Annotated in this window: 71 protein-coding genes, 3 pseudogenes and 3 riboswitches; of the genes and pseudogenes, 47 read left to right on the top strand and 27 right to left on the bottom strand. The window is 48.0% G+C overall.

The features are described from left to right. Positions 1-148 precede the first annotated feature (148 nt). Positions 149-1,084, bottom strand: a complete 936-nt coding sequence (locus V7051_RS09900) for an SEL1-like repeat protein (protein ID WP_333874724.1) — start codon at positions 1,082-1,084, stop codon at positions 149-151. A 491-nt stretch (positions 1,085-1,575) separates the two neighbouring features. Here V7051_RS09900 and V7051_RS09895 point away from each other — a divergent pair, with 491 nt between their 5' ends. After that, positions 1,576-1,866, top strand: a complete 291-nt coding sequence (locus V7051_RS09895; protein WP_333874725.1) for a hypothetical protein — start codon at positions 1,576-1,578, stop codon at positions 1,864-1,866. Positions 1,867-2,166: 300 nt separating this feature from the next. On the opposite strand, the gene V7051_RS09885 is transcribed toward V7051_RS09895, so the two are convergent. Further along, complete coding sequence (locus tag V7051_RS09885) at positions 2,167-2,502, bottom strand: ArsR/SmtB family transcription factor (RefSeq protein ID WP_333874726.1); 336 nt, start codon at positions 2,500-2,502, stop codon at positions 2,167-2,169. Between the two features lie 111 nt (positions 2,503-2,613). On the opposite strand from V7051_RS09885, the gene V7051_RS09880 reads away from it, so the two are divergent. From V7051_RS09880 to V7051_RS09865, 4 genes and pseudogenes are all read left to right on the top strand, one after another. Beyond that, positions 2,614-3,363, top strand: coding sequence for a glucose 1-dehydrogenase (locus V7051_RS09880; RefSeq protein ID WP_333874727.1), 750 nt, complete (start codon positions 2,614-2,616; stop codon positions 3,361-3,363). A gap of 127 nt (positions 3,364-3,490) precedes the next feature. Next, entirely contained in the window at positions 3,491-3,997 is a 507-nt protein-coding gene (locus V7051_RS09875) for a DUF1993 domain-containing protein (RefSeq protein WP_333874728.1), read from the top strand. 215 nt (positions 3,998-4,212) lie between these two features. Next, positions 4,213-4,347: pseudogene (locus V7051_RS09870) on the top strand (IS5/IS1182 family transposase); the annotation flags it as partial. 369 nt (positions 4,348-4,716) lie between these two features. Beyond that, positions 4,717-6,297, top strand: coding sequence for a peptide chain release factor 3 (locus tag V7051_RS09865; RefSeq protein ID WP_442919647.1), 1,581 nt, complete (start codon positions 4,717-4,719; stop codon positions 6,295-6,297). 103 nt (positions 6,298-6,400) lie between these two features. Here V7051_RS09865 and V7051_RS09860 read toward each other — a convergent pair whose 3' ends face one another. The 3 genes from V7051_RS09860 to V7051_RS09850 all read right to left on the bottom strand — a co-directional run bounded on the left by V7051_RS09860 (position 6,401) and on the right by V7051_RS09850 (position 9,684). After that, the gene (locus V7051_RS09860) at positions 6,401-6,763 is read right to left on the bottom strand and encodes a flagellin (RefSeq protein WP_333874730.1); all 363 of its coding nucleotides are present in this window, start codon (positions 6,761-6,763) and stop codon (positions 6,401-6,403) included. A gap of 273 nt (positions 6,764-7,036) precedes the next feature. Beyond that, complete coding sequence (fliK, locus tag V7051_RS09855) at positions 7,037-8,791, bottom strand: flagellar hook-length control protein FliK (RefSeq protein ID WP_333874731.1); 1,755 nt, start codon at positions 8,789-8,791, stop codon at positions 7,037-7,039. Between the two features lie 11 nt (positions 8,792-8,802). Further along, positions 8,803-9,684 (bottom strand): HDOD domain-containing protein, encoded by an 882-nt coding sequence (locus tag V7051_RS09850; RefSeq protein WP_333874732.1) that lies wholly within the window; start codon positions 9,682-9,684, stop codon positions 8,803-8,805. Between the two features lie 96 nt (positions 9,685-9,780). On the opposite strand from V7051_RS09850, the gene prmB reads away from it, so the two are divergent. From prmB to V7051_RS09790, 12 genes are all read left to right on the top strand, one after another. Continuing rightward, positions 9,781-10,713, top strand: coding sequence for a 50S ribosomal protein L3 N(5)-glutamine methyltransferase (gene prmB / locus V7051_RS09845; RefSeq protein WP_333874733.1), 933 nt, complete (start codon positions 9,781-9,783; stop codon positions 10,711-10,713). A gap of 2 nt (positions 10,714-10,715) precedes the next feature. After that, entirely contained in the window at positions 10,716-11,804 is a 1,089-nt protein-coding gene (gene aroC / locus V7051_RS09840; protein WP_333874734.1) for a chorismate synthase, read from the top strand. Between the two features lie 115 nt (positions 11,805-11,919). After that, the gene (locus tag V7051_RS09835) at positions 11,920-13,098 is read left to right on the top strand and encodes an MFS transporter (RefSeq protein ID WP_333874735.1); all 1,179 of its coding nucleotides are present in this window, start codon (positions 11,920-11,922) and stop codon (positions 13,096-13,098) included. 114 nt (positions 13,099-13,212) lie between these two features. Next, positions 13,213-13,827, top strand: a complete 615-nt coding sequence (locus V7051_RS09830; RefSeq protein ID WP_333874736.1) for a MotA/TolQ/ExbB proton channel family protein — start codon at positions 13,213-13,215, stop codon at positions 13,825-13,827. Beyond that, a complete protein-coding gene (locus tag V7051_RS09825; RefSeq protein WP_333874737.1) occupies positions 13,827-14,258 on the top strand; it encodes an ExbD/TolR family protein in 432 nt (143 codons plus the stop codon). Before V7051_RS09830 ends, V7051_RS09825 begins: the two co-directional genes overlap by 1 nt. A gap of 2 nt (positions 14,259-14,260) precedes the next feature. Beyond that, positions 14,261-15,280, top strand: coding sequence for a tetraacyldisaccharide 4'-kinase (lpxK, locus tag V7051_RS09820; protein ID WP_333874738.1), 1,020 nt, complete (start codon positions 14,261-14,263; stop codon positions 15,278-15,280). 60 nt (positions 15,281-15,340) lie between these two features. Beyond that, a complete protein-coding gene (gene dndC, locus V7051_RS09815; protein ID WP_333874739.1) occupies positions 15,341-16,477 on the top strand; it encodes a DNA phosphorothioation system sulfurtransferase DndC in 1,137 nt (378 codons plus the stop codon). Then, positions 16,474-16,686 (top strand): hypothetical protein, encoded by a 213-nt coding sequence (locus tag V7051_RS09810; protein WP_333874740.1) that lies wholly within the window; start codon positions 16,474-16,476, stop codon positions 16,684-16,686. Before dndC ends, V7051_RS09810 begins: the two co-directional genes overlap by 4 nt. After that, the gene (gene dndD / locus V7051_RS09805) at positions 16,687-18,705 is read left to right on the top strand and encodes a DNA sulfur modification protein DndD (protein ID WP_333874741.1); all 2,019 of its coding nucleotides are present in this window, start codon (positions 16,687-16,689) and stop codon (positions 18,703-18,705) included. It abuts the gene before it with no gap. Continuing rightward, positions 18,705-20,210, top strand: a complete 1,506-nt coding sequence (locus V7051_RS09800; RefSeq protein ID WP_333874742.1) for an FtsK/SpoIIIE domain-containing protein — start codon at positions 18,705-18,707, stop codon at positions 20,208-20,210. Before dndD ends, V7051_RS09800 begins: the two co-directional genes overlap by 1 nt. A 12-nt stretch (positions 20,211-20,222) precedes the next feature. Next, positions 20,223-21,398 carry an AAA family ATPase gene (locus tag V7051_RS09795; RefSeq protein ID WP_333874743.1) on the top strand — a complete coding sequence of 392 codons (1,176 nt, stop codon included), beginning with the start codon at positions 20,223-20,225 and terminating at the stop codon, positions 21,396-21,398. After that, positions 21,385-22,248, top strand: coding sequence for a hypothetical protein (locus tag V7051_RS09790; RefSeq protein ID WP_333874744.1), 864 nt, complete (start codon positions 21,385-21,387; stop codon positions 22,246-22,248). Before V7051_RS09795 ends, V7051_RS09790 begins: the two co-directional genes overlap by 14 nt. 144 nt (positions 22,249-22,392) lie before the next feature. Here V7051_RS09790 and V7051_RS09785 read toward each other — a convergent pair whose 3' ends face one another. The 10 genes from V7051_RS09785 to V7051_RS09740 form a co-directional block, all read right to left on the bottom strand. Beyond that, positions 22,393-26,238, bottom strand: a complete 3,846-nt coding sequence (locus V7051_RS09785; RefSeq protein WP_333874745.1) for an EAL domain-containing protein — start codon at positions 26,236-26,238, stop codon at positions 22,393-22,395. A gap of 38 nt (positions 26,239-26,276) precedes the next feature. Then, positions 26,277-27,281 (bottom strand): ABC transporter substrate-binding protein, encoded by a 1,005-nt coding sequence (locus V7051_RS09780; protein ID WP_333874746.1) that lies wholly within the window; start codon positions 27,279-27,281, stop codon positions 26,277-26,279. A gap of 64 nt (positions 27,282-27,345) precedes the next feature. Next, positions 27,346-27,774, bottom strand: coding sequence for a DUF2721 domain-containing protein (locus V7051_RS09775; protein WP_333874747.1), 429 nt, complete (start codon positions 27,772-27,774; stop codon positions 27,346-27,348). After that, a complete protein-coding gene (locus V7051_RS09770) occupies positions 27,774-28,949 on the bottom strand; it encodes an NnrS family protein (protein ID WP_333874748.1) in 1,176 nt (391 codons plus the stop codon). The genes V7051_RS09775 and V7051_RS09770 overlap by 1 nt, the downstream gene beginning before the upstream one ends. A 52-nt stretch (positions 28,950-29,001) precedes the next feature. Beyond that, a complete protein-coding gene (locus tag V7051_RS09765; protein WP_333874749.1) occupies positions 29,002-29,736 on the bottom strand; it encodes a hypothetical protein in 735 nt (244 codons plus the stop codon). A gap of 31 nt (positions 29,737-29,767) precedes the next feature. After that, the gene (locus tag V7051_RS09760; RefSeq protein WP_333874750.1) at positions 29,768-29,938 is read right to left on the bottom strand and encodes a rubredoxin; all 171 of its coding nucleotides are present in this window, start codon (positions 29,936-29,938) and stop codon (positions 29,768-29,770) included. Between the two features lie 50 nt (positions 29,939-29,988). Beyond that, positions 29,989-30,933, bottom strand: a complete 945-nt coding sequence (gene rimK / locus V7051_RS09755) for a 30S ribosomal protein S6--L-glutamate ligase (RefSeq protein ID WP_333874751.1) — start codon at positions 30,931-30,933, stop codon at positions 29,989-29,991. Positions 30,934-31,142: 209 nt separating this feature from the next. Further along, complete coding sequence (gene lpdA / locus V7051_RS09750) at positions 31,143-32,570, bottom strand: dihydrolipoyl dehydrogenase (RefSeq protein WP_333874752.1); 1,428 nt, start codon at positions 32,568-32,570, stop codon at positions 31,143-31,145. A 4-nt stretch (positions 32,571-32,574) separates the two neighbouring features. Beyond that, positions 32,575-33,822 (bottom strand): 2-oxoglutarate dehydrogenase complex dihydrolipoyllysine-residue succinyltransferase, encoded by a 1,248-nt coding sequence (gene odhB, locus V7051_RS09745; RefSeq protein WP_333874753.1) that lies wholly within the window; start codon positions 33,820-33,822, stop codon positions 32,575-32,577. A 1-nt stretch (position 33,823) separates the two neighbouring features. Beyond that, complete coding sequence (locus tag V7051_RS09740) at positions 33,824-36,649, bottom strand: 2-oxoglutarate dehydrogenase E1 component (RefSeq protein ID WP_442919648.1); 2,826 nt, start codon at positions 36,647-36,649, stop codon at positions 33,824-33,826. Between the two features lie 157 nt (positions 36,650-36,806). Here V7051_RS09740 and V7051_RS09735 point away from each other — a divergent pair, with 157 nt between their 5' ends. From V7051_RS09735 to V7051_RS09655, 17 genes and pseudogenes are all read left to right on the top strand, one after another. Continuing rightward, positions 36,807-37,568, top strand: a complete 762-nt coding sequence (locus V7051_RS09735; protein WP_333874755.1) for a DUF2914 domain-containing protein — start codon at positions 36,807-36,809, stop codon at positions 37,566-37,568. An 81-nt stretch (positions 37,569-37,649) separates the two neighbouring features. Then, positions 37,650-37,964: an H-NS histone family protein gene (locus tag V7051_RS09730; RefSeq protein WP_333874756.1), complete on the top strand. Its 315-nt coding sequence runs from the start codon at positions 37,650-37,652 to the stop codon at positions 37,962-37,964. Positions 37,965-38,501: 537 nt separating this feature from the next. Next, the gene (locus V7051_RS09725; protein ID WP_333874757.1) at positions 38,502-38,684 is read left to right on the top strand and encodes a hypothetical protein; all 183 of its coding nucleotides are present in this window, start codon (positions 38,502-38,504) and stop codon (positions 38,682-38,684) included. Then, a complete protein-coding gene (locus V7051_RS09720) occupies positions 38,674-39,342 on the top strand; it encodes a cytochrome c oxidase assembly protein (RefSeq protein WP_333874758.1) in 669 nt (222 codons plus the stop codon). The genes V7051_RS09725 and V7051_RS09720 overlap by 11 nt, the downstream gene beginning before the upstream one ends. Then, positions 39,327-40,490, top strand: coding sequence for a c-type cytochrome (locus V7051_RS09715; RefSeq protein ID WP_333874759.1), 1,164 nt, complete (start codon positions 39,327-39,329; stop codon positions 40,488-40,490). Before V7051_RS09720 ends, V7051_RS09715 begins: the two co-directional genes overlap by 16 nt. Further along, positions 40,487-41,470, top strand: a complete 984-nt coding sequence (locus V7051_RS09710) for a cytochrome c oxidase subunit II (protein WP_333874760.1) — start codon at positions 40,487-40,489, stop codon at positions 41,468-41,470. The genes V7051_RS09715 and V7051_RS09710 overlap by 4 nt, the downstream gene beginning before the upstream one ends. A 48-nt stretch (positions 41,471-41,518) precedes the next feature. After that, a complete protein-coding gene (gene ctaD, locus V7051_RS09705) occupies positions 41,519-44,059 on the top strand; it encodes a cytochrome c oxidase subunit I (RefSeq protein WP_333874761.1) in 2,541 nt (846 codons plus the stop codon). Between the two features lie 2 nt (positions 44,060-44,061). Beyond that, on the top strand, positions 44,062-44,442 hold the full coding sequence (locus tag V7051_RS09700) for a hypothetical protein (RefSeq protein ID WP_333874762.1): 381 nt from the start codon (positions 44,062-44,064) through the stop codon (positions 44,440-44,442). 341 nt (positions 44,443-44,783) lie between these two features. Next, positions 44,784-45,017 carry a FeoA family protein gene (locus V7051_RS09695; protein ID WP_333874763.1) on the top strand — a complete coding sequence of 78 codons (234 nt, stop codon included), beginning with the start codon at positions 44,784-44,786 and terminating at the stop codon, positions 45,015-45,017. Further along, a complete protein-coding gene (gene feoB / locus V7051_RS09690; protein ID WP_333874764.1) occupies positions 45,017-47,389 on the top strand; it encodes a Fe(2+) transporter permease subunit FeoB in 2,373 nt (790 codons plus the stop codon). The genes V7051_RS09695 and feoB overlap by 1 nt, the downstream gene beginning before the upstream one ends. Further along, complete coding sequence (locus V7051_RS09685; protein WP_333874765.1) at positions 47,376-47,600, top strand: FeoC-like transcriptional regulator; 225 nt, start codon at positions 47,376-47,378, stop codon at positions 47,598-47,600. The genes feoB and V7051_RS09685 overlap by 14 nt, the downstream gene beginning before the upstream one ends. A 666-nt stretch (positions 47,601-48,266) precedes the next feature. Then, the gene (locus V7051_RS09680; RefSeq protein WP_333874766.1) at positions 48,267-49,718 is read left to right on the top strand and encodes a sensor histidine kinase; all 1,452 of its coding nucleotides are present in this window, start codon (positions 48,267-48,269) and stop codon (positions 49,716-49,718) included. After that, positions 49,715-51,145 carry a sigma-54-dependent transcriptional regulator gene (locus V7051_RS09675; protein ID WP_333874767.1) on the top strand — a complete coding sequence of 477 codons (1,431 nt, stop codon included), beginning with the start codon at positions 49,715-49,717 and terminating at the stop codon, positions 51,143-51,145. The genes V7051_RS09680 and V7051_RS09675 overlap by 4 nt, the downstream gene beginning before the upstream one ends. Before the next feature lie 146 nt (positions 51,146-51,291). Further along, positions 51,292-51,522, top strand: a pseudogene (locus tag V7051_RS09670) (IS1 family transposase); the annotation flags it as partial. A gap of 431 nt (positions 51,523-51,953) precedes the next feature. Next, positions 51,954-59,546 (top strand): NHL domain-containing protein, encoded by a 7,593-nt coding sequence (locus V7051_RS09665; protein WP_333874769.1) that lies wholly within the window; start codon positions 51,954-51,956, stop codon positions 59,544-59,546. A 1-nt stretch (position 59,547) separates the two neighbouring features. Further along, entirely contained in the window at positions 59,548-59,964 is a 417-nt protein-coding gene (locus V7051_RS09660) for a hypothetical protein (RefSeq protein WP_333874770.1), read from the top strand. Between the two features lie 438 nt (positions 59,965-60,402). Further along, a complete protein-coding gene (locus tag V7051_RS09655; RefSeq protein WP_333874772.1) occupies positions 60,403-60,567 on the top strand; it encodes a hypothetical protein in 165 nt (54 codons plus the stop codon). Positions 60,568-61,032: 465 nt separating this feature from the next. Here V7051_RS09655 and V7051_RS09650 read toward each other — a convergent pair whose 3' ends face one another. Continuing rightward, positions 61,033-61,410 (bottom strand): VanZ family protein, encoded by a 378-nt coding sequence (locus tag V7051_RS09650; protein WP_333874773.1) that lies wholly within the window; start codon positions 61,408-61,410, stop codon positions 61,033-61,035. Positions 61,411-61,430: 20 nt separating this feature from the next. Between V7051_RS09650 and V7051_RS09645 the strand changes: the two genes are divergently transcribed. The 5 genes from V7051_RS09645 (at position 61,431) to V7051_RS09625 (ending at position 65,704) form a co-directional block, all read left to right on the top strand. Continuing rightward, entirely contained in the window at positions 61,431-62,225 is a 795-nt protein-coding gene (locus V7051_RS09645; RefSeq protein WP_333874794.1) for a ferritin-like domain-containing protein, read from the top strand. A 99-nt stretch (positions 62,226-62,324) separates the two neighbouring features. Further along, entirely contained in the window at positions 62,325-63,464 is a 1,140-nt protein-coding gene (locus V7051_RS09640; protein WP_333874774.1) for an MlaE family ABC transporter permease, read from the top strand. Further along, complete coding sequence (locus V7051_RS09635) at positions 63,461-64,258, top strand: ABC transporter ATP-binding protein (protein ID WP_333874775.1); 798 nt, start codon at positions 63,461-63,463, stop codon at positions 64,256-64,258. The genes V7051_RS09640 and V7051_RS09635 overlap by 4 nt, the downstream gene beginning before the upstream one ends. Next, positions 64,251-65,165, top strand: a complete 915-nt coding sequence (locus V7051_RS09630; RefSeq protein ID WP_333874776.1) for an MlaD family protein — start codon at positions 64,251-64,253, stop codon at positions 65,163-65,165. Before V7051_RS09635 ends, V7051_RS09630 begins: the two co-directional genes overlap by 8 nt. Continuing rightward, entirely contained in the window at positions 65,162-65,704 is a 543-nt protein-coding gene (locus V7051_RS09625) for an ABC-type transport auxiliary lipoprotein family protein (RefSeq protein WP_333874777.1), read from the top strand. The genes V7051_RS09630 and V7051_RS09625 overlap by 4 nt, the downstream gene beginning before the upstream one ends. Positions 65,705-66,132: 428 nt before the next feature. Here the strand turns inward: V7051_RS09625 and V7051_RS09620 are convergent, their stop codons facing one another. After that, complete coding sequence (locus V7051_RS09620) at positions 66,133-66,282, bottom strand: hypothetical protein (RefSeq protein ID WP_333874778.1); 150 nt, start codon at positions 66,280-66,282, stop codon at positions 66,133-66,135. Between the two features lie 61 nt (positions 66,283-66,343). Between V7051_RS09620 and smbP the strand changes: the two genes are divergently transcribed. From smbP to rsfS, 4 genes are all read left to right on the top strand, one after another. Beyond that, entirely contained in the window at positions 66,344-66,676 is a 333-nt protein-coding gene (gene smbP, locus V7051_RS09615; protein WP_333874779.1) for a small metal-binding protein SmbP, read from the top strand. 326 nt (positions 66,677-67,002) lie between these two features. Then, on the top strand, positions 67,003-68,241 hold the full coding sequence (locus V7051_RS09610) for a glutamate-5-semialdehyde dehydrogenase (protein ID WP_333874795.1): 1,239 nt from the start codon (positions 67,003-67,005) through the stop codon (positions 68,239-68,241). After that, the gene (gene nadD / locus V7051_RS09605) at positions 68,242-68,877 is read left to right on the top strand and encodes a nicotinate-nucleotide adenylyltransferase (protein ID WP_333874780.1); all 636 of its coding nucleotides are present in this window, start codon (positions 68,242-68,244) and stop codon (positions 68,875-68,877) included. A gap of 26 nt (positions 68,878-68,903) precedes the next feature. Next, on the top strand, positions 68,904-69,257 hold the full coding sequence (rsfS, locus tag V7051_RS09600; RefSeq protein WP_333874781.1) for a ribosome silencing factor: 354 nt from the start codon (positions 68,904-68,906) through the stop codon (positions 69,255-69,257). 114 nt (positions 69,258-69,371) lie between these two features. Here rsfS and V7051_RS24655 read toward each other — a convergent pair whose 3' ends face one another. The 8 genes and pseudogenes from V7051_RS24655 to V7051_RS09565 all read right to left on the bottom strand — a co-directional run bounded on the left by V7051_RS24655 (position 69,372) and on the right by V7051_RS09565 (position 74,516). Continuing rightward, a complete protein-coding gene (locus V7051_RS24655; RefSeq protein ID WP_442919644.1) occupies positions 69,372-69,668 on the bottom strand; it encodes a type II toxin-antitoxin system RelE/ParE family toxin in 297 nt (98 codons plus the stop codon). Beyond that, the gene (locus V7051_RS09590) at positions 69,665-69,889 is read right to left on the bottom strand and encodes an addiction module protein (protein ID WP_333874783.1); all 225 of its coding nucleotides are present in this window, start codon (positions 69,887-69,889) and stop codon (positions 69,665-69,667) included. Before V7051_RS09590 ends, V7051_RS24655 begins: the two co-directional genes overlap by 4 nt. 101 nt (positions 69,890-69,990) lie before the next feature. Continuing rightward, positions 69,991-70,248 (bottom strand): DUF2442 domain-containing protein, encoded by a 258-nt coding sequence (locus tag V7051_RS09585; RefSeq protein ID WP_333874784.1) that lies wholly within the window; start codon positions 70,246-70,248, stop codon positions 69,991-69,993. Next, positions 70,245-70,502 (bottom strand): annotated as a pseudogene (locus tag V7051_RS24650) (DUF4160 domain-containing protein). Before V7051_RS24650 ends, V7051_RS09585 begins: the two are co-directional and overlap by 4 nt. 263 nt (positions 70,503-70,765) lie before the next feature. Continuing rightward, positions 70,766-71,302, bottom strand: a complete 537-nt coding sequence (locus tag V7051_RS09580) for a GNAT family N-acetyltransferase (protein ID WP_334181138.1) — start codon at positions 71,300-71,302, stop codon at positions 70,766-70,768. Further along, the gene (locus V7051_RS09575) at positions 71,299-71,790 is read right to left on the bottom strand and encodes a GNAT family N-acetyltransferase (protein WP_333874786.1); all 492 of its coding nucleotides are present in this window, start codon (positions 71,788-71,790) and stop codon (positions 71,299-71,301) included. Before V7051_RS09575 ends, V7051_RS09580 begins: the two co-directional genes overlap by 4 nt. A gap of 307 nt (positions 71,791-72,097) precedes the next feature. Next, on the bottom strand, positions 72,098-72,667 hold the full coding sequence (locus V7051_RS09570) for a hypothetical protein (protein WP_333874787.1): 570 nt from the start codon (positions 72,665-72,667) through the stop codon (positions 72,098-72,100). 16 nt (positions 72,668-72,683) lie between these two features. Next, positions 72,684-74,516, bottom strand: coding sequence for a TonB-dependent receptor domain-containing protein (locus tag V7051_RS09565; RefSeq protein WP_333874788.1), 1,833 nt, complete (start codon positions 74,514-74,516; stop codon positions 72,684-72,686). A gap of 114 nt (positions 74,517-74,630) precedes the next feature. After that, positions 74,631-74,842, bottom strand: a riboswitch (cobalamin riboswitch). 381 nt (positions 74,843-75,223) lie between these two features. Continuing rightward, positions 75,224-75,453: riboswitch (cobalamin riboswitch) on the top strand. Positions 75,454-75,650: 197 nt separating this feature from the next. Here V7051_RS09565 and V7051_RS09560 point away from each other — a divergent pair. Both V7051_RS09560 and V7051_RS09555 read left to right on the top strand, forming a co-directional pair. After that, on the top strand, positions 75,651-78,482 hold the full coding sequence (locus V7051_RS09560) for a ribonucleoside-diphosphate reductase subunit alpha (protein ID WP_333874789.1): 2,832 nt from the start codon (positions 75,651-75,653) through the stop codon (positions 78,480-78,482). A 22-nt stretch (positions 78,483-78,504) separates the two neighbouring features. Further along, the gene (locus tag V7051_RS09555) at positions 78,505-79,629 is read left to right on the top strand and encodes a ribonucleotide-diphosphate reductase subunit beta (protein ID WP_442919645.1); all 1,125 of its coding nucleotides are present in this window, start codon (positions 78,505-78,507) and stop codon (positions 79,627-79,629) included. A 136-nt stretch (positions 79,630-79,765) separates the two neighbouring features. On the opposite strand, the gene V7051_RS09550 is transcribed toward V7051_RS09555, so the two are convergent. After that, positions 79,766-80,656, bottom strand: a complete 891-nt coding sequence (locus tag V7051_RS09550) for a LysR family transcriptional regulator (protein ID WP_333874790.1) — start codon at positions 80,654-80,656, stop codon at positions 79,766-79,768. Between the two features lie 105 nt (positions 80,657-80,761). Here V7051_RS09550 and metE point away from each other — a divergent pair, with 105 nt between their 5' ends. Then, positions 80,762-83,029 carry a 5-methyltetrahydropteroyltriglutamate--homocysteine S-methyltransferase gene (metE, locus tag V7051_RS09545; protein ID WP_442919646.1) on the top strand — a complete coding sequence of 756 codons (2,268 nt, stop codon included), beginning with the start codon at positions 80,762-80,764 and terminating at the stop codon, positions 83,027-83,029. Between the two features lie 198 nt (positions 83,030-83,227). Here the strand turns inward: metE and V7051_RS09540 are convergent, their stop codons facing one another. Then, positions 83,228-85,945, bottom strand: coding sequence for a TonB-dependent receptor domain-containing protein (locus V7051_RS09540; RefSeq protein ID WP_333874792.1), 2,718 nt, complete (start codon positions 85,943-85,945; stop codon positions 83,228-83,230). Positions 85,946-86,183: 238 nt separating this feature from the next. Beyond that, a riboswitch (cobalamin riboswitch) is annotated at positions 86,184-86,386 on the bottom strand. Positions 86,387-86,578: 192 nt separating this feature from the next. Here V7051_RS09540 and V7051_RS09535 point away from each other — a divergent pair. Then, a partial coding sequence (locus tag V7051_RS09535; protein WP_333874793.1) for an HNH endonuclease occupies positions 86,579-87,223 on the top strand: 645 nt, incomplete at its 3' end.

Raw genomic sequence — 87,223 nt, 5'->3', positions numbered from 1 at the left:
TCATGACGATCCGTATTTTCAGAGGTATGATTGTTATTTTAACCCTATAAAGAGGAGTGCCATGTCGATTATTTAGGAAAGATGTCTAATTATAAAAATTAGACGCCGTTTTCCACAATTGAATGAATCATTCGCATGATAACTGGAATTATTGCGAAGCTTGTGGAGGGGCAGCCATCCATTCACGGACGAGCTTTCGCCCTTGTTCTATTTGCAAGGGTGTCAATACCTTAACTAAGCTATCTCGCACCTTTACTGCTTTTTCTAATTCTTGTGTAGCGGCAAGTTCTGTCCACATATAGGCTTGAGCATAGTCCTGCGGCACGCCTGTTCCGTTGAAATACATCTGGCCGAGGTTGAATTGCGCCATTGCTTCGCCCTGATCAGTGGCTTTGCGAAACCAAAACGCAGCTTGTTCATCGTCTTGCGCGACACCTTTGCCATTGGCATACATTACGCCGAGATTGTTTTGTGCCTCTGCATAGCCCTGTTCGGCAGCCTTATGGTACCAAGCGACGGCTTGTTTATCATCTTGCGCGACACCTTCGCCTCTGACATACATCGCACCGAGATTGTTTTGAGCCGTTGGCAATTCTTGTTCAGCAGCTTTACGATACCAAAATGCGGCTTGTTTATCATTTTGAGCCACGCCTTCGCCATTGGCATACATCGCCCCGAGATTATTTTGTGCAATTGCTTCGCCTTGTTCGGCGGCCTTATGATACCACTCGACGGCTTGTTTATTATCTTGTGCTACGCCTTCGCCCCTGGCATACATCACACCGAGATTATATTGCGCCATTGCCAAGCCTTGCTCAGCTGCCTTACGAAATAATGAGACGGCTTGGCTGCTGTCCTTGGTCATGCCGCCTTGGCCTTCGCTATACATCAAGCCGAGGATCAGTTGCGACTTTGCATAACCCAAATCAGCGGCTTTGCGAAACCAAAAAGCGGCTTGTTTATCATCTTGTAACACGCCCTCGCCATTCGCATACATTATACCGAGATCGTTTTGTGCCGTTGGATCGCCCTGTTCAGCTTTTATGCGTATTTGCTGTTCTACACTACCATCAGTGTTTGGCATTGACTCAGCGTTTATGTGACTGGCGAACAATCCAGTGAATAACAAGACAGAAAGAACCACAACCGGCAATAAACTACGCATACCCACCACTAAATTCATTTACTTAAAAAATACAAGTAGATAATAGCATACTGTAAAAAATAGCCTATCAAGAGTTAGTTTACGCCTAATTAAGCTCCTTATAACTCTTGGGCGGTGAGCAGCCGATTTTGGGTGGGAAGAGTTTAGATGGAGTTTTAGGGGGCGTTCATGGGGCCTTTTTACTCTTGTTAGCCTGAAGTGCAGCAAACTCAGCCATGAACAAGATGACTTTTTGTGGTCCGCATCCTCATCCGGCAACGCCCGCTGACCATCCAGATGCAGTATGCGCTTGTCGCCTTTGAATTTGGTGCGACTGTCGAGAAAACAGTGGCACAAGTCAAATCTCCTCAGTGATAACGTCTAGAGTTTTTGCCCCACAGCACACCTGTGAGAAAACGGAGGAGCATTCCATGAAGGAAAAGCAAACGTCAATGGCCTGTATTTGCAACCTGCGACTGTCTCTCCGCCCTCACCATTGCTCTTTTATCCGGCAAGGCGGTTCTTGGCCGGAACACTGCATTACCGGTTCTAAATACGCAGAGTTTTCAGCCGATTTGCAACTTCCTGCCTCTGCTTACATTATTTCCAAAGGCACAGTTGTTGAAAAGGATGGGTATTTAAGTTTCTCAAGCCAGACCTTCACAAAGCGGGTATCCGCCGTTTGTTCATTGGCGGACTTGCTACCGATTATTGCGTTCTAAATGGTGCGGGATGAAATCAAGGTGTTAATGTAGCAGGCTGTAGAACTGGAATACCTGCGCTTTATCGCCAACCGCCGCTGTCAGCAAATCAGCCTGGATATGTTGTATCCGGGCGCTACCGATCCATTTTCCTGAATGAGTGAAATGATGGATCTCAATAAAGAAAAAACTTTTTTGAATCGCGGGTGACAGAGTATCAGACGGGCGGTGCGCTCAGTTGGAACTGATACAGCCCTTAACGCAGTACTGTTTGTATCATGATGACATCGAGCTCAAACAGTCGTTTATTTCCAAAATCAACTAGACGGTTTCTTGCTGTTTTGCGTACGCCTCGACAATTGCCAGGATCATGGGGCCAAAGCGCTCTTTCAACTCAGCGCAACGGGTTGAGTTGATAAGCTCAACCCCCTTGCGCTCGCTACGGATCAGCCCGGCTTCACGCAAGATACGAAAGTGTTGGGATAAGGTCGATTTGGGCAACGTCCGCTTCTGGATAGTTAAGAAAGTTGAACAGTTCTTGGCACATTCTGCGGTGGCCAGATTGACGTATATTTCTATGCGTACAGGGTCGGAAAAGGCATGCAGGATGCCTTCTACAGTAATTTCTTCTATGGGAGGATGATAGGGTGTTCTCATAGTCGATAGCATATCACACTTGACTGTATAGCTTTATAGTTCCATAATCCTGTACTAATGAATTATTGAGTTAATTCAGCTAATCTAACCTTTAACTTCGAGGATTTATTTATGAGCAAGCTTTCTGGAAAAATCGCCGTTATCACGGGGGGCAATAGCGGTATCGGGCTGGCGACGGCAAAATTATTTGCAAGCGAAGGCGCTACCGTTGTCATCACCGGACGCAGACAAGCGGAACTTGATGCCGCCGTGGCTGAAATCGGCAGCAATGCTGTCGGTATCCAGGGCGATGTATCAACGTTGGCTGACCTTGACAAACTTTATGCCGAAGTTAAAAACCAATTCGGACATATCGATATTGTATTCGCCAACGCAGGCATTGCCGAATTGGCACCGATCGGCTTGATAACCGAAGAGCATTTCGACAAAATCTTTGGCATCAATGTCAAGGGCTTGCTGTTTACTGTGCAGAAGGCCTTACCGTTACTGGTTGATGGCGGTTCGATCATTTTTAATTCGTCGGCCGTGAACACGTTGGGCCTTGAAGGCTTCGGCGTGTATTCCGCGACCAAAGCCGCAGTCCGTTCTTTTGCCCGCACTTTGACGACCGAGTTAAAGGAACGCAAAATCCGCGTCAATGTGGTCAGTCCCGGCCCGATTGAAACTCCGATCTTCGACAAAATGGGCTTGTCGGAACAGCAGATTGATGAGTTCGGCACAAACATAGCCACGCAAGTGCCTTTGGGCCGCTTTGGCCGTCCGGAAGAAATCGCGCAAGCCGTGTTGTTCCTGGCCTCTTCCGACAGCAGTTATGTGGCCGGTGTCGATTTGTATGTCGATGGCGGCATGGTTGCTGTCTAAGGGGTGTTGAGTACCCACCCGTAACAAGGTTATCGGCTTTCCATTTAAAACGGGAAGCTGATTTTTGTTTCATTAAAAAGCAATCTGTAATTAACCAACATAAATCGCAAATCATTGGAGAAAAATAATGTCACTGACTATGTACCAAGCTTCTATCCCCGTATTTATCCGTATGTTAGGCAATTTATCGGCGATACTCGACAAAGCCTCCATCCATGCCGAAGCAAAGAAAATCGATCCCTCAGTCTTTATAAACGCCCGCCTCGCACCCGATATGTATCCATTGAGTAAACAAGTGCAAATTGCCACCGACATGGTGAAAGGCTGTGCGGCCCGACTTGCCGGGATTGAAGTGCCAAGCTATGAAGACAGCGAAACTACGTTTGTTGAGTTGCAGGCGCGTATCGCCAAGACCGTGGCGTTTTTACAAAGTGTGACTGCCGAACAAATCGACGGCAGCGAAGAGCGCAAAATTACCCTGAAATTCGGAAGTAGGGAAGTCCATCTTCTAGGCCAAGCTTATTTGCTGGATTTTGTGTACCCCAATTTTCATTTCCACCTCACCACTACTTACGCTATTTTGCGACATAACGGCGTGGAGATAGGGAAAATGGATTATGTAGGCAATGACTAAACGGCTGATTTATAGTTAGGAGCTAATGTTACGCACTGAATTTTTCATGTCACATGAATCCTGTCAACAGGCTATATTTCATGTCTTCATCAATGTCAATGCGTAACATCAGTTAGTATATGCTTTCGCAAGCTGCCGCGAGCATTTCCAGCACAGCAGACTGTGTACGGCTATTATCGATGTTGGACAACTAATAGAATGTGGGGCAAAAAGCAGGGCGACATAAGCATCCAACCGCCGGTTCTATCAATAGTCAAAGCGTTAAAACAACCGCTGTAGCGGGTATTAAAGGCTTCGACGCAGGCAAACAAATTCAAGGTCGAAAACGTCATATGCTTGTGGATACTCTGGCTTGATTATTTAAGTAAAGATTACGAGGTGCTGACCGACTTCAGTACCGCCTTTATTCATATTGCAATAATAAATTTAATGCTCGGACGACTTTGTGACTGACTTCTAAAGCACGCACTTAGAAGCGACTGAGGCTTACTTATTTGATGTGGATTAGGTAAAATCAGTCAGCTGAAGCGATGCCGGTATTTTTTATCTAAGTTTTGCCCGCTATTTTTAGTTAGATTTATCACTAAATACCGCCAACAGGATTTTTTTACATTATTGATAAGGTAATCTCCTTCAATCATCCATTCGTCTCCCATTACCCATGGGTCTCCTTTTTGTTGCATACCCTGTATACCTAATTTTTTGCATAAAACATGTCGATTACTGAAATAAGCTCTGAAACCAAGCGTCGTAGAACTTTTGCTATCATCTCTCACCCTGACGCGGGTAAAACCACCATCACTGAAAAACTGTTACTGTTCGGAGGAGCAATCCAGCTTGCAGGCTCGGTAAAAGGCCGAAAAGCGGCGCGTCACGCAACTTCAGACTGGATGGAAATGGAAAAGGAGCGGGGTATTTCGGTGACTACCTCGGTCATGCAGTTCGAGCATAAAGACTGCATTATTAACCTGCTCGATACCCCAGGCCATGAGGATTTTTCCGAGGATACCTACCGCACCTTGACCGCGGTTGATTCGGCGCTGATGGTAATCGACGTTGCCAAAGGTGTTGAAGACAGAACCATCAACTTGATGGAAGTGTGCAGACTGCGTACTACGCCGATTCTGACTTTCATTAACAAGCTGGACAGGGAAGGGCGGGAGCCTATTGAATTGATGGACGAGGTCGAGAATGTCCTGAACATTAAATGCGCACCGATGACTTGGCCTATCGGCATGGGTAAACGTTTTAAGGGGGTTTATCATCTGTATAAAGATGAAATTCATTTGTTCAGCGCTCAACATGGCGGCAAGATTGCCCAAGCTGAAATTATCAAAGGATTAAATAACCCCAAGTTGGACGAACTGCTGGACGATCAAGCCCAAGAATTAAGGGATGAAATCGATTTGGTCAAAGGTGCCAGCCATGAGTTCAATCTTGAAGATTATCTGGCAGGCAAGCTGACGCCGGTCTTTTTCGGCTCGGCCATCAACAATTTCGGAATTATCGAATTGCTTGATGCGTTCGCCGAATATGCGCCGTCACCCAGACCCAGAGAGGCGGAGCAACGTACGGTATTGCCGGATGAGCCGGCGTTTACCGGTTTTGTATTTAAAGTCCAGGCCAACATGGACCCGTCTCATCGCGACCGGATTGCTTTTTTAAGAGTATGTTCCGGAAAATTCGATAAAGGCATGAAAGTCCATCATGTTCGTATCGGCAAAAATATCCAGGTTGCCAACGCGATAACCTTTCAGGCCGACACCCGAAAAAGCGTAGAAGAAGCCTATCCCGGCGACATCATCGGGTTGCATAATCACGGCACCATTCAGGTCGGCGATACTTTTACCCAAGGCGAAACGCTGAAATACGGCGGCATTCCTTATTTTGCGCCGGAATTATTTCGCCGGGTGGTGTTAAAAGACCCGTTAAGAGCCAAAGCCTTGCAAAAAGGACTGGTGCAGTTGACCGAAGAGGGCGCGACCCAATTGTTCAAACCGTTAAAAAATAATGATCTTATTTTGGGGGCGGTCGGTGTTTTGCAGTTTGACGTCACCGCATTCAGGCTTAAAAGCGAATACAACGTCGAATGCGTTTATGACGCCATCCCTATCTCAGCCGTGCGTTGGGTAAGTTCCGACAAACCGGCCAAACTGGAAGAATTCAAGAATAAGGTTTTTGATAATCTGGCCGAAGACGGCGGCGGTTACCTGGTTTATGTCGCCAACAGTCGGGTTAACCTGCAACTGACCGAAGAACGCTGGCCGGATATTAAATTCAGCGCGACGCGGGAATTGTAGTTACTGTATTAGCTGATATTTTTTTATCGAATAGTAAAATTGTTGGGTTAACAGTTTGATCGTTAACCCAACGCCCATGAAGATGTTCTCATCAAAGACACGATTATCTTAAAAGAGCCAATACATCGTGCGATGATTGATTGGCTTGAGCCAGCATGGCGGTCAGCGGATATTGTGTGAATTGCATCCGCGACAGTTTGGCCGATTGTTGTGCAAAACCTTCATCCCGGATACGACCGAGAGTAGCGGCCATGTTTTCAACCGAAGACTGCAAATTGCCGGTTACAGCCGGGGCAAAGGTATTTTGATAAGCACCCGCGCTGCTGACGTTGATGGTGTCAATGGAGGTACCTGTCGTCGTCAATGCAGCTGTCGCGCTAGTTACAGTAGAAAGTCTAGCTTGATTATTATTCAAGTTATTTTGGGCGTTCAGGGCAAATGAATTGGTATTGACGGTTAGTGACATGATGGCTCTCCAATATGATTTATTTAATACTTGCTCGTGGATTGAATTGTTACGTTGCAATAACTAAAGCGAAGTACGTGCCAATTGAAAATAAACCTTAATAATAAGTATGTTAGTCGATATGCTTGGGCTTTAATTTGCTTTATGTCATAAGATTGACGTTGCAAAATGGCAAGAGATTATCAGCTGCGCTTAGTGTCAATAAATAGTCAAGATTGGCCGTAGCTAAATCCGTAGTCATGTCGCTTGGCTTGGATTTAACCCGGACAATATCTACGCTTTATCATCAAACAGTTTTTTTCCGGCCAGTTGCTGGGGATGTGCGGACTGCGTTTTTTGCGTGCCGTCGTGGGCGTCCATATGCCCCGTTTTTAATCCTGAATCTTCAAGTTGAGTTTTCAGGTAATCAAGGTTGTGTTTGATGAGCTCGGTCGTTTGCGTGTTTTGGCTTTTGAAAAAGGTATTGACCACATCGTTCCGGTAGGAAACGATGCAATGAATCGTCCCCAACGCCGGGGGCGTAATAGTGATATTAACCGACCAGTCGCTGCTGCCGGATTGTTGTTTGTTTTCCTTGTCTTGCTGTACCTCAATCCTGACCGATTCCGCCTGCTGCCGGTCAATAAAAGGAATATCGATAATCCATAGCTGTTTTGGGCTGTCTTCCTTAGGCAGGGAGGTCAATTGATCCAGCACTAGCTTGGCAACGGTATTTTCGGTTTTATGTTGCAGGTTCTTGAGCAAGTCAAGATCGACTTGATTTAGCGGCTGTTCGCTTTGGGCGATTTCCTGCTTTAACGCTTGAATAAACTTAAGCAAATTACCTTTAAAATCCTCGGCAATAAAGCCGGTATCGCTTAAAGCGCCCGCTTTACTTGTGTTATCTCCCGTATTCGGTGGATTTAACTTTGAAGATATTAATTCGACGTCAGGAACCGGCTTCGAATTAGCCATCGTTTGTTCGGGAACGGAACTAGTAGTCGATGGCTGTTTTTGCGTCAGGTTTTGTAATATTTCAGCGGCAATACGTTGTAATGACTGGGGCACGCTTTCATTTCTTATCAGCTGGGGCAACTCTTTAATTAATTCGACTTGGGACAGCGCAGGCGGCAACTTGGCCTCAAGGAACAATCCCGAATTGGTAATGGCTTGTTTAAGGCCCTGGCTAGTAATCAACTGTTCTTTGGGCGGCAGGTTCTGGACTATTTTTGCGGCAATATCTTTCAGGGCTTGAGGAACGCTTTCGTTTTTCATCAGCTGCGGCAAATCTTTTATCAGTTGATTCAAGAAGATTGGCGAAGCTTCATGCCTGGGCAGGAACTGCTTTATAAATTCAGCTACTTTGGCTTCAGGAATGCTATTGGCGGCAGGAATAATCTTAAATTCGGGCACGGCTCCCGTTTTAACGATTTCCAGGTTCAGGTTTTGGCCGACTTTTAAATCCGATGGTGCGTTGGTTAGTTGAGACCGATCAATAGTGATCAGGACGGCTTGTTTATTCCCGGCGTCCGTTGTCGATGGATTAACGACTTGCAGCTGGATTTTATTACCGGCGATGTTGATTATTTTTGCGTCTAATGGCTGCTGTGTCGTCTGCGATGCGGGAGAAGTTCCGCCTTGTTTTTCAGTGACTTGGGGTTGTATCGGGCTTGCTGGACTATTGGTCGTCGGCCGCATCAGTTCCTTACCGACTGCAACCGTTACACCGTCCCTGACGGTTGGAATTAGCTTTAAGCGCAATTCAGCGGCTTGGTTTAACAGATCAAGAACTTTAAATTCGACGACAGGAGCGACTTGAGTGACCTGAATCTTTAAATCCTGTCCGGCGTTTAGCGCAATCGGTTGGTTGCTTTGTACGGTGACATCTTTGCCGCCCAAGGATAAGGTGATGGCATTTTTTGTTGCCTGTATATCGGCGTTGATCACTTTTACATCCAGCTGTTGACCGGCTTTCAGGTTTAAAGTATTTTCCAACAACCGGCTGGAGGCCAGCAGGGATTGGGCGTTTATTGGCGAGTTAATGTCCATTGCACGCTACGTTAAGCCAACATTTGTTGAATATGCTCGATTTCACTTTTGGCGGTATCCAGTATGTTAATCGTGTCGTTTGCATCCAAATGTCCGGCTAGTTTTTTATAAGCGGGCAGGTCATCGATTTTAGGTATTTTTTTAATATCAATTTTGCCGATAAAGCTATACAGCTGCGAGATCATTACTATGTCCGCATAGCTGGATGGATTGCGATTGTCACGAAACCAGTTCTCGGCATTAATCACCACATCTTCAAAATCATCGGGAAAATCCCATTTGCGCATAATTTGCACGCCAATGTCAGCGCGCAATTTCCTAACCGTTTCTACAAGATCTTTAGGATGACCAATAATATCAGGATGGTTATCGGCATAAGTCAAAATGGGCACAATGCCAATATCATGCACTAATCCGGCCAACATAGCCCGGTCCGGGTCAAAGCCAGGGATTTTATGGGCAAAGACCGCGCTGATGGATGCAATGTAACTGCTGTGCGCCCATAACTCCGCCATTTTTTGACGAATAACAGGGGACTTGGCGTTAAATACCGACTTCATCGCAAACGCGGTAATAATATCTTGAGCCCCTTTCAAGCCCAGCCGGGTCAGCGCTTCGGGACAGCTTTCAATTTTTTTTCGACCCGAATATAAAGCGCTGTTGGAGATTTGAATCAGTTTGGCTGTAATTGACGGATCAATTTGCACGACTCGCGCTATTGAAGAGACATTCGAGTTATCCGCATTAATTGCACGGCGGATTTTGAAAGAGACATCGGGGATAGTCGGCAACGCCAGGTCATCGGATTGCAGATGCCGGTAACACTCGGTTAAAAGCTTGTTTTTAGCCAAACTTGCGCTGATATTGCTAAGGTTGTGGTTGGTTTGGCTCATGTTGTGTCTGTTTAATATTCAAACAAGCTAGCAAAGTTTAGTTTAAAATCTACCGCTTAGTCGAACCGTATTGCAGCTATCTTACTTTGTACAGCAATGAAAACAACGCCATCTGAAGTTTTAACAACTTTATCAACTATTCGTGATTATATTCGCTGGGCCGCCAGCCGTTTTACCGAGGCCAAAGTGAGTTTCGGCCATGGTACGGCAACTGCGCTGGATGAAGCGGCGGCCTTGGTTTTACATACTATTCATCAGCCCTATAATCTGGCCGATGCCTATCTGCAAAGCGTTTTAACGCTGACTGAACGCCAGGCAGTGATCGATATGATCGACAGACGTATCAACGAACGCATACCAGCCGCTTATTTGACGCATGAAGCCATTTTTGCCGGCCTGTCATTTTATGTCGACGAGCGAGTGCTGGTACCGAGATCGCCGATTGCCGAATTAATCGAACAACGTTTTGCGCCCTGGGTCGATGAGGAACAGGTCACCCGCATTCTGGATTTATGTACCGGCAGCGCCTGCATCGCCATAGCTTGCGCTTATGCATTTGCCGATGCTTACGTCGATGCAGTGGACTTATCGGCTGATGCGCTTGCCGTGGCGGAGCTGAACGTTGCCAAACATCAGTTGGATGATGCGGTGACCCTTTACCAATCGGATTTGTTTAAAGAATTGCCCGATACTCGCTACGACATCATCGTCAGTAATCCGCCTTATGTATGTCTTGAAGAATGGGAGCAATTACCCGCAGAATTCCGCGCCGAGCCCGATATGGGCTTTAAAGGCGGGCACACAGGACTGGATATTGTGTTGCGCATTCTGGTCGATGCCGACCGGTATCTGGCAGAGCAGGGGATTTTGGTTGTGGAAGTAGGCAGTAGCGCCGAAACATTGCAGAATACATTCCCCGATGTGCCTTTTTACTGGCTGAGCTTTGAACGCGGCGGTGACGGCGTGTTTTTGCTGACGGCTGAACAGGTTAGTCAATATAACGAATTATTTTTAGCGGCTTTAGATTAGATATGTCTGGAAACTCAATAGGAAAATTATTTACCGTTACCTCGTTTGGCGAAAGCCACGGCCCTGCGATAGGTTGCATCGTCGATGGCTGCCCTCCGGGCATGGCCTTGACCGAGGCCGATTTACAAGCAGACTTGGACCGCAGGAAACCCGGCACTTCACGCCATACCACCCAGCGCCGTGAAGCCGATGAAGTCAAAATCCTGTCCGGCGTGTTTGAGGGCAAAACCACCGGTACGTCGATTGGGCTGTTAATTGAAAACACCGATCAACGCTCCAAAGACTATTCCAAGATTGCCGATACTTTTAGACCCGGTCATGCGGATTATACCTATCAGCATAAGTACGGTATCCGGGATTATCGTGGAGGAGGACGCTCATCGGCTCGCGAAACGGCGATGCGCGTTGCAGCGGGCGGCATCGCCAAAAAATACCTGAAGGAACAGGCGGGCATAGAAATACGCGGTTATTTATCGCAGTTGGGGCCGATAAAAATCGAAAAAGTCGATTGGGCTATTATCGATAGCAATCCTTTTTTCTGTCCTGATGCGGATAAAGTTGCCGAAATGGAAACTTATATGGATGCGTTGCGCAAGGAAGGCGAGTCCATCGGCGCACGAATTGAAGTCGTGGCGACTAATGTCCCGCCGGGGTTGGGCGAGCCTGTTTTTGACCGGCTTGATGCCGATTTGGCTCATGCTTTAATGAGTATTAATGCAGTAAAAGGCGTGGAAATCGGTGACGGCTTCGATTGCATCAACACCAAAGGCACGCGGTTTCGCGATGAAATTACACCGGACGGTTTTTTAAGTAATCATGCCGGTGGTATTTTAGGCGGGATTTCCAGCGGCCAGCACATAGCTGCAAGTATTGCGCTAAAGCCGACCTCCAGCTTGCGGCTGCCGGGCAGAAGTATCAACCTGCAAGGCGAAGCTATCGATGTGGTTACCGAAGGCCGCCACGATCCCTGCGTGGGCATCCGCGCAACGCCGATTGCCGAAGCGATGATGGCAATAGTCATTATGGATCACTTATTGCGGCATCGGGCTCAGAATATCGATGTTCAATCGGGATTGCCGATCTTGCGGTGATTTCTCGTTCCCATGCGGGACGTGTTGCGTCCCAAGTCTGTACTGGTTGCGTTTCCCGGCGTGACTCGTGGAGGCCTTAACTACATTCTCACGCAGCTCGTGGGAATGAGCGAAGATGAACAATCCAATGTCTATCCCTTACTGGCGACTATCGAGTTTTTATTTCTTTTATTTTGCAATAGTAGGCGCTTTTATTCCTTACTGGGGCCTCTATTTAAAAGAAAGTGGTTTTAATCCCATTCAAATCGGCGAACTTTTTGCGCTGTTAGGCGGTACAAGAATTCTTGCACCCATGCTATGCGGCTGGATTGCCGATCATACCGGGAAAAACTTGCGTATTATCCGCATCACCTCTTTTTTAACCGCTTTATTATTTTCCGGTTTTTTATTTGTTCACGGATATTCCTGGTTTGCCTGGATAACAATCGCCTTTGGCTTTTTTTGGAACTCCACTTTGCCGCAATTCGAAGCGGTAACCTTATACCATTTAAAAGATCAGGCGCATCGTTATAGCAGGGTAAGACTATGGGGTTCCATCGGTTTTATTGTTGCGGTGCTGGGCGTAGGCAGACTGTTGGATAATCCATCGCCGGCGCTGCTGCTTCCTGCCGTAATTACCGCATTGATGACTGTAATCTGGCTGGTCAGCTTAATAACACCGGCTACTCAGGCGAGCAATCACGAGACTGCCGCGATCGGCATCATGCAAATCCTGAAAAAGCCGGAAGTGGTGGCGTTTTTGGTGGCTAATATGCTGCTGCAACTTGCCCACGCACCTTACTACGTCTTTTATTCGATCTATTTAAAGCACTATCAGTACTCGGCAAGCCTGACCGGATTCCTTTGGGCGCTGGCTGTTTTTGCCGAGATTATTCTGTTTATTTACATGCGCCGTATATTAAAGCGTTTTTTCCTAAGGACGATTTTATTGTTCAGCAGCCTGTTGTCGATAGTTCGCTGGTTAATGATTGGCTGGTGTGTCGATTATTTTTGGCTGCTGATTTTTGCCCAATTATTACATGCGGCAACGTTTGCCGGGGTTCATGTCGCCGCCATTCACTTGGTTCATCACTATTTCGGCGACCGGCATCAGGGTAAAGGCCAAGCGCTTTACGCCAGTTTAAGTTTTGGTCTGGGTGGAATGCTGGGCAGTTACTACAGCGGTTATTATTGGGAGTTATTGGGCGCGGAATTCGTTTATTCAATGGCGGCAGCATTTTGTAGTATTGCTTTTGTGATCGTCTATATCTGGGTTGGGCGGGAAAGTTCTCAATACAGGGCCGTCTTAGGTTAAAATATGCTCAACGCACTTCAGAATTCGGCATCTTTATCTTTCCGGCCGACAAGAGTGCAAACACTTAAAGTATCGGGTTACGTTAACCCACACAGCAATTTTTTGGGAAATAATGTGTTTGAAATTATAAAAAGCGGCGGCTGGATGATGCTGCCGATCGTACTCTGTTCCATTACTGCGATGGCTATTATTGCGGAACGTTTTTGGTCCTTACGCAGGAAAAAGATTTTGCCGCCTGAGCTTGTTGCGCAGGTATGGCGATTATCCCGCGAAAGCAAGCTGGACGATGCTACCTTGCGCCAATTGAAAAATAGCTCGCCTCTTGGCTGTATTTTGGCTGCCGGTCTTGCCAATAGTCATCACGGCAGGAAGTTTATGAAGGAATGTATTGAAGAAACCGGCCGCAGGGTTGTTCATGACCTGGAACGCTTTCTTAATACCTTGGGTACTATTGCCGCAGTCAGCCCATTGCTGGGTTTATTAGGCACCGTATTCGGCATGATCGATATTTTCGCCTCACTTTTGCAACATGGCGCAGGCAACCCGGCTGTTTTGGCTGGCGGTATTTCGGTAGCGCTGATTACTACGGCGTCGGGTTTGACCGTGGCTATCCCCAGTTTGGTTTTTCATCGCTATTTTGAAAGACTGGTAGACGAATATGTGGTCACCATGGAAGAGGAAGCATTAAAACTGGTTGATATTTTGCACGAAGACCGGAAAGCGTCCTGATGAAGTTTCAACGTAAAAAAAGGGAGAATGTCGATATTACGTTGATCTCGATGATCGACGTGCTTTTTGTGTTGCTGCTTTTTTTCATGGTTTCTACCAGTTTTACTCAACACACGGAAGTCAATATCAAGCTTCCCGAAGCAGAAGGCACCGCGGCCGAGGAGCATCCTAAAACTGTCTCCTTGTTTATCAATGCGGACGGCATTTATTCCTTACTTGGTGATGACGGCCAGCCTCATCAATTAATCAGTCAAAACAGGGCTGGCTTAAAACAGGAATTGAGCAAACTTGCGGAAAATTCGAAGGATGTCCCTTTTATAATCAATGCCGATGACAAAACGCCAAACAAAGCGGTCATGACTGCACTGGATATTGCCGGTCAGGTGGGATTCAGCCATATCACCTTTGCGACATTGCATCCGACCGAATAACCATGAAAAAAACCTTATCCCGATGGCTGCTGGACGTCTGGTACAAAGACCCGTTTATTGGCGTATGGCTTATGCCGCTGGGTTTTTTATTCAGTGATTTCGTTAAATTCAGGAAGTTTTTGTACCGCATCGGCGTGTTAAAAAAACATACCCTGCCGGTTCCGGTCATCGTGATAGGCAACATTACCGTAGGCGGCACCGGCAAAACACCGTTGATTATCCGGTTGGCCGAGTTGCTTAAAAGTGAAGGTATTAAGCCCGGCATTATCAGCAGAGGTTACGGCGGTCAAGCCGAATCATGGCCGCAATGGGTCGATGCAAACAGCACGGCGGAACAGGTCGGGGATGAAGCCCTGTTGATCGCCAAACAAACCGGTTGTCCAATGGCCGTAGGCCCATTGCGGGTGGCTGCCGCAAAACTGCTGCTTGAAAAGTCGGAGTGCGATGTCATTTTGTCCGACGACGGCCTGCAACATTACGCACTGAACAGGGATATTGAAATTGCCGTAATTGACGGCGAGAGGCGTTTCGGCAACAGCTATTGCCTACCGGCCGGGCCGCTCCGCGAACCGATAGAAAGATTGCAAAGCGTTGATTTTATCGTCGTCAATGGAGAGAAAACGGAAGACAACGAGATCACAATGCAAATTACCGGAAATACTGCGGTCAATTTGGTTACCGGAGAACAAAAGCCATTGCAGGAATTTACCGCAACCGCTTGTCATGCTTTGGCGGGCATAGGCAATCCCGACCGGTTTTTTAAATTGCTGGAGTCAGCCGGTTTGACCTGTAAAACGCACAGCTTTCCGGATCATTTTAAATTCCAGCGGAGCGACATCTCATTTTCAGACTCCGAACCGGTATTAATGACCGAAAAAGATGCAGTAAAGTGCATGACATTTGCAAGCGAACAGCATTGGTATGTTCCGGTAAAAGCCGTTCCTGAATCAGGTTTTGCAGAGCAATTATTAAAGTTGTTGCGAGAAAATCTAAGCAGTAAAACAAAAAGATGTACTGATTAGCCTAGCTGGTAAAATGTTATATGGCGCTTTAAAACGTAATTAAACTGAGTCGTGAATCATATGAGTCAAACAATAGTAAAGGATCAAGAAATACTCGCTGATACTTACTTAACCGAAACAAGAGCTATTCTGAGAGATAATTTCCTTGCGGATAATCGCCCTTGGGTTGTCGCTTATTCAGGTGGAAAAGATTCTACACTCGTCTTGCAGCTAGTTTATGAAATGCTGCTGTCATTAACGCCAGAACAACAAAAACCTGTCCATATCATTTCTTCGGATACTCGAGTTGAAGCACCGAACATAGAAGAATATTTACAAAATAGCCTGATGCAACTTGAGCAACACGCTCGAACCTCCAGTCTGGATTTATCGGTGCATTTGGTTAAGCCGGAAATCGAAGACAGTTTTTGGTCTTTGATTATCGGCAAAGGCTATCCGCCGCCAAACCGCTGGTTTCGCTGGTGTACGACTAAATTAAAAATCAGGCCGGTCAGAAAAGTAATTGATGAGATTACATCGGAGCATGGCAGCGTTATTTTATTGATAGGTACACGTAAAGCCGAAAGCAGCAACCGCTCCCGACAGATTGAAAACCGTCAATACAACAGCAGAGGGCTTAACCAGCATACCGAGATTCCCAATGCCTTGGTTTTGCAACCTATTGTGCATTGGACAACAGACGAGGTTTGGGAATATCTCTTTACGCATAATCCAGCGCCGTGGAATTTTGATCACGACAGGATGTTGGAACTCTATCGGCAGGCGAATAGCGGCGAATGTCCGGTTATCACAGATTTGGATACGCCTTCATGCGGTGGGAGCCGTTTCGGTTGCTGGACGTGTACTGTCGTAAAGGAGGATAAATCAATGAAAGGATTCATTGAAACCGGGGATGAATGGATGGAACCTTTATATGACTTTCGGTTATGGCTCAGAGATTTGCATGGTCAAGAGGAGTTAAGAAATCAATATCGACGCAATGATCAGCCTGGACTGGGGCCTTTTAATTCTGAGGCCAGGAAAATGATTCTTGAGAAACTATTAAAAACCGAGCAGGAAGTTGGCAAACAATTGATTAGTAATAAGGAAATTCTTCATATTCAGGATATTTGGACTAACGAGTTCGATATTATGCATTCAGCTTTAAGAATTGCTTATAAATATAATCGTAAACCGAAGGAAGTTATTGCTGCATGAGCACAGAGACGATTAGTCAGTTTATTGAACGTAGTTTATATGAATTAGCGGCCCAGCCTGAGTATCGCATTCCTACCGCAATCATTCCCCAAATTGCACACTTGGTAGAAAAATACCCTAATATTGATGCCAATGGTTCAAAAGCCGCATTAAGTGAAGATCTTACTCTCCTTATTGAAAATGTTAGGAAGCAAGGAGCATTAGACTAAATGTATTTTAAATCATTGACGATTACCAACTTGTTTTCCTATTACGATGCCTGCTCTTTTGATTTCACTCCTACTGAAGATGACAATCGTAATATTGTGATTATTCAAGGTCGAAACGGACATGGTAAAACCAGTTTTCTTAATAGCGCAAAAATGTTATTTCTTGGAGTTTCTGACGAAGAAATTCGCCGTACTGCACAACGCAAACGAATACCAACAGCCAAACAATATGTTTGCGGTATTGAAAATGAACTTTGGGGTATTTTGAATCAACAAGCTCGGCAAGATGGTATTACTTCTTGCGGTATTAAAGCTGTTTGGGAATCAGACGAAGGCGAAGTCATAGCCAGTAGAACATGGGATATTGATTTTAGAAAACGAGATTATAAAGAAATAGTTAGCGTCATAACGCCATTTCAAGGTGAATTAATTGATAAAGAAGCCAATGAGTATCTGGATCGCTGCTTACCAAAAGCTTATATTCCATTTTTCTTTTTTGATGGTGAAGAAGTTCAAGAGTTAGCAGAAGCCAATGATAACGATGTCATAAAAAAAATGGAGTTGTTACTCAATATAAAGCCCTTGGAAAATATACAAGATGTACTCAAGGAATTGCGTCGAAACTGGAATCGCGGGGCGATGAGTTCGGAAAAAAAACTTGAACTGACAGAAAAAGAAAATCAAAAACGCATTAAAGAACAAGAAACCGCTATTCTTGAGCAAAAAATATTAGCGCATAACGCTGATATTGTAGAAATTGAAGATTATTTGACGGATATAAGTCGTAAATTGCGCTTATTGCGGGGGGTGCCTGAGCAGGAAAGCGAAATCAATATAAAATCGCAAATCCAGGCCAAAAATGAGCAACTACAACAGCGCATGAGAGAAATAGCGGATGCCTTTCAGCGCGATGCTTTTTTACGGGTTACCCCTGATTTGCTGGGAAAAACACTCAAAATAACCGAGTCATTATTACAAAAAGAAAGTGGTACTCAGCTTGAGTTGCTCGATAGTTTAAAGTTGGAATTGCCCGAGATATTCTCAAAGCCGCCCTACCCAAGCCCCAGGCTAGAGCAATCACAGGCCTTTTTTTATCAACAAAGGATTGTGCGCGTATTAGAAAGTTATGCCATCACTGAAAACGAAGAAACCGCTTTTCATGTCGATGGCAGTAGAGCTAGGCAATTATCAAGATTGCTGTCGATTTATCAGCAAATCAACAAACCGCATCAGGTGTTGCAAAATAAGCTAATTGAAACTCGCGAGTTAAGTCAGGCGATACAGAAATTGGAACAGCAATTAAAAGATGCCGGCGATATGTCTAACAAACACCGTGCTGAATTATCGAATCTAATGGACGAAGAAGAGAAGCATAAAGAAAGGTTGCTTGATTTGAAAGATAGGCTTCGTGCCGCAGATTCTCAAAAACAAACTATCGATAGAGATTGCAGTCGACTGGAAAATGAAATAAATGACTTGGAGAGTGCTGTTCGCCAAGCGGGTGAAATGGAACGCCAATTAAATTTTACCGAGCGGCTTCGAGCAGCATTAAATGAAGTCAAAGAACGGTTAAAACGACAAAAACGGGCTGAATTGGAGGAAAGCTACAACCGGCATTTAAGGCAATTGCTGGATTCCAATAGTTTGATCGATCAGGTAAAAATTAATGACCATTTTGAGATCAGCTATATCGATGCTTCAGGCAATACGATAGGCATGAGTACAGTGTCTGCTGGCATGAAGCAATTATCAGCAACTGCCATGTTATGGGGATTAAAAGAAGTTTCAGCACGTGAATTGCCTATTATCATTGATACCCCGATGGGGCGTATTGATCGTCAACATCAGGATAATTTGCTGCAACTGTATTATCCTAAAATAGGTCGGCAAGTCATTTTATTACCGACCGACTCAGAGCTGGATGAACGTAAACATGCACTATTGAAGCCTTTTATTTATCGGGAATATCATCTGTCAAATGAAACCGGTAAGAAAACGCATATTGAAAGGGTAGTTTAATGGCTGATATTTTTACCAGTAAAACCGATGAATTAATTATTGACCAAGTTTTACAGTATGGATTCTCATCTGCAAAAGCCCCGAAATATACGGTATTGCGGCTTGCATTGGCAAAGTCCATGCGCATATCAACTGAACCTGATGAGTCATTCGATAAAATTGATGAAAAAGGCTCTGAATATACTTTTCCGGTTTTGACCGGGAAAAATTATAGTGAGGACATGGATGGCATTCGGGATTTTGATGATGCAATTTGTGCTTTATTAAGTGCTTATCATAACGAAGATTTATTCAGCAATCTAAAACGGTATCGAACTTTATTACAAAGACATATTCGCCGAGGTTTGTATGAAATAAAAACCAGCTGGAATCGCAGCCACGATTTTATCGTTTACTTACAGGAAGAATTGTTTGCAGGTTTAGACCTTGGTTCGAACCAACAAGCATCATCAACAGATATAGACGTTATCTTGGTTGATGCTTTGAAGGAAATCGGCGTTTTGGCAGAAATAAAAAACAAAATACAAGGACCGCGCATTGATCGCTACTTTCTGTATTTACCTAATATTCAGCATTTTGACCAATTAAAGCGAGGATTGGAGAAACTTGCATTTAGGCTGGGTTTACAACAGGAAGGGGTATTTATTCATTCCACCAGCGAGCCAAAAGTAGTTTCTATGGATATTCCAAGATCCCGACAAAATTGGAAGACAATAAATGCTAGTCAACTACCGAAATGGGCTGAGCAAGAAAAAGGTAATGATCGTTTGGCTGTTTGGCTGGGTGAAGATGTATTAGGGAAACCGTTTGCTTTTGACCTTGTTGATACGCCGCATTTGTTGATCGCTGGTACGACAGGTAGCGGTAAAAGCATCAGCCTGCATGCTATTTTGTTATCTTTGTTGTGGACTCAATCTACAGAAAATTTGCAACTTGCGTTATGTGATCCGAAACAGGTTGAGCTGGCTCATTATGAAAATATACCGCATTTATATGGAAAAGGTGTGGTTCACCTGATTACTGATGTGATGGAGCTTTTGGAAAAATTAGTTGATGAAATGGAACGCCGAAATCAATTGTTACGGGAAGCAGGCGTCAGCAATCTGACCGAGGCATTACAGCAACGCAAATTACAATTACCGCGTATTGTTGTGGTCATTGAAGAGTTGGCTGATTTAATGATGCAATCCCGTGAATTGGAAACACCTCTGGTTCGCCTTGCTCAAAAAGCCCGTTCAACAGGTATTCATTTGATTCTAGCGACACAGCGACCTGATTCAGTGACATTCAGCGGTTTGTTAAGGACCAATATACCCAGCAGAATTGCTTTACGTGTACAAAAAAATACTGAATCCCGGATTATTTTGGATGAAATGGGCGCGGAACAGTTATTAGGTTCCGGTGATATGCTGGTCAAAATTCCTCAGGTTTCAACGAATGCTATTCGTGTACATGGGGCTTACATTTCGCAGGATGATATTAAATTGTGCCTACGTAATTTATAAAAGGAGCTGCAAATGGAAAACGACTTGTTAATCTATGAATTTCGTCCGCTATATCTACTTTTGGATCGTATCGGCCCCTTTCAAGATGAACCTTACGAAATTGATTTTACTGATAAGGAACATCGGCCCTGCAATTTTTTCTTGATGGTATCGAAGAATGGTTCGGGTAAAACAACGGTTTTGGATACTATGTCCTGCTTACTTGGCTTATTGGGACAATCCGAACCTAAACAATACGGCTTGGAAGATTTAGACAAGGGTGAAGGCCGTGCCCAACTTGATGTAAAACTTCGCGTGTATTGGCAAGGTCGTGATCATAATATTGTTTTATCTATTTTGGGCGGTAATTTAAGCAGTGATTTGTCACTAAAAGTATGGAGTGATGAGCAATTGCAAGCTCATGGTACAACTCATTGGCATCGCATGGGATTTATGGGGAGACAAAGCGGGTTGCCATTAAAACCTTTATCTAGCCATAAAGCGGATGATTTTATTGCCGATTTATTGGTTGTTTTGCAATCCAATATTGGCGTTCCGCCGAGTGGTTTTGGCGAAACAGCTTTTTCTTATCCTACTGCGCTTAATTTTTCTGCATACCGGGATATACCGCAAATCATAGAATCACGAGCAATTACTCAGCCACATTATTGGGGTTATAACCCTATACATTGCTTTTCAGCCCATAATGAAACCTGGATTTATTCTTTGGATAGCCTTTTGGTATGGTTGAAATGGCTGGATGATGGACGTTTTGAAAAAGCTCGTGATTTTATTAATAAACATGTTTTTGAAAGTACAAGTAAGTTTTTAAAAGATGTGCATCGGCCTACTTTGGAAGCCATCGTGCATACCGGAGGCAATGAACCAAAGGAGCATCGCCTTGACCGTTTAAGCAGCGGTGAAAAAAACCTGATGCAGTTGTTTTTGCGTATCGGTGCTCACCAGACTAAAAATACTATTTTGCTCATTGATGAATTCGATGTGCATTTACATATCCGCTGGCAGTATCGATTGTTTTATGCCTTAAAAGCATTGGCAGCCAGTGAGGATGCAAACTTTACCGTGATAGCAACTACTCATTCGACCGAAATACTGGAAACGTTTGTTGCAGGTTTGGATGTTGATGAAGACGGTTTAATAAAAGGCGGACACTTGATTAAAAAGGGAATGGTCAATGATGATGAGTAATGGCAGCTTTAAAAACATCGGCAAAGAGGCGATAGTTCCGGAATCTACCGATGGCATTAAAATTTATCTGGAGTCCACTGATGATCAATATATTTTAAGAAATTGGTTTTCTACGTTTAATTTCTATGACAAGTTGAGTTTTGAATCGGTTTCTGAAACGCGTGGTGACGGAGGTTGCCGGTTAGTTTTGAAAAAAGTTGAGAATTCACAATTAAAGGCTTTTGGTATTGTCGATAGAGATATTCTTTTGGCGGATCCTAATTTTAAGAATTCGTTGTGGTGGGAAATTGATGATGAGGTTTTTTTATCACAAAAGCCTTACGGAGAGAAAATTTTTGTATTACCTCGCTGGGAATTAGAAAACTATTTATTCCATCCTCAGGCTTTAGCATCTTTAGTTGCAGACAAACGGCTTAATACTATGACTTCGGCGGCTGATATTGCCAAGTTATTATGTGATCATGAAGATGACATGGTGGCTATTACACTTTTATCAACTATTTCCCCTAAACGAGTTGGTGAACAAGTTTTACGGGATAAATCGGGTGAAGGATTATCGGAGGCAATACTAAAACAACTGTTAATTCAAGCGGATGTCTTAGAGTCAGAACAGATAAAAATTAAGTGTTTCGCTGAAAACAAACAAGATCCCATCGAGCGGTGGCAAAGATTAAGTCGATTGCTGGATGGCAAAAGAATCATGCACAGAATAGATGATTTGCTTTTTTCAGGTAAAGTTAAACTGGAATCCGAACGTGGTGCCTTAGCTGGACATATCGCTAAGCACAAGCCATTAATTGATTCTGCATTAACTAATTGGCTTAAGGATATTTATCAATCAACTGCGTGAGTTGAAAAAACGTTTTTTATAGACTGGAAATGGATATTTCGCTTGTTCAATATGAATCATAGTTGCCCGTAAATACGCCAGTGCACCGATAAACAGGCAAACCATTGAGCTGAAAAAGTAAACAACACGCTGAGCGAACCGGTGTTAGTTTTTTAGAGTCAATGTTTCTAACTGTTCAAGTAAAGCATCGCGCAGGCTATGAAGTTCGCCCAGCTTCGACAGCGCCTCCAGATTCTGGCCCCGCATCTGAAGTTCACACAGTTCCGCTGCCTGCATATGTATCTGACGATGCAATGGCTCGATGATTTCAAAAGCCGGCTGCGTTGCAGGGTTTTCGGCATTCAACCACATGCCGAAGCGGCACTGCCGGGGATCCAGCGGCGGTGCAACGTCGCGTTCGCCTTTGATGTAGTCTTCGATGGCTGTAACCCAGGCGCGGTGGTCAACGGCGGCATGAAGCACCGATAAATTGTCGCGGCCGAGTAAAGACAGATTGCGCCAGGCCGGAGCGGGTTGCCAGGTAGTGACCCAGCCGGGTAAATCGTGTGCGGGCATAGGATGGGCGATGCCGTAGCCTTGGGCTAATTCGCAGCCGAGTTGCAGCAGTATTTCGCCGTGCGCCACCGTCTCCACGCCTTCGGCGATAACATCTCGACAGAAAGCGGTAGCTAAGCCCAGTATACCCTGCACAATGGCTAAATCATCCGGGTCGTCGAGCATGTCGCGCACAAAGCTTTGATCGATCTTGAGTTGAGTGACCGGCAGACGCTTCAGGTAGGTCAGCGAAGAATACCCGGTGCCAAAATCATCCAACGCAAAATTCACTCCGAGCTTCCGGCAGGCGTCGATCACTTGAGAGACTTGGACCAAATCTTCCAGAGCGCTGGTTTCCAGCACTTCCATTTCCAGGTCCCCCGGTTTGACTTTCGGATGAGCCGCCAGCAAAGTGCTCAACCGGTCGATGAAGTTCGCCTGTTGCAGTTGGAGGGCGCCGACATTAACGCTCACCGGAATATTCAGTCCGGCTGAAAGCCACTGTTCTATCTGGGCTAAAGCCGTATCAATCACCCATTCTCCCAATTCAATGGATAACGGATGATCCTCGATTACCGGTAAGAACAGGGCTGGCGGTAATAGACCTTTTTCAGGATGCTGCCAGCGAATCAGTGCTTCGGCGCCAATGACAGTACCTGTACGCATGTTCACTTTGGGCTGGTAATACAGTACGAATTCGCGTTCTATCAAGGCATGACGGATATACTCCAGACTTTCGTGGTAACCACGGACGTTGCGGTCCTGTTCGGCATCGAAGACATGATAACGGTTCTTGCCCGCCACCTTAGCCTGATACATGGCTTGATCGGCTTGGCGTAGCAGTTGATCCGCATCCACGTCTTCCGCCTGCGGATAGAAGGTAACGCCGAGGCTGGCCGAGACCTGGAGAATGAGGTCGTCGACATGCACCGGTTGGGCGGCCGCAGTAAGCAGGCGGCCGAGCATCGGCACGCTGGTTTCGATGTCGGGCAAGTCGAGCAGTACAGCGACGAACTCGTCGCCACCCAGACGGGCGAGCGTATCGCCTTCGCGTAAGGCCTGCTTCATACGGTTGGCTACAGACATCAGCAATTGGTCGCCGGCTTCATGCCCATGGCTATCGTTGACGGCTTTGAAACCATCAAGGTCGAGAAAAGCGACCGCCAGCCGTTGCCCGTGCCGCTGCGCCTGAGTCATGGCTTGCCGCAGGCGGTCGGCCAGCAGTACACGGTTGGGCAGATGAGTCAGTGCGTCGTAATGAGCGATATGTTCGAGCTGCTTTTCGTGCTCCTTCAGCGAGGTAATGTCGGAAAACAGCGCCACATAATGCTGGGTGTTGTCTTGGCCATCGCACACAGCGCTGATAGTGAGCATCAATGCATACACTTCTCCATTCTTGCGCCGGTTCCAGACTTCACCGTACCAATGGCCGTTCCTGATCAGATCGCTCCATAGGGTGGTATAAAAATCCTTTCCCTGAAATCCTGAGCTGAGCAGGCGTGGGGTCTGGCCAATGACCTCGTCTCGGTTGTAGCCGGTGATATTGATGAAGGTGTCATTGACATCGATGATCGTGCCGTCCGCAGCGGTGATCATGATGCCTTCACGGGCATGAGTGAATACTCTGGCCGCCAACTGGAGTTTTTCTTCGACTTGTTTACGCTCGGTAATATCTTGGATGGTTCCGTGCATTTTCAACGGCTGTCCCTGGGCATCGAAGTCCAGCTTGCCGAGTCCGTGTACCCAGCGCTCGGCTTTGTCGTTGTGACGGATAATGCGGTATTCCTTATCGAACATCTTGTGTCGGCCAAGCACTTCATTACTAAAAAACGCTTCCATCATGGCCCGGTCGGCGGGATGAATCAGGTCCGCCCAGCCCTCCACAGTGCGTTGATAGGCCGGGTCTATGCCGAGCAGCTTATCAAGCACATCCGAACTATCCCACCATCCTTTGGCAATATCCAGGACATAACTGCCCAAGCCGGCAATGAGCTGCGATTCTTTGAGGGATTCTTCGCTTTTGCGCAATCGGTCTTCGGCTTGTTTGCGCTCGGTGATGTCGGTCGAAATTCCGCACAATGCATAGATTTCTCCGCTTTCATCGCGTAACGGAAGCTTAACCGTCAAATAAGTCGAACTAAGCCCATCTTTGAGATTAAGATTGGTTTCTTCGGTTTTTAATGTTTTTCCGTTCTTTAGAACTTGATAATCATTGATACGCAGTTTCGCAACGGTCTTGGCATCGAAGAATCTTTCATCATCCTGTCCTACGACTTCGTCCATCGACATGCCGAATAATTCGCGCACCGGGCGGTTGGCAAACAGGTAACGACATTCGGTGTCTTTGAGGTAAATATGGGAATCAACGCTTTCCAGAATCTCGAAATGCTTGCGTTCGGTTTCCTGCAACTGCTGCTTTTGCAACAGCACGACGCGGTGCGCGATCTCCAGTTTCCGTTTCGTCAAAAGCAGATAAAAACCGAGCAGCAAGATGAATCCGCCGGCAAGTAGAGTGCCCGTCATTTGCCGACGATAGCGGATCAAAACATCTTGGAGGGTAAACATCGGCGTTGCATCGAAAGGCGGCAAACGCAGTTCTTTTAGCAGGTCGGCTATAGGCGTGTAATCGGCGGGCACGGCGAAACCGTATATATTCATCGCCCGCGTGACGGCCGTATTTTCTTCAAGCAGGAAAAGTGCTGCAGCGACATGTCTGGCGAGATTTTCGTCAATGTGCGGTAAAGAGGCAAACGGCCATTCCGGATAGAGCTGGGTGGAAACCAGCATCGGGAAATCAGGCAGATTCTGGCGATTGAGAATCTTGAACTGAGCCGTAGTATCCAGTTTGCCTTCGCGCACCATGCCTTCCAGTACACCGGTGCGCACAAAACCGGCATCGGCACGACCGCTCAAGACCGTCTCGACAACATTGTCATGAGGCATGCCGGTGATGATCAGCTTGCCGCCTTGAGGTAGACTGATTCCCGCTCTTTGCAGTTCATAGGCCTGCATTTGATAGCCGCCGAGAGAGTCTGTGCTGGTGACTGCGATGGTTTTTTCCTCGATGTCGCTCAACATGTTGATATTGGCTTGTCCTGCCCGACTGAAAATAACGCCGCCGAATACCGTGGTTGGCCTACCGCTGTCATCAACTGCCAAGGTGGCGAGCGGCGCAGACAATCCGCTACGCCTAGTCAGCAGCACATAATGGCCGGGGTTGGTCAGTACGAAATCGACTTGACGGCTGGCAACGGCAAGGTCCAATTCAGGGAAGGTGAACGCTTCTACCACGAAATCGCGTTCGGGCATGGCCTGTTTCAAAACGACAGCCAGCGGCTGCCATTGTGCAAGGGTTTGCGGTTTGGGGCGAAAGGCGAGTACACCGATCCTGATTGGTTCCGCAGCATAGACCGGTAGCAGCGTTATACTTACCAAGCAAACTAACAGTATCAGCACGCGGATGAGTCGGTTTGTACGGATCAATCTATTTACGCTCAATTGGTCATAAAATCGGTGGGTAAAAAATCAGCGCATATTAATGACTTAAGCGTGTCATCTTGCTTGAGCGATCCACTCCTGACCATGATGCTCGACAATTTACGTGCACTGGCCAGCAATTCCGGTGCTGATCCGTACAGCCAGCGGTAATTGTTAGCAGCATCAGGCAGCACCAAGCCTTTAAGGGCAGTCAGCACATTTGCCGCGGGTAGGCCAAGACGTGTAGACATGCGATAGGCGGCGTCTTGCGGGTTGCGATTCAGATAGTCCAGGGTGTAAAAATGGGTAGCAATCAGGTGCCGAATAGCGTTGGCGTGACGAAAACCGAGCGCATCGCTACGAATTGCCAGCACATCAACGATGGTATTGGGAATCTGCCGGCTATCGAACAGTTTGATGCCGTCTTGGGCCAGCAATTGACTGGCCACCGGTTCATAAGTGGTAATGGCGTCAACTTGGTTGCTGTTCCAGGCATTGCGATGCTTGTCGATATCGATTGTTACCAGCTTGACGTCTTCTTTACTCAGTCCGGCAGTCCGCAAAGCCTCAGTTAACAGCAATTCACCGACAGTCCCTTGTTCAAAGCCGATGCGTCGGCCTTTGAGGTCAGCAAGTTGCTTGATGCCGGAACGAGCAATCAGCATATCTGCGCCGGTTGAAATATCAAAGATCATTACCACAGAGACCGGCAGGCCTGTCGCTCGCGCTTTCAACACTTCATCCAGGGTCAGTGCGGCTCCCTGAACATTGCCATCGGTTAGTGCTTGCAAGGAGCCTGTAGCTGAAGCCATCTTAACCAGATGCACCTGTTGTGCATTCAACCAGCCTTTATCGCGCGCAAGAAACATCGGCTCATAGCCGGGCCAGACAAGTGTAGCGATGGATACGGGCTGGTCGAGCCATTCGCATCCTGGGGTCTGTGCGAGTGCCAAACCACCTAGCAAGGTAATGAATTGCCGACGGGATATTATTGGTAGCTTTTTTTCCAGCGAACCAACCATTTTTAAGCCTTATATGATAATTTCTTATTATAAACCTGCCGGCTAAGGCTGGTGAGGGGCGCGTTTATTTCACTCTTTCAATATGAATCATGGTCGCCCTCAAAGAAGCCAACACATCGATAAACAGGCAAACCATTGAGCTGAAAATAAATAACACGCTGAACACGACAAACAGAATCAAAATTTCAGCATTGATTTGATCGGTAAAGCGCAAAGCGATTGAACCCAGCATAAATACGCCGCTGCTTATCGCACTGCACAACAGCAAGCCGAAACTCCATTTGAGCACCTGACAGCGATACACCATGGTATTGAGTTCCCTTTCCAGCTTTTTACCGTTTTGACTGATCTTCAACTCATCGTAAATGTCTCTAACCCGGCCTATTGCGTGGGTATAACGGGCATTTAGAGTCAATACGAAAATGCCGATACTGGAAAACAAAACCAGTGAGCCGGTTATCAGCTCAACAATGCCATCCAATTTCGACAGCATTAACCCTCCTGACCGTCAATTCGGGCACTGGTTAATATAGGTGCATAAACAAAAACAAATAGCGAGAAGGCGGCAAGCCAGCAAAGGGTCGATACATAAATTAAATTTTCGTACCAGTGCGGCATTGCTATCGGCAATAAAACCCGGAACAACGCGGCGATATTAATCAAAATAAACGCAATGGCTATCGCATTGGAGGCCTTGAGCGCACGGCCGGTATGGCCTAACGATACCCTGGCCATCATGCCTAGGGTTAATACGCCGATTCCTCCCAGCGTAAAGGCGTGCAACGCCAACGACGGCTGCACTACAGAATAGGCCGATAATGCGGTCAATATAAATCCCAGGATGACCCAGCTGTAACCGGCATAAAGTACCCAGAGTAACGGCACATACCAGATGCGTTGTACATACCACCCTGCCAGTCGGGTAATGTTCACGATAACGGTAACAATCGCAGCCAAAGCTAACAAGGTTCCTGAAATGCCGAACAATTGCAGGCCAAAGACGATTACAACAGACGCCACAGACAAATTATCCAGCAACGGGTTCCTGATGATCAATGTTCCGGGTATGCCGCGTTCGGTAAAGAAAGGAAAAACGCGCCCGGCGACGATCAATATCAAGATGATGATTGTCGCAACGATCAGTTCGATTCCTGTTGTTGCTATGTTTTCTTGCCAGCCCAGCATTTCAGCATGGATTAAGCCGTTACCCAACGCCAAAAGCAGTAACAACCCTATAAAGAACATATTTTTAAACTGCTTTGCCTGGATGATAGGTTTGCTGACTTGATAAGCCAAGGCGGGCAAAAAAGAAAAATCCACCAGTGCAATCAAGGCGTCAGGCAACAAACCTGCATAAAACGGCAGGATGCGGCCATAAAGCCATAGCAGGCATAAGCTAGCCAATTGATCGCCGGTTAAGGTCGGTTTGCCGGTCCAGTTTTTAACTGCGGTTAACAAGAAACCGGCAATGACGGCTACGGCATAGCCCATCAGCATTTCGTGCGCATGCCAGTAGTTATCGGGATAATAATGTTCCGAGGTTAAAGTGCCATTGAATATGGCATTCCAAAAAACAATCAGAATCAGCGCCGCGAGGCCAGCTAACGCAAAAAAGGCTCTAAATCCAAGTGCAAAAAGTGGGTAATCAAAAATAGGTTGTGATTTCATTGCGATGTTTCCAGCCAGATCAGCTCAGCGTTCGATAATGCCGTAATTATACTCATTTCTTTATCAAAAGAGCCTTTTGTGTTTCCATGATGATTTTTTTTAGTTTACTTAAGACTTGCTGTTGCTGCTCTGGAGGTAGTTGACCGAATTCCTGTTCAAATTCGGTCAAGCTATAAGCCGGTTCACCGGCCGCATTACCGGATAAGTTAAGGCCGCAATCGCTAATGACGTGTTTAACAGGTTCGGCCGCACTATCTAATGGCATGGCGGCCGATAGAACCTTGCGTATCATGGTATTGATACGGATAAAAATGGACTGTCCGGTTAATATGTCATCGACGATGCGCTTGGCATATGCTTCGGTATAACCTTTTCGTTTTGAGTCAGGAAAAGTCTTCATTTGAATCGTAACAGGAGGATTTTTGTCGATTTGATATTCAAAATCAAAATCGCTGCCTTGCGAGGCGATCAAGCTGTCAGCCTCAATGGACACTTGCAAGGTATTGTCCTTGCAAGTGATTTCCAATCTGAGGTTGTCGTAAAGACCACGCGACGGCAGAGGTGCCAGAGCAAAGCTATAGGTTCGATTACTTAAGCGGTCGCTTTCTTGATGATAGCTCCAGGAATTGGCAGCGAAAACGTTGACAGGACAAGAAAACACCAGCGCCAAAATGAGGGTTTTAGCGGTTTTATTGAAGGACTTACAGTGAGAAAAAGCTATCGCTCTTGGCTCAAATCTCTTTGTCGGATTCATGTAGGCAATGCAAAAAGCACGGTTATGTTTCATTTTTGACGCCTCCTAATCCAAAAGTACCCGGTTATTCCAATAACTTAAAAAAACTTTTTGGAGCGCCGCATATCGGGCAAGCCCAGCTATCCGGAATATCCGCCCATCGGGTTTCCGGCGCAATACCGCTATCAGGATCGCCTTTGGCTTCATCATAAATATGCTCACATTCCAGACACTGGTATTTTTTAAAATCCGACATATTTTGCCTTCTTAAGTTAATAGTTGAGATATATTGAAAACCGGGCGCAGTTAACCTTTGCCGCGAGTACGGGTTCTAGCGCTGGTATTGGTGGGCGATTTGTCTTTAGAAATCTCCAGCGTTTCAAAGCGTTTTTCGATAAATTGAATAATTAAATCTGCAATATCCTTGCCGCTGGCAGCTTCGATGCCTTGCAGTCCGGGCGATGAGTTAACCTCCATAATGACTGGACCGTGGTTAGAGCGCAGCATATCGACACCGCACACGTTCAGGCCCATGATTTTTGCAGCTCGCACTGCGGTGGAACGTTCTTCAGGCGTCAAACGCACTAAAGTTGCAGAACCGCCGCGGTGTAAATTTGAACGAAACTCGCCTTCTGTTGCCTGGCGTTTCATCGCGGCGACGACCTTGTCGCCGACCACAAAGCAGCGAATGTCGCTGCCGCAGGCTTCCTTAATGAACTCCTGCACCATGATATTGGCTTTGAGTCCCATGAACGCCTGAATAACGCTCTCCGCCGCATTATGTGTTTCCGCCAATACCACGCCGATGCCTTGCGTACCTTCCAGCAATTTAATCACCAGTGGAGCGCCGCCGACTTGAGCGATTAAATCTTCAATATCGTCAGGATTATTCGCAAAACCCGTCACCGGCAGGCCGATTCCTTTTCTGGCAAGTAACTGGGTTGACCTTAATTTGTCGCGCGACCGGGATATGGCCACCGACTCGTTTAAAGGAAAAACATTCATCATTTCAAATTGTCTTAATACCGCAGTCCCGTAGAAAGTGACTGAAGCGCCAATCCTGGGAATAACAGCATCGAATCCGGTCAAGTCTTCACCCCGATAATGAATGGATGGATTATGCGAGGTAATGTTCATATAGCAACGCAATACATCCAGAACCCGTACCTTATGACCTCGTGCTTCTGCGGCTTTAACCAACTGAGAAGTCGAATACAGTTTGGGGTTGCGGGATAAAATAGCAATTTTCATAAAGACCTAGGTTCTCGATTCAATACATTTAAAGTAAAAGCATATTTTGACATGAAATAAGCCAGGATGCTTTAGAAATGGGCGCTAGGAAAACAGATACGGATTAGTGTTGACATATCAACTGAACGGCTGCCTATCAAGCCCAGGTTTGCAGAGCAAGCAAAGTTAAAACATGTTGGGGGAATGCAATAGCCGCGTCGGCTTCGTCGTTACTTCCTGTTTTTAAGCATAAGCGCCGCACCATGCAGGGCTTTTGCGAGGGTAGGGTGGGCGTGTATGGTTCTGGCCAAGTCTTCGCTGCTGGCGGAAAACTCCATGGCCAGCACGGCTTCTGCAATCATTTCTGAGGCTTGAACGCCAATAATATGCACGCCCAGTATCGCGTCGGTCTCTGCGTGAGCGATGATTTTAACCAGGCCCTCCGTTTGGCCCATGGCTTGAGCGCGAGCCGTGGTGCTTAACGGAAAGGTCCCGATTTTGATCGGTTCGCCCATGGCTCTTAAGGCTTGTTCGGTTTGACCTACCCAGGCAATTTCAGGATCGGTAAAAACAACGCTGGGCAGGAGACCGTAGTTGACGGGGTTGTGACGACCGGCAATTTGTTCGGCGACGAACAAACCCTCCTCTATGCCTTTATGGGCAATCATCGGGCCAAGCACGGTTAGGTCGCCTATCGCATAAACGCCGGGTAAATTGGTGCGGCAGTTTTCATCGACATGGACATAGCCGTTTTCATCCAGCAATAAATCGGCTTCGGCGGCAGCCAGGTTTTCTGTGTTGGGCTTACGGCCGGATGCAACGATCAGTTTATCGACACGCAGGGCATGAGTGCCTTCGCTATCCTGATATTCTATCGTAACTTTTTTGCTGCCTTTTTTAGCTGATATAACACGTGCGCCCAAGCGCAGTTCCAGTCCTTGTTCGCTGTAGATACGATAGGCTTCGCGTGCAATTTGCTGGTCGGCCAGGCTTAAAAAGGATTCCTGAGCTTCCAGCAGAATGGTTTCGGCGCCGAGCCGGTTCCAAATGCCTGCTAATTCGAGGCCTATAATGCCTGCACCGATAATAGCCAATCTCTTGGGTACGGCATCGAGATTCAATGCCATAGTGGAATCGATAATAAACTCGTTATCGATGGGTGCGCAGGATAAATCAATTGGGGAAGAGCCGGTGGCCAGGATAATATGCTTGGCTTCGATGAGTGATACGGCCGAATGGTCGCTTGGTGTGATTTGCACCAGATGCTCGTTGATCAGCTTGGCCTCTGCCTGAATGCAGTCGATCTTGTAATGAGCAAACGAGTCGGCGATTTGTCGGCTCAGTGAGTCAATAATATTGTTTTTACGCTGCATCATCAGCGCAATATCCAAAGAAACCGCTTCTGCCCGAATGCCGTGTTCTTTCAGGTTGTACGTGATTGATTGATAGAGTTTTGCGGATTCCAGCAGGGCGATAGATGCAACGCAACCGGCGTTCAGATAAGTGCCGCCCAGGCTGCTTTGACCTTGCTCATCATGCCAGTTATCGATACAGGCGGTTTTTAAGCCGAGCTGGGCGCATCTGATGGCGCTGGAATAGCCTGCGGGGCCTGCGCCGATGACAATGACATCAAACGATTTTGCTTGTTTCTTTGGCATGGTCTTATATGTTAAGCAATAGGTGAGCGGGCGCTTCCAGGCATTCTTTGATAGTGACTAAAAACTGCACGGCTTCCCGTCCGTCCACCAAGCGATGGTCATAGGATAAAGCAAGATACATAATCGGTCTGATAACAATCTGCCCGTTTTCAACGACAGGGCGCTCCTTGATGGCATGCATACCCAAGATAGCGCACTGCGGCGGATTGAGTATCGGTGTGGACAGCATCGAACCGAAAATGCCGCCGTTGGTAATGGTGAAGGTGCCGCCTTTCAAATCATCGTAAGTCAAGGTGCCGGACTTGGTCTTTGCGCCGAAATCGACAATGCTTTGTTCGATGCCGGCAAAGTCGAGTTGATCCGCATCGCGCAAGACCGGCACAATCAGGCCGCGCTCGGTGCTGACCGCAATGCCTATGTCGTAGTAGCCGTGATAGATAATATCGTTATCGTCTATGGAGGCGTTAATAGCTGGAAAGCGCTTTAAAGCTTCGATAGAAGCCTTAACAAAGAAAGACATAAAGCCCAGCTTGACATGGTGCTTTTTCTCAAAACGTTCTTTATATTGGTTGCGAAGATCAATCACGTTTTGCATGTTGACCTCATTAAATGTGGTCAGCATCGCCGCATTTTGCTGGGCTTGTAACAGGCGTTCGGCCACTTTGGCTCTTAGCCGGGTCATCGGAACGCGCTGTTCCGGCCGTAGATTTGAAATCCCTTTGCTTTCAATTACCAAAGGGGCCGGGGCGGGTGTTTCGGCTTCTTTTGGAGTTTCCGGTGGGGCTTTAGCTACAGGGACTATCAGCTGAGCTTCCTGCAGGGTTTTTTTATGCAGATAATCCAGTACATCGGTTTTAGTCAGGCGGCCGTCTTTTCCGGAACCTTTGATAGCGGAAGGTTCCAGCGCATTTTCGGCAATTAACCGGCGTACCGACGGGCTTAGCGGTATGTCGGACTCTTCCTCGTCATCAGCTTCAGGACTGGTTGCAACTGTTTTTGGGCCTTCCTCTACCGCTTGAGGTTCCAGCAAAGCCAGTATCTCGCCACCGACAACAATAGAGCCGTCTTCCTTGAGTATTTTGCCGAGAATGCCGGATTCCGGGGCGGGGACTTCAAGCACAACTTTGTCTGTTTCAAGGTCGACGAGGTTTTCGTTCTTGATAACAGTATCGCCGGGCTGCTTATGCCAAGTGATCAGCGTTGCATCGGAAACGGATTCGGGTAGGTTGGGAACTAGGACTTCAATGCTCATATTATTTTCCTGAAGGTTTGCCATAAAGGGCCGATTGAACGACAGCTTTTTGTTGTTCTATATGGACACGGAAATTACCGACAGCCGGCGCTGCGGATGCCTCTCGACCGGCATAGGTCATGCTGATTTTGGAACCGATATTGTCGGAAAAATGATGTCTCGATTGATACCAGACCCCTTGGTTTTGGGGTTCTTCCTGACACCAGATGAATTCTTTAAGCTGTGGGTATTTACTGATTTCCGCTTTAAAGAGCTCATCGGGAAAGGGGTAGAGCTGTTCTATACGAGCAATAGCGACGTGTTTAAGGTCATCCTGACGCCGTGTTTCCAGTAGGTCGTAATAGACTTTGCCTGCACACATGACAAGGCGGGTCACTTTTTTCGGGTTGATGTCGTCCTGCTCACCAATAACGGGCAGGAATTGACCGTTTGTAAGATCTTCCAGTGTGGAAATCGCAAGCTTATGCCGCAACAGACTCTTGGGGCTCATCACTATCAACGGTTTCCGATAACAACGCAGCATTTGGCGACGCAGCAGGTGAAATATTTGCGCAGGCGTAGTTGGACAGCAAACCTGCATATTATGTTCGGCACACAATTGCAGATAACGTTCCAGCCGGGCGGAGGAGTGTTCCGGTCCCTGGCCTTCAAAGCCGTGCGGAAGCAGCATCACCAGATTGCACATGCGTCCCCATTTGGTTTCGCCGGAACTGATGAACTGGTCGATAACCACTTGCGCGCCATTGGCAAAATCGCCGAATTGCGCTTCCCAGATAACCAGGGTATTCGGCATCGTCGAACTGTAGCCGTATTCGAAACCTAATACGCCCGCTTCGGAAAGCAGGGAATCAAAGATTTGGGCAATGCCTTGATCTTTGTCCAAATGTTTAAGCGGTGTATAGGTTTTATTATGCAGTTGATTATGCAGCACAGCATGGCGATGCACAAAGGTGCCGCGACCGACATCCTGCCCGGTCAGACGAACATTGTACTGTTCCATCAACAGCGTCGCGTAGGCCATGTTTTCGGCAAAGCCCCAATCCAGAGGCATGGCTCCTGCCGCCATTTTACGGCGGTTGTCCATGACTTTGGCGACTCTGGGGTGCATCTCGAAACCGGCCGGCAGGCGTTGCATCCTGTCGCTGCAAAAGCGTAGACGATCCATCGAAACCGAAGAATTACAGGGATACTTCCAGTCGGTGCCAAGAAATTTATTCCATTGATGGGTATAGGGATACGGGCCATTGGCTAGGATGGGCCTGGAAACAACTTCGCCGGCTTCCAACTGCTTTTGATAATTTTGCTCCAGCTCTGTCGCTTGTTCAGCACTGATAAGCCCGGCTTTGATCAGTTTTTCTGCATAAAGTTTTCGCGTCGTCTTCAGTTTGCGGATTTTTTTATACATCAATGGCTGAGTGGTCGAAGGCTCATCGGCTTCGTTATGTCCAAGTCTGCGATAGCAAATAAGATCAATGACCACATCTTTATTAAAGGTCATCCGGTAGTCCATTGCCAGTTGGGTGACAAATATAACGGCATCGGGGTCATCGCCGTTGACGTGAAAAACCGGCGCCTGAATCATGCTGGCTACATCGGTGCAATAAAGCGTTGAGCGTGCATCCAGCGGATTACTGGTCGTAAAGCCGATTTGATTGTTAATGACAATATGAACGGTTCCGCCGGTAGAAAAGGCGCGGGTCTGCGACATATTCAATGTTTCCATGATGATGCCTTGGCCGGAAAAAGCCGCATCGCCATGGATTAAAATAGGGATTACCGTATTTATGCCGTTTATTCCGGCTCTGTCCTGACGGGCTTTTACCGAACCTTCAACAACCGGGTTGATGATCTCCAGATGCGACGGGTTGAATGCCAGCGTTATATGAGCAGGACCGCCGGGTGTGCTGATATCGGATGAAAATCCCATATGATATTTTACATCACCGGTGCTGACGCCCGGAGAAAGCGGTGATGTACCGGCAAACTCATTAAACAGGCTGGCAGGACTTTTGCCAAGAATGTTGACCAGCACATTTAACCGGCCTCGGTGGGCCATGCCAATTACAATCTCATTAACGCCTTTTGCACCAAACCCTTGCGTTAACTCATCCAGAATCGGAATCAGCGATTCGCCGCCTTCCAGCGAAAAACGTTTTTGACCGACAAAGCGATTATGTAAATGGCTTTCTATACCTTCAGCGGCAGTCAATAGCTTAAGCGTCCAGAGTTTTTTTTCAGGCTCCAGTTCTAAATTGGATTTAGAACTTTCCAGGCGGTTTATGATCCAGCGCCTGATATGGGTATCGGCTATATGCATATATTCAGAGCCGATGCTGCCGCAGTAAATCTCTTGCAGATTGGCAATAATGTCGCGTAAAGGCAGTCGGTCGACACCGTAAAGCGCGCCGGTATCGAACAAGGTGTCCATATCAGGCTCGGAGAGACCGTAATAAGCCGGATCCATATCGGGAGGAGGTGGCAAGGTTTTGCCTAACGGATTGTTGGCGGCAATCTGATGGCCGCGAACCCGGTAATGATTAATAAGCCGGGCGACAGCCGATTGTTTCTTGACGCTTTCTTCGGTAAAGCCTTGTAATTTCGCCAGTCTGCCTTGGGATTTAAGCGCAAGTTGCGCAAAGCGTTCTACGACAGGGCTATGAGGTGTCTCAAAATCAGCGCCGTTGTGAATTTCGTTGAATTTTTTTTGCCAGCTGGGCTCGACCGAGTCAGGGTCTTCCAGGAAGCGTTCATACAAGTTCTCAACAAAGCCGGCATTGCTACCATAGAGAGAAGAAGAATCTTGAAAAAGTTTAAGCAGCTTACTCATCATGAACATCCAATTTATTCTGTAAGGATTTTGTCTTTGTCTGAACTCTTAAGTAGTATATTACCAATGTTTAACGCATTCGCTGACTAAAATATGCAATGCTGAGCTAACAAAGACAACTCATTGTTTTCACCTAAAGTATGGCTCATGTGATTTTATGACAAACAAAAGAAATATTGTAATTAAAGTTAAATATCCCTCGTCAGGAAAAGAGACGGAGGATTTTCAGCCTAAAATGATAACCGAATGGAATGTTAAAAGAATATTGTTTGCCGCCGGTGCGCTGGTTTTAATTTTAGCGGTACTGTTTTATGCCATTAATAATGATACGCAAAAAAATGATTCAGACAGTTCTGAGTTAGTAGTTAATACGATAGAAGAAAAGGTAATGCCCTCGGTTAAAATTCAAGAGGCTGAAATAAAAGAAACGGATATATCCAAACAGGTAGGAGCCCAAAATAACTCTCGGATTAAGCCGCCAATAGAATCCAATAAGAAAAACAAACCAACTGCCGACATTACCGTTAAGCAAGCTATAAAGAAACAACCAAATGAAAAAGTTAATAAAGATATTGAATATTCAAAGGCTAATCATAATGTAATAAGGGCCGTATTAACTTACGATATTAATAATAAAGAGCCGACAGGAGAAATAGGGCGAATTGTTGATGCCGTTAGAAATAAACCGAAATCGGTCTATTACTTTACTGAATTAAAAGCAATGAAAGGTCACAAGGTTTATCACGAGTGGTTGAAAAACGGCGTGCTTGTTTCCAAGAAGAAGTTAATTATATCGGGTGATATATGGCGCACATCAAGCCGCAAGTTATTGACTGATTCTGAAAAAGGTAACTGGACTGTAAGACTGGTTGATGAGCACGGCCAATTATTAAATGAAAAGTCTTTTAAAGTTGAATAATTTTATATAGGATATTTAATATATTCATAATTATATAATAATGATATAATTATTATATAATTTTAACTTTAAGGACTTAAAATGACCGAATATCAAAATCTTTCTGAGAGTGAATTGCAAGCTGTTATTGAAAATGCAGAAAAAGCATTAAAAAATAAACAAGCTAATAAACGCAAAGAAGTTATAGCGCAGATTAAAGAATTGGCAGCCTCTATTGATGTCGTGGTAGAAATTCATGAACCTGAGAAAAAGCCCGCTCGCAAGGGCGCAAAGGTTGCTATTAAATATCGCCATCCTGATGACGATGATAAAACATGGACAGGTCGCGGAGTAGCGCCAAAATGGATGCAGGAATTACTGAACTCAGGACATGATCGCTCCGAGTTTGAAATATAAAGTTTACGATATATCTAACGATACGCGCGATGAAACGCTGAGTTCCGGCTCGATGCGTTTCATCGTGGATATAAACTTTTCAGTGTAAACTTCTGATAAAAAATATCCAATCTCATAAACCGATTCAGGCTGGTTTACGGTTACGAATTGATATTATGGCCGGTTACACGGATCACTCTATTAAGCGAACGTTTTTAACACAGCATCAATTACCTGAAAAACCAAGCTGAACCGGCCAACCATCAGCCGGGTACTCATCCTCATATTGCGAAAGTCCTTCCAGATTTTATCTGCTTCCATCGTGCTCGGCCGGTTATATATCCGTCATAAGTCAATACCTGTTGACGTTTTTGGCGGTCATTACTGCTTTCGTCAGTGCGATACCGTACAGACGGTAACGAACGCCTGGACATATTCTCGACTCAACAAAAACTACCTTATGTATATGTGGTACAGGGTTTCGAAGGCGCGCGATTATATTCATGATAGCCAATAGGCCGCTCTGCTACATCAATAGATTTAATTGGGGAGAGACTAATGAGCTTAATTCGAATAATTTTCACCTCATCCCTGTCAGTCGCTAGTCTGGAAACAGACTCCGAAAATCCAAGTGCTCCTGGCCGGGGCGGTTATATAACCGAAAAGTTAAAAGTATTTTTCGATCATATTGATTGGAAAGATGCCTGGATACAGCCAGGAGAAATTGCAAATGCAAGCTAATCGATTAAAGCCATTTATGGCCATGGAATTGGCGGCCTTGTCCTTGCTGGTATTACTGGGACTTTGCTATGTCCAAGTTGCAGGTGTTTTTTCACGCCATATGATTATCCATATCGCGCTGATGACCGTTATTGCACCCGTTTTAGCAAGTTTGCTTTTAAAGCTGCGTTATTCACCAGACAAACCGGCAAGTGCGGCAACGCTGTTCGCGGCCATTGTTCTGCAAACTGCTTTGTTGTTTGCATGGCATTCGCCGCCAGGTATCGGACTGGCGATGGAAGGACACGCCGGTGCTTTACTGATGCAAGCAACCCTGCTGTTTTCGGCCTTATGGTTTTGGCTCACAGTCTTCAACCAGACTGGCGAACATCTCTGGCGGGCGGTTATTGCGCTGTTGTTGACCGGCAAGCTGCTTTGTTTAATTGCCGTATTGCTGATATTTGCGCCGCATGTGCTTTACAGTTTGGCACCCACCAATATGACTATTGAGCTCGCCGACCAGCAGCTGGCTGGACTATTGATGGTTAGTGTTTGCCCGATCACTTACGTACTCGCTGCGGTTGCGCTGATTTCCCGCTGGTTCCAAACGCTGTGCGATCAAAGTGATGTTGCGCCGCAGGCGCTTGCAATGGAAAGCAGCTCATGGCAGAGCCGATAAAAAGCCGTTTACGTAAATTGTTGCCTTGGGCGCTTGGACTTTTTGCCGGGGGTATTGTGCTTGTTCTTGCTATTGCATATTCGGGTATTTTCAACGTGGCGGCCAGTGCTGGGCATCCGGAGTTGCTTGAGTGGCTTTTAACGCTGGGCAAGAGTCGATCGGTTATAGTCAATAGCAAGCCTGTTGACGCGCCTGAGCTGAATCTTACCGAGCTAGTGCCGCTTGGGGCTGCACACTTTCAAGGAGGATGCGCCACCTGCCACGGGGTGCCGGGACAATCGGTCAACCCGGTTTACGATCAGATGTTGCCGCAGCCTCCCGACTTACAGATTCATGCGCCTATGTGGAAGCGTGAACAACTGTTTTGGATGGTGCGCCATGGTATTCAATTCACCGGCATGCCGGCTTGGAGCGGCGACAAGCGCGATGACGAAGTTTGGGCTGTAGTTGCTTTTTTGGAAGCGCTGCCTTCAATGAAGCCGGAAGATTATCGACGCTATGCGCGAGGTAATGCCCAAGATAATATCGAAACTCAAAATTACGCAGCTAGAGAGTTTGCCGATAAGGGCAGGGCCAAGATAAATATCACCGCCTGTAACCGCTGCCATGACACAGAAGATGCGCAGCCGACAAGTCCGTATGTGCCTCGGCTTGGCGGCCAGGCTAAAGCTTATCTAAAAAGGGCGTTACACGAATACCATAACGATTTGCGCCAAAGCGGCTTTATGGAACCTATTGCCGGTGAACTCGATGATGAACATATTAATCGTTTGACGGACTATTACGCGTCCCTAACGGTTCCTGTCAATAATCCCGCCCAATATCCATCTTCGCCAAAGCTGGAGCTGGGTCGCCAACTGGCGGAGAACGGCGACCGGTCGCTCAAGATTCCGGCTTGCCTGTCCTGCCATGGCGTTAATAAGCGTCCGGATTATCCTCGTCTGGCAGGTCAACCTGAACAGTACCTCAGGCAGCAATTGCAGGTATTACGCCAGGGTATCCGAGCAAAAACGTCATACGGCTTGCTTATGACCACTATTGCCAGGCGCTTGACCGAACAACAGGCCGAAGCCGCGGCGGCGTTCTTCGCAAGTCAATCATTGGCGGAACGCGTTGATCACAAAGCAGGAGAGGGCTTGCGGCAATGAGATATGCAATTAACAAAACGCTTTGCGTCATGGCTTTGCTGGTCATAGCGGGCTGTGGTGACAAGCAATCGGCGTTTGCAGGACTAGGGCCGGTTTCATCGCGGATTACGCTGTTAATCTGGATCATGTTTATTGGGGCCGCGTTGATAACGGTTTTAATATCCGTGCTGATGTTGATTTCAATAACCGGTCCTGCCGGTTGGCGTCACAAACTTGCCGGTGAAAAAAGTATTGTTTGGGGGGGGATTGTTTTTCCGGTAGTCACCTTAACCGCTCTATTGATTTACGGTTTTTTGATTTTAAAAGCCGGGGCAACGTTGGTCCATGCCGAAGATCCGGTACATATTTCGGTGGTAGGCGAGCAATGGTGGTGGCGGGTTATCTATCGGCACGACGATGGACATACCACAGAAAGCGCCAATGAACTGCGCATTCCTACAGGACGCTCTGTTGAAATCAAGTTATCGACTGCGGATGTAATTCACAGCTTCTGGATACCTGCGTATGCCGGCAAGATCGACATGATCCCCGGGCGTATTAATACCCTGCATTTCAGCGCAGATAAGCCCGGCATCGCTACTGGGCAATGCGCAGAGTATTGCGGCGGCGCCCATGCTTTGATGTCATTTTATACAGTGGCTATGGCGCCTTCCGACTATGAAGCCTGGGTTGCCAAGGAGCGGGCGAACGCCCGACAGGATTTTCAAAGCGAAGGCGAACAACTGTTTTTATCCAGCGGATGCGGTGGTTGCCATACGATTCGCGGCAGCCAAGCGGACGGAAAAATAGGACCGGATTTGACCCATGTTGGCAATAGGCTGTCGCTAGGAGCCGGCATTTTACCAAATACTACGGAAAGTTTTGCCAAATGGATTAGTCAGCACCAGACGATTAAACCGGAAAATTTGATGCCGCCTTTCGATATTTTTTCTGAAAACGAGCTTCAGTCCTTAGCGGCTTATCTAAACGGCTTGGAGTAATTGCAATGTTTAATATAGTTCAGCCGTTAATTCCGTGAGGAGGAATGAGTGACAAAAATAACCGAAGAAAAAGCCGCGCTACCCAACATCTCACCGCGGCCGGAAGGTGAAGAGGAAGAATTGCTGCGCATTTGGGAAGCCCCGACCGGGTGGAGGTGGTTCACTGCGGTCAATAACACGACAGTGGGCTTGCTTTATATTGGCGCCGCGTTTACTTTTTTTGTTCTCGCCGGCCTGATTGCTTTGGTCATGCGCACGCAACTTGCCGTACCGGAGAACCATCTGGTCAGCCAGGATTTATACAACCAGCTTTTTACCATGCATGGCACCACTATGATGTTTTTGTTCGCGGTGCCGGCCATGGAGGCGCTGGGGGTGCTGTTGCTGCCGCAAATGCTGGCCGCCAGGGATTTGCCGTTTCCAAGGCTCAGTGCGTTTGCAGTTTGGGCCTATATCATTGGAGGCGGAGTATTTTTCAGCACGATTTTTTACGATCTGGCGCCCAAAGGCGGCTGGTTTATGTATCCGCCTTTAACATTAAAGGAATATTCTCCCGGCGATAATGCCGATTTTTGGCTGCTGGGTATAGGTTTTATTGAAATCTCGGCCATCGCCGGGGCGATTGAGATTATTGTCGGCATTTTACGAACCCGCCCGCCCGGCATGTCGCTTGATAAGCTGCCTATTTTCGGCTGGGCCATGCTGGTTTTTGCTGGCATGATTGTAGTGGCGTTCCCGGCGGTGATTCTTGCAACGATGTATTTGGAGATCGAGCGGTCTTTCGGCTGGCCGTTTTTTAGTGCCGCAGGCGGTGGCGATCCGTTGTTGTGGCAACATTTATTCTGGTTTTTCGGCCATCCGGAAGTGTACATTATCTTCCTGCCTGCGGCCGGGTTGGTGTCGATGATTGTGCCAACCATGGCGCGCGCACCACTGATTGGTTACAAGCTGATTGTCGTCGCCCTGATTGCCACCGGTTTTTTCAGTTTCGGCTTGTGGGTGCATCATATGTTCGCTACCGGCATTCCCTCCCTCAGTCTGGCTTTTTTTTCCGCAACGAGCATGGCGGTCGCGGTGCCGTCCGGCATCCAGGTTTTTTCCTGGATTGGTACCATAGCTTCGGCTAAAGGACGTTTTCTGTTGTCAACCCCCTCGCTTTTCGTGCTGGGGATGCTGTTTATTTTTACGGTCGGCGGGCTGACCGGCGTAATGGTCGCGATGGTTCCGTTCGACTGGCAGGCACACGATACCCATTTTATCGTTGCCCATCTGCATTATGTATTGGTCGGCGGCATGGTGTTTCCGCTGTTTGCAACCTTTTACTATTGGGCGCCGATGGTCAGTACACGAATGCTGTCCGAGCGGCTCGGAAAATGGTCTTTTTGGCTGATGTTTATTGGTTTTAATGTGACTTTCTTGCACATGCATATCACCGGCCTGATCGGCATGCCACGCCGGGTATGGACGTATTCAGAGGCGTCAGGCTGGGGGCCGTATAATTTTGCATCAACGGTGGGCGCTTATATCATCGGTGCCGGGGTGCTGGTTTTTATCATCGACGTGATGCGAAATTTTCGGGTCGGGCAGCACGGCATGAGCAATCCCTGGCAAGCCGGAACCCTGGAATGGCTACCTACGGATGTGTATTCCACTCGCTCGATTCCTCATATCACAAGCCGTGAGCCCTTGTGGGAGCAACCCAATCTGGCGGAGCAGGTCGAGGCGGGCGAGCATTATTTGCCCAATGCCCCAACCGGCGGCCGAGAGACGATTGTCACCTCCGCGATTGAAGCCAAGCCGCAATATGTGATCCAAATGCTCGGTCCAAGCTGGACGCATTTCTTCGCCGCGGTCTTTACCGCCGCCTGCTTTCTATTACTGACGATCAAGGTGGTTGTACCGGCGCTGGTTTGTGCGGTGCTGGCTATTGTCAGCTTTCTGGTTTGGGCATGGGAACTCGATAAAGGTCCTGCCAAAGGGCCGGTGGATATCGGTGCCGGGTTTAAGCTTCCGGTTTATGTCACCGGTCCGGTCGGTCATGGCTGGTGGGCCATGGTTATCCTGATGCTCGTTGCCGGCTCGCTTTATTTCGCTTATTTGTTTTCTTATCTTTATACCTGGACGGTATCACCCGGAGTTTGGCCCTCCGATACAGAGAGCTTACCCGGCTTACAGTGGCCGGCCGTGAGCGCATTGTTGTTTATTACAGGTGCGGTATTTTTTGCCGTGGCAAAGAGAACGCTGCCGGAACCGGGTAAAAAGCATTTATTGACGCCTCTGTTAGTGCTACTCGGCGCATTATCGACTGTACTTGCAGTGTGTCTGGAGATAGGGTGCCAGTGGCAGGCGGGCCTTAGCCCTGAAAAATCAAGCTATGGAGCATTAGTGTATATGGCCGGTATTTTAGACGGTCAGCTGGTTTTTGCTGTGCTGCTCATGTCGCTGTTTGTTATCGCGCGGCATTTTACCGGCAAGCTCGACCGAGTGCGTTTTGCCAGTCTTGAGAATACTAATTTACTGGCTTATTACACCGCGGCTCAAGCGCTGATCGGTCTTCTGGTAATTCATGGTTTCCCGAGAATGATTTAATTATGACAACATCAAATCAGCAATTTTCTGAGAAATTCATTGGCATAGCTTTGTTTTCTCTAGCCGGTCCTTTCATTTGGGTCTTGCATTTTGCCGTTGTGTACGGGGTTCAACATGCTGCCTGTGTCACGCTCGGAATTCGAGCCGACTTTTGGGTAGAAACCGCTGTTATTGTGATAACCGTTGTGGCGTTGCTGGCGTTAGTGTTGTTAATCGCCAAGCCCGATATTTTGCAGCGTCTGGATAGAGATCAGATCAGACAAGAAACCACGCGAGTATTTTTCTCAGGCGCTATGCGTTTACTGGCATTATTATCTTTTTTTGGTGTTTTATGGTCGGGTATCGCCTTATTTTTCCTGCCCGCATGCGGTTCACTTGCATGACATACTGATAAGTTGGGAGGCATCGGTTCCATATTTCCAGCATCATATTTTATTCCCCATTTTTTCAACTTTTGCCTAACCCGTATTAAAGTTTATCAAATCATTGATTTACACAGCGTCTTCAAAAAGTTTCATTCCGATCAGAGCCGTATTTTTCTGCCTTTAAATTCAAAACAAGACCAATTGTTTTATATCCATCCAATTTTTTCCCTCTCCGAAAACACCTATTTAAAAATACGAAAGTTCCCGATCATTTATGATATAGTTTCTTTAATGAGAATGATTGTTGATAACTTCTGGAGCGATTGATCTTTAATGCACTTTATTTTAATGGTTGATTTATGACGATAAGCTTGAAAGATCTGGCCGTGGGCGATTTGGGCAAGATAGTCGGCTTTGAACAGTCGGGTAAGGCTTATCGCAAACGTTTGTTGGCCATGGGTCTGACGCCGGGAACCGAGTTCAGTGTTACCCGTTTTGCTCCGATGGGAGATCCGGTTGAGATTAAATTGCGTGGATTTTCACTAACCCTGCGTAAGGATGAAGCAGCAATATTGTTGATAGAGAAACTCTAATGAAAACTGATTTTACGGTTGGCGTTGTTGGTAATCCAAATTGCGGCAAGACGACATTATTTAATGCGCTCACCGGCGCCAGACAGCATGTCGGTAATTGGCCCGGCGTTACGGTCGAGAAAAAAACCGGTGAATACAGTTTCGATCATAAATTGATCGAATTGGTCGATCTGCCCGGCACTTATTCTTTAGAGTCTGCCGACGATCAAGTGTCTTTAGATGAAAAAGTCGCCCGTGATTATGTCGCTTCCAAAGAGGCCGATTTAATTATTAATATCGTCGATGCGTCCAATTTGGAACGAAATTTATATTTGACCTCGCAACTTATCGAGATGCGGGTACCGATGATTTTAGTACTCAATATGATGGACGCGGTTAAGCAACGCGGCATTAAAATTGATGTCGATTTTCTCGAGCAGTTTCTGGGCTGTCCGGTTATCCCGATTACCGCCTCAGTCAAGGGCGGTCTCGGCACATTAAAGACGGCAATCAATAATGCCGCTATCGCCAAGCCGGTACCTTCGGTAAGAATCAGTTATATTCCGGCGTTGGAGCAGGCCATCGCTGACATTTCACCTTTATTGCTTGATAGCGCGAAGCAGCATCATTGCGACCTGCGCTGGCTGGCCGTTCGCTTGCTGGAAGACGATACGCTGGCAAAACAGTTTGTAAGGACAACTTCAGACGCCCAAGGACAAATAAACTCGCCTCTGCTTACAGCCACGCAATTACAGCGCCGCGTAGAAGCCGACACCGATGATGAAATAGATATTCTTGCAGCAGACGCCCGCTACGGATTCGTCAATGAACTGACTAATGGCGCAGTCTGCAAGCTAAACGAAGTGAGTCGCCATACGACCGATAAAATCGATACTATCGTCTTGAACCGTTTTCTAGGCATCCCGATTTTCCTGTTGGTCATGTATGCGATGTTCATGTTTACCATCAATATCGGTAGCGCCTTTGTCGATTTTTTCGATCAATCGGTCGGCGCTTTATTGGTTGACGCGCTAGGTTTGGCGCTTACTGACCTGAACTGGCCGCAATGGCTGATTGTGTTAATCACCAAGGGCATAGGCGGCGGCATTCAGGTCGTCGCGACCTTTATTCCTATTGTCGGCTTTTTGTTTATGTTCCTGTCGGCGCTGGAAGATTCCGGATATATGTCCAGGGCCGCATTCGTGATGGACAGGTTCATGCGCATGATCGGCTTGCCCGGCAAATCGTTCGTGCCGATGATTGTCGGTTTTGGTTGTAATGTCCCTGCGATTATGGCGACGCGCACACTCGAAAGCCAGCGCGACCGGATATTGACCAACCTGATGAACCCGTTCATGTCTTGCGGTGCAAGATTACCGGTATACGCTTTGTTTGCCGCAGCATTTTTCCCGGTCGGCGGCCAGAATCTGGTGTTCTGTTTGTATTTATTAGGCATAGCTGTCGCCGTGTTGACCGGCTTGATCATGCGTCATACCCTGTTTAAAGGGGAGTCAGCGCCTTTTATCATGGAACTGCCTGCCTATCACATGCCGACAGTGCGCGGCGTATTTATCAGAACCTGGGACCGGCTCAAGTCGTTTTTGTTCAATGCAGGCAAGGTTATTGTGCCGATGGTGCTGGTGCTGAACTTTCTTAATGCGCTGGGCACAGACGGTACATTCGGACAGGAAAACAGCAATAAATCGGTGCTCAGCGAGATCGGTCGCGGTCTGACTCCGGCGTTTAAGCCGATGGGCATAGAAAAAGACAACTGGCCTGCAACAGTGGGTATTTTTACCGGCGTTCTAGCCAAGGAAGCGGTGGTCGGCACGCTGGATGCCTTATATAGCCAGCTTGAAGCGCCAAGCTCAGCTACAGATAAAGCGCCATTCAATCTTGAACAAGCTTTAATTGACGCTTGCTTAACCGTCCCTAAAAACCTGCAAGACGTTGCAGATAATTTGTTAGACCCCTTGGGCCTGAATATCGGTACCGTCGATGATGTGGCCGCAGCAGCCAGCGAGCAGGAGGTCAATGCCGGTACCTTCGCCGCGATGCAGCAAAGTTTTGACGGTAAAGCCGGAGCCTTCGCCTATTTATTATTTATCTTACTGTATGCGCCTTGCGTCGCGGCAACCGCTGCCATCTACCGGGAAACCAACATGAACTGGACAGTGTTTGTGGTGTTCTGGACGACCGGAATAGCTTACATGACTGCGACTGTTTTTTATCAAGCGATGACCTATAGCCTTCATCCCGACTATTCTTTGGTCTGGATAAGCGGATTAATCATTGCATTTTCAGCAGTATTATTAGGCTTGTGGTTGCTGGGAAAGAATGCTGAGCCAACGGGCCTAAAACCAAACCGGGAATCTTTAAATGATCCTGTCTGATGTGAGAGATTATTTAAAGGATCAGCACCGGGTTGCGCTGGCGGATTTGGTTACTCATTTCGACATGGATGCCGATGCCTTACGGGGCATGTTGGGAAAATGGATCAGCAAAGGCAAGGTGCGTAAACTGCCGTTGACTGCGTCTTGCGGGACAAGTTGCTGTCAATGCGATACCGCTTTGACCGAGATTTATGAATGGGTTGATGAGTAAACTCTGCCGGTATTGATGAGATCATGTAGCTCTACGTCATTAGACAACCTGCCTAAGAAATCATGGAGATAATGGGTACCAGAACTTTTGCCAAGTTCATTATTAAGCCGTACCTCTAACCGCCATGCCAAATTGATATATCCGGCATCAACAGTTTTTTATCAATGGGACTGTTGTTGGCGGATTTAGTCGCTTTCCGCATTTTTCTATAATGTGTCATTAAACCCTATCGTTTATTTAAATTCGCTAATATCCAATTAACCTATAATATTCCCTTGACATTAATTTAACTTAATCATCGAACACGGAATAACTCATGCGTATTCTCTGTATTCTAGTCCTTATAATCATCTCAATTATTGAAATCGGCCCCATTCCGATTACCCCGATATTTCTAATTTACATCGTGCTGTTTCGTCCATTATGGTTTTATGAATTGATCATCAAAATATATGACAGGAATTAAAATCAGCAGCAATGTAAAAATTTGAAATCGAATGTTGCAAGATAGAGACCTTAAAAGTCCTTTACGGCAAAGCCAGTCTTGCCGATAGGACTTAGCTGATCGACTCATAAGATGGTAGCATGAGCATAAAGCGCTGCTTAGCAGAATTTTGGAGATTTTAAATTTTCCAGCACCTTTGAAGTTACTTATATGAGTTTTAGATGAAACCGATTTTTTACCGTCCTGCCCAACTGCGTGGCTTGGCTTTTCTTGGTTTATTATTACTGGCTCTTGCCATACTTGGGGGCATGATTTGGCGAAATGTACATCACTTTGAAACAGTTTTCTCGTATGTTAACTATTCGCATCGCATCCAGAATGTATCGGTGGGTTTACAGCAATCGCTGATTGAATATCTGACTGAAACGGTATCCGGCGCACGCCCTGAAGCGTTGACCAAAACGCTGGACGAAATGGATGATTTAATGACGGATAACCGCTATTTATCGACAGCGACCCGGACAAGCTTGGAAACTGTAAAAAGCATGCTCGTTGATTTATCCTCGTTAAAAAAAGAAGAAAAATACAATCGCTTGTTAAAGGCTCTCAAATTGATGAGTGAAACACTGGATAACGAGTCGTTGCAGCGCGAAGAATTACTGGAAGACATCAGCCGGAATACCCAAACCGAATTGTATATGGCGCTGGCAATATTCATGGCGATATTGTTTGTCGCGGTATTATTTTTGCGCTTCAGAATCCTGCATCCGCTTAATGATTTGAGGGAACTGCTACAGCGCTTGACCGAAGAAAACTTTACCCCAATTACCACCGATCATCTTGATCCGCTGTTATTGCCGGTGTTTAACAGCTATAACGAAATGGTTAAGCACCTCGCGGAACTGGAAGACGCCAATCGTTTACATGCCCAATCGCTGCAACATGAAGTCAGGTTAGCCACGCAAGCCTTGCTGGAGCAGCAATACAGCCTGGCCAGGGCCGACCGGTTGGCGGCGATAGGTGAAGTTGCAGCAGAATTGGCGCATGAGATACGTAATCCGCTGGCCGGAGTTCAAATGGCATTCAACAATTTACGCCGTGAAATTGATGATAAAGACCAGTTGGAAAGACTGGACTTGATCAATGCCGAACTGAAACGAATGGCCAGATTGCTTAACGATATGCTCGATCAAAGTCGTCATTCGCCGGAAGTAGCTACAGCTTTTGATGTACGGACATTGATTCGGGACTTGGTGGCGTTGACGCGTTACCAGATAGCCGAATCGATACGCCTGGAAGTGGATGCTCCTTATTCGTTGCCGGTGCACCTGCCGGAAAGCGGGATACGGCAGGCTTTGTTGAATTTGATACTGAATGCCGCTGATGCGCTTGAAGGTAATCCCGGTAATATCTGCATCAAGGCGCGTACAGAAAGACAAGGATTACGCATTGACGTGCAGGACAACGGTATCGGTTTTTCCCAGGATATGCTGGAGCACGGCATCCGTCCATTTCGCACCAGCCGTCAACGCGGCACCGGCTTGGGATTGGCAATGGTGCAACGTTTTGTAAAAGATGTGGGGGGCACGATCAGTCTCGCCAATCAACCGACTCACGGCGCATGTGTATCCATATTGCTGCCCAATGACTGTATTGTTAGAGATAAATTATGATAGAAACCCTGCTCATCATTGAAGATGAAAAATTATTAGGTTCCGAACTGTCCCGTCACTATCGACAATCCGGTTGGGAAGTGGCGCTGGCTACCAATCTGAGTGAGGCCAAGGAGTTATTACTAAAGAAAAAAATAGAACCCTTACTAATTCTTTCCGATATGAATTTGCCGGATGGTAATGCGCTGGATTTTATGGAAAAGATCAAGAAAGATATGAGTCATACTGACGACTCCAAGGATGGAGGAGGTAAAATAATGCCCGGAGCCTATGCCGAGTGGTTGTTTTTAACCGGTTACGGTAATGTGCCGGATTCGGTCAGGGCATTACGGCTGGGCGCTTACGATTTCCTGGAAAAACCCTGCGATCTGGAGCGCCTTGATTTGCTGGTATCCAGCGCCGCGCGTAGCGCATCGATTCAGCGACGGGTTGCCGATCAAACCAAGCACCGGCATCGGCGTTATTCGCCGGATGCTTATGTCGGCCATAGTCAACAGGCGAAGGACATACGACAGCTGTTGTCAAAGCTGAACCAGGTTCCGTTTAGCGCCCTGATTATCGGCGGCGAGAGCGGCACCGGCAAAGGTTTGGCGGCGCGCATCTTACATTACGGCGGCTCTCGCGCCCAACAGCCGATGATTGAAGTGAACTGTGCGGCGTTACCGCGGGAATTGCTGGAATCGGAATTATTCGGTCATGAGCCCGGTGCATTTACCGGAGCGGCAGGACGACATCGCGGCTTGCTTGAACAGGCGGACGGCGGCACTTTATTCATGGATGAAATCGGCGAAATGCCATTGGATTTGCAGGCAAAATTGCTCAAAGTGATTGAAGATCACAAAGTCCGGCGCTTGGGCGGGGAAAAGGAAATCCAGGTTGATGTGCAGATCGTTGCAGCCAGTAACCGTGACCTGGAAAAAATGGCGCTGGACGGTAGCTTTCGCGCCGATTTATATCATCGATTGAGCGTGTTCAAGCTGATTTTGCCGCCGCTACGCGAGGCGGTAGAAGACCTGGACGAGCTGGTACCATTGTTTGTTGCGGAATACAACGCTAAAGCCGGACGACACGTTAAAGACATTCCCGATTCGGTGTGGAACAAGCTCAAAGCGCATTACTGGCCCGGCAATGTCAGGGAGCTGCGTAATGTTATCGAACGCTGCGTATTATTCTCCGATGGGTCGACATTCCCAGGGCAATGGCTGCAATTGCCCGGCCAGCCTTCCGTAGAAGCGTTACAAACCGAACAGGGTATCTGGCTGCCTTTGGATGGCAGTATGGCGTTGGACGATATGGATTGCTTTATTATCAAAACCGCTCTGGAGCGGGCGGATAACAATCTGACCGCGGCTGCCAGGGCGCTGGGAGCAACGAGGGAAACGCTACGCTATCGGGTGCGAAAATATAACCTGAAAATAACGGATTGATTTTGTTTAACTGATTAGTGTTGTGCTGTGGTTGACATGATGGTAATGGGTCAAAAATGTGATTTGCTTGTATCATATGAACATGACCTGTTATCAAGAAATTACCTGCCTCGATTGTGACAGCAACGCCATTATGAAATCCGGCCATTAGCCGTTATTACACGATGACTGAGGCGCTTTTGAACAGTGACAAGCATCAGGTGAGGTGGGCAAATGCAACACCAATAAAGAATGAGCGCAAAAATTTGAATTTCAGAACTTGGATTAAGTGGCTCACACGAAAAACAATTTGCTTTTCGAAGTTGGAAATCCTGCATGATACGGTCATCGGAATGCTCATTAACAAGGTCGAGATTGGCTTGGATATTCATGCCTAATTACAGATTCAACCTACCACCGACATAATGAGTTCTCTTGAACCTAAAAACGACGACTTGTTCACAAAATTCACAAAAATATCACTATATATCAAGTTCATAAATAGTTACGCAAAGAATAGAGGTGTGGATTATACATCATACTGATTTAGTTAATATATTTCATAGATTATCTGATTTTTTTCAAGGATGAAAAATCAATCTCATAGCTATGCATTTTTTCTTACAAGGTAAGGAAAACTTAACCCCCTGTCTTCCTGTAGCCCTGATTTCATTACATGCGTGGCTAATCATTCATTCCACCAAAAACTCAATTGAGTTTGAAATTGCCAAAAATTTTCTGAATGAACTTGGCCTTGTTTAAGGTTGGAAAACAAATTTTTTCTGGTAGTCTTTAAAAAATAATCATTTAATACGTTAGGGTATTTTTTATGGACATATTGCAGTTCTTCAACAAAGCAAGCATTTTACGGAATCAATCAACGATTTTATTGCCTCGCTTATTATCTTCTATCGTGTTATTGGTATTTATCCTGACTTTGTTTGTAAGCCCCCAAACTCTGGCTGCAATCATACCCAGCCCAGTCCCCGTTGATAGCCAAGTCAAAGTCACATTCAGCGAGTTTGAGCATGAGCGGTATTTAAAAATCACCAAAGTCAGGGCGACACTAACCAACCATTCGGCTAAACCAGTACGGAGGCCGATGCGGCTAGTTATAAAAAATATCAAGCCTCTTACCGTGAAATTGCTCAATGCGGCCGGGCTTCAGCCAGATGGCTCACCTTTTGTTAATATACCCCTACGCGATGGTGTACTGTCGCCCGGCGAAAAAGTCAAAAATATTGATCTTATATTCAGCAATCCGAAACGAGCTGATATTTCCTTCAACCACAGCGTTTTGGGCTCTATACCTCATGCAAACCATCTGCCCGTCGCCAATGCAGGAGCCGATCAAACTGCCTTTGTCGGCAACACTATAACCCTCGACGGCAGCGGCTCCACTGATGAAGACGGCAATCTCCTTACTTATCATTGGCGTATTATTTCTCAGCCGGCAACCAATACAGCGGTATTAAATAACCCAAGCGCCATCAAACCGCAACTAACCATAAACAGTAAAGGCAGTTATCAAATTCAACTCATCGTCAATGACGGAATCGTTGACAGTGCACCTGCCACCGTACTCATCAGCACAGAAAACTCCAAACCCGTAGCGGTAGCCGGCGATGATCAAACCGTCTTTATAAACCAAACCGCGTTCCTGGATGGCATGTTGTCTTACGACATAGACAATGACCCCTTAACCTTTCATTGGCAATTGAGCGCAAAACCGGAAACCAGTCTGGCGACCCTGCAAAACCCAGATACCCAAACCCCCAATCTTAGCCCGGATAAACCCGGTCCTTATACTGTGGAATTAGTCGTCAATGACGGTTTACTCGACAGTCTTGCCGACCAAGTAATTATCAACACCCAAAACTCCAAACCGGTCGCCGATGCCGGACCGGATCAAACAAATAAAACCGTAGGTATGCCGGTTGAGCTGGATGGCAGTCAATCCACAGATGTCGATGGCGATGCACTGACCTATATTTGGTCTTTACTTCATCAACCCGCAGGTAGTAGTACGGTGATCCTGCAAGCCGACCAGGCAAAAGCCGCTTTTACTCCCGACCAAACCGGCGATTATGTCAGCCAGCTGATCGTCAATGATGGCCAGGCTAATAGCGATCCCGCTACAGTTTTGGTTACCGTATCCGTAGTCATGCCCGCCAATAACCCACCGCAAATCACTTCCAGTCCGATGCTGACTGCGACTGTGGGAAGCCTCTATAGCTATAACGTTGCCGCCGGCGATTCTGATAACGATATGCTGAGCTATAGCCTTACTGCATATCCTTCCGGAATGACCATCAATGCCCAAAGCGGCCTGATAAATTGGACGCCGACAGCCAATCAAACCGGCCCTCAATCGGTTAACGTCTTTGTCGCCGACGGCAAAAGCGGCAGTGTTAACCAAAGTTACATAATAACGGTCGTACCGGCAGGGTTTGTCACCGTCCCAAACTTGGTCAATCTAAGCCGGGCTGCTGCAGAAACAGCCATTGTCAATGCCGAATTAACCGTCGGTACGCCCAATTTAATCAATAACCCAGTCACTTCCGGCAGCGTTATTTCACAAAATCCTAATGCAGGCGCATTGGTAGCAAAAGGCACAGCAGTTGCCCTGACTGTATCTTTAGGGCCTGATCAAGGCTTGCCTCCCGATCCGGCAGTCATTGCCCCCAAAATCGATCCAACCGTGGCGACCACAGTTTCGGCCTCGACCGAGTTCCTCTATTCCGGCAGTAACCCGATCCAGACCGGTGTGGCTCCAGGCACTGTTGAAGCCAAACGTATAGCAGTCATTCGTGGCAAAGTGCTGGACAAGGACAATAAAGCACTGCCTGGCGTTACCGTCACTATTAAAGATCATCCTGAGTTAGGACAGACTTTAAGCCGAGATGACGGTATGTTTGATATGGCGGTCAATGGCGGCGGCTTGTTGACCATCAACTATAAAAAAACCGGTTACTTGTCTGCACAACGCCAAGTTTCTGCCCCTTGGCAGGATTACGCTCTTGCCGACACTGCCATTCTGATGCAACAGGACGCCAAGGTTACCACTATCAATCTGAATGACTCCACTCAGAGTTTTCAGGTGGCCCAGGGTAGTCAAGTTACCGATCAGGATGGTGTCCGGCAGGCTACGATACTGATTCCGAAAGGTACTCAGGCTCAGATTTATAACCCGGACGGCAGCACAAAACCCATCACTACGCTCAATCTCCGCCTTACCGAATATACTGTCGGCGCAAACGGTCCTGAATCCATGCCTGGACCATTACCGCCCAGCAGCGCTTATACCTATGCTTTCGAAATGAAAGCAGATGAATCCGACGTCAAAGTTGACGGCAAGGATGTGTTATTCGATAGGCCGGTGCCGTTCTACATAGACAATTTCCTGAGTTTTCCGGTCGGCACCATAGTTCCAGTGGGCTACTACGACCGAGCCAAAGCCGCCTGGATACCCTCCGATAATGGCAAGGTCATCAAAATTTTCGCCGTCAATAACGGCGTCGCCGACATCGACAGCGACAATGACAACCTGGCGGACGACACCGTCAAACTGCTGGCTTTAGGCATTACCCCCGAAGAAAGAACCCAACTTGCCAGCCTTTATCAAGCCGGCAAAACGTTGTGGCGAGTGCAAGTTACACATTTGTCCACATGGGATTGTAACTGGCCCTACAAAATGCCGGACGATGCGGTGCAACCGCAAAATCCGCCTCCCGTCATTGACAAAAAAGTTGACGACCCTTGCGAAGCTTCCGGGTCTATTATCGAGTGCGAAAATCAAGTGCTGGGTGAAACCCTTCCGATCACCGGGACTTCGAACACTCTCAACTATCGTAGCGCCAGAGTGGCGGGAAGGAAGTCCAACACCCTGCAAATTCCGTTGAGCGGGGCTACGCTGCCAAGCTCGCTAAAGCGGATTGACCTGGTTGTGGAAGTCGCGGGTAGACGCTTTGAGCAAAGTTTCCTGCCTACACCGAATCAAACCATTCCGTTTGAATGGGATGGACGCGATGCCTTTGGCCGTCCAATTCAAGGTTTTCAGTCAGCAGTCATTAAGATTGGCTACGCCTACCTCCCGGTATATGCCACGCCGGCAGGACTATCAGCCGCTTTTGCACGCTTTTCGGGCGTACCGCTTGAGGGTAATCGTGCACGCAACGAAGTGCGGATATGGAATGAACAGACTATACAACTGGGAGGCTGGACTAATCGTAGCGACAGCTTGGGCGCTTGGAGCCTGAATGCACATCATGCTTATGATCCGGTTGCGAAAATACTCTACCAAGGCGATGGCAGCCAACGTAGCGTTCAAGGCGCGGTTGCAAACGGTGTCATCTCCACAGTGGCGGGTAAACCAAATGGTGGTTTCAACGGCGATGGCGGATTAGCCATCCAAGCTTTAATTAGTAGTCCTTACTGCCTCGCACTTGGAGCTGATGGCAGCTTTTATTTCTGTGAAGATAATAGAATTCGCCGAGTAAGCTCGAATGGGATCATTACCACAGTAGCGGGTAGCACAAATGGTTTCAGTGGCGATGGTGGACCAGCTACCCGAGCGTTGCTTAGATACCCTGGCTGCATCGCGCTTGGAGCCGATGGCAGTTTGTATATCTGCGATACTGGTAACAATAGAATTCGTCGGGTAGGACCGGATAGCATCATTACCACAGTGGCGGGTAATGGAACAAATAGTTTCAGCGGCGATGGCGGATCCGCCATCCAAGCTTCGGTTAGTTACCCTTACTGCCTCGCACTTGGAGCCGATGGCAGCTTTTATGTCTGTGATAGTAATAATAGAATTCGCCGAGTAAGCTCGGATGGCATTATCACCACGGTAGTAGGTAACGGAACAAATGGTTTCAGTGGTGATGGCGGGCCGGCTACCCGTGCGTTACTTAGAGACCCTATCTCCATAGCGCTTGGAGCTGATGGCAGTTTGTATTTCTGCGACGCTGGTAACCATAGAATTCGCCGGGTAGGTTCGGATGGCATTATCACCACGGTAGTTGGTAATGGAACAGCAGGATTTAGTGGTGATGGCGGACCCGCGCCCAAGGCTTCGTTTTCTTACTCTGACGCGATAGCACTTGGAACGAAAAATGGTTTGTATTTCAGTGATAGCGAAAACAATAGAATTCGCTGGGTAAGCCCTGATGGCATCATTAGCACTGTGGCGGGTAACGGAACTGAGGAATTCAATGGCGATGGCGGGCCGGCTACCCAAGCTTCGCTTAATCGCCCTTCTGGTATCGCGGCTGGAGCGGACGGTAGTTTGTATGTCAGCGATACTGTTCATTTAAGAATTCGCCGAATTTCTCCTACATTACCCGGTTTTAATACGAATGAAATTGTCATCCCGTCAGAAGACGGTATAGAACTTTACCGCTTCGATTCCACAGGACGGCATCTTGCCACTCTAAACGCACTTACTGGCACCTCCTTGCTTAGCTTTAGCTACGATGCTCAAGGCCACCTAAGCCAAATCACCGACGGAGATGGCTTGGTCACTCAGATCGAACGCGATTCCCTGGGCAGCCCCACCGCCATTGTCGCCCCGTTCGGCCAGCGCACCGTGCTCGCATTGGACAGCAACGGCTATCTTGCCAAAGTCACCAACCCCGCAGGTGAAAGCCACGAAATGGCTTACACCGCCGACGGCTTGCTGACGTCGTTTAAGGACCCTAACGGCCATAGCTCCACCTTTACCTACAATATCTTGGGCCGGTTGTTAACCGATACCAACGCCGGCGGTGGCGGCCTATCCCTGTCTCGCACCGAATTGGCCGACGGCCATATCGCGACAGTGACCAGCGTCCTGAACCGGGTCACTGCCCACACCGTGCATAACCTCAGCACCGGCGACCGGGAGCGCAAACACACTCAGCCCGATAACACCACCACGACCACGCTGGAGAAAACCGACGGCACAACGGTCACCAGCGAGGCCGACGGTACTTTGAAAACCTTGCTGAGAGGCCCCGATCCGCGTTTCTCGATGTTGTCGCCGATCACTAAAAGCCTGCAAACCAGCACCGGCGGCCTGACCGCCAACCTGACAAGCCAGCGCACCGCCGCTCTTACCGACAGCAACAACCCGCTAAGCCTGACCACTCTGACCGATACCATTACCCTCAACGGCCGCACCCAAACAACTATCTACGATGCCGCGAGCAAGACGTTCACGGCCACCAGTGCCGCATCCCGGCAAACCAAGGTAGTGATCGACAGCTTGGGCCGAGTCACCCAAAGTCAAATCACCGGCCTATTGCCGATCAACACCCGCTACGATGCCCAAGGCCGTCCGTCCGCCATCGTCCAAGGTAGCGGGGCGGACGAACGCCTAGTCAGCTTCGCCTACAACCCGCAAGGCTATCTCGACAGCGTCACCGACCCGGTCGGACGGCAAGTCAAATACCAATACGATTTGGCCGGCCATGTAACCCGGCAAACCTTGCCGGACCACCGCGAAATCCTTTTCAGTTACGATGCGAACGGCAACCTGACCTCCTTGCTGCCGCCCGGACGGCCAGGGCACAGCTTTAGCTACACGCCGGTCAACCTGACCGAATCCACCGTACCGCCGGATGTGGCAGCGGGTACCAACAGCACCCTGTACAAGTACAACCTCGACAAACAACTGACCCAAGTGCAGCGCCCTGACGGCCAGACCATCGACTACAGCTACGATAGCGCCGGACGCACCAGCAGCATCACCGTTCCCGAAGGCAATATCGGCTATAGCTACCACATGACGACCGGCAAGCTCGCCGGCATCGCCACGCTGGATGGATTAGGACTGAACTACACCTACAGCGGCGCCTTGCCGACCCAGACTAACTGGACCGGAACCATAACCGGCAGCGTCGGCAAAACCTACGACAACGACTTCCGCGTCAGCACCGTCAGCGTCAACGGCGCCAACTCGTTCACCTACCAGTACGACAACGACAGCCTGCTGACCGCCGTTAAAAACACCGCCCTGGGCATCACTCTGACCCTAACGCGCAACGCCCAGAACGGCCTTCTGACCGGCACCGCGCTCGGCAGCTTAACCGATAGCTACAGTTACAACGGCTTCGGCGAAGTCACCGGCTATCTGGCCAATTACGCCACGGCAGACCTGTACAAGAGCGACGTCACTCGCGACAAACTCGGCCGGATCACGCAAAAAACAGAAACCCTAGGCGGCAACACCCAGACCTATGATTACGCTTACGACACCGCAGGGCGTTTGGTCGAAGTGAAACAAAACGGCATCGTGCAGTCCAGTTACGGCTACGACGACAACGGCAACCGCACCGACCTGAACGGCGTACCGATAGCCCACTACGACACCCAAGACCGGCTGCTCGACTATAACAACGCGACCTACGACTACACCGCCAACGGTGAACTGAAAAGCAAAACCGTCGGCAGTGCAACGACCGGCTATCACTACGACGTGCTGGGCAACCTCAGGCAGGTCACCTTGCCGAACGGCACTGCCATCGACTACCTCATTGACGGCCAAAACCGGCGCATCGGCAAAAAGCGCAACAACGTACTGGAGCAGGGCTTCCTGTACCAGGATCAACTCAAGCCGATAGCCGAACTGGACGGCAATAACCAAGTCGTCAGCCGCTTCGTCTACGCCACCGGTGCCAACGTGCCGGACTTGATGATTAAAGGCGGCGCTACTTACCGGCTCATCAAGGATCACCTGGGCAGCCCGAGGCTGGTGGTCGACATCGCCACCAACACCGTCATCCAGCAGATGAATTACGACGTATGGGGCAACGTGATCCAGGACACCAACCCCGGCTTCCAGCCGTTTGGGTATGCCGGTGGGCTGTATGACCGCGATACCCAGCTGGTCAGATTCGGCACCAGGGATTATGATGCGGAAACCGGGCGCTGGACGGCGAAAGACCCGATTGGGTTTGCGGGCGGGGATACCAATTTGTATGGCTATGTGGTTAATGATCCGGTTAATCTCATTGATTCATTCGGCTTAGCGCCTGGTGACTCTTACGAATCACCAGGCAATGCTGCGCAAGGCGTTGCTACAGATATTATGAATATGGGGCCGCAACGAATTGAATGGGGTGGTTGGATATATCAGCTGCCAGATGGTTCGTTCTCTTATACCAAACCGAGAACCGATAATGAAGAAACCCACGTTTCGCCGGGGTCACCGTTAGCATGTCCAGGCGAGCCATTCGCTGATTATCATAGTCATTGGGCCAAAAAAGGATATAAATACAATATGTTTTCCAATGACGATAAGCGAAGCAACTTTTTCAACCATATCCCTGGATATTTGATAAAGCCAAATGGCGGTGTCGATGTCTATGTTCCACCGCCTTATTGGGATGTACCTTCAAAATATAGTCCCGGCATGGGCTACACTGGATCGGTTAAATAATATGCGTCACGTAAGTATTGCCAAGAGAAGCAAGAAGTCTTATGCCATTAGTCTAATACTGGCGTTCGTCATCGGGACGATTCATGATATAGGTTATTCTCGTGGCAAGTGTGAAAGTCTGTATTGCCCGGAGGATGAAGTTGTGTTGTCCGGAGATTATTATAAGGCCATTTCTGCGGCTGCTAAGGATTTTCAGCAGGTAGTACGCCGGAGTGTGCGAAACAGAAAGTCAGAGCTTGGCTTGTTTCTTTTAGATATAAAGAACTATTTAATTTTTATTAACATTGAGCCTGATGGAAACTTCTTAATTAATTTTCATCCAAAAAACTTTAAGGATTCGCCAATAAAAGGAGGCGGGGCGACTTATAAAGTAAGCTCAGCGACATTTGAACTTCTTGAAAAAGAATACTCCATGTAAGTGGGCAACTCAGTAAGGCGCAATCTGTAGGGCGTCAATAGCGTAGCCTATTTCGCCGTATGGCTGCCAAAGCGGGTATCTAATCCTGGCCCGGCGCGCAACGCCCAAACGGCTTGCTGACCGGCACCGTGCTCGGCAGCTTGAGCGACAGCACCAGCTACAACGGCTTAGGCGAAGTCACCGGCTATCTGGCCAAGTACGCTACGGCAGTCCGTACAAGAGCGAGGTCTTTCGAGACAAACTCGGCCGAATTAGCCAAAAAACAGAGATCCTAATCGGCAGCACCCACACCTTCGACTACGCTTACGATACGGCCGGGCGGCTGGTCGAAGTGAAACAAAACAGCATCGTGCAGTCTAGTTATGGCTACGACGAAAACGGCAACCGCACCGACCTGAACCTCGATAGCCCACTACGACGCCCAAGACCGGCAGCTCGATGACCAGCTACCGTTACAACGTATTGGGCAACCTTTGGCAGGTCACCTTGCCGAACGGCGCCGCCATTGACTACCTCATCGACGGCCAAAACGGCGCATCGGCAAAAATCGCAACAATGTACTGGAGAAGGATTTTTCATACCAGGATCAACTCAAACCGATAGCCGAACTCGACGGCAATAACCAAATCGTTAGCCGCTTCGTCTACGCCACCGGTGCCAACATGCCGGACTTCATGATCAAAGGCGGCGGCGACTTACCGGATCGTCAAAGATCACCTAGGCAGCCCGAGGCTGGTCGTCGACATTGCCACCAATACCGTCATGCAACAGATGAACTACGTCCATCACTCAAATTGCTCGGGTAACGCTTTTTCCGTTTTTTGTGCTCATATTAATCGTCTCAAAAGTACTTGCATCTAAAGTAAACATAGATTTAGTGGATAAGCCACTCTTGAATGCCAAAACTTATACGACGATTAATACTATTCATTTTGTAATCAAAATTTATATCTTATAGCGATAAGATGAATTTCCAAACAGCTTCTAAGGGAGAAATGCCCTAGCTGCGGACTTTGATGTACTCTAATTCAGGTTGTACTGTTGTACTATGGTTAGCGGGCCTATATCCTAACTGCGTAATTTTTCCAGATAACGTGATTTAACATCGGATGTTAATAAAAATGCCGCCGAGCCTGCGCCAACGGTATCGGCAAGCCAATCGGCCACATCCGACATTCGTCCTTCGACAAAAGATTGGTGCCATTCATCGCTTATGCCGTATAAACTGCAAAAAGTAATAGTCAGCAAAGCCAGTATAATAGGGCTGTACCCGAGTTGTTTGAAGCTGCGCCATGCCAACACTGCCATAATGAAATATGCGCCGGCGTGGAGAACTTTATCTTGTAAGGAAAACAGGTCCGGAACCGGCAGGGTAGGCTGGTCGGAAAGCCAATAAATGAACAGGCAATAGAGAAATAACAGTGTGAAATTTAAAATCTTGGTCATAGCCTTATCCTAACTAAATGATGAAAAATGTATTTGAATTTGCAGAGGCGTTTTTTCAACAAACCAATGTCGATGAAAAACTGGCGATAACGCATCGGGCTTGGCAAATGTTCATTGATAAAGAGTTATTGTTCGATACAAACCGGCCGGTCATGCCGATCGCCCAGGTAACGTTTCCGGACAAACCGGAGTTATTGGCGCCCCGCCAGATGCCACGGCGAAAATTGACTACGCCGGATGGTGTGGCAGCATTTTTTCATGCCATTGCGCACGTTGAGTTCGTCGCGATCTACCTGGCCTGGGATATTCTGTACCGTTTTCGCGACATGCCCGAGCAATTCTATCAGGATTGGTTACGAGTCGCCGATGAAGAAGCTCAGCATTTTGCGTTGATCAGGACGCATTTACGGGTGATGCGGCTTGATTACGGCGATTTACCGGCACACAGCGGTTTGTGGGATCATGCCAAGGATACGGCCGATGATTTGCCGGGCCGGTTGGCTATGGTTCCCCGCTGTATGGAAGCGCGGGGATTGGATGTAACGCCTGCACTTATTGAAAAATTCAGGGGGCTGGGCGATGATGCAAGCGTGGCAATTTTAACGCGTATTCTGACTGACGAAGTAGGGCATGTGGAATTGGGTTCTTACTGGTTTAAGTTTGTCTGCCGGCAACGCGGTTTTGAAGTTGAAGCCAAATACCGTGAGCTAATCGATCAGTACTATGTGGGCGGTAAACCTAAAGGGCCGTTTAATAGGGAATTGCGCAAAATTGCCGGTTTTTCGGATGCTGAAATAGATTGGCTGGAATGTTAAATACAAATAGATCGATCAATTTATTGCAAACGAGCCCATGGATGCAGTCGTTCGTGGTAATGTGTCCTAGTTGATATACATGAAAATCCGGCAACAGCTATGACTGGCAGCTCAATCAATCAGGATATACCGCCTACCTTGGAAGTCGTTGAACAAGGCTCCGGGCAGCGGTGCGTCAAACTGTCCGGCAGCTGGAATCTTCGCAATTTAGTCACAGTGCCCGAGCTTAACCGAAAAATAAGCTCGTATGCGGCTCATAAAAATATGCAATGGGATATGAACTCGGTTGAGATGCTCGACAGCGTCAGCGCCTTGATTATCTGGAAAGCCTGGGGAAAAAAGCTGCCGGATGCGTTGCAAATGAAGCCCGAACATCAGCGTTTATTCGAGCGTTGGCAAACACAAGAGCTTCCTGAATCCAAACAGGTGGGTTCCAATTCAGGCCTGATTATTAAATACATGAATCAGCTGCTCAGCAACTTTTTGGCGCAGTTGCTGCAGCTGGTGACTTTGTTAGGCCAGCTGGTTTTGGATATAGGCTATTTGTTGCGGCATCCGGGCGATATTCCCTGGTCGGAAATTTCCTCCACGATTTATGAGTCAGGCGTTCGTGCTTTAGGTATTACTGCGCTGGTTGGCTTTTTGATCGGTATCGTGCTCAGTTATTTGTCTGCATTGCAATTGAAGATTTTCGGGGCGGAAATTTATATCATCGATATTCTGGGTTTGAGCACCATTCGTGAGTTGGGGCCTTTGCTGGCCGCCATTCTGGTTGCGGGTCGCTCCGGTTCTGCAATGACTGCGCAAATCGGTATCATGCGGGTAACCGAGGAACTCGATGCGCTGTCGGCGATGGGCATATCCCATTCGTTGCGCTTGATTTTGCCCAAGGTGATGGCGTTGACCATCGTGCTGCCGCTGTTAAGCGTATGGACCAGCGCAATGGCATTGATCGGCGGCATGTTCTCGGCGCAAACGACGTTGGATATCAGTTACCAGCAGTTTTTCCTTAAACTGCCTGATGCGGTTCCGCTGACCAACTTCTTTATCGGCTTTGGGAAAAGCGCGGTTTTCGGTTTGATGATTGCGTTGATTGCCTGCCACTTTGGTTTCCGAATCAAGCCGAATACCGAAAGTCTGGGCAATGAGACCACTAATTCCGTGGTCGCGGCTATTACCGTAGTGATTATGGTCGATGCGGTCTTCGCGATCCTGTTCATGGATGTAGGAATGCCATGAGTGATTCATACGCAATACAACTGGAGCATGTCTGGACCAGCTTTGGCGACCCCGACAAGGGAGGCAAGATTGTTCATCAGGATATTAATCTTTGCCTGGACCACGGCGAAATTTTGGGGCTGGTAGGCGCATCAGGTTGCGGTAAGACAACGTTGCTGCGCGAAATTATCGGCCTGCAAAAGCCCAGTCAAGGCGAGGTGCGGGTAATGGGGCAGTCTTTGAAAGACGCTAATTCAGATCACGGCCAACGGCTACGTAACAATTGCGGCGTGCTGTTCCAGAAAGGCGCATTATTCAGCGTTTTAAATGTTTTTGATAATATTGCCTTCCCGTTGCGGGAGCTGGGCTTCGATGACGAGGAGCTGATTGCCCGCATCGTATTTATGAAGCTGGCAATGGTCGGCTTGGCAGCCGATGACGCTTGGCTCAAACCGGCCGATTTGTCGGGCGGCATGATCAAGCGGGTGGCGCTTGCCCGCACCATGGTGCTGGATCCGGCACTGTTGTTGCTCGATGAGCCGACCTCGGGGCTTGATCCTATTTCCAGCGAAGATTTTGTCAGTCTGCTAGCTGAATTGCATAAAGACCTTCATTTTACGGTCGTCATGGTGACGCATGATTTGGATATATTAAGAGACTTATGCACTAAGGTTGCGGTGCTGGCGGATAACAAGCTGGTTGCTTTCGGAACGCTGGCTTCCGTTTTAAATTGCAAGCATCCTTTTGTCGATAAATTTTTTCACAATAAACGCGCTGAACGGGTATTTCAATACCAGGAGACTGATCATGGGTAGAGAAAATCATGCACTGATTACCGGCCTGTTTCTGATTGCTTTGGTAATTGCGTCGACGGCGACTGTTTTCTGGCTTGGCACCATGAACCAGGAACGCAATCTCTACGTTATTTCGACGCGGGCATCTGTATCCGGTCTTAATCCGGAATCTACGGTTTTTTACCGGGGCATTGCGGTGGGCAAGGTGCTTAAAGTTCAGTTTGACCCGTTAGACTCCGGCAGCATTCTTGTTCCGATCGAGGTCGATAAAAATATCGTTTTGAGTAAAGGCGTTTACGCAACCTTGCGTTTAAAAGGCGTGACCGGCTTGACCCAGATTCAGTTGGAAGATTCCGGTACTATAACCGAGCCGTTGGCGCCGGGAGATAATCCCGTGTCTCGCATTCCTTTAGTGCCGTCAATGGCCGATAAGCTGATGGACTCAGGAGAAGAACTTTTGCATAAAGCCGATCATTTAATGCAACGGCTTAGTTCAATCTTAAACGATGAAAATGAAAAAAATATCGGCGGCATTCTAAATAATCTGAAAACATTAACCGATAAGCTTTCCGAGTTACAAAAGAGCGTTGATAAGGCGCTTGCCGGTATTCCCGCATTGAATAAGGATGCCAGAAAAACCCTGGCCAATATTGATGCGTTGACTAACGAATTGCAGGGCTTAACCAAAGAAGTGCTGAATCTCAGCGTAAAAGCAGGGGGACTTGTCGATAGCGGAAAAACTACCGGCGATGTTTTAGCACAATCAACATTACCTAAAGTTAATAAGCTTCTGACTGAGTTACAGGCGACAACGCAACAGGTAAAAAGAGTTGCGACGATGTTGGAAAATGATCCGCAGGAATTGTTGCTGGGCCCCAATCAAAAAGATGCCGGACCGGGCGAACCGGACTATAAGGAGCAACAATGAGATACCTATTAATCGGATGGTTAGTATTTTTTAGTATAGGTTGCAGCGTTACCGCCAAGCAACCTGCATTGCATGATTTTGGCTTGCCTGCGTCAACAGCGCTTACTCATGGTAATGCATCAGTTAGCATCAATGCGCCGACCTGGCTCTGGGATAATCGTATCCGCTATCGACTGCTTTTTGCCTCTCCCTCACAAGTCAGGTTCTACGGTTTGGATCGCTGGATTGCATCCCCGCCGGAAATGTTTGAGCAGTTACTGGCTTTCAACGGCAAGGCTCAGGATTATGCATTGATAATTCGGCTACAGGATTTTGAACAGCAATTCGATGCGCCTGACCGGGCTCGTGTGGTGCTGCGTTTTTCTGTTGAAGCTTATTCTGATAATAAACAAAAGATCGGTATGCAGGAGTTTTACATGCAGCAGTCCACTAAAACACCTGATGCAGCTGGCGCAATAGCTGGATTTATTGATTTAGCGCACAAGGCTAATGAAAGAGTCCATGATTGGCTTGCGGGATTATCTAATCATAAAGAGTAGACGATACGCCCATTACATTCAGATAGACAAAAAAACCTCCCAGTACCATCGGTAAAGGGAGGAAAGGTGTACAGACACTGGATAGCTCTGAACTTTCACACTACGAGGAGGTATATGAAACTATTGGAGATAAGCTATTAAGCTTTGATCTCGTGGCAATTGCTAAATAATAGCAATGCAAAAAACGGTAGAAATAAAATACGAAAGAAACAGCGCCTATATTGCTGATAATTTTCTAGAAATCAGTCATATCAGACTTATTCCCCATTGGCTAAAGATTATACGTATGTACGTGTATGCTCACAATATGGCGGAAAATTAATAGATTGTTTCTTCTTTATTGATAATCGCAGAAACACATCCAATCCTAAAAAACAACTCACTTTAGGTTAAAAGTTTAAGTTCTTCATTAATACCCCGTTATTGAATTAAATAACATTTATCATCAAAGCATTAGGTAATTCTACTGATTGTATAAATAATTGACCTCTCTTATTCTGTTTCTGCTTTAAACGTACAACTGAATTTTTAGGTTGAACCGGTTTAGCATGCAATTGACAAGAAGTTTGGGCTTCCATGCTTTTATCGTTTGTTTCTCTTTCATAAAAATTATTATCTACACTAAATGAGGACAACATCATGAAAAAATTAGCATTCGCATGTGCAGGTTTATTGTTATTTTTAAGTACTGCTGTTTTCGCCGAGCCACACGCTGATCAAGCGTTGGAACACGCCAATGAGGCAGTGACGCAAGGTAAGGCGGGCAAGGCAGATGCTTTGGTCCAGCATTCAAAGTTGGCAATGGAACATACGTTGGCCGCCGAGATAGTAGCTAAGGGCGCACCTAAAAACCATTTAGGAGAAGCCGCCAAGGAACTGCAAGAATCCATTGATCATGGTAATTTGGGGCATGCGGATATAGCGACTAAACATGCTGAAGCAGCTGTAGAGCATATTAAAGCCGCTAAATAATAGATTCAATATGCTAAACAAAAGGGCGAAGTGTTTCGCCCTTTTTATTTTGAAGATAACTCAATAAATGTTGTCAAACTCAATATCTACTCCACTTGGTAAGTTCGTTAGTAAAAATGTACGGACGAAGTAAATTCACGTTCCGGCACAACATCAAAAATACGACCGATCAATCGATTGCCACTTAAACCCCTCATTCTATATCATAAACCTGTTTAATATCCGATAGTTGTTTCGTTTAAGTCTGTCAAAGATACTGATTAAACGGTATAATTGTGTTCAACATTCATCCAGTTAATGGGAACCTAGTGGATATTAAAGAATACATGCAAACACTTGGTCAACAGGCCAGGAAAGCCGGACGTGAAATAAGCCGTACCGAGTCGGGCAAGAAGAATCTGGCTTTGTTGAAAATCGCCGAAGCCATTGAAAACAGCCATGAGCTATTGATAGCGGAAAACCGCAAGGATTTGGATGCAGGCAAAAGTAATGGCCTGGATGCGGCTTTGCTGGACAGGCTGGAACTAAAATCATCCGGCATTCAGGCGATGGTTGAAGGCTTAAAACAGGTAGCCGCGTTACCCGATCCAGTCGGCGAAATCAGCGATTTAAGTTACCGGCCCAGCGGCATCCAAGTAGGCCAAATGCGCGTACCGTTGGGCGTGATCGGTATTATTTACGAATCCCGTCCTAATGTGACGGTCGATGCGGCGGCCTTGTGCCTTAAATCCGGGAATGCCTGTATTTTAAGAGGCGGCTCCGAAGCCATACATTCCAATCAAGCCATAGCAGCCTGTATTTCTCAAGGGCTGGAAGCGGCCGGTTTGCCGGTGGAAGCCGTACAAATAGTAGCAACGGCGGATCGTGCAGCGGTTGGCGAATTAATCACGATGGATCAGTACGTTGATGTGATCGTTCCGCGCGGTGGAAAAAGCTTGATCGAGCGTATTTCCAAAGACGCAACGATTCCAGTGATCAAACATCTGGATGGCATTTGCCATGTTTATATCGATGATAAAGCTAACATAGACAAGGCGGTCAAGATTGCCGTCAATGCCAAAACCCATCGCTACGGCGTTTGCAATGCAATGGAAACATTGCTGGTTGCCGAAAGCATTGCCGCCAAAGTATTGCCGCTGCTGGCGGAACAATACAGTGCAAAAGACGTCGAATTACGCGGCTGTCTTAAAACCTGCTCCTTGATTCCAAACTGCACCAGAGCCACAGAAGAAGATTGGAACACAGAATATCTGGCGCCGATTTTATCGATCAGGATTGTCGACGGCATCGATCAAGCCATGGAACATATCAATCAATACAGTTCCGGGCATACCGAAGCTATTGTGACCGAAGATTACACCTTGGCCCGCCGCTTTTTGCGGGAAGTCGATTCCAGTTCGGTGATGGTGAATGCCTCGACCCGTTTTGCCGACGGCTTTGAATACGGGTTGGGTGCCGAAATCGGCATCAGCACCGACAAGCTGCACGCCCGAGGACCTGTGGGTTTAAAAGGCCTGACCTCGTTAAAATACATCGTTCTGGGTGACGGCCATATCAGGCAATAGATGATCGGCATCTTCGGCGGTACCTTCGACCCGGTTCACTACGGACATCTGCGTTCGGCACTTGAAGTTAAAGACATTTTCGGACTGGATGAAGTCCGGTTGATTCCCTGCGCTAATCCGCCGCACCGCGAACAGCCTGCCGTAACCGCCGAAATGCGCTTGCAGATGTTGGAGCTGGCGATAAAAAGCCAGCCGGGGTTAAAGATCGATACCAGGGAACTGGATAGATACGATTTGCGTCAATTGCCGTCGTATATGGTCGACACGTTGGCATCTTTAAGACAGGAGTTTCCAGTCGAACCCTTATTGTTGTTTATCGGTACTGACGCATTCAAGCATTTAACCGGCTGGCATCAATGGCAGCGGTTATTCGACTATGCGCATATCGTGGTGATGACCCGGCCGGGCTTTGAATTACAACAACTCGATGATTTCTTTAAAGCCAGACTGGCAGGAGACATTAAAGAATTGACACAAGCTAGCGCAGGAAAATTATGCTTCCAGCAAGTCACTCAACTGGAGATTTCGGCGACGGCGATCAGGGACATAATTGCAAGAAAACAAAATCCGGGTTTTTTATTACCCGATGCTGTCATAGAATACATCAAGCAACACAAGCTTTACGAGACACATTGATCTCATTATTTACACTAGGAATTTGAATGCAAGCAGAAGATATTTTAAAAATTGTCCAGGATGTTTTGGATGAACGCAAAGGGCAACACATAACGACACTCGACGTCCGGGGCAAGACCAGTTTTACCGATTATATGGTCGTAGTCACCGGTACTTCGGATCGTCACCTGAAATCATTATGTGAATACGTATCGGAAAAGCTAAAAGAAAACGGCGTTAAACCTTTAGGCATGGAAGGCGATCTGGGTTCAGACTGGGTGTTACTGGATTTGGGCGACGTGATTGTCCATGCGATGAACGCCCAAGCCCGCGAGTTTTATCAGCTTGAGAAATTGTGGTCGGTTGAGGGTTCTAAAGAAGGTGAGCAGAAAGCGGGCTAATGCGGCAGGGCGGTTTCGCGTTAGCAAACCGCCAATCAACGCACAACGCCGATGACAGCCGTTCGCAGTTGCGGCGGATGCCCAGCGGCGAATCCACCCTACAAATCACCCGCCTTACAGCTTTCTGTCGCGCCAATAATCCGGTCGCCGACGATGCGGAGCAACAACTAAGACCTCAACATCAGCACCAACCAGCCGGTAGAGAATATTATACGGGAAGCCTGGAAGCCGATAACGCCTAATATCGGGTGGAAAATCAACCTTATAGCGGAGTGGGGCCGCACAAACCTTGGTCATTGCTGCATCGAAGGCTGCAAGATAACGCGCACCAAGGCCCGGCTGTCGAGATTCGTAATAGGTTACGTGTTCGAGGTGCTCAACTCGCGCCCTCGGGTTGAAGAAGTAACTCACTTAAGAAGTGCCTGAGCCTCTTGGCGCACTTGCTCGGCGGGAATGCGCTGAACTAACCCTTGGTCTAACTCGGAGGCACGATGTGCAGCCTCTTGAAACCAAAGCTGTTCAACTTCCGCTTCCGACAGGTCATCAAGGCTGGACAGTAATTGCTCAGCTAATTGAGCGCGCTCCTGGGGAGGAAGGGACAATGCTTGATGACGGATTGTTTCGATGTTCATTTGATCACCACTTGTTTAAAAACAGCGCTAACGTAAAGTTAGATTAAGTTCTTGTTACATGCGGCGCAACGGCTACCGCTATTGTGTCTTAGGAATTAAAACTAGGCGCTTTTCTGCCATTGTGCCGGAGAGTGAGCGATACCCAGCAAACCGTCAATGGATATATCTTCATCAATTAGCGGCCAGTAAATACCATAGCCGGAAGGCGAAATTTCGTAGTGGTTTAGTTCTTTCTCGCCAGCCTTGGCTAACAGAGGCGATATTTCCAATAAAACTTTGCTGATTGACTGACCGTCTACTTTCAGAGATAGCTTTCCACTTTCTATTTTGATTTCATCAAGTTGATGATAAGTATTCATGGGTATCTCCTGTTTTGGAATTCTTGCCATTGGTCTACGATATACTCAAAATGTTCGAATATTATTTTTCGGATCTGTCTTTTGTCTCGCGGTGACAGATTTAATGCGAAGGCTTCCTGAATGTCAAAATTTTCAACGTCTATCCAAAACTTGCATTCCTTGTCTCCGCTTTTTCAATGGATGTGTATGGGTTCATTCTCTTCATTTGCGTAGAAAAACAATCTCCATCCGAGAAGAATAAGTACAGTCGGCATTTGTTAAACTCCTAAGTGGTTACGAACTTTTTTACATCTCGAACGCCGCGGGTCGAGGTTTAGAAACCTTGTACACTGGATAAGTGTAACCGTTTAGCTCAGGCATTGCAGAAATGTTAAGGGCGGGGTTGAAACCCCGCCCTGCTTGAGGATCTAAAGAAGGCGAACAGAAAGCGGGTGATTTGTAGGGCGGTTTCGCTTTAGCAAACTGCCAATCGACGCACAATGCCGATGACAGCCGTTCGCAGTTGCGGCGATCCACCCTACAAATCACCCGGCTTACAGCTTTCTGCAACGTAGATACTCTGCTCCGCGCCGAAACGCGTGACTTGGCGAAGTTGGCGGAAGCCAAGACGCTCAAGCAGCCGGACTGATGAAATATTGGCCGTTTGCGTCTCGGCGACCACGCTCTGATGGCCCGCAACACCAAAGGCGTATGCCAGGACCTGCTGAACGGCGGCTGTGGCATATCCACGACCCCAGTGCTCTGGCAGGAAGAGGTAGGAAACCTCGAAGTCTTCGAGATCGTGGTGTCTATCAAGCAACACGACGCCAAGAAGAGAATTGGACTCCTCTGATGTTTGCCGTACTGCCCAAACCATGGCTGGCACGGCTTGCGTCAATAGCTCGCTGGCGCGCTGCTCTGCCACGGGAGCACTCAATGGGCCGCCCAGAAAAGAGCGAACAGCAGGATCGCTGAACAAACGAGCGACTTGCGATAAATCGGATGCTCGAATGGCATCAAGCGAGCAAGTGCCAGTTTCCATACTGCGTTTCATGCAACCAATGTCGAAAGTCACCGGAGTGCCGCTTGCGGCGCGTCCGGTGGACTGCTGGGTTGGGCGCTGATGCGGTAGCTATAGCCATGACGTTCGAAATCCAGTGATTCGTAGAATGCATGTGCCCGCTCACGCTTAAGGTTGGAGGAAAGTACCGCTTTGTAACAGCCCTTTTCTCCACATATCTGGAAGGCATATTTCATCATGAGCTTGCCCACTCCACGCCCTTGCCACTCGGGATCAACGGCAACATCCTCGATGATGGCCGAGGGGGTGCCCATGTGGGCCAGGTTGTTCATAATTAGCAGAGCGAAAGTGCCGACAACTCGTCCTTCACAGGACGCGATGTAGATTTTGTAGTCGGGGTAACCCGCGATGTGTTCAAAATGACGTTCTGCTTCAGGCAAAGGAAGCACTTTTCCATTATCGAGATCAGGCTGCGCATACAGGCGGAGCACCTCGGGAATATCTTCTTTGGAAGTTTCACGGCAGGAAACAGGTGAATCCATGTGTTTCTCCATACTATGCCCAACTAATATTAGACATCCTAATAGACGTAAAACATTGCGTCATTTGTTTGTCTAATAATTTTTAAAAATTAAAAATCATTGTTGTTTCATGCTATTGCGTAAATTTAGTTCGTCCTAAAATAAATCCAGGTGGCGGCACAAAAAAGTATGGGTAATTTGATCATGAATACTCACAACAAACAATGGTAATAAATCTGAACCCTAGACTCCGCAATCTTTTGGGCCTGATGTTGGGTTAACGACAATACTCTCGGGAGCGAGTCGTTAACCCAACCACGTGTTTATTTTAAATTTCCTCGTGTTTACTCGCCAAAGCAGGCAATGCCTTGACCAGCTTCATAACGCCATACCCCAAAACCGCATAGAGCAGGGCAGAGCTGACATAAGGCGGGTAATACTGAGCTACACGTGCAAGATACTGCCCCCAGGATAAATCCGGATAACGGCCTGAAAGCACATAAAAGCTGCCGTTTGAAATGACAAATGCAGCCGATACCGCCAGCGTCACCACACCAAACTGCGTTGCCAGTTCAGTTATTTTGAGCGATTTAAATGCCGAGCAGTAGCGGCCTGCAAACCACATAACCGCATAAGTAGGGATCAGGAAAACATAAGCAGGCGACACGCACCAGCTGCTGGTGCCGTTTGCGATGGCGATGGTGTCAATCAATCCCGCCATAACCAGCAAGAAGATGAACAGCGCCTTTTTACGGTAAAAACCGGCAAAGAAAAAAACCGCCAACGAGGCATCGGGCAGATGCAATACGTCGCCAAAGTGGTGAAAGCGCGTCAGCACCATCAGCGCGATCAACGGAATCGGTAAATACTCGACTTGCAGCCATTGTTTTATGTTCATGGTGTTTCTCCAAAGGTTAGTTGTTGTAGTGGATTGAAAGAAAGAAATTCCGCTCTGCGGTATTGTAAGTGTTAATGGTTTGATACTGTTTATCCAGCAGATTGTTTAATTTTGCGCTCAACATCCAGTTTTTATTTAAATGGTAGGCTGTACGTAAATCAACGGTCACATAACCGGCAACTTTGGTTTTGTTCAGCGCATCATCAAAACGGTCGGCTTGAGCCAACACCTTAGCGCCCAGATCGAACTGTCCGAACGAGCGTGATAAATCGTAAGATAAGGTTTTTTCCGCACGGCGCGGCAGTCGCATATTAGACTCCCGGTTTTTAGGGCTTAACAGGTTCATGTTCAACTTGCTGTTCCAGCCCATCAACTGGGTACCGATTTCAGCTTCAATGCCGTCAATTTGGGCCTTGCCGATATTTTCCGCGCTGGATAGAAAAGTTGCAGGATTCGTTACCGTCACGATCAAGTTATCGATATTGGTATGGTAACCGCGAACTTCCCATTGCAGCCAATCATGGTCACCGGCCAATCCCGCTTCGAAAGATGTTGATTGTTCGGCTTTCAGCGAGGGATTACCGAATCCCGGAAAATAGAGCTGGTTAAATGACGGCGCTTTGAAGGCATTGCCAAAGCTGGCAAATGGACTGATGCCGTACTTTCCGTTATAACGCCAGCCGAAATTGCCGGTCACCTGTTCGCCAAAGGCTTCGTTTTTATCCCCCCGTAACGATGCGTTGATAAAATGGTCGTCCAGAATGCGGCTGTGCAACTCGGTAAAAATGCCCGCATCATAACGGGAAGTTTCATTGTAGGCGGTTGAGCTGTCTACTTGATCCAGCCGGTAATCGGAGCCGATAACCAACTGGTGGGCGTCGGACAAGGCGACCTCGTTCAACCAGCTGGCATTCCACCGGGTACTGTTAAACTTACTGGAAAATGTTCCGTCGGGCGCAAAGTTATCGCCTTCGTCGCGGCTTTGTCCCAAGCGCAGTAGTGAACGCCAGCTATCGACAATGTTCATGCCGGCTGTCGTGCCGACGGTTTGTTCTACAAACTCCGTTTTATTTTGGAAAGTGCCGTCATATTCGTTTTTTCCCTCAGCCCGCATAAAAAACGCCTCAACTTCGGCATTGTTATCGAAACGATGGCCTAACCGGGCATTCAGTGCCGTATTCAGGTAACCGTCCTTGTCCGGCTGATTAACGCCGAACGGCCCCGGCGTCGGTTGCCGCGAATTAAATCCCTGAGAACCGAACTGCGATGAACTCAAGCTATACCAGCTGTTTTTCCATTGACCGCTGACAGAACCGGAAGCGCGGTAAGTATCGTAAGAGCCGCCGCCGGCATCCAAAGTGACGCTGGGCTTGTCTTCCTGTTTACCTTTACGGGTAAAAATCTGGATAACCCCGCCGATTGCTTCCGAACCGTAAAGGCTCGATTGAGGGCCGCGAATAATTTCCACCCGCTCGACCTGATCCAGAGGGATAAGTTGAAAAGGCGTGGTGCCGGAGGTAACGGAGCCGATTTTGATACCGTCAATCAGCACCAGTACATGATCGGAATTGGTTCCGCGCATGTAGATATTGGTATCTTTCCCGTAGCCGCCGCTTTCCACTATGTCGATGCCGGTAGTACCGCTTAATAGTTCCGGCAAGGTTTTAGCCTGAAGGCGTTCAATATCTTTCCGAGTATAGACGGTCGCCGCAGCCGCCAGCTGATTTTTAGCCGTCTCTGTACGGGTTGCGGTAACCACAATATCGGGAAGATTTTGCGGAGTTTCCTGCGCTTGTAACTGGCTATTAAAGCCCGTGATTAATAATGAGCCGAAGATGATTTTTTGCATGTGTGTCCTCTGCGCCGCCCGCGCATAATGGTTGTGAGTACACAACAGAGGACAATAGAAAACGAGAGATGACACGGAGCTATGCTTTCATTTTCGCAGACAGCCCTCCGCTGTACCGAATTAAACTCTCGGGCCGGTCTCCGGGCTTATAAGTGGCATTAACCTGAATCATCGCCTTCCCATGCGTGAACACAGTGGCATCTCGATGAAACTTTTACTTATATACCGTTGCGGGGGCAGCGTCGGATTTGGCCTAAACCTTACCGACTTCCCGTTTAACCATTGGGTCTGAAAAACCCTCCGGAACCTGAAAGCAGAGCGCAATTATAGGGAGTTATATCGATAAAGCAAATTTACCGGTAGTTCCCGATGCCGAAACTGATGGCTGCGTCCGATTCATCGAGTCTCGGTCAGTAAGCGTTTTATGAGCGGATCATGATCACAAAACATGTAACGCCTCTTTATCCTAAAAGGATTTCCGGGATAGAGTCCACTGTCTCAGCCTGTTATGAGCTTGCCGAACGGAATAAGCGGATTGCGTTGAGCGAAGCTTTTTTACTCGATATAAAGATAATGCCCGAGTATCCGGTTCTTACACAACCGCGGCCAGCTACCCTATATTCTTATACATACTATATATTGATATAAATATAAAAATAATATCAATATATAGTGTATTTTTTATTGACACAGATAAATTATCAATGCTATTTTAATCTCCATACGGTTCTCATGCTGACGTTTAAGCTGAGATAAAAGGGAATCCGGTGACAGATTAACAGACACAGTTATCTTAAAGCCGGAGCTGCCCCCGCAACTGTAATCGGAGAGTATGTTGTCAACCATGCCACTGAGTCATGAATAATATTGACTTGGGAAGGCCGACAACATGCGGAGACCCGAGAGCCAGGAGACCTGCCGTATATTTTTATTAACACGTTTGAGGCGGGGTGTCCTCGGCAGATGGAAAGGTCATTTTCTCGCATACCACCTTTCCGCCATGCTGGTCTTTAAGACTGGCGCACTGTTCAGTGCCGCTTTATGCATAAGTTTCGATAACTTACCGTGTCAAAGGGTTGCCGGATTGTCGCGTCTGTCCAAGCCATTCCCGCTCCTAATCTTAAGGAGCTATCCATGTACGATACTGTAATCCCTGCGCCGTCCGGCGTATTTCCAACCTCGAAGCCGCCTTCATCGAATTTACCTGTGCTGCAAGTGATTCGGCGCAATGGTGCGGCTGTCGCATTCAATCCTGAAAAAATATCCATTGCGATCAGCAAGGCGTTTTTGGCGGTAGAGCATGGTCAAACCGGCCTGTCCAGCCGGATGCGCGAACAGGTGACTGTGTTGACGCAGACGGTTGTCAGCGCATTGATGCGCCGCCTGCCTTCCGGCGGTTCGGTACATATAGAAGATATTCAGGACCAGGTTGAATTGGCGTTGATGCGCTCCGGCGAGCACGACGTTGCGAAAGCTTATGTGCTGTACCGGGAAAAACATGCCGCCGAGCGTGCCGGGCAAGCGCACGATACACCGCAATTGCATACTACGGTTGACGGCAACCGGCAGCCGTTGGATGTTGCCGGGCTGGTCGAAACGGTGACTGAAGCTTGTCTGGGCTTGGGCGCTGAAGTTAGCCCGAAAATCGTGGTGGAGCAGGCCGTTCGCGATTGTTATGACGGCATTCCGTTCAACGAAGTGCGCCGTGCGCTGATTCTTTCCGCCCGCAGCCTGATTGAGCGCGAACCGGCATACAATTATGTCACGGCGCGTTTGCTGCTGGATTCGATTCGTTTTGAAGTATTGGGCGAAAGCGTCAATCAGGCCGCGATGCAATCCGCTTATACCGGCTATTTTCCGCACTATATCAAGCTGGGCATTGAAGCGGGCCTGTTGGATCAGCGCCTGGCGCAGTTCGATTTGACCAAGATAGCCAATGCATTAACGGCTGACCGTGATTTCAAATTCGGCTATCTCGGCCTGCAAACGCTCTATGACCGCTATTTTTTGCATATCGAGGAACGGCGCATCGAGCTGCCGCAAATCTTCTTCATGCGCGTGGCGATGGGCTTGGCGATTAACGAGATTGACCGCGAACAGCGTGCCGTCGAGTTTTATAACCTGCTGTCGAGCTTCGATTTTATGAGTTCCACGCCGACCTTGTTTAACAGCGGCACCGTGCATGCGCAGCTTTCATCCTGCTATCTCAGCACGGTCAGCGACGATCTCGACGGCATTTATCAGGCCATCAAGGAAAACGCTTTATTGCAAAAATATGCCGGCGGCATAGGCAATGACTGGACGCCGGTCCGGGCATTAGGTTCACGGATCAAAGGCACCAACGGCAAGAGCCAGGGCGTAATTCCGTTCCTGAAAGTGGTCAACGATACCGCCATCGCGGTCAACCAGGGCGGCAAGCGCAAGGGCGCGGTCTGCGGCTATCTGGAGACCTGGCACCTGGACATCGAAGAATTCCTGGATTTGCGCAAAAACACCGGCGACGACCGCCGCCGCACCCACGACATGAACACCGCGCACTGGATTCCGGACCTGTTCATGCAGCGTGTTAGCGACAATACCGACTGGACCTTGTTTTCGCCATCGGATGTGCCGGATTTGCACGACAAGTTCGGCAACGCGTTTGCAACCGCTTATTGCGAGTACGAACGCCGCGCCGATCTCGGTGAAATCAAACAGTTCAAGCGTGTTCCGGCCTTGCAACTGTGGCGAAAAATGTTGTCGATGCTGTTCGAAACCGGCCATCCCTGGATTACCTTTAAGGATGCCTGCAATATCCGTTCACCGCAGCAGCATGCCGGCGTTATACATAGTTCTAACCTTTGCACCGAGATTACGCTGAATACCTCCGCGACTGAAATTGCGGTATGCAACCTGGGTTCGGTAAATTTAAGGGCGCATTTGAAAGAAGAAACCTGTACTGAGCACGGTCGAAGTAACGGCCGTCCGGTGATGGATCAAACCAAGCTTAAAGCCACGATCGCGACGGCCATGCGGATGTTGGATAACGTAATCGACATCAATTTCTATGCGGTCGGCAGTGCGCGCAATGCCAATTTCCGTCACCGGCCTGTCGGTTTGGGCATTATGGGCTTTCAGGATTGCCTGCATGCGATGCAAATTCCTTACGCTTCAACGGCGGCCGTCGAGTTCGCAGATAAAACGATGGAAGCTGTCTGTTATCACGCGTATTCGGCATCCAGCCGTTTAGCCGGGGAACGCGGCGCTTATTCCAGCTTTAAGGGCAGTTTGTGGGATCAAGGGATTTTGCCGCCGGATACCTTGAATCTATTGAGCGAAGCGCGCGGCGGGCAGTTGGACGTGGATCGCAGCAGCACGCTGGATTGGGATTCGTTGAGAACCCGCATTCAACAAGTCGGAATGCGCAACTCGAATTGCGTGGCGATTGCGCCGACAGCCACGATTGCCAATATCGTCGGCGTTTCCGCCGGCATCGAGCCCGACTACCAAAACCTGTATGTGAAATCCAATTTGTCCGGCGAGTTTACCGTGGTCAATGAAATGCTGGTTAACGACCTTAAGGCGCTGGATTTGTGGGATGAAGTGATGGTGGCCGACATCAAGTATTACGACGGCTCGCTGGCCCGGATAGAGCGCATTCCGGCCGAACTTAAACGGCTCTATGCCACCGCATTCGAGATCGATCCCGTCTGGCTGATAGAAGCCGCGGCCAGAAGGCAAAAATGGATAGACCAGGCGCAATCGCTGAATCTCTATGTTGCGGTTCCTTCTGGCAAAAAGTTGAATGACATTTATATGCTGGCCTGGCTACGCGGATTGAAAACCACCTATTACCTGCGTTCGCTGGCGGCAACATCGGCCGAGAAATCGACCGGGGCGGGCGGTGAACTCAATTCGGTTTCATCCGTCATGCCCGAGCCCAAGCAGTGCTTGATCGAGGATCCGGGCTGCGAAGCCTGCCAGTAACCCAAATTAACAAGGAAATGCCATGTTGTCATTTGAAGAAGTTTTTGTCGAAGATGAATCTCCAGCGCCGGAAGCCCGCGTTGCCAAAACCGTTTCGGAGCAGCCTGCGGCCAACCGGCCTTCTGCATCAGGCCGCGTTGACGCCAACGATAAGCGCGTAATCAACGGTCAAACCGACGTCAATCAATTGGTGCCGCTCAAATACCATTGGGCGTGGGATAAATACCTGGCGGGCTGCGCAAATCACTGGATGCCGCAGGAAGTCTCGATGAGCCGCGATATTGCGCAGTGGAAAGACAGCACTGCGCTGAGCGAAGACGAACGGTTGATCGTCAAGCGCAACCTCGGTTTTTTTACCACAGCGGATTCACTGGCCGCGAACAATATCGTGTTGGGCACCTATCGTCACATTACCGCACCGGAATGCCGTCAATACTTGTTGCGGCAAGGTTTTGAAGAAGCCATCCATACTCATGCCTACCAATATATTGTCGAAAGCCTGGGCCTGGATGAAAGCGAAATTTTTAATGCCTATCGGGAAATTCCAAGCATTCGGGATAAGGATGATTTCCTGATTCCGTTTATCAATACCTTGACTAATCCGGCCTTCAGAACCGGCACCTTAGCGGCGGATCAACAATTATTGCGTTCGCTGATTGTGTTTGCCTGCATCATGGAAGGCTTGTTTTTCTACGTGGGTTTTGTGCAGATTCTGGCGCTGGGGCGGCAGAACAAAATGCAGGGCTCGGCGGAGCAGTATCAATACATCCTGCGCGACGAGTCGTTGCATTGCAATTTCGGCGTCGATCTGATCAATACCATTAAACTTGAAAACCCGGACTTGTGGACCGATACGTTCTGCGATGAAATCAAGCTATTGATGCAGCAGGCCGTAGAACTGGAATACCGTTATGCCGAAGATACCATGCCGCGCGGCGTATTGGGCCTGAATGCCGCCATGTTCAAGGAATACCTGCGCTTTATCGCCAACCGCCGTTGTCAGCAAATCGGCCTGGACATGCTGTATCCGGGCGCCGCCAATCCTTTCCCGTGGATGAGCGAGATGATGGATCTCAAGAAAGAGAAAAACTTTTTTGAATCGCGGGTGACAGAGTATCAGACCGGCGGTGCGCTCAGTTGGGATTAAGCCATTTCGCCTCAGCTCTGTATCGATAAACGAGTGTAGGGCGTGCCGTGTCTTGGTAAAGTTAAGGCGCACACGGCACGCCCTACGGCGGATATTCCCGGCCTATCTAACGGCAGTGTATTACATCAATTAGAAGTTAAAGCACAATCGTCTTGGACTGCGCATGCTCGATCAGCCAATGGATATATTCCAGCTGCACGTCTTCGTGACGGGTTGCCAGATACATGGTTTTCGTCAACGGCAAGTCTTTAAACCTCAGGCTGACCACATCCGGATTTTTGGCTTTATCGGCCAATAACCATTCAGGCAGCAGGCACACGCCTCGTTGGCTGGCGGCCAGTTGCAGCATGATGTCGGTTTCTTCCACGGTGACATGGGCGAGCGGTTCGATTCCGGCGGGTTGCAGGACTTTCCTGAACATATCCAGGCGTTCGCGTTCGACCGGGTAAGTCAGAATGGTTTCCTGCCGCAGCTCGGACGGCGCAATAGGCTGACTTCCGGCAAGCCGGTGCTGCCGGGCAACAATCAGCACCAATTCAAAATCGAACAACGGCTGGTAATGCAGCACACCGTTAAACACCGGGTCGGAAGTCAACACCGCATCCAGCTTGTATTGTTGAATCGCCTCAAACGAATTAAACCGGTAGCGGGATGTCACTTCGATAGCCAGGTCCGGCCAGGCTTGCAGATAAGGCTGGAGAATGGTGCGAAACCATTCATAACAGGCGTGGCAATCGATGCCGATAATCAGTTTGCCGGTTTTTCCGGCGGCCAGCAGGCTCAGGTGCTGTTCGGCGGAGTCAACGGTGGCGATCACCGATTCGGCGACATCGGAAAGATAGTTGCCCGCCTGGGTCAGCACCAGGGTGCGCCCCTGTTTGCGCCAGAGCACGATGCCCAAGCGCTGTTCCAGATTTTTCATCTGGTGCGATAAAGCCGATTGGGTTAAATGCAGCGATTCCGATGCAGCATTCAAAGTGCCGCGTTGTTTAAGCGCCAATAGAATACGAAAGTGGATCAGTTCCATATCGATGAATTTTCCTCATGAAATAGTGAAAAACTATCAATATTTTTCACAAATAACAAGCCCTACAATGCTGTTCTTATTTTTAACTGATAGGGAGTAGTATTGATGATTAAGATTCATAACCTCGGTTTTCCCCGCTTGGGCGAAAACCGCGAGTTGAAATTTGCGCTGGAGCGCTATTGGCATGGCGAAATCGATTACGCGGCCTTGCAAGCGACCGCCACCGAACTGCGGCAACGCCATTGGCAACTGCAAGCCAATAACGGCCTGGATTTTATTCCGGTCGGTGATTTTTCCTATTACGACCAAGTCTTGGATACCAGCGTTATGCTCGGCGTTATTCCGGAGCGATTCGGCTCGGTTATCGATCTTGACAGTTATTTCAGAATGGCTAGAGGGCAGGGAAGCGACGGTCTTTCCTTTCGCGCCTGCGAAATGACCAAATGGTTTGATACCAACTACCATTACCTGGTGCCGGAAGTGACTGCGGATCAGCAATTTGCATTGTCCAGTTCAAAACTATTCGATGAAACCCGCGAGCTGCAAACATTGGGCTATCAGCCGAAACCGGTTTTACTGGGCCCTCTGACCTGGTTATGGCTGGCGAAAACGACCGGCGACTTCAATAAACTCGAGTTATTGGAGCGCTTGCTGCCGGTTTACGGCAACATCCTTCAGCGTTTGGCTTATCAAGGTGTGGAATGGGTCCAAATCGACGAGCCGATTCTGGTGCTTGATTTGCCTAATGCCTGGAAAAACGCATTTGAGCTGGTCTATAACCGGCTGCAAAGCTGTCCGGTTAAAATTCTTCTTGCCACTTATTTCGGCGAACTGGGCGAACATACTTCATTCACTTGCAAGCTGCCGGTCGCAGGTTTACATATCGACTTAGTCAGGGCGCCCGAACAGTTGACAGCCGTTTTAGACAACTTCGCCAATCACAAAGTGCTGTCATTGGGACTGATCGACGGACGCAATATCTGGCGGACCGATTTAAACGCCGCTTTGGCAACTGTTTCAACGGTACAAAAACGCTTTAAAGGCGAGCTTTGGCTGGCGCCTTCCTGTTCCTTGCTGCATGTGCCGATTGACCTGGAACACGAAAGCGCTTTAGATCCGGCGGTCAAATCCTGGCTGGCGTTCGCAAGACAAAAACTCAGGGAGTTGGAAGTCTTGCGTTTAGCGCTGGAAGAGCCGGAAGCGGCAGAACCCGATTTAATCGTATCGGAGAGCGCTGTCCGCTCGCGCCGTGAGTCCGGCTGGATTCATAATCCGGCGGTTCAAGCGCAACTCGCGAACATCGACGACTCGTTGATGCAACGCCGGAATCCCTTCCCGGTGCGGCGGGAGCAGCAACGGGCCAAACTCAACTTGCCCGCTTATCCGACCACGACCATCGGCTCGTTCCCGCAAACGCCGGAAATCCGCAAGGCACGCGCCGACTTTAAACGCGGTCTAATCACTGAAGCCGACTATGTTCGGCAAATGGAACAAACAATAGCGTTCTGCGTCAGGGAACAGGAAAGCCTGGGACTCGATGTGCTGGTGCATGGTGAAGGAGAACGCAACGACATGGTGGAATATTTCGGCGAACAACTGGACGGTTTTTTATTCACCGCCAACGGCTGGGTGCAGTCTTACGGTTCCCGTTGCGTCAAGCCCCCGATCATCTACGGCGATGTCAGTCGGCCCAAACCGATGACCGTGCGTTGGAGCCGGTACGCCCAATCGCTGACCGACAAACCGATGAAAGGCATGTTGACCGGTCCGGTAACAATCCTGAACTGGTCGTTCGTTCGGGATGACCAGCTACGGTCAATTACCGCTTATCAATTGGCCCTGGCGATACGCGAGGAAGTCAACGATTTGGAACGTGCCGGTATCCCGATTATCCAGATCGACGAAGCCGCTTTCCGGGAAGGCTTGCCGCCGCGTCAATCGCGTTGGCACGAGTATCTGGATTGGGCGGTGCGGGCTTTCCGGATTTGTTCCAGCGGCGTAAAAGACGGCACGCAAATTCATACGCACATGTGCTATTCGGAGTTCAATGACATTATTACATCTATTGCCGACATGGATGCCGATGTAATTACCATCGAAACCTCCCGTTCCAATATGGGGCTGCTGGATGCCTTCATCGATTTCAATTACCCGAATGAAATAGGACCCGGCGTCTACGACATACACAGTCCGAACGTGCCGACAACCGAAGACATGGTCGTTTTGCTGAAAAAAGCGGGGGAAAGAATAGAGTCCGGCAAGTTATGGGTCAATCCCGATTGCGGATTAAAAACCCGGCAGTGGCAAGAGGTTAGGCTGTCATTAGCCGGTATGATCGAAGCCGCCAAGACTTTAAGGTCGGCTTTAGGATAAGTTCAAACCGTTTATATGTAAAACTTGAATATGCCTCGTCCTGGCGTCGGGCATGAAGCTCAAGTCCTCCGGCGAAACCGGAGGGCTTGGCGTTTAACAGACGTATAAACAGTATAAAATTTCGTATCAGCCGTGTCTTCGCGGCGAATAGAAAATGTTAAAAGACTTTAACGAATGCCGTAAGGTTTCAAGAGCACGTTAGAATTTCGCCGTAAAACCTAAACGGAAACTGATCGGTTCGACCGGATGGAACACGTAATCGTTAACCCCGTCCCGGCTTTCGCCGGGCAGGCGGGACGCGTAGTAATAAGTAATGCCGGCGTCTTTACGGTTCAGCAGGTTAAAGGCTTCAGCCTGAACGCTCAGGTTCTTGTTTACTTCATAACCCAACATCGCGGATAGCAGCAGGGTTGGGGCTGAAAGAACGTCGCCGCTTTCATCCAACGCGCGAGGGCCGAAATAGCGTACCCGCGGTCCGCCGAAAAAGCCGCCCCACAGGTCGTGAAATGTCGCGCCCGATGCGATTACCGTTGCGACCGAGTTCGGTATGTAATTACCCATGTCTTCAACATTGTTTCGAAAGCGCGAATGGGAAAAACTCACGTCGGCATCGAAAGTCAGCCAGTCGGTTGGCGAATAGTAGTTGGCAAACTCAAGACCGTAGCGGCGGCTGGGCCGGCTGGCCTCCGTGGTTCCGGCATCGCCGACAAACAGCAGTTCCGAATCGATGTCCAGCCACCAGATCGCCAGCGTGCTTTGCAAACCTTTGATCCAGGTCGAGCGCACGCCTATTTCCGAACTGTATGTGCGCACCAGCGGGGTAGCGCGGGTAATAAGGTTGCCGTCGGCATCGGTTGCGCTGCCGGTGACCGGGTCGACACGCGTGGTCACGCCGCGGGCATCGTTGCTGTGATAACCGAGGCCGCCGTTCAGGTAAAACTCCGTGTCCGCCCAAGGACCGAAAACAATGCCCAGTTTGGGGCTGACCAAGCCGTCATAGCGTTCGCCGCTGTTTTGACTTCGGTTGCTTCTCACATCGAAGCGAAAACCGTCGAAACGCAGGCCCAGACTGGTGCGCAGCCAATCATTCCAATGCGTTTTATTTTCCGCATACGGACTAATGCTGGTTACCGTAATCGTGTCTTGCCGGGTAACGCCGTACTGCACTTGGGCGTGGGTTTGGGTTAAAGCGTTTTGAATATTGTCGTTACGAATTTGCAGGCCGAACGTGGTATCCGAATCGGCAGCGCCGATTTTATGGAATAGGGTATGGCTGCCTTTAAAACCTGTGGTCCAACGATCGTCGGGCTGGCCGAATTGGTCGCCGCAGCTATTGAACAGGCGGGGATCGAGCTGCCCGGCGTTTAAGCCCGCGCAACCGTCAGGATTAGTGAATTCGTTATTATCCAAAAAATAAGTAAAGTTCGAATACAGGTTCAGCTTGGAATATATCCCGTAAGCGATAAGCTTGGTTTCGCTGTCGGCATCCTGGCGATGCCATTCACCGGTCAGGCTGTAACGCTGGCTGTTGCCGCCGTCGGTCGGGTCGATGGCGTCGAACCGACCAATGAGCCCTTGATCGACTGCGCGTTGAGCAATCTGATCGGTGGACTTCCAATCGGATTGAGTAGCCATGCCGGTTATATTCCAGTCCCGATCGCCATGTTTTTCGCTATAACGCAACATGCCGTTAAATTTCAAATAATCATTGCCTACTGTCCACGGCCCGTTATTGTGTACCGTTTCTCCGGCATACAACAACACGCCGTCGCCCAGCTTTTGAGATCCAGCCGCCAAGCCTCGGTAATAATCGAAGCTGCCGCCGGTAAACTTGATAATATCTTGCGGCAGTTCTTTAAAATAATGGATATTCGCCGAACCGGTGCTGGAGAAATCCCCGTTTTCCGCATAGTTACCGCCTTTTTTAAATTCCAGCGTTTCTATTAATTCAGGAATCAGGAAGTTGGTGTCAGTCCAGCCTTGTCCGTGCGAATGGGATAGCTGGTTAACCGGTACGCCGTCAATTTGGGTCAGAAAGTCGGTGCCGTGATCCAGGTTAAATCCGCGCAAGAAATACTGGTTGGCTTTACCTTCGCCGCTGTGCTGAGTGGCGATCAGGCCGGGGACCGTTTCCAGCACTTCGGCCGGTCGGCTTATCGCCCGGTATTTAAGCTGGGCTTGGCCTATATTGCCTTGCGAGGCGCTGTCGGCAACGCCCACTTGGGAATCGCTCCGGCCGGTAATGATCATTTCATCAAGCGTCACAGATTTATTTTTATCGGTTTGCGATTCGGTTTTTACAGCGTCTTTAGCCGTATTTGCCGTCGAATCTTTCTTTTCCTGGGCATTAGCGTTGCTGCCGATCAAAAGAGCAAAGATCAAAACAGCCAGACGTGCTGTTAATATGCCTGCACAGTGTAATAACAAGGTTGCGGATACAAAGCCGACGGTGTACGAGGTCAGGCTTGCTGAGGCCGACATTTCCTGTCCATGGGCATAGCCGTGGAAAAAGGCGAAGAATGCCACGATCAACACATTGATTCGGGCGCTGAATCGTACTTTGCCGACGATAACCACACTAAATACCAGCCCGGAAAGAAGAATCATGATTTCCACGCTGGGAATAGCCAAGCTTGCTGCCGAGGCAAGCCCGCCAAGACTCATGACGCTGACAAACGCAAGCGGCAACATCCAGATGGCTTGTCCACGTAGTTGAGCCGCCCAAATACCTACCGCAACCATGGTGAGAAGATGATCCCATCCTTGCAGCGGATGAAGAAAACCATGACTCCAATCGCTATTAACGGCAAGAAGAAGTGTTGGAATTTTAAAGACTGAGCAAGAAAGTAATATGAATAATCCCAAGGAAAGAAGGCGCTTCTGCGGATTAAAACTAATGAGGGTTACATTTTTCATAGTATCTCTCTCGTTTTAATTTGTAAGGTTTCCTTAACAACGATATTGGGAATGTTTCGCGGAGTTTCCTGCGTGTGTAACTGGGTATCGGAACCAGTCAGTAATAATGAATCGAAGATGATTTTTTGCATGTGTATCCTCTTGCGCCTCCCGCGCATAATGGTTGATTTACACAACAGAGGACAAAAGAAAACGAGAGGAAGTGGTGCTGTCGTTTTCGCTGACAGCCCTCCGCTGTACCGAATTAAACTTTCGGGCCGGTCTCCGGGCTTATAAGTGGCGTTAACCTGAATCATCACCTTCCCATGCGTAAGCACAGTGGCATCTCGATGAAACTTTACTTATATACCGTTGCGGGGGCAGCGTCGGATTTGGATACCGACTTCCCGTTTAACCATTGGGTTTGAAAAACCCTCCGGAACCTGAAAGCTGGGATGATTATAAGGGGTGGAGTGGATAAAGCAAATTTGCTGGGATAGGGGATAGGTTTTGTGTAATTAGTTTTTTATCTAGAGAGGAATTGTTTATACTCAGGCGGCAATAAAAAACAGAGCGGTGTTAAGCAGTGTTCGAAATTTTGATATACACCATAAAGTGTTTATTTATAGATAATTGTAATTAGGAACCGATACCATGTCGATTGAAAACGATTTTCACGAAGCGATGCTAGAAATTTACCAGCAAGCCGGTAAAGAAGCTGGCTATTGGGCAAGACGTTTTTTACGGGCAGTAAAACAGCATGGTGGTTTAGAATATGCTCATCGTATGTTGTTGCCACGCAAAAACAACTCAATACAAAGTGGTCTTCAGGCTTTAATTGATGTGGGTCGTGTCGATATAAGTGTCGAAACTCTCGTTCTTCGGACAGAGTTTTCATCTCTCTTTTCCGATATTGAGCTTCAGGAAGCACGTAGGCGTTTAGATGGATTACCTGATTATGCGAAACGTAAAGACGTATCCCCTGATTTGGTATTTCCTGAAACGCTCCCACAAGGGCTTCCTTATATTGAGGGCGCGGTACGAAAAATAACAATTAACGCATATGAACGCGACCAAAATGCCCGTGCAGCTTGTCTTGCTAAACATGGTTATAGCTGTGCCGTATGCACTATGAACTTTAAGGATAAATACGGCTTCATGGGTGAAGGCTTTATTCATGTTCATCACAAAAAGCCACTTGCAACAATTCGCTCAGAATACAAATTAGACCCAGCAAAAGACTTAGTGCGTGTTTTAAAAGTCAGTCACAAAGTCGTCCGAGCATTAAATTTATCATTG

The organism is Methylobacter sp., assembly GCF_036845245.1.
Lineage (GTDB): Bacteria > Pseudomonadota > Gammaproteobacteria > Methylococcales > Methylomonadaceae > Methylobacter_A.
Note: the sequence above shows the minus strand (reverse complement) of the source record. Positions and strands in the feature narration are given on the sequence as shown.

Bases quoted from the DNA above. Each gene is read 5' to 3' on its own strand.
- V7051_RS09555 (WP_442919645.1), top strand. From the start codon at position 78,505: ATGTTGTCATTTGAAGAAGTTTTTGTCGAAGATGAATCTCCAGCGCCG.
- V7051_RS09550 (WP_333874790.1), bottom strand. From the start codon at position 80,656: ATGGAACTGATCCACTTTCGTATTCTATTGGCGCTTAAACAACGCGGC.
- V7051_RS09775 (WP_333874747.1), bottom strand. From the start codon at position 27,774: ATGCTGTCGAAATTGGATGGCATTGTTGAGCTGATAACCGGCTCACTG.
- V7051_RS09810 (WP_333874740.1), top strand. From the start codon at position 16,474: ATGAGCACAGAGACGATTAGTCAGTTTATTGAACGTAGTTTATATGAA.
- odhB (WP_333874753.1), bottom strand. From the start codon at position 33,822: ATGAGCATTGAAGTCCTAGTTCCCAACCTACCCGAATCCGTTTCCGAT.
- V7051_RS09880 (WP_333874727.1), top strand. From the start codon at position 2,614: ATGAGCAAGCTTTCTGGAAAAATCGCCGTTATCACGGGGGGCAATAGC.
- V7051_RS09660 (WP_333874770.1), top strand. From the start codon at position 59,548: ATGCGTCACGTAAGTATTGCCAAGAGAAGCAAGAAGTCTTATGCCATT.
- V7051_RS09885 (WP_333874726.1), bottom strand. From the start codon at position 2,502: ATGAGAACACCCTATCATCCTCCCATAGAAGAAATTACTGTAGAAGGC.
- V7051_RS09765 (WP_333874749.1), bottom strand. From the start codon at position 29,736: ATGAAACATAACCGTGCTTTTTGCATTGCCTACATGAATCCGACAAAG.
- V7051_RS09575 (WP_333874786.1), bottom strand. From the start codon at position 71,790: ATGGATTCACCTGTTTCCTGCCGTGAAACTTCCAAAGAAGATATTCCC.
- rimK (WP_333874751.1), bottom strand. From the start codon at position 30,933: ATGAAAATTGCTATTTTATCCCGCAACCCCAAACTGTATTCGACTTCT.
- V7051_RS09695 (WP_333874763.1), top strand. From the start codon at position 44,784: ATGACGATAAGCTTGAAAGATCTGGCCGTGGGCGATTTGGGCAAGATA.
- V7051_RS09565 (WP_333874788.1), bottom strand. From the start codon at position 74,516: ATGCAAAAAATCATCTTCGGCTCATTATTAATCACGGGCTTTAATAGC.
- V7051_RS09700 (WP_333874762.1), top strand. From the start codon at position 44,062: ATGACAACATCAAATCAGCAATTTTCTGAGAAATTCATTGGCATAGCT.
- V7051_RS09630 (WP_333874776.1), top strand. From the start codon at position 64,251: ATGGGTAGAGAAAATCATGCACTGATTACCGGCCTGTTTCTGATTGCT.
- V7051_RS09740 (WP_442919648.1), bottom strand. From the start codon at position 36,649: ATGAGTAAGCTGCTTAAACTTTTTCAAGATTCTTCTTCTCTCTATGGT.
- V7051_RS09685 (WP_333874765.1), top strand. From the start codon at position 47,376: ATGATCCTGTCTGATGTGAGAGATTATTTAAAGGATCAGCACCGGGTT.
- V7051_RS09825 (WP_333874737.1), top strand. From the start codon at position 13,827: ATGAAGTTTCAACGTAAAAAAAGGGAGAATGTCGATATTACGTTGATC.
- V7051_RS09640 (WP_333874774.1), top strand. From the start codon at position 62,325: ATGACTGGCAGCTCAATCAATCAGGATATACCGCCTACCTTGGAAGTC.
- prmB (WP_333874733.1), top strand. From the start codon at position 9,781: ATGAAAACAACGCCATCTGAAGTTTTAACAACTTTATCAACTATTCGT.
- lpdA (WP_333874752.1), bottom strand. From the start codon at position 32,570: ATGCCAAAGAAACAAGCAAAATCGTTTGATGTCATTGTCATCGGCGCA.
- V7051_RS09735 (WP_333874755.1), top strand. From the start codon at position 36,807: ATGACAAACAAAAGAAATATTGTAATTAAAGTTAAATATCCCTCGTCA.
- V7051_RS09835 (WP_333874735.1), top strand. From the start codon at position 11,920: ATGAACAATCCAATGTCTATCCCTTACTGGCGACTATCGAGTTTTTAT.
- V7051_RS09665 (WP_333874769.1), top strand. From the start codon at position 51,954: ATGGACATATTGCAGTTCTTCAACAAAGCAAGCATTTTACGGAATCAA.
- V7051_RS09875 (WP_333874728.1), top strand. From the start codon at position 3,491: ATGTCACTGACTATGTACCAAGCTTCTATCCCCGTATTTATCCGTATG.
- V7051_RS09715 (WP_333874759.1), top strand. From the start codon at position 39,327: ATGGCAGAGCCGATAAAAAGCCGTTTACGTAAATTGTTGCCTTGGGCG.
- aroC (WP_333874734.1), top strand. From the start codon at position 10,716: ATGTCTGGAAACTCAATAGGAAAATTATTTACCGTTACCTCGTTTGGC.
- V7051_RS09610 (WP_333874795.1), top strand. From the start codon at position 67,003: ATGCAAACACTTGGTCAACAGGCCAGGAAAGCCGGACGTGAAATAAGC.
- V7051_RS09770 (WP_333874748.1), bottom strand. From the start codon at position 28,949: ATGAAATCACAACCTATTTTTGATTACCCACTTTTTGCACTTGGATTT.
- V7051_RS09760 (WP_333874750.1), bottom strand. From the start codon at position 29,938: ATGTCGGATTTTAAAAAATACCAGTGTCTGGAATGTGAGCATATTTAT.
- V7051_RS09720 (WP_333874758.1), top strand. From the start codon at position 38,674: ATGCAAGCTAATCGATTAAAGCCATTTATGGCCATGGAATTGGCGGCC.
- dndD (WP_333874741.1), top strand. From the start codon at position 16,687: ATGTATTTTAAATCATTGACGATTACCAACTTGTTTTCCTATTACGAT.
- V7051_RS09540 (WP_333874792.1), bottom strand. From the start codon at position 85,945: ATGAAAAATGTAACCCTCATTAGTTTTAATCCGCAGAAGCGCCTTCTT.
- V7051_RS09655 (WP_333874772.1), top strand. From the start codon at position 60,403: ATGACCAGCTACCGTTACAACGTATTGGGCAACCTTTGGCAGGTCACC.
- V7051_RS09650 (WP_333874773.1), bottom strand. From the start codon at position 61,410: ATGACCAAGATTTTAAATTTCACACTGTTATTTCTCTATTGCCTGTTC.
- V7051_RS09790 (WP_333874744.1), top strand. From the start codon at position 21,385: ATGATGATGAGTAATGGCAGCTTTAAAAACATCGGCAAAGAGGCGATA.
- V7051_RS09850 (WP_333874732.1), bottom strand. From the start codon at position 9,684: ATGAGCCAAACCAACCACAACCTTAGCAATATCAGCGCAAGTTTGGCT.
- V7051_RS09645 (WP_333874794.1), top strand. From the start codon at position 61,431: ATGAAAAATGTATTTGAATTTGCAGAGGCGTTTTTTCAACAAACCAAT.
- nadD (WP_333874780.1), top strand. From the start codon at position 68,242: ATGATCGGCATCTTCGGCGGTACCTTCGACCCGGTTCACTACGGACAT.
- V7051_RS09895 (WP_333874725.1), top strand. From the start codon at position 1,576: ATGAAGGAAAAGCAAACGTCAATGGCCTGTATTTGCAACCTGCGACTG.
- V7051_RS09570 (WP_333874787.1), bottom strand. From the start codon at position 72,667: ATGAACATAAAACAATGGCTGCAAGTCGAGTATTTACCGATTCCGTTG.
- V7051_RS09590 (WP_333874783.1), bottom strand. From the start codon at position 69,889: ATGAACATCGAAACAATCCGTCATCAAGCATTGTCCCTTCCTCCCCAG.
- V7051_RS09675 (WP_333874767.1), top strand. From the start codon at position 49,715: ATGATAGAAACCCTGCTCATCATTGAAGATGAAAAATTATTAGGTTCC.
- V7051_RS09800 (WP_333874742.1), top strand. From the start codon at position 18,705: ATGGCTGATATTTTTACCAGTAAAACCGATGAATTAATTATTGACCAA.
- V7051_RS09730 (WP_333874756.1), top strand. From the start codon at position 37,650: ATGACCGAATATCAAAATCTTTCTGAGAGTGAATTGCAAGCTGTTATT.
- smbP (WP_333874779.1), top strand. From the start codon at position 66,344: ATGAAAAAATTAGCATTCGCATGTGCAGGTTTATTGTTATTTTTAAGT.
- lpxK (WP_333874738.1), top strand. From the start codon at position 14,261: ATGAAAAAAACCTTATCCCGATGGCTGCTGGACGTCTGGTACAAAGAC.
- V7051_RS09635 (WP_333874775.1), top strand. From the start codon at position 63,461: ATGAGTGATTCATACGCAATACAACTGGAGCATGTCTGGACCAGCTTT.
- fliK (WP_333874731.1), bottom strand. From the start codon at position 8,791: ATGGACATTAACTCGCCAATAAACGCCCAATCCCTGCTGGCCTCCAGC.
- V7051_RS09795 (WP_333874743.1), top strand. From the start codon at position 20,223: ATGGAAAACGACTTGTTAATCTATGAATTTCGTCCGCTATATCTACTT.
- metE (WP_442919646.1), top strand. From the start codon at position 80,762: ATGATTAAGATTCATAACCTCGGTTTTCCCCGCTTGGGCGAAAACCGC.
- dndC (WP_333874739.1), top strand. From the start codon at position 15,341: ATGAGTCAAACAATAGTAAAGGATCAAGAAATACTCGCTGATACTTAC.
- V7051_RS09625 (WP_333874777.1), top strand. From the start codon at position 65,162: ATGAGATACCTATTAATCGGATGGTTAGTATTTTTTAGTATAGGTTGC.
- V7051_RS09900 (WP_333874724.1), bottom strand. From the start codon at position 1,084: ATGCCAAACACTGATGGTAGTGTAGAACAGCAAATACGCATAAAAGCT.
- V7051_RS09780 (WP_333874746.1), bottom strand. From the start codon at position 27,281: ATGGTTGGTTCGCTGGAAAAAAAGCTACCAATAATATCCCGTCGGCAA.
- rsfS (WP_333874781.1), top strand. From the start codon at position 68,904: ATGCAAGCAGAAGATATTTTAAAAATTGTCCAGGATGTTTTGGATGAA.
- V7051_RS09620 (WP_333874778.1), bottom strand. From the start codon at position 66,282: ATGGAAGCCCAAACTTCTTGTCAATTGCATGCTAAACCGGTTCAACCT.
- V7051_RS09710 (WP_333874760.1), top strand. From the start codon at position 40,487: ATGAGATATGCAATTAACAAAACGCTTTGCGTCATGGCTTTGCTGGTC.
- V7051_RS09680 (WP_333874766.1), top strand. From the start codon at position 48,267: ATGAAACCGATTTTTTACCGTCCTGCCCAACTGCGTGGCTTGGCTTTT.
- V7051_RS09725 (WP_333874757.1), top strand. From the start codon at position 38,502: ATGAGCTTAATTCGAATAATTTTCACCTCATCCCTGTCAGTCGCTAGT.
- V7051_RS09585 (WP_333874784.1), bottom strand. From the start codon at position 70,248: ATGAATACTTATCATCAACTTGATGAAATCAAAATAGAAAGTGGAAAG.
- feoB (WP_333874764.1), top strand. From the start codon at position 45,017: ATGAAAACTGATTTTACGGTTGGCGTTGTTGGTAATCCAAATTGCGGC.
- V7051_RS09860 (WP_333874730.1), bottom strand. From the start codon at position 6,763: ATGTCACTAACCGTCAATACCAATTCATTTGCCCTGAACGCCCAAAAT.
- V7051_RS09560 (WP_333874789.1), top strand. From the start codon at position 75,651: ATGTACGATACTGTAATCCCTGCGCCGTCCGGCGTATTTCCAACCTCG.